This window comes from Candidatus Moraniibacteriota bacterium (genome assembly GCA_016699385.1).
Classification (GTDB): Bacteria; Patescibacteriota; Minisyncoccia; order Moranbacterales; family UBA1568.
In genome coordinates this window covers 691200-804755 of sequence record CP064974.1, presented here as the reverse complement: position 1 = coordinate 804755, position 113556 = coordinate 691200, and the positions used below count along the sequence as shown (strand labels likewise).

111 protein-coding genes, 12 tRNA genes and 1 other RNA gene (2 of these 124 running past the window's edge) are annotated in these 113556 nt (G+C 47.4%); 98 read left to right on the top strand and 26 right to left on the bottom strand.

Annotation, left to right across the window (positions count from 1 at the left end; translation table 11 throughout):
• The 5 genes from IPJ67_03940 to IPJ67_03920 all read right to left on the bottom strand — a co-directional run.
• Positions 1-486, bottom strand: the 5' portion of a protein-coding gene (locus IPJ67_03940; protein QQR77265.1) for an HAD-IA family hydrolase. Its footprint begins 141 nt before the window's first position; 486 of the gene's 627 nt are visible here — the first part of the coding sequence; its start codon is at positions 484-486; its stop codon lies off the left edge, out of view.
• An 11-nt stretch (positions 487-497) separates the two neighbouring features.
• A tRNA-Gln gene (locus tag IPJ67_03935) sits at positions 498-569 on the bottom strand.
• Between the two features lie 74 nt (positions 570-643).
• Positions 644-2317 carry a DNA polymerase III subunit gamma/tau gene (dnaX, locus tag IPJ67_03930; protein QQR77264.1) on the bottom strand — a complete coding sequence of 558 codons (1674 nt, stop codon included), beginning with the start codon at positions 2315-2317 and terminating at the stop codon, positions 644-646.
• Between the two features lie 84 nt (positions 2318-2401).
• Positions 2402-3049: a GtrA family protein gene (locus IPJ67_03925; GenBank protein ID QQR77263.1), complete on the bottom strand. Its 648-nt coding sequence runs from the start codon at positions 3047-3049 to the stop codon at positions 2402-2404.
• Between the two features lie 21 nt (positions 3050-3070).
• Entirely contained in the window at positions 3071-3826 is a 756-nt protein-coding gene (locus tag IPJ67_03920; GenBank protein QQR77262.1) for a hypothetical protein, read from the bottom strand.
• A gap of 255 nt (positions 3827-4081) precedes the next feature.
• Here IPJ67_03920 and IPJ67_03915 point away from each other — a divergent pair, with 255 nt between their 5' ends.
• The 3 genes from IPJ67_03915 (at position 4082) to IPJ67_03905 (ending at position 8270) form a co-directional block, all read left to right on the top strand.
• On the top strand, positions 4082-4411 hold the full coding sequence (locus IPJ67_03915; protein QQR77261.1) for a hypothetical protein: 330 nt from the start codon (positions 4082-4084) through the stop codon (positions 4409-4411).
• Between the two features lie 102 nt (positions 4412-4513).
• Positions 4514-5914, top strand: coding sequence for a sulfite exporter TauE/SafE family protein (locus IPJ67_03910; GenBank protein QQR77260.1), 1401 nt, complete (start codon positions 4514-4516; stop codon positions 5912-5914).
• 10 nt (positions 5915-5924) lie between these two features.
• Complete coding sequence (locus tag IPJ67_03905; protein QQR77259.1) at positions 5925-8270, top strand: copper-translocating P-type ATPase; 2346 nt, start codon at positions 5925-5927, stop codon at positions 8268-8270.
• 16 nt (positions 8271-8286) lie between these two features.
• Here the strand turns inward: IPJ67_03905 and recR are convergent, their stop codons facing one another.
• From recR to IPJ67_03890, 3 genes are all read right to left on the bottom strand, one after another.
• A complete protein-coding gene (recR, locus tag IPJ67_03900) occupies positions 8287-8883 on the bottom strand; it encodes a recombination protein RecR (protein QQR77258.1) in 597 nt (198 codons plus the stop codon).
• 136 nt (positions 8884-9019) lie between these two features.
• A complete protein-coding gene (gene dnaB, locus IPJ67_03895) occupies positions 9020-10381 on the bottom strand; it encodes a replicative DNA helicase (protein ID QQR77257.1) in 1362 nt (453 codons plus the stop codon).
• A 448-nt stretch (positions 10382-10829) separates the two neighbouring features.
• Positions 10830-12302 carry a cysteine--tRNA ligase gene (locus IPJ67_03890; protein ID QQR77256.1) on the bottom strand — a complete coding sequence of 491 codons (1473 nt, stop codon included), beginning with the start codon at positions 12300-12302 and terminating at the stop codon, positions 10830-10832.
• A 220-nt stretch (positions 12303-12522) separates the two neighbouring features.
• Here IPJ67_03890 and IPJ67_03885 point away from each other — a divergent pair, with 220 nt between their 5' ends.
• The gene (locus IPJ67_03885; GenBank protein ID QQR77255.1) at positions 12523-12708 is read left to right on the top strand and encodes a hypothetical protein; all 186 of its coding nucleotides are present in this window, start codon (positions 12523-12525) and stop codon (positions 12706-12708) included.
• A gap of 60 nt (positions 12709-12768) precedes the next feature.
• Here the strand turns inward: IPJ67_03885 and prmC are convergent, their stop codons facing one another.
• From prmC to rpmE, 3 genes are all read right to left on the bottom strand, one after another.
• On the bottom strand, positions 12769-13704 hold the full coding sequence (gene prmC / locus IPJ67_03880; protein ID QQR77254.1) for a peptide chain release factor N(5)-glutamine methyltransferase: 936 nt from the start codon (positions 13702-13704) through the stop codon (positions 12769-12771).
• Positions 13705-13736: 32 nt separating this feature from the next.
• Complete coding sequence (prfA, locus tag IPJ67_03875; protein ID QQR77253.1) at positions 13737-14831, bottom strand: peptide chain release factor 1; 1095 nt, start codon at positions 14829-14831, stop codon at positions 13737-13739.
• 131 nt (positions 14832-14962) lie between these two features.
• Positions 14963-15265: a 50S ribosomal protein L31 gene (rpmE, locus tag IPJ67_03870; protein ID QQR77252.1), complete on the bottom strand. Its 303-nt coding sequence runs from the start codon at positions 15263-15265 to the stop codon at positions 14963-14965.
• A gap of 260 nt (positions 15266-15525) precedes the next feature.
• Here rpmE and rpsB point away from each other — a divergent pair, with 260 nt between their 5' ends.
• The 26 genes from rpsB (at position 15526) to IPJ67_03740 (ending at position 35630) form a co-directional block, all read left to right on the top strand.
• A complete protein-coding gene (gene rpsB / locus IPJ67_03865; protein QQR77251.1) occupies positions 15526-16350 on the top strand; it encodes a 30S ribosomal protein S2 in 825 nt (274 codons plus the stop codon).
• Positions 16351-16423: 73 nt separating this feature from the next.
• Entirely contained in the window at positions 16424-17014 is a 591-nt protein-coding gene (locus tag IPJ67_03860; protein QQR77250.1) for an elongation factor Ts, read from the top strand.
• Positions 17015-17100: 86 nt separating this feature from the next.
• Positions 17101-18069, top strand: a complete 969-nt coding sequence (locus IPJ67_03855; GenBank protein QQR77249.1) for a tetratricopeptide repeat protein — start codon at positions 17101-17103, stop codon at positions 18067-18069.
• A gap of 44 nt (positions 18070-18113) precedes the next feature.
• Positions 18114-18187 (top strand) — tRNA-Thr (locus IPJ67_03850).
• A 198-nt stretch (positions 18188-18385) separates the two neighbouring features.
• Positions 18386-18468 (top strand) — tRNA-Tyr (locus IPJ67_03845).
• 28 nt (positions 18469-18496) lie between these two features.
• Complete coding sequence (locus tag IPJ67_03840) at positions 18497-18937, top strand: HIT family protein (GenBank protein QQR77248.1); 441 nt, start codon at positions 18497-18499, stop codon at positions 18935-18937.
• A tRNA-Thr gene (locus IPJ67_03835) sits at positions 18928-19000 on the top strand. The genes IPJ67_03840 and IPJ67_03835 overlap by 10 nt, the downstream gene beginning before the upstream one ends.
• Positions 19001-19038: 38 nt before the next feature.
• Positions 19039-19200, top strand: coding sequence for a 50S ribosomal protein L33 (gene rpmG / locus IPJ67_03830; GenBank protein QQR77247.1), 162 nt, complete (start codon positions 19039-19041; stop codon positions 19198-19200).
• Between the two features lie 15 nt (positions 19201-19215).
• A tRNA-Trp gene (locus IPJ67_03825) sits at positions 19216-19286 on the top strand.
• Between the two features lie 69 nt (positions 19287-19355).
• Positions 19356-19430: transfer RNA gene (locus IPJ67_03820), tRNA-Glu, on the top strand.
• A gap of 182 nt (positions 19431-19612) precedes the next feature.
• Positions 19613-20182, top strand: a complete 570-nt coding sequence (locus IPJ67_03815) for a histidine phosphatase family protein (GenBank protein ID QQR77246.1) — start codon at positions 19613-19615, stop codon at positions 20180-20182.
• A 1047-nt stretch (positions 20183-21229) separates the two neighbouring features.
• Positions 21230-24364 (top strand): isoleucine--tRNA ligase, encoded by a 3135-nt coding sequence (locus IPJ67_03810; protein ID QQR77245.1) that lies wholly within the window; start codon positions 21230-21232, stop codon positions 24362-24364.
• Positions 24361-25218, top strand: coding sequence for a hypothetical protein (locus IPJ67_03805; GenBank protein QQR77244.1), 858 nt, complete (start codon positions 24361-24363; stop codon positions 25216-25218). Before IPJ67_03810 ends, IPJ67_03805 begins: the two co-directional genes overlap by 4 nt.
• The gene (locus tag IPJ67_03800; GenBank protein QQR77243.1) at positions 25215-25385 is read left to right on the top strand and encodes a hypothetical protein; all 171 of its coding nucleotides are present in this window, start codon (positions 25215-25217) and stop codon (positions 25383-25385) included. Before IPJ67_03805 ends, IPJ67_03800 begins: the two co-directional genes overlap by 4 nt.
• 16 nt (positions 25386-25401) lie before the next feature.
• A complete protein-coding gene (locus IPJ67_03795) occupies positions 25402-25935 on the top strand; it encodes an AAA family ATPase (protein ID QQR77242.1) in 534 nt (177 codons plus the stop codon).
• Between the two features lie 24 nt (positions 25936-25959).
• Positions 25960-26706, top strand: coding sequence for a DNA repair protein RecO (recO, locus tag IPJ67_03790; protein ID QQR77241.1), 747 nt, complete (start codon positions 25960-25962; stop codon positions 26704-26706).
• Between the two features lie 27 nt (positions 26707-26733).
• Entirely contained in the window at positions 26734-28212 is a 1479-nt protein-coding gene (locus tag IPJ67_03785; protein ID QQR77240.1) for a hypothetical protein, read from the top strand.
• A gap of 15 nt (positions 28213-28227) precedes the next feature.
• On the top strand, positions 28228-28782 hold the full coding sequence (locus tag IPJ67_03780; protein ID QQR77239.1) for a type II secretion system protein: 555 nt from the start codon (positions 28228-28230) through the stop codon (positions 28780-28782).
• A gap of 13 nt (positions 28783-28795) precedes the next feature.
• The gene (locus IPJ67_03775) at positions 28796-29173 is read left to right on the top strand and encodes a hypothetical protein (protein ID QQR77238.1); all 378 of its coding nucleotides are present in this window, start codon (positions 28796-28798) and stop codon (positions 29171-29173) included.
• A gap of 55 nt (positions 29174-29228) precedes the next feature.
• Positions 29229-30713, top strand: a complete 1485-nt coding sequence (locus IPJ67_03770) for a LytR C-terminal domain-containing protein (GenBank protein QQR77237.1) — start codon at positions 29229-29231, stop codon at positions 30711-30713.
• A gap of 20 nt (positions 30714-30733) precedes the next feature.
• On the top strand, positions 30734-31219 hold the full coding sequence (locus IPJ67_03765) for a type II secretion system protein (protein ID QQR77236.1): 486 nt from the start codon (positions 30734-30736) through the stop codon (positions 31217-31219).
• A 168-nt stretch (positions 31220-31387) separates the two neighbouring features.
• Positions 31388-31849: a prepilin-type N-terminal cleavage/methylation domain-containing protein gene (locus IPJ67_03760; protein QQR77235.1), complete on the top strand. Its 462-nt coding sequence runs from the start codon at positions 31388-31390 to the stop codon at positions 31847-31849.
• 175 nt (positions 31850-32024) lie between these two features.
• Positions 32025-33146 (top strand): hypothetical protein, encoded by a 1122-nt coding sequence (locus tag IPJ67_03755; GenBank protein QQR77234.1) that lies wholly within the window; start codon positions 32025-32027, stop codon positions 33144-33146.
• Positions 33147-33178: 32 nt separating this feature from the next.
• Positions 33179-34255 (top strand): hypothetical protein, encoded by a 1077-nt coding sequence (locus IPJ67_03750; protein ID QQR77233.1) that lies wholly within the window; start codon positions 33179-33181, stop codon positions 34253-34255.
• Between the two features lie 57 nt (positions 34256-34312).
• Positions 34313-34945, top strand: a complete 633-nt coding sequence (locus tag IPJ67_03745) for a hypothetical protein (protein QQR77232.1) — start codon at positions 34313-34315, stop codon at positions 34943-34945.
• Positions 34946-34967: 22 nt separating this feature from the next.
• Positions 34968-35630, top strand: a complete 663-nt coding sequence (locus IPJ67_03740; protein ID QQR77231.1) for a hypothetical protein — start codon at positions 34968-34970, stop codon at positions 35628-35630.
• Between the two features lie 53 nt (positions 35631-35683).
• On the opposite strand, the gene IPJ67_03735 is transcribed toward IPJ67_03740, so the two are convergent.
• Positions 35684-36970: a hypothetical protein gene (locus IPJ67_03735; GenBank protein ID QQR77230.1), complete on the bottom strand. Its 1287-nt coding sequence runs from the start codon at positions 36968-36970 to the stop codon at positions 35684-35686.
• A gap of 187 nt (positions 36971-37157) precedes the next feature.
• Between IPJ67_03735 and IPJ67_03730 the strand changes: the two genes are divergently transcribed.
• Complete coding sequence (locus IPJ67_03730) at positions 37158-37544, top strand: VOC family protein (GenBank protein QQR77229.1); 387 nt, start codon at positions 37158-37160, stop codon at positions 37542-37544.
• Between the two features lie 111 nt (positions 37545-37655).
• Here the strand turns inward: IPJ67_03730 and IPJ67_03725 are convergent, their stop codons facing one another.
• The gene (locus tag IPJ67_03725; GenBank protein ID QQR77228.1) at positions 37656-38198 is read right to left on the bottom strand and encodes a hypothetical protein; all 543 of its coding nucleotides are present in this window, start codon (positions 38196-38198) and stop codon (positions 37656-37658) included.
• A gap of 231 nt (positions 38199-38429) precedes the next feature.
• On the opposite strand from IPJ67_03725, the gene obgE reads away from it, so the two are divergent.
• From obgE to mnmA, 7 genes are all read left to right on the top strand, one after another.
• Positions 38430-39446, top strand: coding sequence for a GTPase ObgE (obgE, locus tag IPJ67_03720; protein QQR77227.1), 1017 nt, complete (start codon positions 38430-38432; stop codon positions 39444-39446).
• Between the two features lie 428 nt (positions 39447-39874).
• Positions 39875-41146, top strand: coding sequence for a DEAD/DEAH box helicase (locus IPJ67_03715; protein QQR77226.1), 1272 nt, complete (start codon positions 39875-39877; stop codon positions 41144-41146).
• A gap of 15 nt (positions 41147-41161) precedes the next feature.
• Positions 41162-41329: a hypothetical protein gene (locus tag IPJ67_03710; GenBank protein QQR77225.1), complete on the top strand. Its 168-nt coding sequence runs from the start codon at positions 41162-41164 to the stop codon at positions 41327-41329.
• Positions 41330-41445: 116 nt separating this feature from the next.
• Complete coding sequence (locus tag IPJ67_03705; protein QQR77224.1) at positions 41446-42723, top strand: YeaH/YhbH family protein; 1278 nt, start codon at positions 41446-41448, stop codon at positions 42721-42723.
• A 154-nt stretch (positions 42724-42877) separates the two neighbouring features.
• Positions 42878-43240 (top strand): hypothetical protein, encoded by a 363-nt coding sequence (locus IPJ67_03700; GenBank protein ID QQR77223.1) that lies wholly within the window; start codon positions 42878-42880, stop codon positions 43238-43240.
• Positions 43221-44192 carry a hypothetical protein gene (locus IPJ67_03695; GenBank protein ID QQR77222.1) on the top strand — a complete coding sequence of 324 codons (972 nt, stop codon included), beginning with the start codon at positions 43221-43223 and terminating at the stop codon, positions 44190-44192. The genes IPJ67_03700 and IPJ67_03695 overlap by 20 nt, the downstream gene beginning before the upstream one ends.
• Before the next feature lie 240 nt (positions 44193-44432).
• Positions 44433-45515, top strand: coding sequence for a tRNA 2-thiouridine(34) synthase MnmA (gene mnmA / locus IPJ67_03690; protein QQR77221.1), 1083 nt, complete (start codon positions 44433-44435; stop codon positions 45513-45515).
• A gap of 40 nt (positions 45516-45555) precedes the next feature.
• Here the strand turns inward: mnmA and IPJ67_03685 are convergent, their stop codons facing one another.
• Positions 45556-46533 carry a GGDEF domain-containing protein gene (locus tag IPJ67_03685; GenBank protein ID QQR77220.1) on the bottom strand — a complete coding sequence of 326 codons (978 nt, stop codon included), beginning with the start codon at positions 46531-46533 and terminating at the stop codon, positions 45556-45558.
• Between the two features lie 58 nt (positions 46534-46591).
• Here IPJ67_03685 and IPJ67_03680 point away from each other — a divergent pair, with 58 nt between their 5' ends.
• From IPJ67_03680 to vanZ, 10 genes are all read left to right on the top strand, one after another.
• Entirely contained in the window at positions 46592-47653 is a 1062-nt protein-coding gene (locus tag IPJ67_03680) for an A/G-specific adenine glycosylase (GenBank protein QQR77219.1), read from the top strand.
• 23 nt (positions 47654-47676) lie between these two features.
• A complete protein-coding gene (locus IPJ67_03675; protein QQR77218.1) occupies positions 47677-48750 on the top strand; it encodes an AI-2E family transporter in 1074 nt (357 codons plus the stop codon).
• A complete protein-coding gene (lgt, locus tag IPJ67_03670; protein QQR77217.1) occupies positions 48747-49595 on the top strand; it encodes a prolipoprotein diacylglyceryl transferase in 849 nt (282 codons plus the stop codon). Before IPJ67_03675 ends, lgt begins: the two co-directional genes overlap by 4 nt.
• Before the next feature lie 18 nt (positions 49596-49613).
• Positions 49614-50015: a hypothetical protein gene (locus IPJ67_03665; protein QQR77216.1), complete on the top strand. Its 402-nt coding sequence runs from the start codon at positions 49614-49616 to the stop codon at positions 50013-50015.
• A 16-nt stretch (positions 50016-50031) separates the two neighbouring features.
• Complete coding sequence (locus IPJ67_03660) at positions 50032-51081, top strand: hypothetical protein (GenBank protein ID QQR77215.1); 1050 nt, start codon at positions 50032-50034, stop codon at positions 51079-51081.
• 136 nt (positions 51082-51217) lie between these two features.
• On the top strand, positions 51218-51787 hold the full coding sequence (locus tag IPJ67_03655; protein QQR77214.1) for a hypothetical protein: 570 nt from the start codon (positions 51218-51220) through the stop codon (positions 51785-51787).
• Positions 51788-51900: 113 nt separating this feature from the next.
• Positions 51901-52896 carry a hypothetical protein gene (locus IPJ67_03650; protein ID QQR77213.1) on the top strand — a complete coding sequence of 332 codons (996 nt, stop codon included), beginning with the start codon at positions 51901-51903 and terminating at the stop codon, positions 52894-52896.
• A 5-nt stretch (positions 52897-52901) separates the two neighbouring features.
• Positions 52902-53915: a hypothetical protein gene (locus IPJ67_03645; protein QQR77212.1), complete on the top strand. Its 1014-nt coding sequence runs from the start codon at positions 52902-52904 to the stop codon at positions 53913-53915.
• Positions 53916-53946: 31 nt separating this feature from the next.
• On the top strand, positions 53947-54681 hold the full coding sequence (locus tag IPJ67_03640) for an HAD family phosphatase (GenBank protein QQR77211.1): 735 nt from the start codon (positions 53947-53949) through the stop codon (positions 54679-54681).
• A gap of 351 nt (positions 54682-55032) precedes the next feature.
• A complete protein-coding gene (vanZ, locus tag IPJ67_03635) occupies positions 55033-55464 on the top strand; it encodes a VanZ family protein (GenBank protein QQR77210.1) in 432 nt (143 codons plus the stop codon).
• Between the two features lie 310 nt (positions 55465-55774).
• On the opposite strand, the gene rplT is transcribed toward vanZ, so the two are convergent.
• From rplT to smpB, 5 genes are all read right to left on the bottom strand, one after another.
• Positions 55775-56119 (bottom strand): 50S ribosomal protein L20, encoded by a 345-nt coding sequence (gene rplT / locus IPJ67_03630; GenBank protein QQR77209.1) that lies wholly within the window; start codon positions 56117-56119, stop codon positions 55775-55777.
• Between the two features lie 25 nt (positions 56120-56144).
• The gene (locus tag IPJ67_03625) at positions 56145-56339 is read right to left on the bottom strand and encodes a 50S ribosomal protein L35 (GenBank protein ID QQR77208.1); all 195 of its coding nucleotides are present in this window, start codon (positions 56337-56339) and stop codon (positions 56145-56147) included.
• 11 nt (positions 56340-56350) lie between these two features.
• The gene (locus tag IPJ67_03620; GenBank protein QQR77207.1) at positions 56351-56899 is read right to left on the bottom strand and encodes a translation initiation factor IF-3; all 549 of its coding nucleotides are present in this window, start codon (positions 56897-56899) and stop codon (positions 56351-56353) included.
• A 19-nt stretch (positions 56900-56918) separates the two neighbouring features.
• Positions 56919-57320: a transfer-messenger RNA gene (gene ssrA / locus IPJ67_03615) on the bottom strand.
• 171 nt (positions 57321-57491) lie between these two features.
• Complete coding sequence (gene smpB / locus IPJ67_03610; protein ID QQR77206.1) at positions 57492-57938, bottom strand: SsrA-binding protein SmpB; 447 nt, start codon at positions 57936-57938, stop codon at positions 57492-57494.
• A 194-nt stretch (positions 57939-58132) separates the two neighbouring features.
• Here smpB and IPJ67_03605 point away from each other — a divergent pair, with 194 nt between their 5' ends.
• The 10 genes from IPJ67_03605 to IPJ67_03560 all read left to right on the top strand — a co-directional run bounded on the left by IPJ67_03605 (position 58133) and on the right by IPJ67_03560 (position 75404).
• Complete coding sequence (locus IPJ67_03605) at positions 58133-64069, top strand: fibronectin type III domain-containing protein (GenBank protein ID QQR77205.1); 5937 nt, start codon at positions 58133-58135, stop codon at positions 64067-64069.
• Positions 64070-64077: 8 nt separating this feature from the next.
• Positions 64078-64989 carry an ABC transporter ATP-binding protein gene (locus IPJ67_03600; protein QQR77204.1) on the top strand — a complete coding sequence of 304 codons (912 nt, stop codon included), beginning with the start codon at positions 64078-64080 and terminating at the stop codon, positions 64987-64989.
• 21 nt (positions 64990-65010) lie between these two features.
• Positions 65011-67263: an ABC transporter permease gene (locus IPJ67_03595; protein ID QQR77203.1), complete on the top strand. Its 2253-nt coding sequence runs from the start codon at positions 65011-65013 to the stop codon at positions 67261-67263.
• A 57-nt stretch (positions 67264-67320) separates the two neighbouring features.
• Positions 67321-68871, top strand: a complete 1551-nt coding sequence (locus tag IPJ67_03590; protein QQR77202.1) for a PAS domain S-box protein — start codon at positions 67321-67323, stop codon at positions 68869-68871.
• Positions 68872-68885: 14 nt separating this feature from the next.
• Positions 68886-70580 (top strand): PAS domain-containing protein, encoded by a 1695-nt coding sequence (locus IPJ67_03585; GenBank protein ID QQR77201.1) that lies wholly within the window; start codon positions 68886-68888, stop codon positions 70578-70580.
• A gap of 18 nt (positions 70581-70598) precedes the next feature.
• On the top strand, positions 70599-70997 hold the full coding sequence (locus IPJ67_03580; protein ID QQR77200.1) for a response regulator: 399 nt from the start codon (positions 70599-70601) through the stop codon (positions 70995-70997).
• A 45-nt stretch (positions 70998-71042) separates the two neighbouring features.
• Complete coding sequence (locus IPJ67_03575; protein ID QQR77199.1) at positions 71043-71186, top strand: hypothetical protein; 144 nt, start codon at positions 71043-71045, stop codon at positions 71184-71186.
• Positions 71187-71402: 216 nt separating this feature from the next.
• On the top strand, positions 71403-73193 hold the full coding sequence (gene typA / locus IPJ67_03570; GenBank protein QQR77198.1) for a translational GTPase TypA: 1791 nt from the start codon (positions 71403-71405) through the stop codon (positions 73191-73193).
• A 207-nt stretch (positions 73194-73400) separates the two neighbouring features.
• Positions 73401-73682: a hypothetical protein gene (locus IPJ67_03565; protein ID QQR77197.1), complete on the top strand. Its 282-nt coding sequence runs from the start codon at positions 73401-73403 to the stop codon at positions 73680-73682.
• Positions 73683-74069: 387 nt separating this feature from the next.
• Positions 74070-75404 (top strand): O-antigen ligase family protein, encoded by a 1335-nt coding sequence (locus IPJ67_03560; protein ID QQR77196.1) that lies wholly within the window; start codon positions 74070-74072, stop codon positions 75402-75404.
• Between the two features lie 258 nt (positions 75405-75662).
• Here IPJ67_03560 and recG read toward each other — a convergent pair whose 3' ends face one another.
• Positions 75663-78020, bottom strand: a complete 2358-nt coding sequence (gene recG / locus IPJ67_03555; GenBank protein QQR77195.1) for an ATP-dependent DNA helicase RecG — start codon at positions 78018-78020, stop codon at positions 75663-75665.
• Between recG and IPJ67_03550 the strand changes: the two genes are divergently transcribed.
• Complete coding sequence (locus tag IPJ67_03550; protein ID QQR77194.1) at positions 77940-78383, top strand: CBS domain-containing protein; 444 nt, start codon at positions 77940-77942, stop codon at positions 78381-78383. The two genes, recG and IPJ67_03550, sit on opposite strands and share 81 nt — an antisense overlap.
• A 61-nt stretch (positions 78384-78444) precedes the next feature.
• Here the strand turns inward: IPJ67_03550 and IPJ67_03545 are convergent, their stop codons facing one another.
• Together IPJ67_03545 and IPJ67_03540 are read right to left on the bottom strand one after the other, a co-directional pair.
• Positions 78445-78822, bottom strand: coding sequence for an IS1 family transposase (locus IPJ67_03545; GenBank protein QQR77193.1), 378 nt, complete (start codon positions 78820-78822; stop codon positions 78445-78447).
• The gene (locus tag IPJ67_03540; protein QQR77192.1) at positions 78750-79139 is read right to left on the bottom strand and encodes an IS1 family transposase; all 390 of its coding nucleotides are present in this window, start codon (positions 79137-79139) and stop codon (positions 78750-78752) included. Before IPJ67_03540 ends, IPJ67_03545 begins: the two co-directional genes overlap by 73 nt.
• Before the next feature lie 90 nt (positions 79140-79229).
• On the opposite strand from IPJ67_03540, the gene IPJ67_03535 reads away from it, so the two are divergent.
• Entirely contained in the window at positions 79230-81104 is a 1875-nt protein-coding gene (locus IPJ67_03535) for a hypothetical protein (GenBank protein QQR77191.1), read from the top strand.
• 56 nt (positions 81105-81160) lie between these two features.
• Positions 81161-81730 carry a fibronectin type III domain-containing protein gene (locus IPJ67_03530; GenBank protein QQR77190.1) on the top strand — a complete coding sequence of 190 codons (570 nt, stop codon included), beginning with the start codon at positions 81161-81163 and terminating at the stop codon, positions 81728-81730.
• A gap of 83 nt (positions 81731-81813) precedes the next feature.
• On the opposite strand, the gene IPJ67_03525 is transcribed toward IPJ67_03530, so the two are convergent.
• Positions 81814-81886, bottom strand: a tRNA-Arg gene (locus tag IPJ67_03525).
• A 10-nt stretch (positions 81887-81896) separates the two neighbouring features.
• On the bottom strand, positions 81897-82364 hold the full coding sequence (locus tag IPJ67_03520) for a hypothetical protein (protein QQR77189.1): 468 nt from the start codon (positions 82362-82364) through the stop codon (positions 81897-81899).
• Between the two features lie 125 nt (positions 82365-82489).
• Here IPJ67_03520 and IPJ67_03515 point away from each other — a divergent pair.
• The 4 genes from IPJ67_03515 (at position 82490) to IPJ67_03500 (ending at position 85160) form a co-directional block, all read left to right on the top strand.
• Positions 82490-82579, top strand: a tRNA-Ser gene (locus tag IPJ67_03515).
• A gap of 30 nt (positions 82580-82609) precedes the next feature.
• The gene (locus tag IPJ67_03510; protein QQR77188.1) at positions 82610-83467 is read left to right on the top strand and encodes a mechanosensitive ion channel family protein; all 858 of its coding nucleotides are present in this window, start codon (positions 82610-82612) and stop codon (positions 83465-83467) included.
• A 185-nt stretch (positions 83468-83652) separates the two neighbouring features.
• Positions 83653-83877 carry a DUF378 domain-containing protein gene (locus tag IPJ67_03505; protein ID QQR77187.1) on the top strand — a complete coding sequence of 75 codons (225 nt, stop codon included), beginning with the start codon at positions 83653-83655 and terminating at the stop codon, positions 83875-83877.
• Positions 83878-83981: 104 nt separating this feature from the next.
• Entirely contained in the window at positions 83982-85160 is a 1179-nt protein-coding gene (locus IPJ67_03500) for a L,D-transpeptidase (GenBank protein QQR77186.1), read from the top strand.
• Between the two features lie 102 nt (positions 85161-85262).
• Here IPJ67_03500 and IPJ67_03495 read toward each other — a convergent pair whose 3' ends face one another.
• The gene (locus IPJ67_03495) at positions 85263-85574 is read right to left on the bottom strand and encodes an RNA-binding protein (protein ID QQR77185.1); all 312 of its coding nucleotides are present in this window, start codon (positions 85572-85574) and stop codon (positions 85263-85265) included.
• Between the two features lie 365 nt (positions 85575-85939).
• On the opposite strand from IPJ67_03495, the gene IPJ67_03490 reads away from it, so the two are divergent.
• The 12 genes from IPJ67_03490 (at position 85940) to IPJ67_03435 (ending at position 91537) form a co-directional block, all read left to right on the top strand.
• A tRNA-Ser gene (locus IPJ67_03490) sits at positions 85940-86026 on the top strand.
• Between the two features lie 407 nt (positions 86027-86433).
• Positions 86434-86640: a helix-turn-helix transcriptional regulator gene (locus IPJ67_03485; GenBank protein QQR77184.1), complete on the top strand. Its 207-nt coding sequence runs from the start codon at positions 86434-86436 to the stop codon at positions 86638-86640.
• Positions 86641-86642: 2 nt separating this feature from the next.
• Positions 86643-86855 carry a hypothetical protein gene (locus IPJ67_03480; protein ID QQR77183.1) on the top strand — a complete coding sequence of 71 codons (213 nt, stop codon included), beginning with the start codon at positions 86643-86645 and terminating at the stop codon, positions 86853-86855.
• Between the two features lie 17 nt (positions 86856-86872).
• Positions 86873-87640 (top strand): restriction endonuclease, encoded by a 768-nt coding sequence (locus IPJ67_03475; GenBank protein ID QQR77182.1) that lies wholly within the window; start codon positions 86873-86875, stop codon positions 87638-87640.
• A 26-nt stretch (positions 87641-87666) separates the two neighbouring features.
• Complete coding sequence (locus IPJ67_03470; GenBank protein QQR77181.1) at positions 87667-87870, top strand: hypothetical protein; 204 nt, start codon at positions 87667-87669, stop codon at positions 87868-87870.
• Positions 87871-88176: 306 nt separating this feature from the next.
• Positions 88177-88650 carry a hypothetical protein gene (locus tag IPJ67_03465; protein ID QQR77180.1) on the top strand — a complete coding sequence of 158 codons (474 nt, stop codon included), beginning with the start codon at positions 88177-88179 and terminating at the stop codon, positions 88648-88650.
• A 25-nt stretch (positions 88651-88675) separates the two neighbouring features.
• Positions 88676-88846, top strand: a complete 171-nt coding sequence (locus tag IPJ67_03460) for a hypothetical protein (GenBank protein QQR77179.1) — start codon at positions 88676-88678, stop codon at positions 88844-88846.
• 76 nt (positions 88847-88922) lie between these two features.
• On the top strand, positions 88923-89327 hold the full coding sequence (locus tag IPJ67_03455) for a tryptophan-rich sensory protein (protein QQR77178.1): 405 nt from the start codon (positions 88923-88925) through the stop codon (positions 89325-89327).
• 4 nt (positions 89328-89331) lie between these two features.
• Positions 89332-89970, top strand: a complete 639-nt coding sequence (locus tag IPJ67_03450; GenBank protein QQR77177.1) for a heme-binding protein — start codon at positions 89332-89334, stop codon at positions 89968-89970.
• Positions 89971-89983: 13 nt separating this feature from the next.
• Positions 89984-90382, top strand: a complete 399-nt coding sequence (locus tag IPJ67_03445) for a DUF2177 family protein (GenBank protein ID QQR77176.1) — start codon at positions 89984-89986, stop codon at positions 90380-90382.
• Entirely contained in the window at positions 90379-91146 is a 768-nt protein-coding gene (locus IPJ67_03440; protein ID QQR77175.1) for a DUF1295 domain-containing protein, read from the top strand. The genes IPJ67_03445 and IPJ67_03440 overlap by 4 nt, the downstream gene beginning before the upstream one ends.
• A gap of 4 nt (positions 91147-91150) precedes the next feature.
• Positions 91151-91537 carry a pyrimidine dimer DNA glycosylase gene (locus IPJ67_03435; GenBank protein ID QQR77174.1) on the top strand — a complete coding sequence of 129 codons (387 nt, stop codon included), beginning with the start codon at positions 91151-91153 and terminating at the stop codon, positions 91535-91537.
• A 127-nt stretch (positions 91538-91664) separates the two neighbouring features.
• Here the strand turns inward: IPJ67_03435 and IPJ67_03430 are convergent, their stop codons facing one another.
• Positions 91665-92366: a DUF389 domain-containing protein gene (locus tag IPJ67_03430; GenBank protein ID QQR77173.1), complete on the bottom strand. Its 702-nt coding sequence runs from the start codon at positions 92364-92366 to the stop codon at positions 91665-91667.
• A gap of 197 nt (positions 92367-92563) precedes the next feature.
• On the opposite strand from IPJ67_03430, the gene uvrA reads away from it, so the two are divergent.
• The 21 genes from uvrA to IPJ67_03325 all read left to right on the top strand — a co-directional run.
• Entirely contained in the window at positions 92564-95488 is a 2925-nt protein-coding gene (gene uvrA / locus IPJ67_03425; protein QQR77172.1) for an excinuclease ABC subunit UvrA, read from the top strand.
• Positions 95489-95501: 13 nt separating this feature from the next.
• A complete protein-coding gene (locus IPJ67_03420; GenBank protein ID QQR77171.1) occupies positions 95502-96437 on the top strand; it encodes a hypothetical protein in 936 nt (311 codons plus the stop codon).
• A 61-nt stretch (positions 96438-96498) separates the two neighbouring features.
• Positions 96499-97164, top strand: coding sequence for a hypothetical protein (locus tag IPJ67_03415; protein QQR77170.1), 666 nt, complete (start codon positions 96499-96501; stop codon positions 97162-97164).
• 181 nt (positions 97165-97345) lie between these two features.
• A complete protein-coding gene (locus IPJ67_03410; GenBank protein ID QQR77169.1) occupies positions 97346-99751 on the top strand; it encodes a hypothetical protein in 2406 nt (801 codons plus the stop codon).
• A gap of 158 nt (positions 99752-99909) precedes the next feature.
• The gene (gene msrB, locus IPJ67_03405) at positions 99910-100962 is read left to right on the top strand and encodes a peptide-methionine (R)-S-oxide reductase MsrB (GenBank protein QQR77168.1); all 1053 of its coding nucleotides are present in this window, start codon (positions 99910-99912) and stop codon (positions 100960-100962) included.
• 26 nt (positions 100963-100988) lie between these two features.
• Positions 100989-102212 (top strand): type II secretion system F family protein, encoded by a 1224-nt coding sequence (locus tag IPJ67_03400; GenBank protein ID QQR77167.1) that lies wholly within the window; start codon positions 100989-100991, stop codon positions 102210-102212.
• 25 nt (positions 102213-102237) lie between these two features.
• Entirely contained in the window at positions 102238-103614 is a 1377-nt protein-coding gene (locus IPJ67_03395) for a prepilin-type N-terminal cleavage/methylation domain-containing protein (GenBank protein QQR77166.1), read from the top strand.
• Positions 103615-103661: 47 nt separating this feature from the next.
• A complete protein-coding gene (locus tag IPJ67_03390; GenBank protein QQR77165.1) occupies positions 103662-104273 on the top strand; it encodes a prepilin-type N-terminal cleavage/methylation domain-containing protein in 612 nt (203 codons plus the stop codon).
• A gap of 4 nt (positions 104274-104277) precedes the next feature.
• Positions 104278-105720 carry a hypothetical protein gene (locus tag IPJ67_03385; protein QQR77164.1) on the top strand — a complete coding sequence of 481 codons (1443 nt, stop codon included), beginning with the start codon at positions 104278-104280 and terminating at the stop codon, positions 105718-105720.
• A 42-nt stretch (positions 105721-105762) separates the two neighbouring features.
• Positions 105763-106857: a type IV pilus assembly protein PilM gene (gene pilM / locus IPJ67_03380; protein QQR77163.1), complete on the top strand. Its 1095-nt coding sequence runs from the start codon at positions 105763-105765 to the stop codon at positions 106855-106857.
• A 28-nt stretch (positions 106858-106885) separates the two neighbouring features.
• Positions 106886-107413, top strand: a complete 528-nt coding sequence (locus IPJ67_03375; protein ID QQR77162.1) for a hypothetical protein — start codon at positions 106886-106888, stop codon at positions 107411-107413.
• A gap of 50 nt (positions 107414-107463) precedes the next feature.
• Complete coding sequence (locus IPJ67_03370) at positions 107464-108228, top strand: hypothetical protein (protein ID QQR77161.1); 765 nt, start codon at positions 107464-107466, stop codon at positions 108226-108228.
• A 16-nt stretch (positions 108229-108244) separates the two neighbouring features.
• Positions 108245-108565, top strand: a complete 321-nt coding sequence (locus IPJ67_03365) for a hypothetical protein (protein QQR77160.1) — start codon at positions 108245-108247, stop codon at positions 108563-108565.
• 188 nt (positions 108566-108753) lie between these two features.
• A complete protein-coding gene (locus IPJ67_03360) occupies positions 108754-109596 on the top strand; it encodes a hypothetical protein (protein ID QQR77159.1) in 843 nt (280 codons plus the stop codon).
• Positions 109597-109847: 251 nt separating this feature from the next.
• A tRNA-Ala gene (locus tag IPJ67_03355) sits at positions 109848-109923 on the top strand.
• Between the two features lie 147 nt (positions 109924-110070).
• Complete coding sequence (locus IPJ67_03350; GenBank protein QQR77158.1) at positions 110071-110742, top strand: M48 family metallopeptidase; 672 nt, start codon at positions 110071-110073, stop codon at positions 110740-110742.
• A 66-nt stretch (positions 110743-110808) separates the two neighbouring features.
• Positions 110809-110882 (top strand) — tRNA-Ile (locus IPJ67_03345).
• 138 nt (positions 110883-111020) lie between these two features.
• Positions 111021-111284: a GIY-YIG nuclease family protein gene (locus tag IPJ67_03340; GenBank protein QQR78037.1), complete on the top strand. Its 264-nt coding sequence runs from the start codon at positions 111021-111023 to the stop codon at positions 111282-111284.
• A tRNA-Met gene (locus IPJ67_03335) sits at positions 111246-111319 on the top strand. Before IPJ67_03340 ends, IPJ67_03335 begins: the two co-directional genes overlap by 39 nt.
• A gap of 166 nt (positions 111320-111485) precedes the next feature.
• Positions 111486-113273 carry an ABC transporter ATP-binding protein gene (locus IPJ67_03330; GenBank protein QQR77157.1) on the top strand — a complete coding sequence of 596 codons (1788 nt, stop codon included), beginning with the start codon at positions 111486-111488 and terminating at the stop codon, positions 113271-113273.
• A gap of 76 nt (positions 113274-113349) precedes the next feature.
• Positions 113350-113556, top strand: partial view of a hypothetical protein gene (locus tag IPJ67_03325; protein QQR77156.1) — the beginning only. Its footprint extends 1401 nt past the window's final position; the window shows 207 of its 1608 coding nt (coding positions 1-207); the start codon lies at positions 113350-113352; its stop codon lies beyond the right edge, outside the window.

Below are 113556 nucleotides of genomic sequence, written 5' to 3'. Positions count from 1 at the left end.
ACCTAGTTTTTGGAATACTACATCGAAAGCTTCTTTATGTGGCTTCTGAAATCCAATTTCGCCTGAAATGACTATCTTATCAATGTGTTTATGAATACCAAGATTGTGGAGTTTCTTTCTAAGTTCTGTTGTTGCATTACTCAAGATTGCGATTTTGTATCCCAGTTTTTTAAGTTGTGGGAACCAAGAAACTAATTCGGTGTTGATTACTCTCCTTGACTGATAGTCACTGACAAGCTGGTTTACCTCATCAATAATTTCTGGACTCACATTGTAAGTGTTAACAACACTGACGATCATTTGTTCCCATGGAACATTCTTCACATGACTGAGATGGTTGTGTTCAAAGTATCGTTGTTTGAAATCAGTATTTTCAATTTGAAGAACATTGGCAATATCTTCCAGAAGACTACCACCTCCAAATAGTTGAATCACACCACCAAAATCAAAAACAATTGCTTTGATACTTTTTGCTGAAGTTTGCATAGATTTATGTGCTGGGGAGGAAGGGATCGAACCTTCGCATGGGGGCTTCAAAGGCCCCTGCCTTACCGCTTGGCTACTCCCCAATAATAACTTTTTTATATAACGTGGACTCTTCAGAGATTTCAAAAAGCGTTGTTTGATGATTGTTAAGGAATATCTATCCTACTACCTTCCCACCAAGCATTTCGAGAGCGCTGTCGAGAAGTGGGTCGTTTGGAGTGGGTTCTTCGGAGACGACATTGACGGTGAGGCGGGCAGGCTTCCCAAAAATGGTAGCAATTGCTTCTTCGATGGTCAAGCGGTTTTCGGGTTTCTCGAGGCGTTCTTTGTGGAAGGTGTGTCGGACAGTGACACTTATAGTGCCGCTTTCGGAGAGTGTCGGCGTGCTTCCGGAGAGGGAGAGTGAGAGGGACGCATTTCGACGCTTTATTTCTTCGAGGAAAGCAGGCCATTTTCCTTGGATGGTGGCGAGCGTGAAAGGAGACGCTGTAGGAGTTTCAGTGTGTTCTTCTGCGGTGGTTGACGATTCTTTGGGCGCGGAGTCTTGATGGAGAGGTGCCTGAATGGGTGTGTTGGTAGGTGTCTCGTGAGGTGGAAGCTCTTTCTCTGTAGACTGTTTTGATGAGGGGGTACTTGTTGGTGGTGCGACTTTCGGTGTGGCTGGTGTTATTTGTATTTGTGTTGATGGAGATGTGGAGGGTGTAGGATGTTGTCTTGATTGAGGGGCTGGAGTAGTGAGGTCTTCGGGGAAGAGGAAAGCAAGAGTGGCGACTTCGAGAGGGACTTGTTGAAGGGAAGCATGGCGGATTTCTGTGCGAGCATGGTGGATGAGTTCTGTGAGTCGGGCGAGTTCGGCGAAGGAAAACTGCGTTGCAAGTGATTCGAAAGCAGCGCGTTCTTCGGGAGAGGTGGGTGTAGTAAGTGTTTCTCGGGCAGTGTCTCCGAGTTTGTGGAAAAGGATTTCACGAAGGAAATGCGTGAGTGTTCCGGCAAATGATCGGAAGTCGACGCCTTTTTGTGCGAGCGATTCGATGATGATGATGGCAGTATCGAGATTGCGTGTGCCGATAGCAGCGACGAAGTCGAAAACGGTTTTTCGTTCGGTGATACCAAGTATGGTGGCGGCTTCGGATCCGGTGATATGTTTGTCTTCGAGGGCAATTGCCTGTGCGAGAAGACTTTCGGCATCGCGCATGCCACCTTCGGCGGTGAGGGCAATCATTTCGAGAGCATCGACATCGACGGTGACGCCTTCCGATAGGGCAATGCGAGAGAGCTTTTCGATAATAGTCGCGGTGGGGAATCGACTGAAATCGAATCGCTGGCAGCGGGAAGAGATTGTCGCAGGTATTTTGTGAAGCTCGGTGGTTGCGAGGATGAAGATGACATGTGAGGGCGGTTCCTCGAGTGTTTTGAGGAGAGCGTTCCATGCGCCGCCCGAGAGCATGTGGACTTCGTCGATGATGTAGACTTTTTTGGTACCCAAGGTTGGTGGGAGTTTTACTGTTTCGCGAAGCTCGCGAATATTTTCGACGCCGTTGTTGGAAGCGCCGTCTATCTCGATGATGTCGAAGGCACGACCGTCCGCGAAGGCGAGGCAGTTGGCACACTCGCCACAAGGTTCTTTCCCGTCTCGACGATTGGTGCAGTTGATAGACTTGGCAAGAAGGCGCGCGACAGTGGTCTTTCCGGTGCCACGCGGACCGGTAAAGAGATAGGCATGTGCCAAGAGAGCACCTTTGAGCGCATTGGTGAGCGTCGTCACGATATGCTCTTGTCCGGCGACGTCACTCCAGTGCTCGGGACGGTATTTTCGGTAGAGGGTGGACATAGCGGTTTTTGAGAGGCAATTGAGACGAAAAGAAAGGCAAGGGATACCTTGCCTTTCTAGTATATCAAACGGAGAGAGGCTTGCCTATCGCTTAAATACGAAGAATTTGTAGCCGATGAAGTTCCACGAAAGGACAGTGACGGAAGCAATGGCACTTGAAATAGTTGCCCATGTTTCCGGAGAGACATTCATGAATCCCGCTGCAAATGTGATGAGAGAATAAGTGATTCCGGCATTGAGTACGAGTCCAACCAGGGAGACGGCGATGAATTGGAAGAATTGTCGGCGAACGGTTGATTCGTCTGTGTGTTTTTCTTCGAATGACCAGAATTTGTTCCAGATATAGCTATTTATGATAGCGACGGAAACCGAAGCGACTTTGAAGAGCAAGATACTGCTTCCGGTAGAAATATGTGTCACCCAGATGAGGAGGCTGAAGATGCCAAGGTCGACGATGAAGTTTGTGACACCGATAATGCCGAATTTGGCAAGTTGGAAGAAAAATCGAAGCTTTGCTGAGATCTTCGACAGAAAGAAGCCAATCGTGATGCCAATAACACACAGAAGTGCGAGGATGAGTGCGAAAAGAGGAATTGATACGGGGAGTGCTGTTCCGAGGTTGCGGAAGATAGATGGCGCGAAGATTCCAATGAAAAACCCGTTTATAGCCGCAAAAAAAAGATCCCGCTTCTCAAGTATATGTAGGGGTTTTCCTGGAACTTCCGGTTCCATAGCAGTGTCGGTCATACATGTTTATTCAAGGGGTTTTTCTTCAGATGGTGTATTCTCGCTTCTTTTGAGTTCTGCGAAATCCTTTTCCCATTCGCTCAAAATATCATCCTTTGGGGGTTCTGGGAGAGCGGTGTTGTTCTCTTCTTTTGTATACGATGCTGGTGCAGCAGTGCTCGGGAAGATATCTTGAGCACCATCTATATTGTCGCGGAGTGCACCTTTCTGCAAGACGTTTTCTATGGACGCCCATGTGCCCCCCTCGCTTCGTGGAAAGACAATGGCGACTTCGTCTCCGGGATTTGCCTTGAAGAAGGTGATGGAAGCGAGAAGGACGCGGTAGGGGCGACCATCTGCCATGACCATGAAATTGCCACGCTCATCTTGGATGACGACACCAATAGCATGACGGCGTTCGGCGGGACCAATTTGTTTGTAGATGAAGGAGCCGTCTGGCGTGATCGTGAGCTTGAGCACGTCACCCTCAACGAGCTTTGACTTTGAGGCGTAGTTGGCGGGAACGGGATATTGTTTCCCGTCTGACCCCTGCATGATTTGTCCGTCGAAGGTTCCTTGGACGACTGTGCCGTCTTCGATTTCCTCGACCTTTCGGGGGCGACCGACGCGCTTCTTGCCTTCGAGTTGCAGAAGCATCGCCTTGGCACTTTGCATGGTACGCTCGGCAGTTGCGATCATCTCGCGAAGCGATTGAATCTTTTGTCCCCGATCTTCGCTTGTGGCGTCGTTTTCGGATTGTTCTGTTGTAATATCGGTTGTCATGTGTTATGCGCGCTCTCGCAACCTTCTTTTTCTTTCGAAGTGCTTCAAAAGACTGAGGGAGAGTCACTTTTTGTTTTTCTTTTTCATCTGTGTAAATTTTATACTATTTCTTTTTGATGTGCAAATCTTATTGTATGTTTTTCTTCTGTGCGGTACCATAAAAACATGTGTCGTTCTCTTTTGCTTATCATTGCGTTTGTTTTTTTCTCGGTTGCTCTGCCGTGCGTGTGTGCGGGCGGAGAGATGTCTTTTGCTATGGGTGACGATTCTTGTGCTTCATCCTCTTCTCTTCGTGAACAGTCATTGTATGAATCGGGGAGTGCGGGATGTATGAACGTGTTTGACCATGTGGCATCGTGGCGGGCGTTTCTTTCATCGTCTCTGCCTGTATTGCTCGTTTTTCTTTCTGCAATACTCTTTGCGGTTTTTGTGTCCAGGTTGTGGTACGCTCCAGTTCTTCGGATTTTTGATTTTCGGCGAGAGATATTTCATCCTCCCGAATATTTTGATGAGAGAATACTTCTCTCTGGTTCTCTTTTTCGCGCCTTTTACACAGGCGTGCTTCATGCCAAGATTGCACAGTAGTTTTCGTGTGCCTCGAAGAATGTTTGACGGGTTTTTCTGTCAAAGTGCTTTGAGGTTTTTGTGTTATGTGAAAATTTTTTCATTCAAATATTTCTTTTCTCTATGAAATCAATCATTGTAAAAAATAAACAGATAATCACGATTCCTATTGCCGGCATGCATTGTCGATCGTGTGAGATTCTGATTGAGGAAAAATTGAAGGAGATTCCGGAAGTCGTAAAAGCGGACGTGAAGTACAAAAAAGGAACGGCTGATATTTTCTACGATTCTCAAAAGCCGAACCGCAAAGAAATTGAAATGGCAATTCGCGATGCCGGTTATGAAGTGGGCGTTACGGGGAAGTTGCCTTTCCTGAGTAGAAATGTTTCCGACTACAAAGATTTGGGAATTGCCGCGCTCGTTCTCCTTATGTTGTGGATAGTGATTCGTGATTTGGGTTTGACGGGCATCTCATTTGTTCCCGAGGCTTCTGTAGGGTCTACGGCGCCATTCGTTATTTTCTTGGTCGGACTTACTGCAGGACTCTCGACATGTATGGCGCTTGTCGGTGGGCTCATCCTGGGTATTTCGGCGCGTCATGCGGAGAAACATCCCGAGGCAACCGCGCTTCAGAAATTTCGTCCGCATCTTTTCTTTAATGTCGGGCGCATTGTTTCATATGCGGCGCTCGGTGGTTTGCTTGGTATGATGGGATCATTTCTCAGTATTTCGGGAACGCCACTTGGTCTCTTGACTATTTTTATCGGTGTTGTGATGCTCTTATTGGGACTTAAACTTGTCGGTATTTTTCCGAGACTTGAAGGGGTGAGTCTCACGCTTCCGAAAAGTATCAGTCGACGACTGGGTATTGATCATAAGAGCCGTGAGTATAGTCATCGGAATGCGGCAATGCTTGGGGCACTCACGTTTTTCTTGCCCTGTGGGTTTACCCAGTCGATGCAGCTGCTTGCGATTGGAAGCGGATCCTTTGTGAGTGGAGCGTTTATCTTGGGACTGTTTGCACTTGGGACAGCTCCAGGACTTCTCGGTATTGGTGGACTCGCTTCGGCTGTGAAGGGAATATTCGCACAGCGATTCTTCAAATTTGCTGGTATTGCCGTTCTGTTCTTTGCGTTTTTCAATATCTCGAATGGATTGACTCTTGCTGGGTGGCGGAGCGTGCCTATCTCATCTTCTCCTGGACAATCGTCTGATGTGGAGGAGCCGCGCATGTCTGTGAGCTCGTCAGCTTCTCGAAGCGGTGTTCAGATTGTGCGCATGACGCAGGACGGATATGGATATCATCCGCAGACGATTACTGTGGAGCGAGGTCGTCCGGTCAAGATTATTATGACATCGACGAATCCGTATTCCTGTGCAAGTTCGCTCATTATTCCGAAAATGAATGTGCAGAAGAATCTCCAGTCGGGAGAAAATGTGATTGAGTTTACGCCGACAGAAGCTGGAACGATACCATTCTCCTGTTCAATGGGCATGTATGGCGGCAGTATTGTTGTTAAATAAAACCTTTCTTATGAAAAAAATAGCACTTTCTCTTTCGGGGATGCATTGTTCGTCGTGTGCGCGACTTATCGAGAATTCACTCAAGAAAACTTCGGGTGTGAAGGATGCGAATGTGAATTTCGCCGCCGAAAAGGCAATGGTCACTTTTGATGAGGTTGGCACGAGTGTTGAACATTTGATCGATGCGGTGTCGAGCGCCGGGTATCATGCGGAAGAGGTTCGTGCGGGCGATACTGACTTTGAACGGAAAAAGCGTGAGAAAGAAATTTCTGCGTATTTCAATAAGTTTGTGTTTAGTTTCGCACTCAGTCTCCCAATGTTTTTCTTCATGCCCTTGGATTTCTTCCCGTCGCTTCCAGGAAGAATGACGTTTGCGCCGTACATTGGTATTTTCTCGTTGCTTCTCACTATTCCTGTGCAGTTTATTATCGGTGGGGGTTTCTATAGGGGATTTTGGTCGGCGCTCAAGATGAAGACGTTCAATATGGATAGTCTTATTGCGATTGGGACATCGACAGCGTTTTTCTATAGCGCCTACAATTATGCGGTCTATGTTTTCGCGCATCAGTCGCTCATTGGTATTGATGGTGCAAAAATTCCAAATCTCTACTTCGAAACAGCGGCGTATCTTATTACCTTCGTGATTCTTGGCAAGTGGCTTGAGATCCGTACAAAAGGGAAGACGTCCGATGCTATAAAGAAATTGATGGGGTTGCGCGCAAAGACGGCGCGCGTGATCCGCGATGGGCAGACAGTTGATATTGCAGTAGAGAGTGTGGTGCATGGCGATGTCATCCTTGTTCGCCCCGGAGAGAAAGTGCCTGTTGATGGCGTTCTTCGTCAGGGGAGTTCAGCAGTGGATGAATCCATGATTACCGGAGAGAGTATTCCGGTTGAGAAGAATATCGGTGACTCCGTTATCGGAGGAACGATGAACAAAACGGGAAGTTTTGAATTCGAAGCAACGAAAGTGGGGAGTGAAACGGCGCTCGCGCAGATTATTCGTCTTATAGAGGAAGCTCAAGGATCGAAGGCGCCGATACAAAATTTTGCTGATAGCGTTTCTGCGTGGTTTGTGCCGGCGGTTATCGGGATAGCGCTTCTCACATTTCTTGTGTGGTATTTCGTTTTTGGGGCAACACTGGCATTCTCTCTGATGGCATTTACGTCTGTTATTGTCATTGCATGTCCGTGTGCTTTGGGTCTTGCAACACCGACATCGCTCATGGTAGGGACGGGGAAAGGTGCCGAATATGGAATTCTCATGAAGGGCGGTGAAGCGCTTGAGGCGGCGAGCGGTATTTCTGCAGTTGTCTTTGATAAGACAGGAACAATTACCAAAGGAAGACCGGAAGTGACGGACGTAATTTCATTCTGTGAAAAAGATGAAAATGAAATTCTTTCGGTAGCAGCGAGTCTTGAGAAGCTTTCCGAGCATCCTCTCGCTGAAGCGATTTATTCGCATGCTCAAGCAGAAAGTATTCCTTTGGAAAATATTCAAGATTTTAAAGCAATTCCGGGACATGGTGTTATGGGGCAAATGCGCGAGACGGTATATTTCTTCGGCAATCGACGCTTGATGGATGAAACATTGGGACTTGATACCAAGAAGACAGAGCAAAAAATATCCAGATTGGAAGAAATGGGGAAAACCGTTATGTTGCTTGCTACCGAAAAAAATATAGTTGGAGCGGTCGCGGTCGCCGATACCGTCAAGGAGACCTCTCGAGAGGCTATTGGGAAGCTGAAGAAAATGGGTGTTGATGTGTGGATGATTACGGGAGACAATGTGCGAACTGCCAATGCAATTGCTAATCAAGTAGGTATTACAAATATACTCGCAGAGGTGCTTCCAGAGACAAAGGCAAGTGAGGTGAAAAAAATTCAGGGAGCGGGAAAGAAAGTAGCATTTGTAGGTGATGGCATCAATGATGCGCCAGCTTTAGCACAGGCACATGTCGGTATTGCCATGGGGAGTGGTACGGATGTGGCGATGGAGGCGGGCGATATTGTGATTATGAAGAGTGATCTCAATGATGTGGTTACGGCGTTTGAGCTCTCCAAAGAAACGTTTGCAAAGATTAAACAGAATATGTTCTTCGCGCTTTTCTACAATGTAATTGGTATTCCGATTGCGGCGCGCGTCTTCTTTGTTTTCGGACTGGTGCTTAAGCCCGAACTTGCGGGGCTCGCGATGGCGATGAGTTCGGTATCGGTTGTGGGCAATTCATTGCTTCTTCGGTTCTTTCAGCCTGGCAAGCGAAATTACTTCTCACTCATCGCGCCTTTTGTGATGGTTATTGTATTCACGACCGCCTTCATTGCATTTGCATCATGGAGCAGTGGGATGGAATAGGGGCATCTCTTTCTTTCTATCCCACTTCTCTTCGGTGAGTGAGTGCAGAGGAGAGAGTGAGTTCGTCGGCATATTCTATATCGCCGCCAGTTGCGAGTCCGCGACCAAGGCGGGTGATTTTGATGTGGTAGCTCTCGAGTTTTCTACTGAGGTAGAGCGCGGTGAGGTCGCCTTCGGTTGTCGGGTTGGTCGCGAGAATTACTTCTGCAATAGATTCCCGACTCATACGATCGAGGAGTTCGGAAATGTGAAGTGTCTGCTCGGAATGCTTTTTGGGCGAGACGTCCATCGCGCCGCCGAGGACGTGATAGAGTCCGTTGTATCGTCCTGTTCGTTCGATGGCGATGACATCCATGGGTTCTTCGACGATGCAGAGTACTGTGGCGTCTCGGTGGGAATCGCTACAGATACCGCAGAGGTCGCTCTCGGCGATATGGAAACATCGTGAGCAGGTGCGGAGTCCGGTGATTGCGCGAAGACTCTCCGCGAAATCTTCCAGCGTTTCTTTTGACTGCTTGAATAAATGAAGTGTCAGGCGTTCTGCCATCTTTGGTCCAACCGAAGGAAGTGATGAGAAATGCTCAATGAGTTTTTTGAAGGTCTTTGGATACATAGAGCATTCATTCGCTGCGGAGTCTTTTGGGAAAAAAAGTGCGAAGGGTTTGTCTTGTTGACACTTTTAACAGGAGCTTAGTTTCTTTTTTGGGAATCCAGCGTATAAATCGGAAGATTCCTGGCATGAATTCACACTATTTCTCTACCTGGAAGCGTTCGAGGGATTTGAAGGTGGCGGCGGTTTCGTGGAAATAGAGTTGGACGCGTCCGACGGGACCGTTGCGGTGTTTGGCGACGATGACGTCGACGATGTTTTTGTTCGGAGTATCTGGTTTGGCGCGGTCTTCGCGGTAGAGAAACATCACGACATCAGCGTCTTGTTCAATGGACCCCGATTCGCGGAGGTCGGAAAGCTTTGGCACCTGATCGGGGCGCGACTCGACGGCACGTGAGAGCTGGGAGAGAGCGAGGACGGGGATATTGAGCTCTCGGGCGAGCTGTTTGAGTCCGCGAGATATTTCGGAAATTTCTTGGACGCGATTGTCGCCACCTCGTCCGCCGCGACCTTCCATAAGTTGGAGGTAGTCGATGATGATGAGTCCGAGCTTATGTTCTGCTTGGAGACGTCGTGCCATGGTGCGCATTTCCATGATATTGACCGATCCGGTGTCGTCGATAAAGATAGGTGTTTCACTCAGGGCACCAATTGCGTCGCCGATGAGACGGAAGTCGTTGTCTTGGAGTTTGCCGGTTCTGAGGCGCCAGAGATCGACATTGGAGTGAGAGGCGATCATGCGATCGACGAGCTGATCGGAGCCCATTTCGAGTGAGAAGATGCCGACAGGAATCTTGGCGTAAACGCCAACCTGGCGTGCAATATCAAGGGCGAAAGTGGTTTTTCCGATTGATGGGCGCGCTGCTAAGATGATGAGGTCGGATTTTTGCAGTCCCGAGAGAAGTCCGTCGAGATCGGGGAATCCGGTTGGGACGCCGCGGAAGGCGTGATCGCTCTTGTGGAGCTGGTCGATTCGTTCGAAGGCGTGTTCGAGAATAGGTTTGATGGGGACGAAATCTTGTTTGACAAATTTTTGCGAGACTTTAAAGAGCCGTTGCTCGGCTTCATCGAGTTGCTTTTCGACGTCCTCGCTTTCGTCATAGCCCATTTCGGCAATGTCGCTTCCGGCGGCAATAAGTCGGCGGAGAGTAGCCTTTCGCTGGACGAGTTTTGCGTAGTGTGCGACATTGGAGGCGCTTGGGACGCTATTGACGAGGGTAGCGAGTGCAGCGGGACCGCCGACAGTTTCTATTTTCCCTTTTTCTTCAAGTCGATTGGCAACGGAGAGTACGTCGATGGGTTCGCTTGTTTCATAGAGCTCAACCATTGCCTCATAGATCATGCTGTGGACGTCACGGTAGAAGTCGTCTGCTTTGAGGATATCGGCGATTTTGGTGATAGCGTTTTTGTCGAGCATAAGCGACCCCAAAACCGATTGCTCGGCTTCTTCGGAGTGCGGTGGCATGCGGAGTGCGTCGATGGAAGCTTTGTGTCGAGGCATAGGAGCATTGGCACGATGATGTATGAATCTCTCTATTGTAGAGGAAAATCAAAGCGAAGGGCAGTCTTGACAAGGTCTGGCTTTCCTAGTTGTATGGAGGGGCAGCTCTCAGGATTTTTTGTTCTTTACGGTATGTCACGGCGTGTCGTCGCTGTTATTCATCTCAAGTATGAGGGGAATTCGCATGAATCAGCAAGAGGCGTTTTTGCAAATGTTTTTCATTGGGATTGTGTTGGGTCAATGGAATTGTGATCGAGAAAACGACAGGCGATCTCGAGGAGGAATCTGTTTCAAGCTGTTTCGAGTGAAGAAGAGACGACTAAAGGGAGAAATAGCCGTCAACTCAAGAACAAAAAGAGGGATGTTTCGCTTCTCCGCTGGTCCAAGAAACAGGAGGAATCATGTGGCTACTAAAAAAGGGCGGTGATATTGGCGTCCTTCTTTGGCATTAGTTTCGTGCCTTTAAATCAAACCCTTGCGCGGTGTCTTCTATAGTGAAGCCCGCGCTTTCTATTTCTTCTCGGAGGCGGTCGGCTTCGTGGAAGTTTCTTTCTTGGCGGGCAATTTCGCGCGCTTCGGCGAGGCGTTGTATCTCTTTGGGGGTGGCGCCTTTTTCTTCGAAGACGAGACCGAGGAGGTTGGTGCACTTGAGAAAGATTTTTTGTATTTCTTCTGAATTTCCAAATGTTCCAGCATCCATTGATTTGTTTCCTTCGTGAGCGAGTGTAAGAAGGATGGTGATTGCTTCGGGAGTATTGAGATCGTCTTCGAGGGCGGTGATGAATTTTGTTTCGCATTGTGCTGCTTTTTCAGCGAATGCTTCTGCGTCATCTCGCACCGTTTTTTCAGAGAGATTTATAGTGACTGAATCCTCACCTTCGCTGGAATGACGGGAGAGTCGGTCGCGAAATGATTCGAGGGTCTTTCTATTCGTGCGCGCTTGTTCGACTCCTGCCCAAGAAAAATTCATTTGCGATCGATAGTGTGAAGAGAGGAGTGCGAGTCGCAGATCCATTGTTGTAAAACCTTTTGCCTCAACATCTTCGAGAGTGAAGAGATTGCCTTTTGATTTCGACATTTTCTCATTGTCGACGAGAAGATGTCGCGAGTGTATCCAGTAGCGCGAAAATGGTACTTGCTCGGTTGCACATTCGGATTGTGCGATTTCCGCTTCGTGATGGGGGAAGATATTGTCTTCGCCACCGGTATGAATATCGAAACGTTCGCCCAAGTATTCCATGCTCATGGTCGAGCACTCGATGTGCCACCCCGGGTAGCCTTCGCTCCATGGTGATTTCCAGTGCATGAGGTGACCGATAGGGCTTTTCAGCCACAGGGCAAAGTCCCAGGGGTGCTTCTTGTCGGGGTGCTCTTCGAGACGTGCGCCGACTTTGAGTTTGTCGAGCGTGTTGCCGGAGAGATGTCCGTAGTTAGCGTACGAAGTGACGTCGAGGAAGACATTGCCATTTTTCTCGTAGGCGTGCTGTTTCTTGATGAGGGTTTCGATGAGACGAATCATCTGTGGCACATGCGCGGTTGCCCGAGGGAAGTAGCTCGCGGGTAGGATATTCATCTTCTCTTCCGTTTCGCGGAAATAATTCTCGTAGAATCGCGCGATTTCTTGGGGCGTTTTCTTTTCAGCGAGAGCTTTCTTTGCGATCTTGTCTTCGCCAGTGTCGCCCTGTGCCGTATCGTCTTCGGTGAGGTGCCCGACATCGGTGATGTTTTTGATGTGACGCACTTCGTATCCGTCATGTTCGAGCAGGCGTCGCAATATATCTGCCATCAGATAGGAACGGATATTGCCGATATGTACTTTCCCATACACCGTTGGTCCGCAGGTGTACATGCCTACCTTCCCGGCATAGAGTGGTTCGAAAATTTCTTTCTTCTTTGCGAGTGTGTTGTAGAGTGTGATCATAGCGAGTAAGCAAGTCGATTTAAATAGACGATCTTCTTGTTTTCCAGCATATACTAAGGATTTCGTCTCGGAAAGAGGGGTGATGTTGTTCGTCATCGATTGGCAAGACGTCGCTGATTTTTTCTTTTGGATATTTTTTATAGAAGTCTTGACACGATTCTCATGATACGAAATTATTTCTATTTTTTTTCGAAAAAAATTTGTGTTGTAAAAAATTTTAGTGTATATTTATTGCAGAGAAGTTTTTTCTCGAAAAAAGAAAAATAAAATAGAAGGAGGTGGTATACATGGCAGCAAAAAAGAAAGCCAAGAAGACCGTGAAGAAGACGGCCAAGAAAACAACAACAAAGAAAAAGACGACCAAGAAGAAGGGAAAGAAGTAGTTTCGTCTTTTCTCTGTTATTAAATAGCGTCCCGATTTTTTCGGGACGCTATTGTTTTTTTATTTCTTTTTCTTGTGCAATGTCTATCGCGCTTGTGATGAAACATTGAGAGAGATTTTTGCAAGTCGGTACTTCTTGGCGAGGTCTTGGAAAAGTGTGACGGTTGATTGTGGGAATATGGCGAGTATAAGCTGTTGTATAGATGTTTCTTGCGAAGGGCTGATTTCGAAGAAGAGAGTGGTTTTTGGATTTATTTTTTGCTCTTCGAAAAACTGTCGAAGTTCTTCGAGAAGTCTTTGATAATGATCGAGCCCAGCTGTGCCACTTTCGAGTGCTGATTTCGGTTCGAAATTTTGTACATCGGGAGGCGCTTGGTGAAATTCCTTTTTGGAAAGATAGGGGAGATTTGCAGCGATGAGTATCTCATCGGCATCGAGAAATTTTTTCTTCGGAATTTTTTCGAGGAGATTCGAATGAATGAATTGAATATTGTGCCGCGGATTTATTTGCTCGGCGTTTTTCTTTGCTTCATCGAGCGCACTTTCTGAAATATCTGTTGCGAGAAAAGTAAAATTTTTTTTATCATCTGCATGTGTTGCGATTTCTTCTGCAAGCGTTGTGATAATGTTTCCCGATCCGGTTCCGATATCGAGGATGAGTATTGAAGTGTGTTTGTGAAATGATATTTTTTGTGAATCGCTCTTAGTATTTGAAATGTGCTCTTGGATATTTTCTACGAGGAGTTCTGTTTCTGGTCGCGGGATGAGAGTGTGTTGATTGACAAGAAACTCTCGACCATAGAATTCTTTGTGTCCTACGATGAGTGCTATCGGTTCATGTTGTATTCTTCGGAGCGTGTAGGATGCAAACTGATTTGTTGGTTCTTCTGAGATGAAATATTCTGGATGCGCGATGACGAATACTTGCGTTTTTTTAATGATGTGCGCCAGAAGGAGCTCCGCTTCGAATCGGGGAATGCTCGTTTCTGCTTTGCGAAGAAGAGTTTCGATAGTCGGCATGGTTTTCGTACGCGTTTGGAGCGCGGTTGGGATTAGTCGCGCCTTGTGTTCGAGGACTCTTTCTCGAGGAGGCGTGCCATGTCTTCGGCTTCGAGTCGAGAGAGTATGCGCTCGAGGTTGCCAGCGAGGATTCCTTCGATATTGCTCCAGGATTCTTTGATGCGATGATCGGTGATGCGATCTTGGGGAAAGTTGTAGGTGCGAATCTTCTCGCTTCGGTCGCCGGTGCCGATTTGGGTTCGACGTGCGTCCCCGAGTTCTTTTTCTTGTCTGGCCTCTTCTGCTTCGAGGAGGCGGGCGCGTAGAACGGTGAGCGCTTTGTCTTTGTTCTTGTGTTGGGATTTTTCATCCTGACAGGTGACGACGAGTCCGGTTGGGATATGGGTGATGCGAATGGCGCTTTTGGTGGTGTTGACGGATTGTCCTCCGGGTCCGGATGAACAATAGGTATCGATACGGAGGTCATTGGGACTGATGACGAGGTCTGCCTCTTCCGCTTCGGGCAAGACGGCGACGGTGGCGGTTGAGGTGTGAATGCGCCCGGATTTCTCGGTTTCGGGAATGCGCTGGACGCGGTGAACTCCGGACTCGTATTTCATGCTTTTGTAGACCTCGGGACCATTTCCCCGACTTATCTCGAAGACGATTTCTTTGAATCCGCCCAAGCCGGTTTCATTGGTGTGGAGGAGGGATGTTTTCCACCCGATTTGTTCGGCATAACGGGCATACATGCGGAAGAGACTTCCAGCAAACAGCGCCGACTCGTCTCCGCCCGCGCCTGCGCGGATTTCTACAATGACGTCGCGAGAATTTCGTGGATCTTTTGGGAGGAGTAATTTCCTGAGCGCAGCCTCTTCGAGTGGTTTTCGTGCGGCGAGTATTGCGTTTTCTTCCATGGCGAGCATTTGCATTTCCGGATCGGTATCGGCATTTATCAGCGTCGCATTTTCGCGCATTGATTGGTTCGTTTTTTCGAGTGCTTCCGCGACGGAGAGGATTTCGAGGAGCTCTGTCCGTCGTTTCCCGAGTTCGGCGAGTTTCTCGGGGTGCGAAACAATACCCGGATCGGAAAGTGTCCGTTCGAGTGTCTCGAATTCTTCACGAATAGCGGTAACGAGATCTTGCATAGGGTTGATTAATGAGGTGCTTTCAGATTTTCAGACACGTCCTCTTAAGAGTATACATTCATAGAGTGCAAAGGAAAACAAAAAACGATGCCTGAAGAACAGGGTCATCGTTTCTTGTGGAGTCGGTGGCGCTATTTCTTGGGTTTGGAAGCGGTAGCAGTCTTCTCGGCTTTGCGCTTGGATTTTTCGGCGAGTTTGATACGCTTTGGACGGGCAGTTGTCTTCAATCCCTCGGTTTTCTTGGAAAGCTTCTCAAATCGATCGACTCGACCGGTTGAGTCGATGCGTTTCTTTTTGCCGGTATAGAACGGGTGGCAGTTGGCGCAGACGTCTATATTGATCTCGGCGCGGGTTGATCCGGTTTTGATTGTGGCACCACAGCCGCAGATAATGACGGCTTCTCGCGTGTATGTTGGGTGAATATCGGTTTTCATAAGCATTCGTTAGGGTTCAAATTCAAGTTCTTGGCGAGTGTATCATGCCTCTTGGAAATTGACAAGGGGGGAAGTATCCGTTAGAATCCTTTTGACTTGTTTCTTGCTCTTTTGAGGGCGAGGAACGGTTTATCATTCATGCTTGTCCCCGAATCCTTTCCTGGTCTCGGTAGAGACTTTATAGGGTTCTCTTAGCGCTATTGTCGTGGGGAGAGGCAGAAGGAAGCATAAGAAAAGGATAATTTTTTGAGAAGAATTGTATGATTGATGAGGAGACGAAGACAGAGACTCTGTCGGAGGAAAAAGAGGTGACGGTTATTCCGTCAGCGAGTACAGCGAATGTTTTGACGTCGGATTACTTCGCAAATCTCGACTTTGGAGCGGTAGATGTGACGCTCGAGACGCTTCTTAAGGCGGGTGTTCACTTTGGGCATATGAAGTCGCGTCGGCATCCAAAAATGGAAGCCTATACCTATACGACTAGGAATAATCTGAATATTCTCGATCTCAAGAAAACACTCACAAAACTTGAGGAAGCAGCGGCATTTCTTGCTTTGGTCAAGAAGAGCGGTAAGCCGATTCTCTGCGTTGGTACCAAGAAACAGACACATGATCTGATTCGATCATTTGCGAAGCGGCTCGGACTCTTCTTCGTGGTTGATCGTTGGATTGGTGGGACATTTACAAACTTTTCTGTTATTCGCGGGCGGACGAAATTTTTGCGTGAAACGGAAGATAAACTTGCTCGCGGGGACTTCAAAAGCTACACCAAGTTTGAGCGTATGAAAATTGCTGAAGAGCTTGAGAAGCTCGAAAAGAGCATGGGCGGTATCAAATATATGAACGAGCTTCCTGGAGCGGTGTTTCTTGCCGATGCCAAGGAGGGCGCTATCGTGATTCGCGAAGCGCGTCGTGCGGGGATTCCGCTAGTTGGTATTGTCGACAGCAATGCCGATCCTTCCTCGATTGATTATCCTATTCCGGGAAATGATGACGCTATTTCATCACTTCGCCTTCTCCTTGGTGCGATTGGAAAGACGCTCGAGTCCACAAAGATAGAGCCGACACCAGTGTCTAAGCAATAGGCGGTGCACTCTGTGACTCTGGCACATCCTGTGTATTTTTGTGAATGAAATGTTTTCTTTAAAAGAATGTTCTATGGGAACAGTATCTCTTGAGATGGTAAAACGGCTCCGTGAAATGACGGGCGCTGGTGTTGTTGATGTCAAGAAGGCGCTCGACGAATCTCAGGGAGATGAATCAAAAGCGGTCGACCTCTTGAAGAAGCGCGGGCAAGCAAAGGCGTTGAAGAAGTCGGATCGGGAGGCAAAAGAGGGTATTATTGCTTCGTATATTCATTCGAATGCTCGTATTGGAGTGCTTGTGAAACTCCTCTGTGAAACAGACTTTGTGGCTCGGAACGAGGCATTTGTGGCTCTCGGGAGAGATATCGCGATGCATGTGGCGGCGATGAATCCGCGTGTGGTTTCACCAGAAGAAGTGGATGCTCTTGCTGTCGAGAAAGAGCGTGCAGTGTGGCAGGAACAGCTTGTTGCTGAGAAGAAGCCGGAAGCGATTGCGCAAACGATTCTTATTGGAAAAGAAAAGAAGTTCCGCGAGGAAGCGGCGCTTCTTACGCAGCCTTTCGTGAAGGATTCGTCAAAGACTGTTGGTGATGTGTTGACAGAATCGATTGCCAAGATGGGCGAGCGTATTCAGATTGGCGGATTTGTCCGCTTCGATTTGTAGAAAGATATATATCCTCTGCCGCGGATTGTTCTTTTCTGTTATGATTGAATTGGATTCTTTCGTTTGGCTTCCGAATTGCTCTCTCTATGCTTGCTCTCATTCTCCCGCCGTTTTTTGTTGTTCTTGCTCTCGCTCTTTTGTTGTATCTTTTTTTCCGAAAGTTGCCGGAAGTGGAGCGTCTGGAGCGTGAGCAGTCAGGCGAATCAGGCGGGTCGCTTCTTTCGATGAGTGACCGGATGAAGCGACTATTTTTGGGTTTGGTTGAACGATTCGCGCGTCTTTCGAAGCTGTTGTCGCTCAAGATTCACAATAAGCTCAATACCTTGGCGGCATCAGCTCATTCGGCGCGTGTTCAGGTAGCGGATCGCATTGCAGAAAGGAAGCAGGCTCGCTCAGAAAGATCAAAGGTAGTGCCTATTGGTTCTATGTCCGGAGATGTTTCTTCAAATGTTGCCGATGCACAGAAAGATTCGATAATGAATGATTCGGGAGCGGGAGGTTCTCAAGCGTCTCTTACTGATCAATCAAGTCGTCTTCGTCGATGGTTGGGCGCTGATCGGCGGAGTGTTTCTCGGACTGATTTGCCAGCAGAAGTTCCAAAGGATTCTTCTCAGAGGGAGGCTCCAGATTTCCGGATTCCATTGAAGGAGGAAGATTTGCCACCACTTGTTTCTGAGCCGCTTCAGCCAACTTTGGAAGATCAACCCGATCGTGGAACAAAGAGGGTCTCGACCAATATCGGGCGAGCACTTGGCGATACCATGCGCCGTCTTCGTCCGACAAGAGAACGTCCTGTTCTTCCGGTTCGTGAAGTTGAACCAGTCGCTCCGCAGAAGAAGGAGCAACTGGAGGATATACTTATTGAGCGCATTTCTCTGAATCCGAGAGATATTGAGGCATATGAGCGATTGGGGGACTATTATCTTGAACAGCAGAATCTGGTTGATGCAAAGGAATGCTATCGTCAGGTGCTCAAATTGAGCCCCGCCTATCGTCTCGTCAAGATAAAAATCCGGAAACTCGAGCGTCTGCTTGAAAAGGACCGGACACCGTGATAGAGTGCGAAAGGTCTCTGCAAGGGCTCTTGTAGTGGAGGGATGCCTGAGTAGCTCAGTTGGTTAGAGCAGCTGTTTTGTAAACAGCAGGTCGTCGGTTCGAATCCGACCTCAGGCTCTGTGAGAGTCTATTGAGAAAAGTCGTTTTTCGGAAGAAATTATTTTTTGCTTGTCTTCGCGTGATCGCTGTGAAAGCCGCGAAAAATAATTTCTTCCGAAAAACAGTGTGTAAGGTATGAGTTTTTTGTATTCTTCTTGAGTAAATTTTGAGGAAGATAGGAGAAAGAGATGATGAGTTCGAGAGTGTTGGTGATATGGGTAGGTGGCGGAGCGGTCAATCGCAGCAGACTGTAAATCTGCCGACTTCGGTCTACGGGGGTTCGAATCCCTCCCTGCCCACAGGGTTTAGTAGTTTTTATCAAAAGTTATGCGGTTCAAAAAGAAGCTCGTATTTGAAACTGATTATTGGCGTGTTGGTCTTGCTGAAGAACAGACATATCTTGGTTACTGTGTCGTTGCCTTGAAAAGACAGGGTTGTGGAGACTTGGCCGAATTGACGAAGGAGGAAGCGGTTAATTTCTTTGAGGTAGTAAAAACGTTTGAGAAGGCTCTTCGTAGCGCTTTCGGCGCAACGATGTTCAATTGGTCATGTCTGATGAATAATGCATATCAATTACCGGACCCCAAACCCCATGTGCATTGGCATGTGAAGCCGCGATACAATCATTCGGTCGATTTTGGAAGGGAGATCTTTGAGGATATTCGTTTCGGTCATCATTACACGTTGCTTGAAGATCTCAATCGGATAGTGAGTGATGAAATGCAGAATAAGATTATTACTAAGATACAAGAAAATTTGCCGTTGTAGCTCAGTTGGTAGAGCATCTCCATGGTAAGGAGAAGGTCACCGGTCCGATTCCGGTCAACGGCTCAAGAGGGGAGAGGTATAGAATATTTAAGATACGTGTTATGGGTGCGATCAAGGAAAACATGGTGAAGCTTCGTTGCAGTGAATGCAAGAAGATTGTGGGACACACGAGGCGCAACAAGAAGAAAGTGAAGGAAAAGCTTTCACTTCAGAAATTTTGCAAATCGTGTCGCAAACACACTCTGCAAACGGAGTCGAAGTAGGGATTTCCTTGCTTCGGGAGCGTAGTTTAGTGGTAGAATGCTGGTCTCCAAAACCAGCGGTGAAGGTTCGATTCCTTCCGCTCCTGCTTAGAGTCTGTCCGAAAACTTCATATTTCACGATGAAAGAGAATTTTTGGACAGGCTTTTGGGAATATGCCGCGTTCGTCTAGCCCGGTTAGGACGCCAGGTTCTCATCCTGGAAATCAGGGGTTCGAATCCCCTACGCGGTACTACTCTTGCGCTTTGAGTTTTTTGTCGGGCGCGCTTATGCTATTTGTCAAAGAAAAAACGAGTCTGGATAATAGAGTGGGACGGTTTGCTGTCACGCTTCTTTTGGTGGTGATAGTTTACTTCGCCATTGGCATTATTGACGATGTTTCGATGTTTCTTGGGAAATGAACAAAGATTTTCTATGAAGAATACGGTATTTTTCTTGGTACGGCACGGGGAAGCAGAGCATAATATTTTGGATGTGGCGAGTTCGTTTCCGGAGCGGCATTCGTATCATTTGACCGATGAGGGGCGTCGGCAGGTTGCGGCGCGCGCCGAAGAATTGTCTCGCGAATCTATTGATGTCATTTTCTTCTCTCCGATTACACGGACGCGCGAGACGGCTATAGTGATTGCTGAGAAGACGGGCGCGCCCTCTTTTGAAGACATGCGATTGCGAGAGCCAGGCTATGGAGTATTTGAAGATGGCCCGTGGACAACTTTGACAGCGAAATATCCGCCGCCACGGCGACGACTGGAGACTGATGGGACAGATGGTGTCGAGAACTTCGCAATCGTTCGAGAGCGACTCATATCTTTCCGAGATTTTGTGTTGTCTGAGCACCGAGGGGAGCGCATCGTGATTGTCTCACATGGAGACACTTTGCAATTGCTTCATGGGATTCTTGTCGGACTGACGCTTGAAGAGTCGGTGTTATCCGAAGACCGCCACCGCTTTCATCGTGGAGAAATGTTGAAGGTAGAAATGTAGATGGTGCTTTTTATTGGGTATGAAGACGCCCGTCGCAGTTTTGCGGCGGGCGTGTTGTTTTGGTTCTATATTCTTCAGCCAGTTATACTAGCTGTTTGATTTGTTTTCTTTCGTTTTCTCGCCTTCCCCTTAGTGAAGCCACCTTGATGCTTGTGGCAGTGTCGAGATCTTCTGGTGGCGTTTCTTTCACGTGGTGTGCAGTACGACGGAGGGAGCTTACCACTTGTTGAGAACGCATTACTGGTTGATCAGGCGGATTCTCCAAAAGAATCTCCTTCTATCTAGGGTAATGTGACCACTGCGGAAGTTGGCGTCGTCCTCCTTTTCTTTGATTGCGTGACTCGTACTGACTGTCTGACGGGGGCTGTTTATGGCAAATACTCGTGGTATCTTTTACTACTCTTTGTGGAACGAGGAAAAACGAAGTATGTTTCTTTGCCTCGGGGAGTAACTTCATTTGTTCTTTCCTTTATCGTGCGAGGGGAGAACTGTTTCGATTTGAAAAAAGAAAAAACGTTTTACGTTTTTCTCTGCTGCGTTTCATTGGGGATGAAAATAACCTCATCTGCCCCTGATTTGTCCAAGGCATTCTCAAGAGGGTCTTTATGGGGATATCGGGAGCTAATTCGACGTCGTGTGGCGATGGAGAGTGTCCTTTCCTGAGATATCCTGTGCATTAGCATGTTATGGGTATTTCTGCGCATGTTGCAGCCTCTTTCTTTGTTTGTTAATGATCTGTTGGAAAACATTGTCATTCTACAAAATTTTGGAGACTTGTCCAGGGGACTTGCTTCGTGGTAGGGAATCGTGATACGTTTTCTGTATTGGCGTTGATGAGATTATCATCTCGGAGCCGGAGAGAGAAATCTTGTTTTGTGTACATGGCAAGAGAGTAGATTCTCCCGGGAGCGCCCGTTATAGCGGAAATGAGTCCCAATCTTGCGAGAGTGGAAAGGGAGAAACAAGGTGGTACCACGTTGCGAAATATTTCGGACGTCCTTGGCGCAGGCTTTGCGTTGAGGATTTTTTGTTTTTCATAAGACGCCTATGTTTAAAAAAGTTGATTCGAAGATGAATTTGCCAAAGATGGAGGAAGAGATTCTCGACTTTTGGGAGGAGGAAAAAATATTTGAGAAGTCGGTGACAAATCGCGAGGGATCGCCGAGATATACTTTTTATGATGGACCGCCCTTTGCAACTGGGACACCTCACTATGGTCACATTGTAGGGAATATCTTGAAGGATGCTGTGCCGCGGTATTGGACGATGCGCGGGTTTCAGGTTGAGCGGAAATGGGGATGGGATTGTCATGGTTTGCCGATAGAGAATATTGCAGAGAAAGAACTTGACATTAAACATAAGAAAGATATCGAAGCGCTTGGCGTCGCGAAATTCAATGAGTTTTGCCGATCGAAAGTTTTGGAATTTGCTGCCGAGTGGGAAAGGATTATTCCGCGCATCGGACGGTGGGCAGATATGAAGCATGCCTATCGAACCATGGATCGTGACTATATGGAATCCGTATGGTGGGTGTTCAAGGAACTCTGGGATAAGGGACTTATCTATGAGAGCTATCGATCGATGCATATTTGCCCGCGATGCGAGACGACGCTTTCACAGCAAGAAGTTTCGGAGGGATATGTGACAGTGAAAGACCTATCGGTTGTGGCGAAGTTTGAACTCGTTGATGAGCCGAATACGTTTGTTCTTGCATGGACGACGACGCCCTGGACATTGCCAGGGAATGTGGCTTTGGCAGTTGGGGAGGATATTGAATACGCCATTATCAATAAAAAAGATTTGGAATATAGGTCGAGACTTAATCCGGATTCAGGAGAGAGATTGTCTGATAGTCCAATAAGACCTGGAAAATATATTGTTGCGAGGAATATTCTTCAGTGTAACTTGAGTGCCAATGCTGGTTTAACAGAATTGAGGGATATATTTGATGATGCATCAGGATTGAATGATGATATTTTGGCGCACTTATCTTGGGAAGAGATCTATAAAAAATATGATGTTGAACTTGTGAAAGGCGCTGATCTTGTTGGGAAGTCTTATAAACCACTCTTTGATTATTACGAAAAAGACAAGAATCTTGAGAATAGAGAGAATGGCTGGAAGATTTATGCGGCGGATTTTGTGAATACGGAGGAGGGAACAGGAGTGGTGCATATTGCGCCGGCGTTTGGGGAAGATGATATGAATCTTGGCAAGGAAAAGAATTTGCCATTTGTCCAACATGTAAATATGGATGGGACAATGAAAGAAGAAGTAAGAGATTTTGCTGGAAGGGACTTAAGTGAAAAAGCTAAAGGGAAAGTCGAGGAAGTCCGCGAAATAGATATAGATGTGAAAAGATACTTGGAGAAAAATGATTTATTTTTTGCTTCAAGAAAATATGAACATAGCTATCCGCATTGTTGGCGATGTGATACGCCGCTTCTTAATTATGCGACTTCATCGTGGTTTGTGAAGGTGACGAATGTGAAAGATCGCGCACTTGAACTCGCGAAGAATATTCAGTGGTCACCGGAACATATCAAAGAAGGGCGGTTTGGCAAGTGGCTCGAAGGTGCGAGGGATTGGTCTATTTCACGACAGCGGTATTGGGCAAGTGTGATGCCGATATGGAAATGCGAGTGCGGAGAAATGAGTGTATTCGGATCGGCAAAAGAATTGGAAGATGCAAGTGGAAAAAAAATTGAAGATCTTCACAAGCACACTGTTGATGCAATAACTGTTTTGTGCAGAAAATGCAAAAAAGAAATGCATCGCATTCCTGACGTGCTCGACACGTGGTTTGATAGCGGGTCGATGCCGTATGCTGAAATGCATTACCCGTTTGAGAATCGTGAGAAATTTGAAACGGGATTTCCAGCGCAGTTTATTGCAGAAGGCGTCGATCAGACGCGCGCGTGGTTTTATTATCTTCATGTTCTTGGTGTCAGTCTTCGAGATTCAAATGCATTTCAACATGTGATTGTGAATGGTACGGTGCTTGCCGAAGATGGCAAGAAAATGTCGAAGAAACTCAAAAATTATCCCGACCCGATGGGTATCGTGGAGAAGCATGGTGCAGATGCGCTTCGATTTTATCTCCTGTCGTCGCCGGTAGTTGCTGCAGAAAATTTTAATTTTTCTGAGCGAGACCTTGTTGATTCGACGAGGAATTCTTTCCGAATGCTGTGGAATACGTATTCGTTTTTCGTCATGTATGCGAATATCGATGAATGGAAACCGAAAGGAGCATCGGTAACTTCGGAAAATCTTCTTGATCGATGGATACAATCGGAATTGCAGGTACTCATCAAAGAAGTGAATAGCGCGATGGAAGCGTATGAACTCAATCGAGCAGTGCGCGCTCTCGTGCCATTTTTCGACCATCTTTCTAACTGGTATATCCGCCGGAGTCGTAAGCGATTTTGGAAATCGGAAGACGATGCGGATAAGGATGACGCGTATCAAACGTTGTATGACATATTGGTCACACTCTCGAAACTCATGGCGCCCTTCACGCCGTTTATTGCGGAAGAGATGTATCGGAATTTGACGGAGAAAGAGTCGGTGCATTTGGAAGATTTTCCGGTTGCTGATGAAGGATTGCTTGATGAGAATCTTCTTGTGAAGATGGATATGATTCGGGATATCATAAATGATGCTTTGAAAGAAAGATCTATCGCTAGAGTTAAAGTTCGACAGCCACTGCACTTCTTAGAGATTTTGTATAAAGATGGTGAGCATCCTTTGAGAGACCTTGAGAAAGAATTTTTGGATATTTTGAAGGAAGAAGTGAATGTAAAAGAAGTAAGACTGGAACAGTCTAGTCTCCAGTCACTCAATGATCCGCTGCTTAGGGGGTGGATGTTAAGTCTCGATACCGAAATTACCCCCGAACTCAGACTCGAGGGCGAGGCGAGGGAAATTATTCGCGCGATACAGGAGGGGCGGAAGAAGGCGGGATTTAATGTGGAGGATAGAATTGTATTAGGATATTCCGGGGAAGAGACAGTCTTTGCTTTTTCTGGGGATGCGAGTCAAAGTGTTCCGAATTTGAAGGAGACGATAGAGAAGGAAGTGCTCGCGACAGAAGTGAAAAACGAAGCGCTTCCCGATGCAGAATATTCGGAAGAGGTAAATATTGAAGGAGAGAAATTCACCTTTTGGCTAAGACGCGTATGATAAATTTCAACGAGTTCTATCTTGATACGTTCCGGGCAGCGAGGAACTTCATTCTTCCTTACCTGACAGATTACAAGAAATTTTCTGAACGACTCGCTCTGAGAGTTGATGGAGTCGATCGGGGGAATAACATCCAGTATTCTTTCGATGTGGAGCTCGATAGGATTATTAAGGACAAGATTCGGGAGTATGGTTTAGAAGGGAGAATATTTTCGGAAGAAAGTAGGTTGTACACTCTGGGTGAAAAAAATGAATATCGCGTTATCTTTGATCCGTTTTGCAATAGCACGCTTGCTTCGCGCGGTTTTTTGGATGGCGCCTGTGGCATCTCGGTTTTTTCGTGGGACTATACACTCCTTGCTTCCGGTGTGTTGGACTATCAACTCGGTGTTTTTGCTTTGGTAGAGGGAACTCAACCAACGAAATTCTTTGATGTGGTATATGGAATGCAAATGAGTGCAGAAAAGGATGATGTGGAAAAAGTAGAAGAATCATGGGTTGCTATTGCATTGGAAAATGAGAGAGAAAGAATACGCAGCAGTGAAGTAAAGGATATTTTTGAAAAATCAAAACGCCTCGTAGTTGGAAGTGGGCACATATATTGGTTTCGTTTGGCTTTTGGAAAAATCGATGCATATCTCGACCCAATTGGAGGTGAGCCGCTGTATGAAATGTTTGCTGCGTCAGTGGCGCAAGGGGCTGGGTGTCGAGTGACTGATAGAGATGGTGAGGTGTTTGACGCGGGAAAGTATCTGAAGATTTTTGAAGAGGATTTGGAATACCGGTATTATCCGGTAGCAGCATCAAATGAAATATTACATCAAGATATATTAAAAGCATCGAAACGCGTATGACTAAAAAACTCATATTTTTCTTTCTTATTGTTGGGAGTAGTGTTGGGGGATATGTTCCTGTTTTGTGGGGAGGGAGTGTATTTTCCATTGCTTCAATTTTCTGGAGTATGATTGGGGGATTTGTAGGTATTTATGTTGGCTTTGTGATCGGGCGGAAGTTGGAATAAATATTTTGAGATGGCTATGGGTCGAGTTGTTGTTGTGTGCGGGCAAGCCGGCGTGGGGAAGACGACGCTTTCTGTTGAATTGTCTAAGAAACTGAATATTTTCTGTCTTCACAAGGACACTCTCAAGGAGCGTCTATTTGATTTGCTTGGAGGAGGTTCTCTCAAAGAAAGCAGAAATGCAGGGATGATATCCATGGAGCTTCTGTTTCACTTGGCAGAAGAATCCATACGGAACGGTGTTGATATTATGATTGAGTCGCCGTTCAATCACCCATCGAATCCTGGAATTTTTGAGCGATGGCAGAATGACTTGGGCGTTGATATGAAAATTATTGTTTGCGAGCTTAAGGATGAAGTGGAGCGTAAGAAGAGGTTCTCTGAGAGGGTAGCTTCAGGAAATCGGCATCATTCACACCAAGATTTCGATAGGAATTGGGTTCCGAGCAATTTCGATTATTCTATAATGCCCGATCCGAAACTTTTTCTTGATATGTCGCAGTCTCACGAAACAAATGTTGGTCATGCCCTTCGTTTTTTGCAGGACTCATAATTTTCCATTCAGCGTTCCGTTTCCATGCAACTCTCCTACACGGCTATAGTTCTCAAGAAGCGCGATACGGGCGAGACAGACCGGATGTATTCGCTGTTGACGCTCGAGAGTGGGAAGGTGCGAGCGATCGCGCGGGGCGTGCGGAAGCCTGTGGCGAAGCTTGCAGGGCAACTCGAGACAATCAATCTCGCGAGTCTTTCGATTATGAGGAATCGTGGGAGAGGGAATATCGCGGGTGCACTTGCCGAAGAATTTTTCCCGAATGTTCGCCGAAACGAAACATCGCTTCGTGCAGCGCTCGAGGCGGTGTCGGCGGTTGACGCAAGGGTTGAGGAGGATGAAGTTGATTCGGAGCTTTTTGCGCTTCTCTTGAATTTTCTTCGATCGCTTGAAATCGTGAGTGTGCTTCCGCGGGAGAATGCGGATGAAGAAGTACGATTTCTTGAAAAAGTTTTTCTGCTTTCGCAGGGATTTTTTTGGAAATTTCTGTCTCGGCTTGGCTACTCGGTCGAAGTACGTCTCTGTGCTGCTGGGCGAGAAGCGCTCCTTCCTGGTGAACGATATTTCTTCAGTCCTGATTTGGGCGGAATTGTGTGCTCGAGACATTGCGAGATGGCAGAAATTGCGCTTCCCTTTGGGGAAAATGCGGTGAAATTTTTGCGCATACTTTTTGCGAATGCGCTTCCATCGCTTCCGAAATTATTTATCGACCGCGAAACGACCCTCTTGCTTCGTCGTGCGCTCAAAAGTTTTCTCGATTGGACGGGATAGAGAATATCTTCGTGGTACAATAAGAGTGTGAATAGGCATGATTGGAAATACTCTGTTCAGGCTCGCGCGTGTCGCGGATTTTCCGTCGTCGAGGTACTTCTCGGAGCGGCGCTTTTTGCTGTGTTTGCGTCGGGAGCGATTGCGCTTCTTTTGCAGGGACTCCAAGCGGATCGACTTGCAGAAGAAGAGAGTGTTGCGTCGAACTATGCAAGTGAAGGACTCGAAGCGCTTCGCTCGATGAAGAATCAATCGTTTGCGTCGCTTACAACGACAGCTTCTTCCGGTATTGATCGTGTGGGATCGGGCGGTGTCTGGGCGTTTTCGGGTGCGTCGACGTCGTATGGGAAATATGTGCGAACGGTGTCGGTTGCTCCGGTTTCTCGTGATGGAAACGGGAATGTCGTTGCAAGCGGTGGAACAAATGATCCCCTCAGTCGAAAGGTGACGTCGACGGTGACATGGCCGGTTTCGGTTTCGAGAATCAATGCGCTTTCATTTGTCTCTTATTTGACTGACTGGCATCTGCCGGTGAGTAGCGGTGGAGACTGGACAAACCCGACGCAGATTGCGAGTTTAGATGCACCCGGTACGAACAATGGTATCAAGATACGTTCGCAGGGAAATTTTATTTACATGATTCGTCCAAGTGGAAGTCCGAATTTCCTCATCATTGATGTGAGCAATCCAGCAAATCCTGTCATGATGGGATCGCTTACTCTTACGGGAACACCCACCAATATTGCTCTTTCTGGTGGACTTGCCGCTGTTTCGAACAAGAATAATAATCAGGAACTTCAGATGGTGAATGTTGCAACGCCATCGTCACCAAGTGTCGTAGGTACATTTAATATTCCTGGCGGAGAAAATGCTTCTGGAGTGTTTATGAATGGCACAATGGTGTATGTGGTGCGCGCAAGCGGCTCACATGATGAATTTGTTGCCGTAAGTGTCGCGACGCCGAGTGCTCCGACGTTGGTTGGGTCGATGAATCTCAATGCAAATGGAAATGAAGTGATTACTTCGGGAAATTTTGCCTATGTGGCGTCGGCGAATGATACTCAGGAAGTACAGGTAGTGAATATTTCAACGCCGTCGTCACCTTCTCTTGCTGGGTCACTGAATCTTTCTGGAACGGCGGATGCAACGACGGTCTCGCTTGCCGGGACAACACTTCTTGTGGGACGAGGAAGTGATCTCTACACAATCGATGTCTCGACGCCGGAGAGCCCCGTGCTTCTTGGTTCGGTGAATGTGTCAGACACACTCAATGATATTGCTCTTACCTTTGGAAATTCCAATACGCTTGCTTTCTTGGCAACGAGTAGTGATGTCGCTGAATTTCAGGTAGTGAATATTTCCTCACCATCTTCGCCGTCCGTGGTTGGTTCGGTGGATGTTGCGAGTAATAATAACCTTTTTGGTGTTGCGTATAGTGGGACATTGGATCGGGCATTTGGTGTAGGTGCGTCCAATGCGGAGGAATTTGTCGTATTTGCTCCACAATAGGAGTTGCCTGATAATATGAAGAGATTATCAAAAAGAATTCACACACAACGAGGGTTTACTCTTATCGAGATGCTCTTGTATGTTGCTGTTGCTGGCATTGTTTTGACATCGCTTGTCGCTTTTGGGTGGAATATGATTGGAATAGGCACAAAGAACGGGACGCATCATGATGTTGTCTCGAACGCTCGACTTGCTTCCGAGAAACTCACGTTTTTTATTCGTGAGGCAACGGATATTGACACGGCGAATTCGAATTTTGGCGTGAATATCGCGAGTACTTCTGGATCGAAAGTGACCCTTCGAGGTATCGCGCCGAGTGATCCGATTGTTATCGATGTCTCAAATGGGACGCTTCGGGTTGCACTTGGTGCCTCGGCGCCTGTTGCTCTTACATCGAGCAATATTGTCGTGAGTTCATTGGTTTTTACTAATGCTTCTTCTGTTGATGGAGCGTCAAAAAATATTGGGTTCATACTCCAGCTTGGTACGACTTCAGGGAGCGGTCGTTTCGAATATGCAAGCTCCACTGCTATTCGGTCTTCGGCTGAACTTCGATCAAATCCTCTTTAATAGGTCTTTCTATATGCAGTACTCTCGAGGTTTTATTGTTCTTTCTACAGTCTTTATTCTTCTGGCGGTTACGCTTGCGCTTGAGGTGACGGTGACAATTCTCTCGGTGAGTAATGCACAAACTTCTTTTGCGCTTTCGGAAGGAATGAATGCTCGTGGATTGCTCGATGGGTGTGTTGAAGATACACTGCTTTTTTCGCGAGCAAGTGCCTCGTATACTGGAGGAACAATCACGCATCCGGAAGGGTCTTGCGTAGTGACAATATCGAAATCGGGAAGTCAATGGACAGGAGTGGTGCGTACAAACGGGGCATATGACCAGGCAGTACAAGTTGTTTTTGAAAGGACGGGTTCAGGAGTGACGCTCACTCGCTGGCATGCTCTGCCGTGAATGTCGCATATTTTGCGCGTGAGGGTGTATACTGGACTTCGTATGTTGATACTCTATGTTTAATACAAAAGAAATTCTCTTTATAACGCCGAGTGCCATACGGGGCTTCTCTATTCGGAGTGGGAAGGTGAATGAGATAGTGAATCTTTCTTGGACGACTGAGAATGTAAGAGCGGTATTGGGGACGGCGCGTGCGGCACTCGGTCGCAATGTGCGACTGCTTGTTGGTGAGCAGTTTACATATGTTGCGACATTTCTCTTGCCAAAAGACGCGAACTACGCATCTCTGGAAGAGGAGCGCATCGCCGTGCGGGATCTTGCAGAGAAATTTATACCGGAGAATCTCATGGAAAGCGCGTGGGATTACCAAGAAATTTCTTTGCCGGATATATCGCTCGGGCGACCGGTGCAAGTTGTGGCGCTGGTCGCATCGTTTGCGCGTGTGGTAGTGCCCGCTCTCAAAGAAGCGGGGTTTCGTATACCGGTCACACTTCCGGAGTCATGTGCGGTAGCGAGATTGTTTGTTGATTGGGAAGAGCCCCTCCTTCTTGTGTACAAAGGCGACTTTTTCTTTGTGGCGGGTGTTGTGCGAGGTCGGGTGCTTTCGAGTACAACATCACTTCAGGAATTGACATTTGAGACAGTAGAGAGTGTCGGACGTTTCATGAAAGATCGATTTGGATTTTCATCTTCACGGATTCTCTTTACTGGTTCGTGTACGGAGAATGATCTGGTGAATTTTGATCGAACAAAAGCTGAACGCGCCGGGTTCTCGATAGAATTTTCGGATAAGAGTGCGCTTCTTGGTCTGGCGACGAAGAAGGATGTGTCTGGAAATGATCCGAGTGTCCTTTCTGTTGAACTCAGTGTGGTCGAGAAGGGTGATGATACAGAAGAATCATCCGAAACTGAATCAAAAACAAACGAACGATTTCGTCCGCATGCGCTCGATGAACGAACGTCTTCCGAGCGATTACTTGGACAGCAAACAGCAGCATATGCGCAAATACCTCGACGGACCAAAGTGCTTGCGATGCTCTTTGTGGTAGTGGTGCTCCTTGGAGGTGGCACTATTATTCTTCTTCGGAAAAAGCAAGCAATTTCATTGAATATGCGTGATAATACTCCTCTTGAGCAGTCGGAAACTCCTTCGATAGAGGATGCGCCATCGCTTGATACGAAGGATGAGGGGTCAGTTTCCTCGCCTGCTAGTGTGCCGTCAGAAGAAGACGTGCCGGAGGTTACCCATGCGAGCTTCCGAGTGGTTCTTGAAAATGGAAGTGGTATTTCTGGCGCAGCATCGCATCTGAAGGAAGATCTCGTGGCAGAAAAATTTGTCATCTCAGCTATTCGTACGGCCGAATCATCACACGCAGTCTCGTTTGTCCGTGCCAAAGCATTGGTTCCGGAAGAATTTCTCGATGAGCTCTTGGCGAATGCCGGACTCGATTTCTCACTTGAGCGTCGTCGAGATATATCGGAAGATGCTGGAGAAGATGTCGTCTTGGTACTTGGGAGCGATGTTTCAGGTTCTCTTTGAGCTCAAAATAGTCTCCATATATGAAAGTACTTTGTAACGAAAGAAATCGAGTTGGTGGATTCACGCTTATTGAGATCCTCTTGGTTATCGGCATGATTGCTGTCTTGGCGACAGTGGTTTTGGTGGCACTCGATCCAGCGAAACGCTTTCGTGATGTGCGCGATGCGAAACGATCGACCGATGTGCAATCGATTCTCTCGGCTATTCAAACGTATATCGTGGATAATCAAGGTGCAATGCCAGCAGGTCTCACAACAACCGAAAAACAACTTGGCACCGCGGTTTCCGGATGTGCCATTGCAACGGGTGGCTGTGCTGTCGCTGCAACCGGAGACTGCGTTAATTTTTCTGCAACACTGGCGAAGTATCTCAAGACAATTCCTCTTGATCCAAATGGCGGCACGGCGGCTTTGACGAAATATTCCGTCGCAGTTGATGCAAATGGCATTGTGACGGTCAAAGCCTGTTCTGCAGAAGGTGGGACGAATATTTCCGTATCCCGATAATGCTTTTTTGTAGAATTGTGCTATACTCAAAAAAGTTTTTTCTATTTTCTATCCGTTAAAAACAAAAACGATATGAGATAACGGTGTTTTGTAATTTTCGTTTTGACGCACGAGGAAGTTGTGTATCGTAAGGTGTCATTTACTCTAATTTCGTAAAAGAAAAATCATATGAAACAGCAGAAAGGTTTTACGCTCATGGAAATTCTCTTGGTTATCGGTTTGCTTGCCGTATTGGCAGTCGTCGTTTTTGTGGCACTCGACCCGGCAAAGCGATTTCAAGATACGAGAAATGCGCGACGCACGACGGATATCCAAAACATTCTCTCGGCGGTGCATACCTATGTAAACGATACCAAGGGGACGTTCCCGGCGGCGATCACGACGACGGAGCGGCAGATCGGCACGGCGGCGACCGGCTGCGCGATTGCAACCGGCGGATGCGCGGTTTCCGGAGCGACGGACTGTGTGGATCTCGGCACGGCGCTTGGAAGCTACCTCAAGAGCATTCCGACTGATCCCAATGGCACGGTGGCACTCACGGGGTATTCCATCGTTCGCGATGCCAATAATATGGTGACAGTCCGCGCCTGCAATGCCGAAGGCGGCATGACGATCCTGACGAGCCGGTAAGGCTTGGAGGGAAAAATTGGAACGACTCTGTCTTTAATCGGCAGAGTCGTTTTCATTGACAAAAATTTTTTCGTATGATAAAAATACATGTTCTTTAACAACTCGGAAAAGTATTGAGCTGTTCAAGAATAGGTGGGTTTTTGAGTATTTCACAGGCAATGAGAGGATAGATTAAATGAAAAATACGATAGTATCTCTTCAACGGTTTTTTGCGACACATTTTCCGCGTGGTGAGGATGCCATCTGGAAAGAGTGGGTGGACACTATTTCGAGAGGGGAATGGAACAGTCTTGTTTCGCTTCTCGGTTCGGATGTGCGGGATTCATTCAAAAAGCGGGCACTCTTCTTGTTAATCGTTCCGTCGGATGAATTTAATCCGTTGTATTGGCGGGGCACTACTACTCTCAAACCCTATTGCGGGGAGAGATTTCTTTGCGCTCTCCGCGTGCTTTCTCCCAAACTCCTTTCCTATTGCGCAGACCTCGTGTGCGATTTTTGTTCCGAATTGAGGAAGGATTTTTGCGATCGTCCAGAATCGTTTGCTGAAAGAGCTCGGAGCATGACGATCTTTTGCACCATCCCGGACAAATGGCATGAAGTCCTGTGGACATACAATAAGTTCATTTTGGAGCTTCTCGCGCTTCTTTCCGAAGAAGAGGGGGAGAAGCTTTTTCGTCTCTATTCGCTTCGGGACATTTCCGTGTTTTCCAATATGGAGGACGCTTCGGGGTACTCTCCTTTTGAGCAACTCCTTCGCTCAAAGGATATTGCCGAGTACTGGAAGGTGAAGGCGGACTTGAAGATGAGGAATATCATTCGGGCGGAAATCGCCGGGCAATCGAAGCCGAGAGAAGAATGGGAGGAAGCGCTTGTCTGTTATGCGAGCATCATTAACCGGTTCGTATGGGATGATGTCCCGCTCTATCCTCTCGGGTTATTCGAGAGTCAGGTGCGTTTTTTGGCGGAGTACCATACCGCCGAACAACCCTTGATCGAGGGATGGAAACTGCCGAAGCTGTTGAGGGCTCTCTCGGGAAGCGACTCCGGATTCCGTCACCAGATTCTGCATACCCTGGTTGTTGACTATCGGAAGGATGACTGGCGAAGGTTTTCTGTGAGCGGCGAGGGCGATGTCGAAGTGGCGCGGCAATGGATGTCAGAGTTTCGTGATGACCGGGAGCTTGTCGATCGATTGAGCGCCCTCGTAGACGAGTTCAATGCAAGAGAGGTGGCAGAAAAAGAAAGAGTTGACGAAAAGAAAAGGGCTCAGGACGACACTCTTGCAAAGATGAAGTGATCTCGAAATTTTACTGATGATTCTTGTCTCTCATGCCGTTCCGGTATATACTTCCGGAACGGTTTTTCTTTTTACAGAACAGGTCTATGGAACGGAAAAAATTGTTTGAGGCGATCGAGCGGGAGCGGGGGTCGCGGGTCATTGCGTACGTGACGAGTGATCGGCAGGGACCGGTCAATGCGCGGGTCGCGATGGATATCATCCCCATTGTGAGCCGGCGCCTTCGCGCGATCGGGAAGACGAAGCGGATCGATCTCGTCCTCTATAGCGCCGGCGGCGACACTATGGTGCCGTGGCGTCTCGTTTCGATGATCCGCGAATATTGCGAGACATTTTCCGTTCTCGTGCCGTACAAGGCGCACTCCGCGGCGACGATGATCGCGCTCGGTGCGGACGAAATCGTAATGAGCGATATGAGCGAACTCTCACCGATCGATCCCTCGACCTCCAACTTTTTCAATCCCGCCGATCCCAAGAATCCCGAAGGACGCATTCCGATTTCGGTCGAGGAGGTGATGAGCTATTTCGACCTCGCGAAGAACAAATTCGGCGTGAAGAGCGACGAGAAGCTTGCCGATATCTTTATGAAATTTATGGAGGCGACCCCCGCGGTGCATCCCCTCGCTCTTGGCAATGTGAATCGGACGCACAATCTCATCAAGATTCTCGCCGAGCGGCTCCTCAAGAGTCACCTGCGCGCGATGACCAAAGAAAAAATCGCGAACATTATCGAACACTTTACAGAGAAGCTCTATTCGCACCAATACTATATCGGGCGGAAAGAAGCGCGCGAGGACTTGGGCGTTTCGACCATTGTCGAGGCGAGCCCCGCGCTCGCCGAAACCTTTTCCGCGCTCTATGAATCCTACAATGCCGAGATGCATCTCACCGAGCCGTGGAATCCGGAAATAGAAATTGCCGGGCGGAGTGAGAATCGCAAAGACTACACCATCGCCTTTGTCGAGTCCGCCGACGCGTCCAATTTCTTCGGACTCTCGATGGAATTCAAAAAACTTCAACAAATTGTCCCCCAACAAACCCCCGGCGGCGTCGTCAATGTCCAACAAGAACAAATCGTCTGGCGGATAACGGGTCAGGGGTGGAAGTAGGGGGGTGGTAGTGGGTAGTTGGTTGGGATGTGGTAACAAGCATTGAGCATTTTATTTATGTATAAATCAATTCTCGTTGCTGTTGAGTTTGATAATCCAGCTGATTTGGTAGCTGAGTTTCTTCATAAACAGGAGGGTCTTTCCGAGTACGCTTTTAGTATCGGTGAATTCTCTGTAAAGAAAATAAAAGTAGGTGCTTCTCAATCAGAATTGTTAGTATCGCCAAATAGAGTTCAGTTGCAAAGAAATAATGAGGAAAGTCCGGATCTGAATAAGTTAACGAAAACTATTGAAGTGCTAGTTGAGGCGAGAAACAAGATGTTTCAAGAGAATGTTGCTCAAAATGCTGGCAAAGTGAAATTTTGTGGGGCAATATTTTCTCGAGAATATGACATTTCAGGTGCGGAAGAATCTGATGAACAACTCGATAAAATATTTAATTTAGATGTGTCAAAAGAATCTCGAACTATAAGTTATGTAAGTGAGGATAAGCGATTTAATTATAATGTTTCAGTGAAATTTGATCATAATTTACGTAGTCTAGAAGTGGCTTTTGACGTAAATAATAGGTACATGGATGAAATAAAAAAACAAGATGTAAGTTTCATTACAAATGTTCTAGAAGAAGCCCATAATAAAACAAAAGATGTAGGAAATATTGTAAAATTTCTGAATCAGTTGTCCCTCTGAGGAATGTCGTAAGATGGATTATATGCCGGATGAAAATAGTGCAGGTGAAGGAACAAGTGAACAGAATGTTGATGTATTCTCTCAAAAAGCGATTGGGAGTCGTCTTCGATTAGAAGATAATGTTCGATTTTTAGAAAGTGGTCAGCCATCTATAGAATTTACAGAATTAGGTTCAAAATATAACAAACGTATTGAGGAGATTGAGAAGACTATTCGTGATTTTAGAAGACTTAAAAGGCTTTTAGCTGAGAGCGAGAAAGAGTCTGAAAAGTTGAAAAGTGACATCAGTGAAATCAAAGGTGAACTAAGTGCATTTAAGAAAGATTTGGATAAGCTGGAAGGAAGGGAAACTCGTACCATAGAAACTTTGGGAGTTTTTGTTGCGCTTTTTACTTTTCTTTCTATTAATATTCAAATTTTCAGCACAGTATCTGATCTTGTTTCGGCGATAATATTTTCTACTCTACTTGGTGGAATTTGCGCTTTCTTTCTCCAGATATTCTTTCTTATTCTACCTAGAAAATCTGAAAAGGATGCTGATTGGAGTAAGAGATATTACAAATTATTGATGCTTACTGCTTTTGTGATTTTGATTGCCGCTGTAATGGGATTCTTCGGTAATGTAAAACTTAATCCTCCGAATAATGATTCTCGTACAAACAAGAATGAGCTTTTCTCGAAATAAAAAACCCCTGTCCGGATCCAGAGAGGAGTTTTGTGGTTCTGTGAGGCATTTCCTTAGGGTGAGGAAGCTGTTGCTTCCAGTGACCCGAGGATTGTCCCTATGCGGTTGGTGTGTATGACGAAGCTTTCGCCGATGGAGAATTGCTGCCATCGAGAGAGGAACACTGTCTCGTTCCATACGCGGGGTTCATCCGAGTCTATTTCGCGTAAGCGGACAGTGTAGTGTTCAGTCCGTTCGCCCAGACGCTCGTCTCCGATGTTCGGTATTGCCGAATGAGCCGGATGAATCAGGGTTTCGGGCCAGTGAGCATCGTGATTGTTGCCGGATGCCGTGATCCACCGAGAAAACTTCCATCGATTGACGGTGTAGTCCACCCATGTTTCGTACACGGGGTCATCGCGGTATACCGGTTCGATATCGCGATCGGCGTAGTATTCCGTTTTGTACTCGGGAACACTGTGACAGGTTCGCTTGATGATGCCGTTCCCTTTGTTTTCCGTCGAGCATTCCTGCCGAGTGCCGGACTGGACGCGCCGCGATCGCTGGTGTTTGACAACCTTTGTCCCGGTTTGGACCTTGTTGTAATGATGGACTTTTCGAGTTTCCTGCTCATTGTAAGCATCGGAAGGAACAGTACCTTTCCATGCTCCGCTTTGGCGGGGAGCAAAATCCTCCACGGCGATTTTTCTTTCCCATGAAAGACCGGTTACTTCCACCTGCACGTCGGAAGCCGAGAAAAAGAAAAACCAGACCAACCATATGCAAGTGGCAAGAGCCGCGAAACACACAGATATGGGGAGCGCTTTCGAGCGATGATGCCCGTGGCTCGAAACGGTCGGTTCATGCCGACATGTTTCTTGCTCGATCCCCGCATCTCTTTTGGAGAGATGTGGTGGGATGGCTTCTTGCGGAGGTCGTTCTTCCGTAGAGGAAGGAGTGTCCCTCGCTGTGACTTCTCTGCCCATGGTGTCTTCCGTGACTTCTTTTTCCCTCGGGTCTTCTCCTCGCGAATGCCCGCAACTGACGCAGTGGGAATGGAGATCGGAATTCAGTGAGGAACAGGACTCGCATGGCCAATCCGGGCCGGCTTCTCCTTGTTGAGCGGAGAAAGCGTCGAGGAGTTGTGTCCATTGACCTTCACTCGGAGTTTTGTAGGGGTTTCCTTCGTGACCCCTCGTCTCAACATCAATCGGCTCCGGGATAGCGGCGCCACAGTTTGGACAGTGATCGATTCGTTGCTCGGGATTTCTTGGGTTACGAGCGAAAATATCTCTTGTTTTGCAATATTCGCAATCCCAAAGGGCGGAGAAATACTCAATAGTTGTCTCATCGTTTGACATGAGCAATATCCCTTCTTGATAAGATTTGTTAAAAAAGCTGCATACTCCGTTGGAAAATTCCAACAGAGTATAAAAGCATACTTTTAGTATAAAGTCAATAGTTTGTAGAGTTAAAACATGGAGATGATTATTTTCTGGAACTATGGTACTCTCTTGAAGGGTAAAATAATTTTTTTCACACAACGTTATGGCGGAAGAAAAAGGCAATGCGGTGGGGTGGTTTGAGATCCCCGTCGTCGATATGGAGCGGGCGATGAAGTTTTATGAGACGGTCTTGGAGGTGACATTGAGTCGCAATCAGGTGGGAGAGATCGACATGGCGTGGTTTCAGATGACGGATGGGAAGGGCGCCGCGGGGTCGCTCGTCTTTCATAAGGAATGGTACAAGCCGTCGGCGGAGGGCGTGCTGGTGTATTTCACGGCGTATTCGGGCGATCTGTCCAATGAGCTCTCGAGAGTGGAGATGGCGGGTGGCAAAATTCTTGCTCCGAAAAAGGCGATTGGCGAATACGGTTTTATGGCGCTTGTCCTCGATACCGAAGGAAACCGCATCGCGCTTCACTCGAAGATTTGATCTCTTGTTGAGGCGCTTGAAAAGTAAAGAGAAACCGTTCGAAGTAAAAAGCCCCTGCCGGAATCCGGGAGGGGCTTTGTGATTTAGAGCGAAGAAGCGACCGCTTCCGTCCTAGCTGTTCTTGAGGATAATCATCGGTTGCTCCAAGAGCAACTCACGGATCGTGAGCGTGCCGGCACGATAGCGTCCTCGAAGACTCTCATCGAGACAGAGTTTTGATTCGGGAGCGGTTAAAACCTGTTCCTCGGTAATCCCGTTTTTCTCCAGGAACCCAATGATATTGCCACTTATGCTTTTGGCAAGCTCGATGAGACAGTCAAGTGTGGAGACTATGTTTTTTAGTACATCGCCTCTGGACATCCATCCCAGAGCCTCTTCCGGCATGGCGGCTATCATTTTTTGGACGAATCCATTTTCCTGACAATACTGCAAAAACGCGAGCTTTGACTGCATGATAGATGTCAGGGATACCACCTCGAACAACAAATCCCCCAATATGGTGGGCGAGAGGCTTATAAACTCGCAGCGCACCTGTTTCATTCCTTCGGGAGTCTCACGTAATTCCGGATCTTCTTGGCACTTCATCCAAGTAAGATTGCCGAGAACCAAGTTTCCAAGATCTTGCGTTTTGGGGGATACTGATTCGGTGTTCATCTTACTCTCCTTTTACTTCGGTGAATTGTTCAAGTACTATTAGGCTCTATCCAGAACAGACGGATAGCAAAACGTCGATCAACCTTTCCAGTAAGCATTTATGGTCGGCACTTTGCTATGAATCTACCCTTTTTCACTGATAGCATATTATAGCAGAAAAATATTACTTTGTCAATGTTAACAAGAATTTTTCCTTGCCTTTCGACGGTTTCCGTGCTAAGATTGGAAACTATGCTTATTGATGATGTCACTCTTGAGGTGTCGGCGGGGAAAGGTGGAGACGGCGTGGTGCGATTTACGCGGACCATGATGAATGAAGGACCGACTGGCGGAAATGGCGGACGTGGTGGAAACGTCGTGCTTTTGGGCGTGCCGGACTTGGGTGCGCTTCGTCCGTTTCGATCGGTCAAGAGTGTACGAGCGGGAAATGGCGGGCATGGCGAGCAAAACATGCGTACCGGCGCCGATGGCGATGACAAAATCGTGCGCGTGCCTGTGGGAACTGTCGCGCATGATGTGGCGCGTGGCAGAGACTATGATATTGTCTTTCCGGGACAGAAGGTGCTTGTGGCGCGCGGTGGGAATGGTGGTTTTGGGAACTTTCACTTTCGCTCGAGTCGGAATACGACGCCGGACCGGGCAAATCCGGGGCTTCCCGGGGATGCAATGACACTTCACTTGGAGCTCAAACTGATTGCTGATATCGGACTTATCGGGTATCCCAATGTGGGGAAATCGAGCCTCCTCAATGCGCTTACCGATGCATCGAGCAAGGTGGGAAACTATCGTTTCACGACGCTCGAGCCAAATCTCGGCGTGTACTTCAATACGATACTCGCGGATATTCCGGGGCTTATCGAGGGTGCTTCGGAAGGGAAGGGATTGGGGCACAAATTTTTGAAGCACATTGAGCGGACGCGCGTGCTCTTTCATCTCGTTGCGGCGGACAGCAAGACGCCTGTGACTGACTATGCGAATATCCGCAAGGAGCTCAAACGGTATAATCCGAAATTACTTGAGAAGCCGGAGTGGATAGTCATTTCGCGTGCCGATGAGCGGACGCCCAAAGAGGTGCAAAAACTCGTGAAAGCGCTCTCAAAGAAGAATCCAAATACCTTTTCTTTCTCTATACTCGATGACGTGTCTCTTCTGCGGATGCAAGAAACAATCGCCGGAATTGCGCGGGTATTTTCGTCTAATCAGGCTTCAGATGAGCCATCTCAGAGTGTTTCCGATAATGGGTCTTGACAGCGAAAAGATTCTCTGCTATTATTGAGTATTGTAGTGTCTGTTCGGTTTTCTTGATATTTCTTTCCTTTCGATCCCCCACTGATATTTTTTGGGATGCGAGAAGGTTGGCAAGATCGGTTTGTTCGGACAGCAAGAAGCTTTTTTCTCGGAAGAGTTCAAGGAGTTTCCTTACACTTCATTCATCACTGTGCAATGCCTCGGGAGCGTTTATCGTCTTCCATGAAGAAGGCAATGGCGTCAAATTTGAACGACGTCGCGCAAGAGAGGGAGAGATTTGTGAGGCTACAAAATATCATCTGAAACGGTACTCTCTTTCGTGTATGTTCGAGGGATCCTTTTCGGAGGATTCCGTTTTTGTCTGGCACGCTTCGCTTGTATAGCGAGGCGTGCGCAAAACGGGACATAATTTTCTAGAGAGTAATCGTATGTTTCAAGAGAGAAGTTTCCGGTCGCACAATTCGCGATCGAAGTGGAGCGCGCCCAAGGGAGCTGGCAAGGGTGGTCGAGGGAAGTCGTCGCTCGAGAAGAATTTCGATATTTCACAATTTGTAAAAAAAGCCGTCATATCGACGGAAACAGAAGCTTTTCATCCGGAACATGCGTTTTCGGATTTTCCTATACACGAAAAGTTGAAGAAAATCATCGCCGGTCGGAATTTTGAGAATCCGACACCAATTCAGGATGCGGCGATTCCGCTCGTCCTCTCAGGGCGCGATGTTATTGGTATTGCCAATACGGGTACTGGGAAGACTGCGGCATTTCTTATTCCGCTCATCAACAAAATATTTCACGCGCCAAAAGATGAGTTTGTGCTCATTCTTGTGCCGACACGAGAACTTGCGTTGCAGATTCAGGCAGAATTCCTCGCATTTTCCAAAGGCTCGGGAATTCAGTCAGCCATAGTAATTGGTGGTGCGCATATGCATTCCCAGGTGCGTGATTTGCGGGCGCATCCAAACTTCATTATCGGGACGCCAGGACGCATCAAGGATTTGATTGAGCGTCGGCTCATGGATATTTCCGGATTTAACAATATCGTACTCGATGAGGTTGATCGCATGCTCGACATGGGATTTGTGCGAGATATCAAGCATATTTTGTCACTTGCCAAGAAGGAGCGTCAGTCACTTTTCTTTTCAGCAACTATGGAAGCGGGTGTGCGTGAAATCGCAAAGTCGTTTCTGACCAATCCCGTGACTGTTTTCGTCAAATCGCGAGCAACATCGGAGAATGTTCATCAGGATGTCGTGCATGTGAATGGACGAGAAGAAAAAATCGAGCGTCTTCATGAGATGCTTCTTCAGGAAAGTTTCCAGAAAGTGCTCGTGTTTAGCAAAACCAAACATGGTACAGAGAAACTTGCCAAAGTGCTTTTCGAACGCGGATTCAAAGCAGGTGCAATTCATGGCGATTTGTCTCAGGGCCAGCGCGAACGATCACTTGCGAGATTTCGCGATGATCAGCTGCGTGTTTTGGTGGCGACAGACGTTGCGGCGCGCGGACTTGATATTGATGGCATTACGCATGTTATCAACTACGATCTTCCGATGACGTATGAAGACTACATTCATCGCATCGGGCGTACGGGTCGTGGCACGAAGATTGGCTATGCTTTCACATTTGTCGAGCGCTTCGAGACTGTCTCTCGAGGTCATTCGCCACGATCATTTGCTTCTACCGGACGAGGACGCCGATAATACTTTCGTGAGTGAATGCAATTTCTGATCGATATGTTTTGGGTCGCCACGAAAGTGGTGACCCTTGTGTTTTCTCGAGTGTCGTGGTACAAGGGAAATATGCAAACAGAGCGATGTATTTCTCCGGCAGGGTGTATGAGTGCGCTTCTTTTGAAGCGTGATTGTTCTCATGTGACTCGGTAATCTCTCTGCTTGCAAAAAGGGAATATCTGCAAGAAGGAACGCAAAAAGAGAACCCGGTCGCGCGAGAGGCGGCGGGGAGTTTTTTTAACAATTTTTTCAAGGTGTGGAGGTATGAGATGACTATGATTATTGATCGTCGTGGTAGAGATGGGAAGAATAAGAGTGCGGTAAATCGCCAACGCTTTATTCGGCGATTTAAAGGTCAGATGAAGAAGGCGATAACTGATGCTATAGGGAGTAGGCGCAGTATCACTGACGTCGACAAAGGCGAGAAGGCAAATATTCCCGCTCGCGATTTGTCCGAACCGACATTCAAGCATGGACAGGGTGGGAGACGTGAAGTGATTCACCCAGGAAACAGAAAATTTACCACGGGCGACAAAATGGCACGTCCAAAGGGCGGTGCAGGAAATGGCGCGGCGGGCAGTGGTCAGGCAAGCAATAGCGGAGAAGGCGAAGATAATTTCGTTTTTGAGCTGTCTCGTGAGGAATTTTTGGAGCTGTTCTTTGAAGATTTGGAATTGCCCAATCTCATCCGGACACAGCTTGCTAAAGTGACGGAGTTCAAGTCGGTTCGTGCGGGATTTAGTAGTACGGGGAGTCCGTCTTCAATCTCTATCGTGAGGACATTTAAGGGGGCATATGGTCGAAAGATAGCGATACTCGGGGCTCGAAGGGCGGAAATTGTAGCAATTAAGGCTGAAATTCAGAATCTTCTTGATGCAGGAGTTGATCCTGATGATGAGAAAATTTGTGAGCTTCGTGAACGAATTCGGGAAATTCAGGCGAAGAAATTGCCCCCGTTTATCGACACGTTTGATCTCCGATATGCCAATCGGATTCAACAGCCGCAGCCGTCGACGCAGGCGGTGATGTTTTGCATTATGGATGTGTCGGGATCAATGAATGAAAAACGAAAAGATTTGGCGAAGCGATTCTTCACGTTGTTGTATTTGTTCTTGAGTCGCAACTACGAGAGAATTGACGTAATTTTTATCCGACATCACACGGTGGCGATGGAGGTGGATGAACAGACGTTCTTTCATGGAAAGGAGACGGGCGGAACCATTGTATCGAGCGCGCTACGCCTGATGAGTGGGATTGTAGTAGAACGCTACCCAACTGCCAGCTGGAACATTTATGCTGCGCAGGCTTCCGATGGCGACAATTGGCATTTTGATTCACCTGTCAGTCGAGATATTTTACTGAATCAAATTATGCCACTTGCGCGCTACTATGCCTATGTCGAAATTACTCCGGATCGTCACCAAAGCCTGTGGGAGGCGTATGAGGAGGTAAGGAAGCAGTGTTCGCATTTTTCCATGCGGCAGATAGATTCTTCGTCAGACATCTACCCGGTGTTCCGGGATTTGTTTAAGCGGAGGGTGAAGTAAGTGAATGGTAATTTTTTGGGTGAGCGATGCTCCCAAGTATTGCTTGAGGCGGTTTATACTTTCGGCAGAAAGCCAGAGTATGAATCGCCTTTTTTCTTTCTTGTGTTGTCGTGGTAGAATAAGAGCACTTTTAATTTTTTTGAATGAAGTTTCTATGACGGAAAAACAAAAGATTACCGTTGCTGTCGGTGTAGGACTTTTGGTTATCGCCTTTGCGTTTATCTATCGGCAATTTGCTGATCAGCGGTCTGCTCTTGTGAATGAGTCGTCGGTGATGCCTCTCCCTCCGACAGCACCGGCACCCGCACCATCGAGCGACTCTCTGATGAAGGATGCGACAATGCAAGAACCGGTAGCAACGCCAGAGACACCGGATGCGGTTGTTGACGATATCTTGAAGAATGATGCAAATACATCGGCGCTTGATAATGAAGCAGCTGGCGAGACGCAAACAGCGAAAGAGAATGTACAAACTATTGATGATATAACTAACGCCTATGATGATACACAGCTCTAGACTCTTCAAAGGAGTAACTGTTTCTGTTGCATTTTCCTGTGTGCTTTCCCTCGGAATTGCGGCTGCACGCGCTGATGAAAGCTCTAGTAGTGAGACGGGAAGCAGTACGAGTGGAAATAGTGATAGTGGTAGGAAAGCTCCTTGGGTGAGGGCGCATGACCTTGCAGCGGAGCGAAAGGCTCAGATCGAAAATGACAATGCGAAGAAGGGTGCTCTTGTTGAGGGTACTCTCGAGGATCGTCAGGCAAAAAGGGAAGAGAATATGATGGACCGGAAACAGAACTTGTGCACGAACATGATTGAGCGGAATGCGAAAATGAGTGAGCGTTTGGATGGTGCGCAGAAAAATATCTTGGATCGGAAGACGAATCGCCGGAATGTCTTTGATGAGAATCGAGATGAACGAGATGCGACGCTCGAGAAGAATCGAAACGAGCGCGATGCCAAGCGCGAAGAGATGTATGCAAAACTTCTCGAACGAGCAGGTGATGATGCGGACAAGCAGGCAGCTATTGCGACGTTCAAAGCAACGGTAGAAAAGGCAGTTGCCGATCGACAACAGACGGTTGATGCAGCGATTGCGGCATTTCGCACTGGTGTCGATGCGGCGATTGGCACAAAGAAGACGACTATCGATGCAAGTCTCTCGACCTTTAAATCTGCAGCAGATGCAGCATTTGCGACCGCGAAAAGCGATTGTGATTCGGGTGTTGATCCGGCGACTGTTCGCGAAACATTGCAGGCGAGCCTCAAAGATGCCAAGGCGGCTATGGGAGATCAGCGGAAAGATTCGGACACGGTTGGCGAGCAAGTGAAGACACTTGCTGAGGCGAAGAAAGTGTCATTCGCGGCTGCTCTTTCGGATTTCAAGCTGGCACTCGAACAGGCTCGTGCCGATTTGAAGACAGCTTTTGGGACTGTTGTGGAATCCAGTGATGGATCGAACTCCTAGTTTATCGGATTTCTTTGTAAGAAATTTTCATTTTTGGTGAAAGGTTCTGTCTTGATAATTCGAAGCAAAAGAACCGGTTGTCGCCGGTTTTTTTGTTGGTAAGTGGGAAAATTTCAGTAGATATTGTCAAAATTCATAGTGAGAGGTATGCTGAAACTCGGTTGCATTTCGACGGAGGCGTTTTAATTTTTTTGGATGTTGCTGCGTTTGGCGATGGTGTTTAAACGACAACGGGTCTAAATGGTACTACTGCAAAAGCAATCAAAAATAGCGGTGCTTGTTTCGGGCGGAGTGGATAGCTCTGTGTCTTTGGCGTTGCTTAAAAATGCAGGGTATGATGTTCGCGCATTTTATCTCAAGATCTGGCTGGAGGATGAGGTGTCTTTCTTGGGGGAATGTCCGTGGGAGGAGGATTTGCGATATGTTCGCGAGGTATGTGAACAGCTCGATGTACCACTTACGGTTGTGCCGCTTCAGAAGGAATATTGGGAAAGGATAGTCTCCTATGTGCTCGATGAGGTGCGCCTTGGACGGACGCCAAACCCTGATATGCTCTGTAACCCTAGAGTGAAGTTTGGTGCATTCTTTGAGACGCTTGCGAAGGAATCATTTGACTTCATTGCGACGGGACACTATGCGCGGACGACGCTTGTTCGAGGGAGGACGAAGCTTCTGTGTTCGCCTGATTTGGTAAAAGATCAAACATATTTTCTCTCGCAACTTTCACAGGTACAGTTGTCACGTGCGCTTTTCCCGATTGGAGAATATCAGAAAGATCGTGTACGGGAGCTTGCGCAGGAATTTCATTTGCCAAATGCAAGTCGAAAAGATAGTCAGGGCATATGCTTTTTGGGGAAGGTGCGCTTCGATGAATTTCTCGGGCACTATCTGGGTACGAAGCGAGGTGATCTCGTCGAATATGAAACGGGGAAGAAAATCGGAGAGCATGACGGTTTCTGGTATTTCACTATCGGGCAGAGGAAGGGTGTCAAACTCTCTGGTGGACCATGGTTTGTGGTTGCAAAAGATGCAAAGGAAAACACGGTGTTTGTTTCCAATGCGTGGCGTGGCGCGGAAGGATCGCGCGAGCAGTTTGTCATCGAAAATACGAATTGGGTATCTGGTTCATTTCCGAAGAAGAGGACATTCGATGTAAAAATACGCCACGGAGAAGCAAGATACCCGTGTCATATTCGATTGCTTTCGGGAGATCGATGGCGCGTACACCTCAACGAATCGCAGCCCGGCATTGCGCCGGGACAGTTCGCTGTATTCTATGATGGAGAGGAATGTTTGGGAGGAGGAGTGATTGTGGAGGAATAGGGTCATCTCAGAAGCTGTTCATTTTCCTGAAATCTTTTTGTTATTCTTTTGGTTTGAATCTCGAGAGAATCCCATTTTTGTCGACAAATTGTATCTGGTTACGTGTTTCGCTGAGATCTTCCTCTACCGTGATTCCTCCAAGACTTTCCGCAATATTTTTGACAGATGAGAAGTCGCCTTTTGCTGCTTGAACGGCCATATCAGCAGTTTTTATCTGTTTCTTGCTATCATCTTGGTATGGAGCAATACCAATACTTATGGTGACATGAAAATCGCGTTTTCTTTCAGCTCGAAATGTTCTTTGCTCGACAGCTGTTCGAATGCGCTCTGCTATTGCGCAGGCGATATCGATATCGACTGGAACAAGAGCAACTATTTCTTCGCCGCCCCATCGAGCTACTACGCCTTCGTTGTCACGGATTTTTTCTTTGATAGTCTTTGCGATTTCTTTGAGGACGGTATCTCCAGCATCATGTCCATATTCAGTGTTCACTGACTTGAACTTATCGGCATCTATGAACATAATAGAATAGTGCCTCCTGTAATCCTGCTGTTCTGTATGAGCTTGGCTTTCTTGGCGACGTTCCGAAAAGACCTCGGGTTGTTGTTCAAAGTTTTTTATGATTGCTTGTCGGCGGCGGACATTTTCTTCAAAAGCTCGCCTGTTGAGAAGTCCTGTGAGCGTATCATGATCAGCGAGAAAGCCCTGCTTTATTTTCTCATGGAGGAGATTGTTAATAGCTGAACCTGCAGGGTTGGATAATTCAAACACGGCGGAGGGAGAGTCTGAATCTTCTCTGATGGTATCTTCTTTCTCTGCGTATTCAATGAGGTATTCTTCTGCGGAAACGCCAATTTCTTTTGCTTTTTCTGTGGCATTCTTGAAGAAATCTTTTTGGGAACGGTATGCGCGCAACTTTTCCCGAAGGGCATCTCCTTTTTGTTTAATGATGTCTTCTTTGGAATCAGCAGATCTTTCTTTTGGACTGTTTACCGGAGTTGCTTCGAAGGTATTCATGGCGCAGTGTTAAAGCTTATATCTCTATGGTAAAATATTTCCTACTTTATGGAAAGCTATGGCAAGGAGATTGTTTCAACTGAATAGTGTTCGATTATTTGAATCGACGCTTCTCGACTTCTTTGGGAAGGCGGGGCGGGAGCATTTGCCGTGGCGTCGGGAGGGAATTTCGGCATACGAAGTGTGGGTGTCGGAGATTATGCTTCAGCAGACACAGGTATCTCGCGTTCTTTCCTATTACGGGAAATTTTTCGTGCGTTTCCCTGACGTCGAATCACTCGCACGAGCGTCGTGGGAAGAATTCCTGCCGTATTATGCGGGACTTGGCTATTACTCGCGTGGGAGAAATATGCTTCGCACGGCGAAGATAGTTGTTGAGACATTTGGTGGGGAATTTCCGCGGGATATTAAGACATTGCAGACATTGCCCGGTGTCGGGGATTATACGGCGAGTGCGATTGCAAGCTTTGCTTATGATGTCAATACGCTTGCGTGGGATACGAATCTCCGGCGCGTTATTGGGAGGTTCTTTTTTGGGACAAAATATTTTGAGAAAATTCAGGAAGAGCGAAATGGGAAGAGTAGAGACAAGAAGAATGTTGCAGCAAAGGATGATTGGAGGAATAACATTGGGAATCGTTTTTCTGTTTCGGCGAAGACTTTGAATGCGGCGATCATGGATTTTGGCAGTGCAATATGCATAGGGAAGCCGAAATGTGCCGCTTGTCCGCTTGCTCTGCGATGCGTGTATTCCAAAGAAAAGGGTGAGAGAGAGTCGACGACAAAGCAAAAACAATTGCGAGTGGAAGGAAAAAAAGAGCGTGTGCGAAATTATGCGTGGAAGGATGCACGGGTCGAGGTAACTTTGCATGAAAATCATCGAAAGTATTTCTCGTCTCTCAAGGGAGAGTATCGACCGTTTCTTGTTCCATCATCACACAATACGCGAGCGGGAATAAAAGCGTGGTTTCGTGAGCGGTACGGGTTGGACGTGTCTGTCCGTCCGCCACACGAGAAGATATTGGTTGAGAATGTTCCCATTCTATTTGTGAATGTGCAGATTCTCTCTGGAACGCATGTCTTTGTTGAATTTTCAAAAGAGGATCTCCGGAAAGGATAGGGAAGTTGTGCTATACTAGCTTTATGCGCATTCCTCATTTTAATACAATTTTCTTTTTCCTTGTCTTCTTCGTGACTGGCGGGGTGGTGTTTTTTGTTATGCAGCCCTTCTTGACGTCACTGTTGGTGGCGGCGGTGTTGGCGACTCTCTTTCATGGAACATATCAATTTTTTCTCCGAGCATCTGGCGGTCGACGCGCTGTGAGTGCGTCGGGCATCCTCCTTCTTGTTGCATTCCTTGTTATCATTCCGATTCTCATCTTGGCAACGCTCGTCGTTGGAGAAGCAACGAACGCACTTTCGGCATTTTCATCAGGGGAGCATTCTCTCGGGGACATAGTGCAGACGGCTCAAATGAAATTGTCGGCACTTCCTTATATTGGAGAAGTTCTTTCGTCTCAGAATTTTCGGTTCGCAGATATGCTGGGAAGTGTCTCGAGTGGCAGTGGTGCTTTCATTTCGTTTCTGCAAGCACTCTATGGAAGTGTCGCGGGGTTGATTCTTTGGATATTTGCACTCTTCTTCGCGCTCTTTTACTTTCTCATTGATGGTGAGTGCGTGCTGAATTTCTTGAAACGTATGAGCCCTCTGTCGGATCGTGATGATGAGGAGCTTATGTATGACTTTGCATCTATGAGTCGGGCGGTCGTGAAGGGTTCTATCGCTGTCGCGATTCTGCAGGGAGTTGTGGGTGGTATTGGTGTCGCAGTCGCCGGGGTTTCATCGCCGGCTATCTGGGGAGCAGTGATGGGATTTTTCTCGCTTATTCCGGCGGTCGGGTCTGGTATTGTCTGGCTTCCGATGGGGCTTTGGCTCCTTTTCTCAGGAGATGCATGGCAAGGGGCCTTTCTGCTTGCTTTTGGCGTAGGGATTATTTCGACGATAGACAATGTACTTCGACCGAAATTTGTGGGGCGCGATACGCAGATTCATCCGCTCCTAGTGTTTTTCTCAACGCTTGGCGGTATTGCTCTTTTTGGTATTGTGGGGTTGCTTATCGGACCGATCATTGTTTCGTTTTTTCTTGCACTGGTTCGGATCTATGCGCGGGAGTTCAAGGTGGATCTTGATACCTACAATCAGAGTGGATCGGCATGATGAATTGGTGGCAGCATATTCCAGAACACATTAATCCGATTGTTTGTTCTTTCGGCAGTTTTTCTCTTTCTTGGTATAGCGTCACTTTTCTTCTTGGTGCACTTTTTTCTTTGTTATTTTTGTGGGGAGTGACTTGCCGAGATTCTATAGCAGTGCTTTCTCGAGAGGAATTCTTAGATTTTTCTCTGTTTCTTCTCGGTGGTGCAATTATTGGTGCTCGATTTGGATACGCGATTTTCTATAATGCTGCTTTTTTCGTTGCACATCCCGCTTCGCTTGTCTCGCCATTTGATCTTGAAACGGGCGCATGGATTGGTATTGCTGGTATGAGCGCTCATGGGGGAATTGTTGGTATAGTGCTCGCAGTACTTGTTTTTGCTTGGAAGTATCGGAAGTCTGTGTGTGTATTGTTGGATGCGGTAGCGCTCTCTGTGCCGATTGCTATTTTCTTTGGGCGTCTCGGGAACTTTTTTACGGGAGAGCTCTTTGGTCGCGTGACGAGTGTGTCATGGGGCATGTTCTTTCCGCGTGCTGGCGATGCATTCCTTCATCATCCGTCCCAACTCTATGAGGCGTGTGGCGAAGGAGTGGTTCTTTGGGCGGCGCTTCTTGTTCTCTCAAAGCGAATGAAGATTCCGGGGAAACTTTTTGCCTGGGCGCTTGGTTTGTATGGAGGGATTCGATTCTTTCTCGAATATCTCCGTGAGCCAGACAGGCAGATCGGCTTTATTTGGAGTATTTTTACGTTAGGACAGATCCTTTGCTTGGCGCTGATTGTTGCTGCAGGAATTCTCTTGTGGTGGATGAGAAAGGGAAGAAATGCTATACTTTCTCGTACAGGGTAATCCTTTATTTGCGCATGTATGTCTCAGTATGCAAAGGTGGCTCTTATAGGTGCTCTCGTCGTGGGAATCTTGGGTTTTATTGCCTGGGGAATCACGAGTGCGCCATCGGCAAGCGCTCCATCACCTGATGATTCTGGTGATCCCAATTCGTCGATAGTCTATTATTACGGGAAAGAATGTCCGCATTGCAAAGATCTTGAGAAATTTCTCGAAGAAAATCATATCGCCGAGAAGGTTTCTTTTGCGAAGAAAGAAGTGTGGCACAATACGAAAAACTCTCGCGAAATGCAGAGCCGAGCCGATGAATGTAAGATAGAAAAGTCCAGCATGGGCGTGCCATTTGTCTGGGCGGAAGGGAAATGTTTTGTTGGTGGGCCAGATGCTGAAAAGTTCTTTAAAGAGAAAGCTGGCATTCAATAGAAATAGAAGTGAAATCATGAATTTACCTTCACAAACATCGCGAGGTGCGAGAGGGCGCGTGTATATCGATGTTGCTCTGAAACAAAAACAATCAGAGACCGCCGTTGTCCGGAAGAACGTACATTCTTCTCGTGATTTTCTTGCACAGCCACTTGAATCAACCGTGTTTTTTCGTGGAAGTCGCATTGCCTATGGTGGTCGTCCCCACTCGAAAGAATCAGAAGGATTATCACGGAAGCATATTGATGATATTCGGTTGCGTTCTCCGGGCATGTCTGCCGAGAGTAAGCACTTGCACCCAGTGTCTCTGCGGTATCGGTATGCGTGTCGGCTTCGTGCGGTTGAAAAATGTATTATAAGAACAGGCGCTCTCTTCTCACTTTCTCCACGTCTCGCACTTCGCACGTCGCTCGTCGGCGCAGTTTTTCTTGGCGTGATTTCGACAACATTGACCTATCGATATTTTGGTGAGCACGCCTTTGCTCAGGGAGAATCCATAGCCACTTCAAAGGTTGTCCTAGAACGCCCTGAACCAGTGATACCAGATGAGCCAACTGTCCTCGGGGCGAGTGATCAGTCTGATGATCGTTTTGTAAACGAGGTGACGGATGATCTTGAGAGCATTCGGGAGATTGAAGAAAAAGAAGCGCTTGAAGTAAAGATTCGAGAGATGGTTTCGGGGTATCCGATAGAAGACATGGTGCCGTATATTATGGAGAAAGATAAAATTGTGGCGGCATTTCTCGTCGGCATTGCCAAGAAAGAGAGTGCATGGGGGAAGCGAGTGCCGCTCTTGAAGAGTCACGATTGCTTCAATTATTGGGGGTATCGCGGGAAGCGTCGCCTCATGGGGACGGGCGGGCATACGTGTTTCAATAGCCCGAAGGATGCGGTTGATACGGTGTCGCGTCGTCTGGAGAAACTCATCTATGCGGAGAAAGTCGATACGCCGGCAGAAATGATGGTGGTGTGGAAGTGCGGATATGACTGCTCGACTCACAACAAAGCGGACACGAAGAAGTGGATTCAGGATGTCGATCTCTATTTCCACCAGCTTGACGAATAGAATTAAATATGATAGAAATAAGTGTTATCGTTCGGTAACACTTTTTTATATGGATATTCCTTTATGCAGGGGGACACGGCGTATTTTCGGACTCTTTGGCTTTTTGAGCCTCTTTTTTGCGTTCTTTTTTAGTGGGATGCCGACTGTGGTACAGGCGTCGGATATAAGTGTGCAGGACAACCCGTTGGAATTTCATGGAGGTAGCGCTGATTTCAGTGTGGAAGAGGCGTTTGTTTCTCCGTCATGTGAAGCGGAAACATCTCCAAGGACGGGTGAATCAGAGGAAGACTTCCGATTTCGAATGCTTCTTGCCTCGACGCTTCAGGGCGAGCCGATGGAAACGATGGTGCCTTTTCTTGCGAAGCGTGACCATGAGACGGCGGCATTTTTGGTGAGCATTGCTCGGAAGGAAAGCTCGTGGGGCGAGCACGCGCCGACGAAGGATAGTCTTGACTGTTACAATTACTGGGGCTACAAAGGAACGGGGAGTCGCGGTACGAGTATGGGCTACGCGTGTTTTGCAGGTCCAGAGGAAGCAATTGAAACCGTAGGCAATCGGCTTTCTGAGCTTGTCCACGAGAAGCATCTGGATTCTCCGGAGCGACTCATCGTGTGGAAGTGTGGTTCATCTTGTGAGGGGCACTCTCCAGAGAGCGTTGCCAAGTGGATTGCGGATGTGAAAGGAGTCTATTCGAGGTTTTTCTGATTTTTTGGTGTGGTCAACGAGAGAGGAGTAGCTGTCTTTTTTACACTCTTTTTTGAGTGCTTTGATGGTATAATGAAAGAAGGTCACTCTTCTTTGCTGTAATACAAAAAGATATGCTCTGGCTCTTCGCGGCTATTGGGGGGTATGGGATGACGGCGCTTTCAGGGGTTGCTGATAAGTTTTTGGTGTCTGGGCGAATCGAGAAGCCGGTTGTATATGTTGTACTTTTAACATTGTTTAGCCTTGTTTCATTTGTGCTCGCACCATTTGGACTACAGATACTTCCGCCGATGGGGATGGCGATTTTCTTGGTGTCGGGGATGCTCTTTTCCTGGAGCTTGCTTTTTTTGTTTACAGCATTTCAGACAGGTGAAGTATCTAGGATTTTGCCACTCGTTGGTATCTTCTCGGCGATTGTGACTTTGTTGCCTTCGATTGTTCGTATTTTTATTTCAGGGGAGATTCCCATTTTTGGTTTTCTTTCGTTTTTCTTGTTGCTTGGTGGCGCGGTATTGCTTTCTTTTTCCGGCTCCGATGGGCGACCGTATTCGCGGAGAGATGTTGGACTTTCGCTTCTTTCGGGTGTATTTCTTGCAGGATTTTATCTTCTCATAAAGTTTGGCGAAGGGAGTGGGGCGAATTTTGTGAGTGGACTCATCTGGTCGCGATTTGGAGTGTTTCTTGGTGGAATGCTTTTGCTTTTTATTCCCATATATCGTCGAGATATTATGCCATTTTTGCCCAAGAAGATGCCTTCTTGGAAAGCAATGTTTTCTCGCTCTGCTCTTTCGCAGAGCAATACTCTGCAACGTCGGCAGACGGGCGCTCTCCCGACATGGCTTATTTTTATTTCCGGCAAGACGCTTGGTGGGATTGGTGCGATTCTCATCATATTTGCGACATATCGTGGACCGGTTGCGCTTGTTCAAGCGCTTGTCGGTGTTCAATTTGCATTTGTCTTCTTGATAGCACTTCTCCTTTCAGGGAGATTTCCCACTATTTTTTCGGAGAGATTGTCTCATGCAGATTGGCTTCGGAAGGCAGGCGCTTTTGTTTGTATATCAATCGGCGTGTGGCTCTCGGTTCGCGGAGAGATTTCTCTTTTCTAAAAGAAATGAAAAAAATATTTTTTCTGTTTTTGAAATTTTCTCTGTGGATGGTTCTTTTTGTTTGTATTCTTTCGGTGATTCTTTTTGTGTACTTCAACCTTCCGGGGCCAGCACCTCGCGAAGATGTGCAGTTCGGAGTGACATTCTCGAGTCGGTTTGCGCGGGACTTGGGACTCGATGCGTCTGAAACGCTGCGAGCGATTCTCTCTGACCTGGGCGTTCGGAGGGTGCGCATCCCGGTATACTGGGATGCGGTTGAGCGTGAGCGCGGGAGTTTTGATTTTTCGGACATAGACTGGCAACTTGATATGGCGCGGCAGTATGGCGCCGAAGTAATCCTCGCGGTGGGGCAGAAGGTGCCACGATGGCCGGAGTGTTTTGTCCCAGCATGGGCAGATACAGAAGCATTGAAAAACGAAGCTGCGATTCGCTTTATTCAAGAGACGATTGGTCGATACAAGAATCATTCAGAGATCTCTCTCTGGCAGATTGAGAATGAGCCGTTTCTTGCTTTTGGTATTTGTCCGCCCATTTCGAGTGACGTGCTTGATCGGGAGGTTGCCGCTGCGCATATGGCAGATCCTTCTCGTTCGATACTCACGACCGACAGTGGCGAGCTTTCGACGTGGATTCCGGCAGCGAGTCGCGGAGATGCATTTGGGACAACGCTCTATCGGAAGCTCTGGAGCAATCGTTTTGGGTATATCACGTATCCGATTGGACCGAATTTCTTTCGCTTCAAGGAAATGCTTGTTCGGCTGTTTACGCATCAAGAACGATTTATGGTCATTGAACTTCAGGCAGAGCCGTGGGCAAATGGATCGTTGACGGATGTTTCGCTCGATGAACAGTGGAAGACGATGAATGCTGGGCAGCTCATTGAGAATGTCCGATATGCACAGCAGGTTGGTTTTTCGGAGGTGTATCTCTGGGGAGCGGAGTGGTGGTACTGGCTCAAAGAGAAACGGGAGACTCCCGCGCTCTGGAATGCGGCGTATGAAGTATTTCGCTCGCGTTGACCGTCTGTGCAGAAGTCGATATACTTCTTTTATGAAATCAACAAAGAAAACCAAAGCGGCTATTTTCGATATAGATGGAACGATATTTCGGAAGAATCTTCATTTCGAACTTATCAATGAATTGTCGTGGTTGCGCATCTTTCCGTCGCATGTGCGGAAGACATTGGTCGACCTCTACTCAAAGTGGCTCACGCATACGGGAACCTATGAGGACTATCGTATCGCGCTTATCGATCTCTACGCGCGGTTTCTACGCGGGTGTACGCCGGAAGATGTGGCGCGAGCGGCAGAGAGTGTGGTGCCGTTTCGTGAGCGACAGACCTATATATTTGCTGAGAATCTCATTACCAAGCTCCGAGATGACGGGTATCTTCTCTTTGCTATTTCTGGATCGCCACTTGAGATTGTCGAGGCGTACAATCGCGACTATCTTCACTTTGATACGGTTGTCGGGAGTGTCTATGAAATAGGGGAGGATGGGCGATACACGGGCGTGGCATCGTATGAGCCGAGTCGGGACAAGGGGACGGCAGCGCGAAAACTTTTTGAAGAATATCACGTGTCGTTTGCTGATTCCTACGGCATTGGTGATACGGAGTCGGATATCAAGTTTTTGGAATTGGTCGAACATCCGATTGCTTTCAATCCCAATGAAAATCTCAAAGCCGTGGCAGAAAAAAATAGTTGGCGTATCGTAGTAGAAAAGAAGGATGTTGTATACGAAATAGACCCGAAGTGTTATCACTCGCTTCCTTTGCATAAATAAGGCGCCCTTTGCTTCATCTTGACCGAAGCGATCCCACCTTGGCAGGAATCGAAGCTGAATGACATAATGATTTGCCACTCTTCCTTTGCAAGGAAGGGCTGGAGGTGGTTGGTGTATGGAACCCCTCCACCTCGAATACGAGGCTCCTCCACTTACAAAGGAGAGGAGGGTGAGGAGATAGCGACGATAATTGTTTTTTGTCATAAATATGGGACAGTTTCTCGAAAAAATTCTCAAGAAAACGCTGTGGTTATGGCTTCCGTTTTTTGCTTTTGGTATCCTTGTGAAGGAGATCACCAATCGTTCCAAGAAATAGGGCGGAGCTCGCTTACTCCATATCGATCGTGAATCATGAAACATACTTTTTCGGAACGGCTGGCGCAGTGTGGCGTTTCACTCTATTTCTATGTGGTGCCGGTTGTTGTATGGATGGGTGTTATTTTCTTGCTGTCTGCTCAGCCAAGCCTTGGCGTCGCGGGGCAGCATATCTCGCTTCCCTATCTCTTGGTGCGTAAGGGTGCGCATATTGCCGAGTATTTCATTCTCGGAGCGCTTTCTTTCCGGCTCTTTAGGCATTGGTTTCCTCATAATACGCACATAGTCGCGGCTGGAACGCTCTTGATCTCGTTGCCATTTGCTATTTCCGATGAGGCACATCAACTCTTTGTGACCGGTCGACAGGGAAGGGTTTCCGATATTGTTATCGACGCCACAGGAATTTTTCTTTCGTTGATCTTTTGTCTCATTATTTTCCCGTGGTGGATGAGGAAGAAAGGGAAGTGATTTCTGCAGTATAGTTTGTAATGCCCACGCGGGAACAGAAATAGGGAGCTATGTGGGAGCAGGGCACCCATGAGGGGCTCCCCTACAGATTCAGTGTTGTTCCATAGGGGCGGCGGTTTATCCTCGCCTGTTTTCGAATTTCCGCCCTGTGCCCGATTTTTCATTGTGTCGTTTTCGATTACCATGATTCCGTGGTTGTGATTTGGTATCACGACGGGTATGTCCAACCCAATGTGTGGAAATTGTGTCCGAAATAATGAGAAAAAACCACCCTCGTTTTATGAGGGCGGTTTTCGTATAGGAGTGGGTTCTATTTCACCGAGGTGACGAAGGTCTTGAAGATAGCAGGATGCTGTACGGCGAGTTCGGAGAGGACTTTGCGGTCAAGCTCGATGCCTTTTTTCTTCTCAATATCGATGAATCGCGCATAGGTGAGACCGTGTTCGCGAAGTGCATTGTTGAGACGGACAATCCAGAGGCTTCGAAAAGAGCGCTTCTTGGCGCGTCGGTCGCGGTAGGCGTATTTGCCCGCCTTCATGATAGCTTCTTTGGCGGCGCGGTAGTTTGTCTTGCGGCGCCAGCGGAAACCGGTTGCCATCTTGAGAACGTTCTTTCTTCGTTTATTGGCGGTGACACCGCGCTTGACTCGTGGCATAAGAGTACTTTCTAGAGGTTATTTATCAGGCGTAGGGGAGGGCGGCTTTGATGTTTTTGGCGTCTTTGCCGGTCATGGTGATATCTCGTCGCTTGGCTCGTTTGGAATCTTTGGTTTCGCGGAGATTGTAGTGATTCTGCTTGGTTGTACGACGAATCACTTTGCCACTCTTGGTGACTTTGACTTTCTTTGTGACGGATTTCCGAGTTTTCTGCTTCATAGGTGTGTGCCTTATTTGGGAGCGATGATGATGTGGAGTCCGTTGGGGAATCGTTTCATGTCTTCTTCGACCGTGAAGGTTGCTTTTATACTGTTGAGAAATTCGCGGATTGCATCTCTTGCTTTGTCGGGGAGCGCCTTCTCGCGACCACGGAGCACGATTTCTATCTTTACCTTGTGTCCGCGCGTGAGGAATTTTTCTGTCTGTGTTCGTTTGAAGTCGAGATCGTGCGTGTCGGTGCGCAGACGGAGGCGGATACCTTTGGTCTCGACTTTCTTCTGCTTGCTCTTGGCTTTCTGTTCCTTTTTTCCCTCGGCGTAGAGGTACTTGCCGTAGTCGAGAATCTTGCAGACCGGAGGGGATGCCTTTGGGGAGACTTCGACGAGGTCGAGCTCCTGCTCCTTGGCGCGGGCAATTGCCTGTTCGGTAGGCATATTCTCATTGACGGTTCCGTCTGCATCGACGACAAACACAAATGGCACACGAATGTGCTCATTGACACGTGCTTTCGGTGCTTCGACAATTTTCGGTCTGGGCCTTCGGTAACGACGTCGACGCATTCTTTTTGTGTAAAAAAATAGGTGGAGTTGATGGGAATTGCACCCATGTCCAGTGATGAGGTTTAAAAATAGTCTACAAGCATAGCGCGCTTCATATGCGTCGGACCGTAAAAGCGTGCGAAAACGGGTCGACGTGTCTCATGTGCAGAAACGATCGATACTCCATGAGGCGAGAGTATCGGGTTTTCCCGAAAATATAACACCGGAACATTCCCTATCGGGAGTCGGGAGTCCGATGGCACTCACCGAACGAAGTTAGGCGAGAGCGGAAGCGAAAGCAGGCTGGAACGCTTGCGCGAAGGCTTGCTTTGCCTTTGTGATGAAGTTTGCAGATGTCATCGTGAAGGAGAGATTTGCGATATCACCTTCATAATCGGCTTGCGTATTTTCAAAGTGCATCCTGTCGAATCTAGACAACCCCACGACGATGAGAATATTTTGAATTCTCAGCATTGTACATTTGTCTAGAGGTTATTTTTCAGGGAAAATTATTTTTTTGTTTGTCTATATTTGCTTCGAAAGCTGCAGAAAATAATTTTCCCGGAAGAACAGTACGAGATGTATGCTTTTCCCTCACCTTATTAGGAATCCCTCAGTGTTCTCTCATTGCCCGTGCCATTTTTCGGTCGGCTTCGCGTTTCTGTGTTGTGGCACGTTTGTCGTACTCTTTCTTTCCTTTTGCCAAAGCAAACTCGACCTTCACAAGGTGTCTCTTAGTATAGACCCGAAGCGGAATGAGTGTCAAGCCGTTTGTCCGGACTTTGCCGATGAGGCGTTTTGCTTCGTTTTTCTTGATGAGGAGTCGGCGCGGGCGCGTGGGTTCGTAGCGTGAGGAGTCGCCGGCAAAGGGGTAGAAGGGGATGAGTGCATTGGTGAGCATGAGGTCATTGCCATGAATCGTGACGAAGCTCCCCTGGAGACTAATGTGTCCGGTTTTGATGGATTTGACTTCATGTCCCAAGAGAGCAATACCCGCTTCGATTGTTTCGAGGAGTTCGTAGTCAAATCGCGCACGTTTGTTGTAGGCAAAAGTAGGCATAATTTTGAGGCTCTCCCTTATGTTTACTCTAGCATGAATAGCCATTCGGGCAAGTTGAGAATATTTGCAGAGAAACTTTTTGGAATAGAGAGGTTTTCGTTTGTTTTCTCGTGCTAGGAGTTTTTTGTATTTTGTTGTAAAATTTGAGAAATGAGATGTCTTTCCAACTGCGGGATATTCTCGTGGTCTGGTATATGCAAAAATACAAAACGTTTTATTCGCGACTTTTGTTCTGGGGAGTTTCCTTGGGGCGATTGGTTGCTTGGAGTATTCGGCTGCTGTGGAGTTTGAAGCCACGGTATGTTGTTTTTTCTGTTCTGTCTGCCTCTGTAGTAGCGGGCGCTTTTTTATTTTTCTCTGGACGTATCCACAATATTTTTGCTGATGGGGAGATTACCGAAACATGGGATTTTGCGACGTCGGGAGACTATGTTGCTTCAAGTGGCGTGACGGTTGATGGTGCGAATACGGAGTCGCATCTCTCGGTCAAGAATTATACAAGTGACAGTGACACTGTCGCACTCTATCACTTCGACGAGTCAAACGGGACAACTGCCACTGATAGCTCGGCGAATGCAAACAACGCAACTGTGTCGGGAGGAAGCTTTGCTTCAGGCAACCTCAATAATGCACTTTCATTCAATGGGACGACGGCGTTTGCATCAGCTCCGGATTCGGCTGCAAATTCTTTGTCGCAGGCAAATACGATTGAGGCATGGACGAAGTTTTCGTCGGCTTTCTCGGTGGGGAGCCACCCTCAACGACAGGGAATTGTCGATAAGGGGGATTATCAGCTCTACTTTGATAATGAAACAGGAAAGCTTACCTATGAATTGGCAAATGCCTCGGCGTCCGGATGGACACAGCAGGCGGGGAACGACATTAATGGAAGTTGGGATTTGAATGGGAATCCAACAATAGAATCGTCAAATGTTCTTGGTGGGAATTTGTACGTCGGTACTGGAAATGGGACAGGTGATGCGGAAGTGTGGAAGTGGGATGGGACGAGATGGACGCAGATTGGCGGAGATGGATTGAATAACTGTTGGGCGATTAACACTTTTGAAGCAGTGTATGTCATGGCGAATGACGGAACAAATCTCTATGTGGGTCTTGGTCTGACGGCGGGTGATGCCGAAGTATGGAAATGGGATGGCTCGACATGGAGCAAAATAGGTGGCGATGCGTTGAATTCGAGTTGGCAAATAAACACCTTTGAAGCGGTGAATTCGCTGACATTTGTCGGAGGGTATCTCTATGCGGGTCTAGGAAATAGCGCCAATGATGCCGAAGTATGGAGATGGGATGGCTCGACATGGACCAAGATTGGTGGCGATAGTCTCAATTCCGGCTGGACGACGAATTATGAAGGTGTTTATAGTTTGACAAATGACGGCACGAATGTGTATGCCGGTCTCGGTTTGACGGCGGGTGACTCAGAGGTGTGGAAATGGAGTGGTTCATCGTGGACAAAAATCGGTGGAGATGGCCTCAATTCGAGTTGGGATGCAACCTACGAATATGTTTATTCGATGACGTATTTTGGCGGGAATCTCTATGTGGGTCTCGGCCTCACGGCGGGTGATGCCGAAGTGTGGAAATGGAATGGCTCGACATGGAGCAAAATAGGTGGCGATACCGTGAATTCGAGTTGGGATAGCTCAAGCTATGAAATGGTGTATTCTCTCGTGAACGATGGAACGACATTGTATGCTGGTCTTGGATCGACTGCTGGTGATAATGAGGTGTGGAGTTTTAATGGTTCGACATGGACCAAAATCGGTGGTGACGGAGTGAATGGGAGCTTTACAAATACACATACTATTGTGAGTACGCTCGCAGTGGACGGTTCAACACTCTATGCGGGTATTAGCACTTCAAGTAGCACTGTTTCAGCGCAAGAATGGTCATGGAATGGTTCTTCGTGGACACTTATCGGTGGTGATTATGTAAATTTTAGCTGGGGATTTCGTGGCCTTCGAAGCGTTGAAGTTTTGAATGTGACAGGCGATTATCTCTATGCCGGGACGGGAGTTGCCACTATTGGTAATGCCATGGTGTGGCAGTTTGATGGAACAACCTGGACACTTGTTGGCGGTCAGGGTGTGAATGGGAGCTGGGATGCGAATACCTATGAAACTGTGACGAGTCTTATTGGACACGAGGGTGAGCTTTATGTCGGCTTAGGATCAAGTGCTAATGATGCTGAAGTGTGGCATTGGGATGGATCAACGTGGGAACAGATTGGTGGCGATAGTCTCAATTCCGGCTGGACGACAAATTTTGAGGAGGTAAACTCACTCGCTTCATATGGCGGATTTCTTTATGCTGGACTTGGAAATAGCGCCAATGATGCTGAAGTGTGGCGATGGGATGGTTCGACATGGACCAAGGTCGGTGGTGACAGTCTCAACTCCGGCTGGACGACGAACTTTGAGCGCGTGACAGCACTTGGTGTGCATGCGGGGAAAATTTATGCGGGTCTCGGGTCGAGCGCTGGTGATGCTGAAGTTTGGGAGTGCACGAATTGCGAAGGTACTCCAGTATGGAGTCGTGTTGGCGGAGATGGTGTAAATTCGAGCTGGGCAAACAGTACCTATGAGCAAGTGGATAGTCTGATTGTCTATGCGGGGTTTCTCTATGTAGGACTCGGAACATCGACTGATGATGCGGAGGTGTGGAAATATGATGGTTCGTCCTGGATACAAATTGGCGGAGATGATGTCGGCGGGAGTTGGTCGAGTGGGACGTATGAACGGGTCCGGACACTCGCGGTATATAATGGAGCACTCTATGCGGGATTGGGGACAACTGCCGGAGATGGAGAGGTGTGGCGGTATGTCGGGTCGTCGTGGTCGCAGGTCGGCGGTGATAATGTGAATGGAAGTTGGGGATCAACGATTGAAGAGGTGGGAGCATTTAGTGCTTACAAGGGAAAGTTTTATGCTGGAACTGGAAATACAGCCAATGCTGATGCGGCGGTGTGGTCATTTGGAAACAATGCGTTTCTCCAGTCGGCGACAAGCTCTTTCGATACCAATTGGCATCATGTTGCAGCGACTTATAATGGTTCGACCATGAGTTTGTATGTCGATGGGACACTGAATAATTCGCGATCTATCTCGATGTCCATTTCAGATTCATCGAGTGATATCTTGATTGGGACAACCTATGCTGGTCGCGAGTACGGGAAACCAGAAGGGTTCTTTCAGGGTTCTCTTGATGAGCTCCGCATTAGCTCTGTTGCACGCACATCTTTTCAGTCAACCCCTTACTCGAGTGGATATGAAACGGTGACACTTGCTTCTGCAGTGCATACTTCTGGAGTGAAGAAATGGGATGCATTTGTCACGGACGAGGAGTCGCCCGGCACTCTTACCTATCGCCTCTCGGATAATGGTGGGTCAACGTGGCAGTATTGGAATGGTTCCGCATGGGCGACATCATCTGGATATGCACAGTCGAATGATGCCTCAACGATATCGACGAATATCTCGACATTTCCCGCGGGATCTGGCGGACTTTTGTGGCAGGCAATATTTCTTGGAGATGGAAATGAACTGGTTCAGCTCAATTCCGTTGACTTGACGGCTACAGCGGATATTGTGGCGCCGGCGTGGGGAGGAACGCCGACCCTGAGTGCGAAGGACTCAGATGGTGGCTCGACAGATCTTACAACGGGTACCTGGTATTCTTATACGGCGCCTTATTTTGAATGGTCTCCGGCGACAGATACGGGCGGATCGGGTGTGTCAGGATACTTTGTGTACTTTGGTACTTCGGCAAGTGCCGAGCCGACGACACAGGGGCATTTCCAGGTGGGGAATAGCTACGTGGCAACCGTCGATACAGATGGGAATGCACTGGTGAGTGGACAGAAATACTATCTTATCGTGAAAGCGAAAGATATCGCACAGAATACGAGTGTAGTGTTTCCGGTAGCATTTTCGTATTGGCTTGACTCGACTGCTCCAACGAATCCCCTTGGTGTGACAGCGGCGCCGGCGGTCTATTCTCCCGATGCTGATTTCTCATTCCTCTGGAGTGCTGGAACAGATGGAAATGGCAACCCAGCAACAAATTCTATGATTGCTGGATATCAATATCAGATCGCTGCCGTCGTCGCAAGTGATGGGTGGTCAACAACGACGACGGCTCTTCAGGTGGATATCACTGGTGCTGCCTATCAAACCGGGGAGAATTTCTTCTATTTGCGTACTATCGATGTCGCGGGCAATGTGAGCTCGGGAAATGTTCGCACGTCGTTCTACTATGCTGGATCGGGACCGACGGCGCCGCAGAATGTTCAGGCAATACCGGCTACAAACACTGCGAACTCTTTTGCTTTCATTTGGGATCCGCCGTTTAGTTTTTCGGGAGACGCTAGTGACCTGACGTATTGCTATACCGTGAATGCAGTGCCATCGGAAGATACTTGTTCATTTACGCTTCCTGGTGTGGAGTCGGTAGCAGCATCTTCGTTTGCGACGCAGAAGGGAACGAATACCTTCTATGTGGTTGCCAAGAACCCGGAGGATTTGGGAGGGGTTATCAACTATGGCGCCTATGAAACGGCTGAGTTTGTTGCCAATACAAGTGCGCCAGGGATTCCTCTGAGTATGGATATTGCTGACGTATCGGTGAAGAATACCGAGTCATGGAAGCTTGCCGTTTCATGGGAAGCTCCATCAGATATTGGCTCTGGTGTCGATTCCTATCAGATATATCACTCGCTGAGTGAAGGCGGGACATATACAAAGGTTGCTTCGACGAGTGGTATCGCCTTTGTGGATACGGGATTGACGCAGGTGGTTCATTACTACAAGATTCGTGCTTGTGATAGTGTTAACAATTGCGGAGCCTTTAGTGAAATTGTCTCGGCATATCCAACGGGAAAATATACCGAAGCAGCTGGACTCGCATCTGGTCCATTAGTTTCACTTATTACGACAAAGAGTGCGACGATTGGCTGGTCTACCGATCGGACATCAGATAGTAAAGTGCAGTATGGAAAAGGATCCGGGTCATACTACTCCGAAGAGCCGAGCAACTCCGAGCAGGTGACGGATCATGAGATTAAGCTCTCGAATCTCTCTCCGGGGACGACATATCACTATCGTGCGCGTTGGACAGATGAAGATGGCAACACGGGGCTCTCGGGAGAAAAGTCGTTCAAAACAGATCCCGCTCCGACGGTGGTTGATCCAAATTTGAAAAGCGCGGGACTCACGAGTGCTATCTTGGAATTTACAGCAAAGGGGGCAAGCAAAGTGAAAATATACTACGGGCTAACAGAAGCCTTCGGTCTCGTGAAAGAAGTGGCTACATCAACCTCTGAAACAACATACACGACGAGTCTTGAAGATCTCCTTGATGGGACGAAATATTACTACAAGATAAATACGGTTGATAGTGAGGAAGAAGAATACGAAGGGAGTACACTTTCTTTTGAAACATTGCCACGACCGAAGATTGAAGAGGTGCGTATTCAACAGGTGAAAGGAACGGCGCAAACAGTACTGCTTATTTCGTGGAAAACAAATACCGAAACATCTTCTATTGTCACATACTCTCCTGAAGGACGCGATGGTGATGCGAAGGATGAGGTTGATGCAAAGATGGTGACCGGGGAACACCGGATATTGCTTCGAGATCTTTTGCCACAGACACCGTATTCGCTCATCGTGAAAGGTCGGGATAATTTTGGGAATGAGGCAAAATCCACTGCTCTGCAATTTACGACGGCAACGGATACGCGTGCCCCGCAAATTATTGATGCGAATGTCGAGGGACTTATCGTGAAGTCGGCCGATGGAAGTCAGGGCGAACCGGAAGCACAACTTGTTGTCACATGGACAACAGATGAATCGGCAACAGCGCAGGTTGAGTATGGCGAAGGCACGGGGTCAGTCTATCCGCAGAAGACACAGGAGGATGCTTCATTGGTGTCGAATCATACGGTGGTTATTTCGAAACTGACGCCGTCGAAAGTGTATCACTTGCGTGTTCTTTCAAAAGACAAAGCGGGGAATATCGGGGAATCAATCGATATTGTTTCCATTGCGCCGAAGGCAACTCAGAATGCGCTCGATATCGTATTCTCGAGTCTGAAGTCTATTTTTGGTCAGTAAACTTTGTTATGTCAGAAGTCATTACTCCTCTTTCGCAACAGCCTTTTTCCGGAGGGTATGAATCGGTTCCTCAAGCAGGGGAATCGGTCATTACGGTGACGGATGTGTATAAATCCTTCCATGTTGGGGCGCAGGTCATTGACGTTTTGAAGGGCATCAGTTTCACTGTGGAACGATCGGATTTCTTAATCGTGTTTGGTCCTTCCGGATGCGGAAAGTCGACGCTTCTTCATATTATTCTTGGACTTGAGGGACCGTCGAAAGGGGATATGACATTTCTCGGAAAGAATTTGTATGGTCCGGGAATAGAAGAGGATGTCCGATCGGAGTTTCGCAAAAAACACATTGGCATGGTGTATCAGCAGTCGAATTGGGTGAAATCTTTGAGCGTTTTGGAAAATATCGCGTTTCCCTTGTTCTTGCTTGGATGGGATCGGCTGGCGGCATTTGAACGGGCGAGAGAAGCGCTTCGCTCGGTAGAGCTTATTGATTGGGCGGAATATCACCCGATGGATCTCTCGAGTGGACAGCAACAGCGCATCGCTGTGGCGCGGGCACTTATTACCGATCCGGAAGTGATTATTGCGGATGAACCGACGGGAAATCTCGACTACGATGCCGGTGAAATGTTGTTGAAACTTCTCCGGTCTCTGAATGAAAATGGAAAGACGCTCATCATGGTGACGCATGACCTCGAGTATCTCGCGTATGCAAAGACGGCACTCTCTATGCGAGACGGTCATCTCCTCGGAATTTATCGAGGCGAAGAAAAAGCGAATTTGGAAAAAGAGTTGAAGTATAAACGAGGTGTGAGTATTCAGCAGGGTGCGGGTATCGAAGAAGATCCAAATGCTGAACCAATCGTGTTTTCGTATGGAGGGTCGAGTGGCGGAAAACAAGCTTCCCAGCCTGCGACATAAATTTTCTCAAGGAGCCTTTCTATGCATTTCCCTTTCTTTGGAAAGAAAAAACCGATCAAAGATGTTCAAGATGCTGCCGCACATGGTGTGGCGATTCTTGAAGTCTCTGCTCCTCTTCAACACGTCGCGTTTTTTGTGCGGCTGTGGCGATGGATAGTGGGGATTCCTGAGTTTTTTAAGAGCACATTTCTTCGATTGGTTCTCTTTGTGGTACTTCTCTTGTTTTACATTGTTGCGCGTGGGGTGTTTTCGGCGTATGGTCGAGTGCTCAAGATTATTCGTCGTCCGTCTCCGCGTTCGAGTGAAGAAATGTTTGCGGCACTCTATAGCAAAATTGAGAAACTTTTTCGTATCGAACGACGACAGTCTATCGATCGTATCAGTCTTATTGGTATTGCTGTTCGCAATATGAAGGTGAAGAAGACTCGAACAGCAATTACTATCGGAGGTATGGCACTCGGTATTGCCTCGATTGTATTTCTTGTCTCGCTTGGGTATGGTGTCCAGCGGCTGGTAATCTCCCAAGTGGCGAGACTCGAAGAGATGCGACAAATGGATGTGTCTCCTCAGGCAGGCGGTAAGGTGAAGATAAACGATGAAACACTTGCGAACATGCGGGAGATTCCAAATGTCGAATCGGTTGCACCGCTTGTTGCAGTGGTCGGCAAAGTGAATTATCAGGGATCGGTGTCGGATATGGCTGTCTATGCGGTGACGTCGGATTATCTTCGCCAATCGGCAATCCAACCATCGTCTGGCACGATATTTGAGAGTAATGATCTCTCAGCGAGCCTTCCAACGACGGAAACGGTTGCTGGCGTGTCCGATTCGGCTCCTCTGTCTCCCGAAGGTTTCGGCGATATCCTCGAGCCGGCTTCGGTGCAAACACCTTCGATAGTGTGGGTTCGACTGCGAGAATCTCCTGATCCGAAATCGCGACTTCTCGGATATAGTCGACTTTCTCGTATCCCTATTGATGGTGATATCGTTGCAGGGAAGCCGTATGGGAGCACGGTTTCTCATTCAGGGGAAGCATATCAAGATTCCCATGGAGAGACCTTGGGGAAATGGATTTCAATCGAAACTTCTTTGTGGGAGAAATCTTCCCAGTGCGATTCTTCGGATGAATGTGCCGGGGGCTTCACCTCGATGAAAGGCGCTGATGGATTGGTTCTGGTTGAACAGGGATACTTTGCTCTTGTGGATGAGGATATTGTTGTTACTCCGATAGACAAGGCTCATGAAACATCGCTTGATGACTCGGGTCTTGTGCTTGGTGAAAGTACCGAGGCGACAGCGTCTACAGAGACTGCTGCAACAACAGAAGCCTCTGCTAGTACAACTGATTCCGCGACCGATTCATCGTCGACGGTGAACAATATCAAGGTATCTGCATCCGATGGTGAGTGGGTGGAAATTGATCTTGGCGATACGTCAAAGGGAGACAAAACGGTTGAGCAAGCGACGCTTGGAGAGGCGGCAAAACGTGAGGCGGTTGTGAATCGCGCGATGCTTCAGGTACTTTCACTTTCTGAATCAGAAGCAGTTGGCAAAAAGTTCAATGTGTCTTTTGTTATTACCGGAGCATTGTTTGGTGGTAAGGCGCAAAAGATTGAATCCGTCGAGTCGGAATATTCGATTATCGGCGTTATCCCTGATGACAAGACTCCCGTATTCTATATTCCTTTCATTGATGTGCGGACACTTGGTGTGACCAACTATTCCCAAGTGAAACTGACGGTTGCCACTCAAGAATCGCTCGCAAATGTTCGTCGACAAGTCGAAGGTACGGGATATGTGACGACATCTGTTGCGGATACGGTGGAGCAGATCAATAACTTCTTTGGAACAGCTCGTATTGTGCTTGCGCTTCTTGGTATGGCAGCGCTTGGTGTTGCAGCGCTCGGTATGTTCAATACGTTGACCGTTTCACTTCTTGAACGAACACGCGAAGTCGGACTCATGAAAGCAATGGGCATGAAGGCGTTCGAGGTGCAGGAGCTTTTTCTCACTGAGTCTATGGTGATGTCGTTTTTTGGCGGTGTCCTCGGCCTTTTCTTGGGATTTCTTGCTGGCAAATCGATTGGCGTGCTTATTTCTACTGTGGCATTTTTCCGTGATAAAAATCTCGGTGTTCTTGATGTGGCATATATACCAAATCTTTTCGTAGTTACCATTCTCATATTTTCTCTCGCTGTCGGCGTGTTGACTGGGCTCTATCCGGCGCGACGCGCGACGAAAATATCTGCGCTAAATGCCCTTCGATATGAGTAGGCGCCCGGTGTTTTTTCGAACCTTTTTCCTCAAGAAAATAAAACGAAGCAATTTTTTATGACTCTGCAAAAGAAAATATTTTTCATTGTGGCATATGCATTGGAAGGTGTCTTGATTGCTCTCTATGCGTGGCTTGGCATTTTCTTCTTGGGGCGACTTGTTGAGAATGAACAGCATGCTGTTCAAGAGAATGTTGAGTGGACGGGTCGGGTGATTGCGAGAGATATGCGGACTCTGGATCATCAGCTTCTTGATTGGTCGCAATGGGATGATATGTATTCGTTTGCAGGTGCGCCAACGGAAGAGTTTGTCAAGTCGAATCTTCCAACGGACTCCCTTGATGTTCTTGGTGTGAACTTCATCGTTATCGCCAAGCGGGACGGGACGGTGCTTGCGCGACAGGGAGTGGACATGAAGACTCGGGAACAGATTCCCGTTCCTGATGATGTTGAAGATCAACTTAAACCGGGTTCTCTCCTTTCGACATTTGATTCCAATACAGAGGTGCATTCGGGGATTATTCAACTTTCATCAGGACTTGCATTTATCGCGACGCGACCGATTATGACGTCGCATGGAGAGGGACCATCTCGCGGGACATTGGCGTTTGTGAAGATGATTGATGACTCATATCGCTATGGAATATCCAATTTTCTCGGATACCCTGTTTCATTCGAGTTGTATGGATCAAAGAGTTTTCCATCGGATTTTGCGAATATTGCGGGTCAACTCACATCTTCCAATAAACCTAAGACTTTTGTTGGAGAGGCAACTATTTCTGGCTACGGATTCGTTGCGGATGTATTTGGGAGTCCGCTGCTGTTTTATAAGATTGAACGGGCGATACCCACAGCATTTGGTGTATCAAAGATAATTGTCGTACTTTCTTTGATTGGCTTTTTCTTGGTCTCAACATTACTTATTTTTTTCTTACTTCATTGGGCAGTACTTTCTCGTGTGAACTATCTGAGCCGCTCGCTCGCTCATGCAAGAGAGAGAGGAGTGTCGAAATCGGGTATAGAATTCTCTGGGAGCGATGAGATTGCAAAACTCGCCGAAGAGATTAATGCGATGCTTCGATCGCTCTTGCAGGTGCGTGAGCGAGGTGATCTCGCTGAGCGTCGGTTTCAAACGATTGCGGATACCATGCCGGCGTTTCTCTGGATGATTGATAGGGAACGGAAGTGTCTCTATGTAAACAAACAAACCTTGTTGCTCATCGGAGAGACTTCGAAAGAACATTTCACGGAGGTGTGGCAGAAGAGTATTCATCCTGATGACGAGCCTGGATATCGCGCGCAGTGCGTCTCTGCATTTGAGAATCGGAAGCCTCTTCGGATGGAATATCGTGTTTCGCTGGCGAAGAATCAGTATCGATGGATGCTCGACAATAGCGTTCCATTTTCGAATTCATCCGGTGTCTTCTTGGGATTTCTCCATACGGCGGTCGATATAACTGAACGGAAAGAGCTAGAGGAGGCAGAGGTGCAGAAGCGAAAAGAGACCGAGCGTTTGAATGCTATCATGGTGAGTCGAGAGCTTCGCATGATCGAACTCAAGAAGGAAATAGGCGAGTGTCGAAAACTCATCGACAAGAAACATAACTGATCGAAATTTTTTCTATGCCACACGCTACGAAATCACAAGGGGTATTGGATTTGGAAAGCACGCCTGTTTCGGCAGAGTATGTGCGTGATCTTGAGAAGAAAGTTCATCAGCTCGAGGATACGGAGAAAGCGATACTCAACGTACTTGATGATGCACGTATTCTTGAGGGTCAGCTTCGAGATCAGGCTGATGAATTGAAGAAATTCCGTATGGCGGCGGAAGGGAGTTTTGACCATATGGTCATCACTGATCCGGATGGTACTGTACTTTATGCCAACCCAGCAGTCGAACATATTACGGGCTTCTCGATTGATGAAATACTCGGGAAAACTCCGGCGTTGTGGGGAGGTCAAATGGGAATTGATTTCTACAAGAATTTTTGGAAGACTATCAAGGAACAGAAAAAACGATTTTCGGGTGAGGTGACGAATAGGCGGAAGTCAGGCGAGCAGTACATAGCAGAAATCGGCGTTTCTCCACTTCTCGATGAACAAGGAGACGTTCGTTTCTTTGTTGGTGTTGAACGAGATATTACCAAACGGCGTCAGTATGAAAAGCAACTGGTGGCTCAATCGGAGGATTTGAAAGTTGCGAATGAATCACTTGGTCGAGAGAAAGAAGAGCGTGATTCGGTTCTTCGCTTCTTGCAATCTATTGGTGATGGCGTTATAGCTGTTGATCTTGGTGGGAATATCCTCTTTCTCAATGAGGCGGCGGGGAGTATTCTCGGTATTCCGGAGTATGATGTCAAATCTCAGTCTGTATTGGGGAACCGATGTCAGGATTTCTTTTCGCTTGCAACTGAGAAACGTCCGAATGTCCCGATAGATTTTCTCGAGCAGATAATTACGAAGAAGTCTTCTCTGGAGGACACTCGCGGTTTGTTGGTTCGTAAGGGTTTGGAGACATTGCCAATTTCGTACTCTATCAATCCGATTCACTCCGACGACAATCGGTTGCTTGGATGCATGATTGTTTTCAAGGATATGACGGAAGAACGCGCGATGGATAACGCCAAAGACCGCTTCCTCTCTGTTGCAGCGCATCAGCTTCGGACACCGCTTTCGGGAATGCGATGGAATATGGAGATGCTGCTTGGTGGTGATGTTGGAGAGATTTCTCCGGAAGCCACGGAAACTGTGAAAAAGATACACGCGAATACGCTTCGTATGATCGGACTTATCAATGATCTTTTGAATGTTGCACTGCTTGATGCGGGGCAGGATCCTGAATCATCCGAAGCGGTTGGTGTTGTCGAGACAATATCGACGGTTCTTGGGGAATTGCAATCGCTCGCTGAGAAATCCGGCGTGCATATCGACTTTGCTCCATCGAAAAAATCGAATAGTTGGAAAGTGCTGTCGTTCCCACGGCGTCTTCATGAAGTGTGTGAAAATCTCATCCATAATGCCGTGAAATACAGCCCTTCGGGATCAACAGTTACGATTCATCTGGATACAACTACAGAAGACAAGATTGTCTTCTCGGTTTCCGATACGGGTATCGGCATTCCGAAATCAGAGCGCGAGAAAATATTTGGGAAATTCTTCCGAGCCTCGAATGCGCTTCGTTGGAAGACCGAAGGATCAGGATTGGGACTTGCTGTAGTAAAGAATTTTGTTGAAGAGATGGGTGGTCGCGTTTCATTTGAAAGTAAAGAGGGAAAAGGAACAACTTTTCTTGTTGAGCTTCCACTTGCTAAAAAATAATATTTTGCTAGTTTTCCTATGAACAATAAGAATGTGCAGCAATCTATGAAATATATACTCATTGTCGAAGATGATGAGTTCATCTCGGATGTTTACGAGAGAAAGCTAGTCCTTGAGGGATTTGAGGTTGACCTTGCGCGAGATGGTGAAGAAGCGATTCGAAAGGCTCATGAACGGAAGCCGGATCTTGTGCTTCTTGATATCATGATCCCACTCAAGGACGGCTTTCAGGTGCTTGCTGACTTTCGTGCGGATGCGGCTCTGTCAGATATTCGTGTGATTGTGATGTCGAACTTGAGTCAGGGAAAAGATATTGCGCACGCCAAAGAGCTTGGCGCGCTTGATTATATCGTGAAATCGAATATTGCACTTCCTGATATGGTAAAGCGAGTACGTCAAGCTCTTGCATCTTCATAAATCACCGATTTTCAAACTGGATTCCATCGCACGAAAATATTTGGAGTGCGAATTGCTTTCGCGACAGATTTCCTTTCGAATGAGTGGTTTGATACGAAATCTGTTCAGCAATGGACTCGGGGAAAGTGGCGATGGATTGTCTATGACATGCTCGCTCGCATTCATCACCGACTTCACGGTTGGATGTAGCCTCTTGGCGAAATAGAAAGTGCTGATTTTTACTCTTGCTCTCGTCCCATACTCTGTGTATAGCGATATGAGCAAGAGTTTTTTATTGCCGAAAAGGCAAGGTGCCTGACTTTTGACAAATTTGGGTTTCTTTGGTAGTCTGTCAAGACTTCTGCGGCAAGAGCCGTTTTTTGTTGGTTTTTTTGTTTTCACTTCTTTCGCGCTAAAGTGTTGCTTATGGAAATCCGAAATATCGCTATTATCGCGCACGTCGATCACGGGAAGACAACCCTGACCGATGCTTTGATGCGCCAAACAGGCATGACTGAGGAGGGGGCGAGCATGGATTCGAATGCGCTTGAGCAGGAGCGTGGTATCACGATTTATTCCAAGAACGCGGCGTTGTTTTATAAGGAGACGAAAGTAAATATTGTCGATACTCCTGGGCATGCGGACTTTGGCAGTGAAGTAGAGCGTGTGCTTCGCTCGATTGATTCGGTGCTTCTCGTCGTCGATGCGCAGGAGGGTCCGATGCCTCAGACGCGATTTGTGCTCAAGAAGTCGCTTGAACTTGGGCTCAAACCGATTGTCGTCATCAATAAGGTGGACAAGCCGGCGGCGCGCGTCGAGTGGGTACTCGACCAGGTGTTTGAGCTTTTCCTTGACTTGGGAGCGACGGATGAGCAGTTGGAATTCAAGACAGTGTATGCGATTGCCAAGCAGGGAATCGCCAAGCGGAATATGGCTGATGAGTCGTCGGACCTCTCGCCGCTCCTCGACACGATTCTCGAAGCAGTGCCGGCAGCGGGGCAGGATACCGCTTCGCCGTTTCGCGCTCAACCGTTCAATCTCGGCTATGACAATTTCCTCGGGCGACTCGCTATCTGTCGTGTCTACGAAGGCTCGGCAAAGGTGGGTGACACCGTATTTGCCAAGAAGCCGACAGGCGAAGTTTCTTCGGGGCGCATTACCAAAATTTTCACCTTCCGTGGTATGAATCGCGAAGAATCGCCGGAAGTGTCTGCGGGTGATATTGCGCTTATCTCCGGCATTGCGGATGTGTATATCGGCGATACGATTGCTCATACCAAAGAAGTGGAAAATCTTCCGTCGATTGCGATTGATGAGCCGACGATTACTCTGCATTTCCTCGTGAATGATTCGCCCTTTGCTGGACGGGAGGGGAAGTTTGTCACGCGAGAGCAAATTCGCGAGCGTTTGCGTCGCGAGCTCGAGATAAATGTGGGGCTCAAGATTGATTTTGATTCGGGCGAGAATTTCCTCGTGTCTGGGCGTGGCGAGCTTCATATCGCGATTCTCTTGGAAACGATGCGTCGCGAGGGCTATGAATGTCAGGTGTCTCAGCCAAAAGTTATTATGAAGGAAATCGACGGCAAGAAATGCGAGCCGTTTGAAGAGGTGACGGTGGATGTGCCGACGGAATACTCAGGTGTGGTTATCGAGCGGATGGGCAAGCGCAAGGGCATCATGATCGATATGAAGCAAGGGCAGGGAAATGACTCCCGACTCCTCTTTGAGATTCCGACGCGCGGACTTTTGGGGTATCGCGGGCAATTTACCGTTGATACAAAGGGTGAAGGAATACTTTCTTCGCGATTTCTGGAGTTTCGTCCGCATGTGGGGAATATCGAACACCGAAGCGTCGGTTCGATGATTTCGATGGCGACAGGAAAGGCGCTCGGTTTCTCGCTTTGGAATTTGCAGGAGCGTGGTGTGCTCTATATTGGCGCCGCAACGGATGTTTATGAAGGACAGGTAATCGGCAATGCCTCGAAGGGGGATGACATGAGTGTCAATCCGACCAAAGGCAAACAGCTTACAAACATGCGTTCTTCTGGCGCTGATGATGCGATACAGCTCACGCCACCATGGACACTCTCTATCGAGCGCGGACTCGAAGTGATGTCTGGCGACGAATATCTCGAAATCACTCCCGAAAGTGTCCGCCTCCGCAAGCAATTTCTCACGGAGAACGATCGCGTGAAAGCGGGACGGAAGGGGAAGTGAGCGAGTGCCTAGTGATGAGAAAAAGGGAGCAAAGAAAACAGTCATGACTGGCTGTTTTCTTGCTTTTCTCTCGAGAAAATACCGCTGATATGCCATTTATGTCGGTTTATATTGACAGAATAGTGGTCTTGTGCTAGGATAGAAAACGTGTGGTTCTTTGACAGGGAATGTTTGTCAGAATTTTTTCTCACCCGAAAGGAGGGTGGTATGAAAATGAAGTGCAGTTCTACCCCGGGAGCCAAAAAAGGATCCCCTCACTCTTTTTCTGAGGTGGATGTTTCGGAGGAAGTTTACGAAGTCAAATGCTCTGAAGAAGAGGCAAGATCTTCTTGTTTCGGAGAACTATTAGGGCGTCGTCTCCGTGTTATTTTGACGGAAGATTCTCATTATATCAGAGATCCTGAATATTTTGTTGTAACGCCAGAAGATGTAGAATACGCATTGTTTTATGGCATGAGGAAAGAGTATTTAAGAATTATTCAGTCCTGATGTCTGATGCCACTTTGTTTAGAGTCTTGAGCTGAGGAGTTCGAGATTTTCAAACGGTCGGAAGTTTTTTTAACAGGTCGCCAAAAGACGACCACTTTCGGAGGAAGAGAAATGCTGCAAATAAGAACTGGTGGTAATGTTGTCTCCATCAACGTTGGTAGCTCTGCTGAGTTGCAGAATGTCGCCATGGTGATTGGATGGACAAAATCTGATTATTCTCATCAGAGCGGGGGTAATCATAAGTCTCAGAATCGTCGTCAGAATAGCCTTGTCCGTCCAGGACAGGGTGGATTCCGCGGCAGTTACCGGTAATATTTTTGGGCGGATGTGGAAATGAATTCCCATCCGCCCCCGATTTTTTATGGAGCTCTTTGAGGGCTTTTTTGTTTGTTCTCTTGGGTGGCGGGTGATATGCTTTTTGGTATGGGTGAACGCGTCAAAAATTTTCTGTGGTACACTTTTGTCTTTCTTTTGCCGTGGCAGACGGTGTGGATTTTTCGCGAGGTGTTTGTTGATGGGGAGAAATGGCAGTATGCGACTATTGGGATGTATGTGTCGGATATAGTGCTCGTGGCGTTTGCGATTTTTTTCTATCTGTGCGCGTCGCGTGAAACGTGGCGAGAATTGTCTCGCGATGTGTTCGTGCGGATTTTTGTGGCGCTCCTTGCATGGTCGCTTCTTTCGACACTCTGGGCAATCAATCGAGAACTCGCGCTCCTTTCGGTGTGGCGCGTTTTTCTTATGACGCTTGTGTATGTGTGCATGCGGTATGGCGGCGTTTCTTTTCGGAAAACGATTGCGATGTTTCTTTTTTCCATGACGGTACAGGCGGGACTTGCGCTTTCGCAGTGGGTTTCGCAATTCGTTTTTTCCTCAAGTCTTTTTGGTATTGCTCAGCATGATCCTTCGCAATGGGGGACGTTTGTATTGAAGACGGAGAGTGGGCGGTTTCTCCGGGCATATGGCGGATTCGAGCATCCGAACGTTTTGGGGGGAGCGCTTGCAATGGCGATACTTTTTGGCGTGTGGCTTTCGGTGACGGCACGGCGACTCTGTGTACGAGTTGCACTTCTTGGCATGACGGTTGTGTCGAGTTTTGCATTGGTTGTCACCTTTTCGCGGAGTGCGTGGATGGCACTTGGTTGTGGTGGAGGAGTATTATTTCTTGGCTTGATAAATTTAAATAGAAGAATAATCGCCGTTCGGAAAGTGGCACAGCGTCTTGCTATATCGTTGTTTTTTGTAGGAACTTCTTTCTCTCTTGGATTCCTTTTGGTTCGAGATATCGCAATGAGTCGGTTTTCGGATGAGACACTTGCTCGTGAGGGGTCGCTTTCGGATCGGGCAGTCTATATGGAGCAGGCGCTTGTTGCAATACGCGAGCATCCAATACTCGGTGTGGGCGGGGGGAATTTCACGGCGTTTTCGATGGAGCGCTTCCCGGATGCGGGGGCGTTTGTCGGAGCATTTCAGCCGGTCCATATGGTGCCAATACTGGTCTTTGTCGAGCTTGGCGTGATTGGTTTTGTACTTTTTCTTTTGCTCTTTGCTTTTGGATTTGCTCGGGCATGGAAACAAAGGAATGTGCTTTCGCTTTCGATACTCTTTGCGCTTGTGCCAATGCTTCTGATTGATCACTGGTTGTGGAGCGGGCATTTTGGCGCCCTGTTTTTAGGGTTTCTTCTTGGTGTGTGTGCTCGAGATGATGCGCTTCTCACGTAAGGAGAATATTTTGCATCGCCACTAATCTGATTACTTACCTCGTGCGAAATGAATCTTTCTCTCAATATAAGCCAAAACTCCTCACTCGTCACACTCGCGAGGGCGGGCGTGTCTAGGTTCCACCAGCTTTCAGGGGGCATAATACAGGGTTTGTTTGTAAATCGGTTATATTGAGCAAGTGGTATTTGGATTCTTCTCGCCCTGGCGGGACGGGAATGACGAGGAATCAGGTCTTTTTATACGTGTAGATTTTATCGGTTATTCCAAATGTACGTTTTCGGTCATTTCTGCGAGGGCTTTGCGGAGATGAGGGTGCTGTTCGAGGGAGGGGTCAGCAAGGAGGAGTGATGAGGCCTCTTCTTGGGCGATTTTTATGAGGCGGGCATTGCCGAGATGACTCATTGCAATATCGGGGATGCCAGACTGTCGGAGTCCGAAGAATGCGCCTGGACCACGTATTTCGAGGTCTTTCTCTGCGAGGAAAAAGCCATTGTTGCTCTCGACGAGGGCATCGAGACGGTCATTGTTGGCGCCGTTTTTTCCAGGGAGGAGGAAGCAGTAAGATGGGTGAGCACCGCGTCCGACACGACCGCGGAATTGGTGGAGCTGAGAGAGTCCGAATCGGTCGGCGTTTTCGATAATCATGACGGTGGCATTGGGCACGTCGACGCCCACTTCGACGACGGAGGTTGAGACGAGCACGTGTATTTTTCCATCTTTGAAATCGCGCATGACTTTTTCTTTGTCAGAAGATTTCATTTTTCCGTAGAGGAGTCCGACAGAAAATTCGGGGAATACTTTTGCGGAGAGCTTCTCGTGTTCGGTTTTGGCAGCTTTGACTTCGGAGAGAGCAGCGGATTCTTCGACGAGTGGCAGGATGATGAAGACTTGTCGACCTTTCTTTATTTCTTGTCTTGCAAATCGGAAAACGGTTTCTCTCGCATCGCGCGATGCGGCGATTTTGGTTGTAATGGGGATGCGATGCTTTGGCATTTCGTCGAGTACGGAGATATCGAGATTGCCAAGGAAAGTGATGGCGAGCGTGCGTGGTATGGGAGTCGCTGTCAGTGTGAGGAGGTGTGGCGTCGTGGCGGGGAGACCGTCTGCCGAATGTCGTGTCGCTTCTTGCAGAGCGGCGCGCTGGGAGACGCCGAAACGGTGCTGTTCGTCTACGATGACGAGTGCGAGATTTTTGAATGACACATCTTCTTGAAGCAGGGCGTGCGTGCCGATAACGATGCTCGCGAGTCCGCTCCGGATGGCATTTTTGAGTGTTTCTTTGGCGACGGTTTCAGCTGCAAGTATTTGCGAAGAGCGTGTGAGGAGGGCAACTTGAAATGACGATTGGGCGAAGAGTGTGGAAAATGTTTCGAAATGTTGTCGGGCAAGTACTTCTGTCGGCGCAAGGAGTGCTACTTGGAATCCGCCTTGCACGACGCGAAGTCCAGCGAGTGCCGCAATAGCGGTCTTGCCGGAGCCGACGTCGCCATTCACAAGGCGATTCATCGGCATGGTGCGATCGAGGTCGAGGAGGATTTCTTCGAGAGCTTTGTTCTGCGCGTTGGTGAGGGGGAAAGGGAAAAGTGAAGCGTTACGTTCAGTGAACGTGATGTCCATTGGGAAAGAAACGGCGGCAGATTGTTTCCAGAGTGATTTGAGCTCGAGGCTTTTGAGTTGTGCGAGGAACATATCGTCGAAGGCGAGTCGCTTGCGAGCGATCTCCACCTCATTGATGGATGTGGGGAAGTGAATCATGCGGAGGGCACGAGGTAGTGTCGGGAGATGGAGCTTGTCAGTGAGTGTTTCTGGAAGTGGATCCGGTACACCAATTTTCTTTTCGAAGAGACTTTCGATTTGCCAGCGAATGAATTTTGACGTCAGACCATACGTTTCTGGATAGATGGGGACGAGGCGTGCGGTGTGTGTCGGGCGACGATTGGCGCGCTCGAAGGCGGGTGAAACCATGACGAGTCCATCGCGGTCGCTCGAGACTTTGCCGGAGACGCGAATCCGTGTGCCCGGCACGAGGCTGTTTGCAATGAGCTTCTGATTGAACCAGACGAGGCGAATGGTTCCCGATTCGTCAGTCAGGTCAGTTTCAAATATCGTCATCTGTCGCTTCCACGTTTTCTTTTCTCGGAAGGGCGCAACCGTTCCTTCAAAGGTTGTCTTTTCTTCCTCGATCGCCTCGGTGATTTTCTTTATTTGCGAGAAGTCTTCGTATCGTGAAGGGATATGGAAGAGGAGGTCGCGAACGGTGTATATCCCGAGTGTCGCGAATTTCTGGACGAATGTTTTCTTAATCGTCGGAAGGGCAGTGATGGGAGTTTGATAGGATGTCATACTTCCAATAGAGCGTTTTTTTGTTTGATTGTAAAGGCGGAGAGGAGTATTTGTCTCGCATATTGACACGGGTACTTTACATTCGATTTTGCGAATGGAGAGAGAATAGTTTATACTGTGAGTACTTCCTCTGAAGGAATATTTTCTATATATTTTCTTGCACGTATGAGTGATTCTGTTGTGAGGGATATTATGACCGTTTCGGTTATTTCTGTTGAACCGAATGAACCTTTGCAGAAGGTGGCGTCGATTCTTACTGAGAATCGCATTCATGGCGTTCCGGTGCTTGATGGAGGGAAAATAGTTGGTATTATTACGGAGACGGACTTTTTCACGAAAGATTCGTCGAATATCTATCTCCCCTCATATATAGATTTCATGCGGAAGATGCGTGTTGCGAGTGAGATGAATGGGAGTCGGCGAGAAATGGTGGATCGTCTTATGCAAGCAAAAGCAAAGGATATCATGAGTTCGCCATGCCAGGTAGTGCTAGAAAGTATGTCGGTTCAGGAACTTATTGGGAAATTCAAAGAAACAGGGCTCAGTGTCTTCCCAGTGACGAGTAGTGATGATATTATGGTAGGTATAGTGGCAATTGCAGATGTATTGAAGTCATTTGATTTTCCAGTATCGTGAAGGCTACCATCTCGGGCACTTTCTTGAGATTATTTTTTACGGAGATCATAATTTGGTATTGCTAACTTAAAATAGAAACCACCATTTCCCGATACTGAAAGAGCAAAAGCGTCTTCAGCACCATGACTACACTCTTCGAATAGCAATGCGTCCTTCTTTTGAAACGAGCGATGAAATGCCGGAGCAGATTATTCATTCCTTCAACTGAAAACGTTTCCGCTTTTGAAGTGATATGCTTATCCTGTGGCAAAAACTTCCGATAGGCTTCCCAATAATCCGACGTATGAAGCGAACAATCCAAATGCCGTATCTTCTTCCAGAGCTTTTTTCCAGTACTCGCTCCTCGGCTTCCTACCGCAAAATCAACTATGGCCATTGTTTCTCTATCCACTGCCAGCCAGATCCAGAGTTTTGACTTTTTTTTCGAACAAAATGCCACAACTCATCCCATTCCATCACCGATATTTTCTTCGATTGTTTCGGCATTTCCCGTTGAAGATGCATCCGCAAACGATCGGCGGCAAGATTCATCCACTTCAAAACCGCCACATTGCTTACTCCGAGAATCCGTCCGATACCCCGAAATCCCATTCCCTCGAGATACAGCCGAAGTGCCTGACGCTTCATTTCTTTGGGTTTACCGTGACCGTGAGGTGTTGAGTAGGTGTACCCGCATTCTTGGCAGAGATACCGTTGGCGTTGTTTCAGAAAACCGTTCTTTGTGAAGCGTTCGGAGGCACATTTGGGACAGGGCATAGATCGTGGAGTTATGGGTTATGACTCCAGTATCTAATACCTATTCGAAATTAGCAATACCCATAATTTTAAATATCTTTTTGCAGCACTATGGCTGAAGAAAAACAAAAAAAAGATCCACTTCAAACAGGTGGGACCATGAATCGGCATATTGATAGTGTTGCAAACGATACCCTCCCGCTTCTCGGGAAGTCATGGGTTTTTGTGTCGCGTGCACGTGTAAAGACATGGCAAGGGCTTTTCATGCTTGCGTTTGTGTCCGGCGCCTTTGTATCATTTGTATGGAGTGTGTCACTGGAAATCGAGAGTCTCTCCAAGGCAAGTGGAACGGCGACGCTTTCTATGACGTCGCCGGATGCATCGGGTGACGGGACAACGGTCAATGTTGCGCAAGACGATACGTTCTCTGTAGATTTGGTGTTGGATACGGGTGGTGTTGATGTGGTGGCGACGCGCGCTATTGTGACCTATGACCCGGCGGATTTCCAGCTGACCGGATGGGATACGAGTGGATCTATATTTGGCGTCAGTAATAGCTGTGTCTATCAGGGAAATCCCTGTCAAATCGTAGACAATGATACGGCTGGTGGGACGATTTCTTTGACACTTGCCAAGCCGGCGCCGGGTGTTCGGAACAATGCCGGTCTTTTGGCAACTTTAACGTTCAAAGCGCTTCGATCGGTATCTTCCTCGACGAATAATATCCGGTTTACTTATGTGGGAGCAGATAATTCAACTGATTCAGATGTGATTGAGGAAGGGGCAAATGGCAATGATTTGCTCGCGAGCGTCTCTGGTATTCGGGCACTTGTTGGTGCGCCAGCGTGCACTGATTATGTCTATTCCGGATGGGGCGCGTGCCAGCCCGATGGTACGCAGACGCAAACGGTTGTCTCGACTGTTCCAGATGTTTGTTCGGGTGGTGTGGCAGCAGTGACAACACAGTCGTGTACCTATACGCCGCCAACCTGTACGAGCTTTACGGAGTCAGGATGGGGAGAGTGCCAGCCGAATGGCACACAGACACAGACGGTGACGGGCGTCCCAGCTGGATGCTCCGGCGGTACTCCACCAGCATCGACGCAGAGCTGTACCTATACCGGGGGAGATACAACGTGTACCAGTTTTACGACGTCTTCGTGGGGTGATTGCCAGGTAGATAATACGCAGATTCGTACGGTGTCCGGTGTCCCGGCAGGGTGCTCCGGTGGTACTCCGCCGTCCTCGAGCCAGAGTTGCACCTATACACCTCCGACAGTGGTTTGCTCGAGCTTCTCCTATGGTGAATGGGGGTCATGCTTGGGAGGGAAGCAAAGTCGTGATTCAGTAGGGATTCCCAGTGGGTGCTCGGGTGGCAATCCAGACATTGAGCAGTCCTGCACGGTCGATGTTTCTTCAAATGATCGCGGAAAGTTCTCGCGAGATTCTATTGAGGTAGTCGGTGAAAAAACGAAGTTTGGAAAGCGCGATAAGATTATGACAAATGATTCGAGACTCTCTTTCAAGGGGTCAGATGATGATATAAAGAATGGGAAGGTTGAGGTTTATCGTGAAGGAAAATTGAAGGATAAAACCAGTGTGAACGGTAATGGAGACTGGTCGATTAAGGTGACGGAAAAAGAGAACGGATCATTCCGATACTCCATCCGATACCTTGATATGAATGGAAATGAGATTGATAAATCGGCCACTTATACCATTTTCGTAGATGATAAGGATCCGGAGATTACCGATCTCCCTCTGTTCCTCTCCAAGGCGCGTGGTGAAAAAGTATGGTGGGATGCCGTAGACAACAAGGATATTGACCATTATCGCTATCAATTCCTTGGATACTGGAAGACGACAAAGAGTAAATCTTTCAATATTCCAGCGAATACACCAGTCGGTATTCACATGTTCGAACTCAAAGTGTATGACGATGTCGGCAATAGCACATCGAAGACTATTCTTATCCGCGTTCGGTAATTTTCTCTAGCGAGTGCCTTTTGAAGCAAGTCTTAATTCATCCATCGCAGAATCTTATGAAGCGAAAATCGAGCATCTTTAAGAAGAGGGGGAGGCGAGCATTTAGAAGCGTGCTCCTTGGAGTCCTCTCGATTGCAGCATTATCTTTTATTCCATCAGTGTTCGCTGCGCTTCCACCTCCACCTCCACCGCCATCAGGTGCACCGCCAGTGCCGCAGAATCTTGTTGCATCATCTCCTTCAGCAACACAGATTAACCTGTCATGGGATGCGGTGACGGACGGATGGCTTTCGGGATACAATATCTACCGATGTAGTGGTGCTAGTTGCACGCCGACAACGAAAATCGGAACAACAAATGCAACAACAACCACCTATTCTGATACCGGACTCTCATCCGGAGCATATGTTTATGCTGTGACAGCGTATAGTGGATTTGGAGAGTCGGCGCAGTCGACGGTTGTTTCCGCAAATACTCAGGTTAAGACCTATTCTATCGCCGATTTTACAGCATTGGTTGTTGACTGGCTGAAGACAGGGTCGGGATTTGCCTCCGATGTGAATGCTGATAATGTGGTAAACACCCGTGATCTCGGCATTATGATGAGCTTCTGGAGCGGTGCGTAGTCTCATGTAGCTTCTTTGCAAGAGAAAAAGACAGGCGACTTGCCTGTCTTTTTCTTGCTTCTCCCTTGATGATTTGTCGATAGTGCGCTCGGCAGGAATCGAACCTGCGACCTTCTGGACCGCAACCAGACGCTCTATCCACTGAGCTACGAGCGCGCAACCTCGTTTAAATATGCAGGAAACGAGAGAGGGTGTCAACCAGTGTCGGCTCGTATCGGACTTCTCGGATGTATTTGAGCAGCGTATCTCGAACGGTGTTTGGATTCATAGTGCCGAGCGGGATGCGGACGGAAGCAATGAGTGAACCGCGTGTTTTGAGGGAAAGACTTTTCTCATCTTCTTCGTAGATAATCCAAAATGACTCAATATTTTCGAACATGTACGCTTCTTTTTCGACAACAACGCTTTCTGATGCGATAGCACAGTCGAGTGTTTTTGGAGGCTTCCGGCTGTGGAGGAAGGTGATAGTTCCAAGGAGTACAAAGGTCATTGCCATTATGGAACTGTTTTCGATTAGCGCATATATAATGATGGCAAGAAAAACCACGAGGAGTATAAGGAGCGCTCGCTGGTGTATGGGCGACTCATCGAATTCCGGTGCCATCCAGATGAGTTGTGAAGAATCGTGTTCCATAGGAAGTCACGCTTTTTTGAAGATGAGACTGAAGATGAATATAGTATAGCATGTTTTACAAGCCGTTTCTTTCTTGGTAGTCTGGGGAGGGAAGAAGTTTTTTGGTGTTGCGGCGCGTCGTATTTGGTGGGGTGACCGAGCGGTTTAAGGTAGCAGTCTTGAAAACTGCCGTACCGGAAACGGTACCGTGAGTTCGAATCTCACCCCCACCGCCACATTATTTTCTATAAGAAAATTTCTTTTCTATGCAAAATTTCATCCAATCTCTTGTGGAGAATGTGACGCCGTGGTTTCTGGATCATGGGGTTAAGGTACTAGCTATCGTTGTTTCAGCGCTGATTATTCAGCGGTTTACGGGAATATTTATCGAGAAATCTGTGCGGAGGCTTGTGGTGCCAAGTCGATTTCTGAGTAAGGAGGCCGAGCGAAAGCGCGAGGACACGCTGATTCGTATTTTTACGACGTCGGTTGAAATATTGCTGTGGATGCTCGTTGGGCTAATGGGACTTTCAGAACTGGGCTTTGCGGTAGGGCCGCTTATTGCGGCAGCCGGAGTAGCGGGACTTGCGTTTGGATTTGGCGGGCAGTACCTTATCCGCGATCTCATCAGTGGGTTGTTCATTATCATGGAGAATCAGTATCGGATTGGCGATGTAGTGTGTTTCGATAGTACCTGTGGCTTGGTTGAAGATATCAGTCTTCGTATGACGACGCTCCGCGATATGGATGGAACCGTCCATCATGTGCCGCATGGCGAGGTGAAGCAGGTGTCGAATCTTTCCAAAAATTTTTCGCGGGTCAATCTCAATATAGGTATCGCCTATAATGCCGATTTGGAGCATGTCATTGCGGTGGTGAATCGCGTTGGTATGGAACTTTCCAATGACCCGAATTGGAAAGATATGATTATCGCACCACCACAATTTCTTCGCGTCGATGACTTTGGCGACTCGGCAATTGTTATCAAAATTCTTGGTGACACACAACCAATAAAGCAGTGGGATGTGACGGGCGAACTCCGCAAGCGAATCAAGATTGCCTTCGATAAAGAGGGTATTGAAATTCCGTTTCCGCAACGGGTTATTCATCAGCCGAAACAATAAGAATCTATCAAGAAGGGTTGTTTCTTTGAAAAACAGTGTGAGAAGTTTGTTTTGTGGCACTTCTTTTGTGGGCTTTAAGAGTCTTTTGGGGGGAGATGCTTGTGGTGCATAGACCTCCCGCATCGTTCATATTTGTGGTATAATTTTTGCAGAAAGCGATGGCATAATTATTTACGCACATGCGTATGAAGATGATGCATATGGCAGCCTTCATTCTCCTCATTGTTGGGGGAATCAATTGGTTGCTTGTTGGGGTGTTTGGTTCGGATATCGGAGATTTTCTCTTTGGCGGGATGGATGCGCCGGTGTCGCGACTCATCTATGTATTGGTAGGTGTCGCAGCCCTCTATGAAGTTACAATGCACAAGAAGGGTTGCCGGGTGTGCGGAACAGATATGTCACAAATGTAGAGGGGAGAGTCCTTTCGGAAGTCATTCTGATATACTCAGAATGACTTCTGTTGGTAGGAGAAGTCGAAAGGCATTTTGATTACAACGCGTATTTCCGTATTTGTATGACCTTCAATTTTTTGTCGAGAAAACAACAATCAAAAAAGAGCGGGAAGCGAGGTGTGCGATGGGGCATATTGCCTCTTTTTATTATCGGGCTTTTCTTGATGTCAGCAGGTGTCTATGGATTTCGTGCCTATGCTCGCATTCTTGAAGCGCGACCGTCATTTGATACCATAATTGCAGACGTGAAGCCTGAGAGCACTCTTGGCGTTACCTTTCCTTCTTCGGTTGATACGGATGGATTTACAGAGGGCGTTCACCTGACGCCGGATATTCCGGTTGTTTTTGAATGGAAGGATGAAAATCGAAAACTTCTCATTAAGCCGGCAACATTTTGGGTATCGGGAACTCGGTATGCGCTTTCACTCCCAGCGGGGAAAACTGTATGGCTTGGAACGATTCCAGCGACAACGCTTTCTTTCGAAACCTGGTCGCCTCCGGTCGTCATGTCGGTTTCTCCGGAGGATGGCGCGCAAGATGTGCTCCTCGGGGCGGAAGATCCGGTTGTCGTTCGTCTTGACCGATCAGCAAAGGACTCGTTTCTTGATTTTTCATTCAATGGAGAAAAGGCAGTGGTGTATGGTATTGATTCAGATAAGCAGGAGTTTCGCATTCTTCCGAACAATGTTCAGTCGGGTGTGACGTATTCGCTCGTGGTTCGCGTGCGGAATCGAGAGTCGTCGGATGCCTCATTTGAAACGGCGTATACGGGAAGCTTTGCGACGCTTCCACCTGCGCCCTCTGTCATGGCGGCGGATTTCCCGACGCGACTCCTCAATGCAAAACGCTACACTGTGCCCACAGTGATAACGGGAAAGTATATCGATATCAATACGGAGACTCAAGTTATGACGATATTCGAAGATGGGAAAGTGCTGGACGCCTATATGGTATCGTCCGGCAAGCGGGGTATGGATACGCCGAAAGGGGACTATACTATCCACAACAAGGCGCCGCGCGCCTGGTCCAAGTCGTATGGTCTCTATATGCCGTATTGGATGGCGCTTGTTGCGAGTGGGAAATATGGTATTCATGAGCTCCCTGAGTGGCCGGGCGGGTACAAAGAGGGCGCGAATCATCTCGGGACACCCGTCTCACATGGTTGTGTCCGTCTCGGCGTCGGTCCTGCCGAACGCGTCTATACCTGGACGGATATCGGCACGCCCGTGACAGTGCACTGAAGCTGGCGGAGTGCAATGAAAATGAAATTCTAGAGAAAGAGGAAAAATAAAGACTCCCCGATTGCTCGGGGAGTCTTTTGGAGAACAACTGTCAGGAGAGAATTACCAGTCCCGCTTGTTGCCACCGCCGTAACCGCCATCATTTCCACCTTGGCGCGGGCGGGGTTCGAATGGGCGAGCCTCGTTTACAACGAGGGTACGACCATCGAGATCCTTTCCGTTCCACATGGAGATCGCCTTTTCGGCATCTGCATCACTAGCCATTTCAACAAAGCCGAAGCCTTTTGAACGACCAGTAGCGCGATCGGTAATGACGCTCGCTGACGTGACGGATCCTGCTTCCGAGAATGCTTCTCGGAGGCTGTCATCCGTGGTGCCATATGAGAGGTTTCCGACGTAGAGCTTCTGTGCCATAGAGATTCTAATCCTATAGGTAAGAGTAACGCGAGTAAGTCGACCTTCTCCTTTCTCTGCTCCCGCTTTCCCTAAAAGCTCGAATATCTCGCCCTTAGAACATCCCACCGAAGCGGGATTTCGCTAGAAACCCATTGAGAGAAAACTTACTACTGGCGCAAGTGTAGCATGCTTCTCATCTTTGTGCAAGAGGTGGGGCTTGCGGGCTGACATGTGCATTCTCGCCTTGCCAGAGGGCGTTTGGCAGTGATACACTGCTCCTATGCACGCCTTGTGCCTCCTTGCACCTGGTTTGTGTGCATCTTCAGAGGGGTTGGTGGATTTCCGAGAGGCAAGTTGTTTGAAAAATCGTTACCAGAGAATTTGGAGAGGTGGCTGAGCGGCTGAAAGCAGCACACTGCTAATGTGTTAAGGGGGAAACCCCTTCCAGGGTTCGAATCCCTGCCTCTCCGCAGTCAGCAGGTAGCATGAGATGCTTACCTGCAATATTGGTCGGTTACAAAGTAAAAAGCACGGGATTTCCGTGCTTTTTACTTGCCTTGATCTTTGGTTACCTTTCTAGAGTAATCTTCTTCTGAGTGGGATAGATCCGACTTTTTAAACAACCGAGTATTTCTCGCTTCTCCTCGTTTGTTCCTCTTCGGAGAAGGTACTTGGCATACCCTTGAATATCGATACCTGGGATACTGACCTCTTCTTTCGTCCCCAGAAAGAACTTTTGCATTTTTGAAAACCTCTGAATCTCGAACTTTATTGCATAATAGTGAGCCCGTTTTCCGGCCTTTTCTTGCTCCCAAATTGTATTTGCAAAAAGTTATATTGTTGTAGTAAAATACAACAAGTGTGATATATTCTTTTTATGGAAGACTACTCGAAAAAGCTTGGAGAAAATCTCAAGGAAATCAGAACAAGGAAAAATACTACTCAGACCGAGATTGCCAGACAACTCGCTGTTGATAAATCTTTTATTAGCAACATTGAGAATGGGAAGACAAATCCGACGCTTTCGACTATTGCGAATCTGGCCAAGGCTCTAGGTGTTCCGATTAACGAACTTTTGAAATAATTATGACCACGCAAAATCAAACAAGTACCAAGATAGTGATATTTCAGAAAAAGGAAGTTCGAAAGATTCTTTATAAAAATGAATGGTGGTTTTCTATAATTGATGTTATCGAGGTTTTAACAGATACCGCGCGCCCCCGAAAATATTGGAGCGACCTCAAGAAAAAACTTATAAAAGAGGGCTACTCTGAAGTGTCCGAAAATATCGGACAGTAGCTAAAATTTGGAAACACATGAAGCTGACTTTTGATGAAAATTTAATAGCGAACTATACCAGCTCCTCTCAAAAAATCCGAGTTTTGAGTGAGGGCTGGGTTTTGCGAGAAATTTATTGTCCAAGTTGCGGCGAATCAATTTTTGAATATCAAAATAACAGGCCTGTTGCTGATTTTTATTGTGTGAAATGCATGGAAGACTTTGAACTTAAATCAAAACAGAGAAAGTTTGGAAAAAAGGTATCTGCAGGCGCTTACTCAAAAATGGTAGAGAGGATTAACTCCAATGGAAAACCAAATTTCTTTTTCATGAACTATCTTTTGGAGATGTTAAGCGTTAATGATTTTTTTGTTATTCCAAAGCATTTTTTTGTTTCTGAAATTATCGAAAAACGAAAACCTCTAGCAGAAAACGCAAGGCGAGCTGGTTGGATTGGTTCAAATATTTTATTCTCTAAAATACCAAAAGCAGGACAAATTTTCTATATCGAAAACGGGAAAGAGCTTGCCAAAAAAGATGTTTTGGAAAAATGGCAAAAGACCGTATTTCTGAAAAAAGTTAAAAAAACTGATGCTAAGGGTTGGATTTTGGATATTATGAATTGCGTTGATTCAATTAATAAAAAAGAATTTACATTGCAAGAAGTGTATGCTTTTGAGAGTGATTTATCTGTAATTCACCCTGAAAACAAGAATATTAAGCCAAAAGTAAGACAGCAGTTACAATTTTTACGGGATAAGGGGTATCTCGAGTTTGTGGGGGATGGAAAATATCGCTTGACATAAGAATAGATTCGATCAAAGATCTGGGCATGAAGAGTGAAACAAAAAAATACCCAAAACATGCGTGCCAACATTGTGGGGCAGAGCGCAAGTTCGTTGAAACACTTATTGATGACGAGTTTTTTTGGAGTGATAAGGAGAGGATGTATCAGCCAAACGGCTTTACCGACATGTTTGAGCATACTGGAAATAACCGTTGTGCTGAATGCGAGGAAGAATGGACGGGATCATAGATCTTGTTGGCGTGGAAACGGGTCGCCAGAAGTCGCTCGAAATATTATTTTTCGTTACTCAAATGCAAAAACCTTTAAAGATTTAATTTATCCAGAGAGAAACACTGTTATGCGCACTACCCTGAAGTGTGTGGCTATGGTGTGAGACAAGCTCGCTGTGGATATGTGAAAGCGAGAATGTAATGAAAAAATGTTGTTAAATCTTTCAATTGAACATTAAGCAAGTTCGCTCTTATTTCATCTTACTCTTTCTGTATCAAGCCTGTGGTATTGAGAAATCTCCATCACCGGTTGGAATCAAAATCTATGACTCCATACAAACACACGCAAATTGGATATCTGATGTTGGTTGTTCTGTTGGCCGTGCTGGGGCTCTTTGTGAGGGTTTATATTTCGGCTTTGGCTGAGCCTCCTTCAGTTGACTCTGGTCCAAATTTCGCCATTTCTGCTGTAATGGTGTTTATTCTGTTTGTGCTTGCATCGTTTGTCACGCTAACAGTCTTGATTGATGAAAATTTTCTTCGGATCAAATTTGGTTGCGGAATTTTTTCCAAGAAGTTTGCGCTGGATCAGATAGCTTCAGTCAGATCGGTAAAGAATCGTTGGTATTATGGATGGGGAATACGATTGTGGCTGTGGCCCAAAATGTGGATATACAATGTTTCGGGTTTTGATGCGGTTGAGATAACTCTGAAAAATGGAAAAGTCTATCGCATAGGAACGGATGTTCCCGAAGAACTTGAAGCTGCAGTGAAGCGATCTATGAATTCCTCTCAGTGAAAACGAACGATGAATAGTGGAGTGGATGCTTTCTTTGGCAATTTCGAGTACACTGGTAATGGATTGTGTGCGCGATGAGGAGAGTGACGGACGGGCGCATAATTTTACTCATCATCGGAATGGCATTGCTTCTTTGGGGTATCGCGATCACATGGAGCCCCATCTTCATCTTCTTTTCCGGCTTCTTAGTCTTTAGTGGGTGTATCTTTTCTGTCGCATGAGAGAAAGACACCTACCTGGTTGCATAAGTAGACTATTAAAATAATAACTCTATGAATACATACAACTGGTATTCACAATTAATAAAACCAACATGGGCTCCGCCGAGCTGGCTCTTTGGACCAGTGTGGACAGTTTTGTATGCGATTATTGCCGTCTCCTTTGGCACTGTTTTTTATAGGGTGTTCACCAAGCAGATTCCTTGGGTTGTGGCTTTGCCTTTTGCACTCAATTTACTTTTTAATTTTGCTTTCACGCCAATTCAATTCGGACTCAAAAATAACCTACTAGCGGCAGTGGATATCTTGTTCGTTGTTGGTACCCTTATCTGGGCATTCTATACAGTTTGGCACAATGTACCTGAACTCCGTTGGGTAGTCTATGTCAACATCCCGTATCTTCTCTGGGGCACCTTTGCCACTTGTTTACAATTAACTATAACGTATCTCAATAAATAGAATTATGAATAGTGTCCTCATCGCTCTGGTCGTCATTGTCGTGCTCTGGTCTATTTGGGGATTTTTTGGTTCTCGTGTCGAACAGGCCGACTATACGGTGGTGAAGAAGATGAGTGGTTATGAAGTGCGACAATATCCGGCGCATATTGTCGCTCAGACGACAGTGCGTGGTTCCTATGGAGAATCGATGGCTAATGGTTTTAGAATTGTGGCGGGATATATTTTTGGCGGGAATGCCAAGAAAGAAAGCATTGCCATGACCGCGCCGGTGGTAGCACAAAAAGAAGGAGTGAAGAATGTTTCGGAAAACATCGCTATGACCGCGCCCGTTATGGTGACGGGGGAGGGAGACTCGCAGACGATATCTTTTGGTATGCCACGCTCGTATACCCTAGAAACACTGCCGACACCAAATGATTCGAGAGTTAAGATCGTAATGATTCCAGAAAAGAAATACGCGGTGATGAAGTTTTCTTGGTATCGGTCGGATGCGAGAATAAAAAGTATGCAAGAAAAATTACTCTCACTCCTTGCTCGTGACGGAGTCGTGGTACAACAGGGCGCTTCATACGCCGGATACAATGCGCCATGGACACCACCGTGGATGAATCGCAACGAAGTGTTGGTGGAAATGAGTAACTAATTTCTTACATTTTATGTTTATAAAACTATACGCAATTGCATTACCGGTATTCCTTGCTATTGATATGCTTTGGCTTGGAGTGGTTGCCAAAGGATTTTATGCCAAACAAATTGGTTCGCTCTTGAAACCAGATGTGAATTGGACAGCGGCAATTCTTTTTTATCTCTTATTTATCGTTGGTCTTGTAGTTTTTATTATTACACCAGCGATTGAGAAAGGATCATGGACTCACGCGCTTCTTTTCGGCGCTTTGTTTGGCTTAGTTTGCTATGCTACCTATGACCTAACGAATTTGGCAGTTGCGAAAGATTGGCCACTTCTGGTGACAATGGTGGATTTGGTGTGGGGGGCAGTGCTTGCAGCTTCTGTATCAACCATAACCTATTTCATCGCGATTAAAACTGGTTTATGAATTATTACCTAAACATCATTTTGGTATTGTTTGTATACATGAGCCTATGGTTTGTGGTGTCTCTCGTCAAAAAGAGAAATGATGTGGCTGATGTAGCGTGGGGCTTGGGGTTTGTGCTTATGACATGGACATCCTTTTTCCTTTCGGGTGATTTCGGAATACAGGGAGTCTTGGTGGGCGTATTGGTAAGTATTTGGGGATTGCGCCTCGCGTGGCATATTTACAATCGAAACAAGGGTAAGGCGGAGGATTATCGGTATCTTGCGTGGCGTAAAGAATGGGGCACATGGTTTTACCTGCGTTCGTATGCGCAAGTGTATCTTTTGCAAGGTCTACTTTTATTTCTCATTGTTCTGCCGGTATTGCTTATAAACAAGAGTGCGGGAACAGCACTAGGTATACTCGATATACTTGGTGTTGCCGTGTGGCTTTTTGGATTTTATTTTGAATCCGTGGGTGATGCACAGTTGGCACAATTTATTAAAAATCCAGAAAATAAGGGAAAGTTGATGCAAAAAGGACTTTGGGCATACACTCGCCACCCGAATTATTTTGGTGAAGTAGCGCAGTGGTGGGGTTTGTGGTTCATCGCCCTCTCTGTTCCAAATGGTTTGCTTGGTATTGTTGGACCGATCACGATTACCTTTTTAATTTTGAAGGTATCTGGCATTCCAATGCTTGAGAAAAAAATGGCTGAGAACCAGGAATTTGCCGAATATAAGAGAAGGGTGAGCGTATTTATTCCAATGTTTCCAAAGAAATAATGGTATGCGTGTATGGGATATACATCCGAAACATTTGTGTCGGAAGCACTTGCTCGCGGAGCATAGAGAACTCCATGGACTTTGGAATATTCTGACCAAGCATAAAGGCAAGGGTGGATATTCTAGACATCCGGAGACTTTGCGCTGGGTTGGCAAAGAAAAGGCACTCTACTTGAGACACGAAGCGCTTGTAAAAGAATTTGATCGTCGCGGATACAAGCATCACACCCCGCTTAATAAGCAATTTGCTATTGGTTCTAGTAGCCAGAGCGTGTTTATTGATACCTTAGATGAACAAAGAGTTATTCTTAAGCAGAAACCTTGCGAATGTCTGTGTATGTTTGAAGGCGACGTGCTCAAAAATGGTAGGACAAAATCTGTTTTCAGATAGTCGGGAATTTGGAAACAAAAAGAGGGCGGCTTAAAGGACTATCCACAGTCCTTTCCAAGCCCCCTCCTATTTCTCGGAAAAATAGTTTGTTTTACCCCCTGTTTTTTCTTTGGAAATAGGGAGACTGCTATTCCTCGTCTTTTTCTTTGGTTTCGAGTTGTTGAGTACGTATTTCTTCTTGGAGGGTGGCGGTCGCGACGGAGCGCTTGATGTAGAAGTTCATGAGAGAGAAGACAATCATGGTGGCGAAGACAATGCCGACGATATTGGTGAGGAAGAGGAGAAAGGCGCCGCTTGTGATAGCCCAGTTGAGTCGGGCGATTCCCATGCCGATGACGGCAAGTGGCGGAATGAGGGAGACGGAGACAGCGATACCGGGGATGGTGTCGCTCATGGTGGGATTGACGCGAGCGAAGGCGACGGCGAATCCGGCGACGAATGCGATGGAGAAATAGATGAGCGAGGGGAGGGTGCGACTCATGACTTCTGCGCCGAAGGGATTCGAGAGAAAGAGTGTTGAGACAGCGGCGAGTCCCACGCCGAGCGCGGATGAGAGGAAGAGTGTGCGGACGGATCGCATGAGGAGTGAGCTGTCGGACATGACGATACCGAGAGAGAGGGAGAGAATCGGAGAAAGAATGGGTGCGATAAGCATACTGCCGATGACGACGGCGGAGTTGTTGAGCGCGAGACCGAAGGTCGCCATGAGTACGGAGAGTCCAATGAGGAGGAAAAACGATGGTCGCGGCATTGACTCGTGAATGAGATCTTTGACTGCTTTGGATTTGTCTTCTTCTGTGAGATCGCTAAAGAGTGATGTCATAAACATGGAGAAATAAAGAGGGAATCTCTGCTCGATATCGAGCACACTTGCTTTCAAGATACAGTATATCGCACAAATCTGTGTTTTGCCACGATGTTGGTGATTTGTGTCCGGTGGAATGCGAATACTCCCGCAAAAGTGACAATTGCGGAAAATTGCGGTACAATGGGTGGCAATGCATCGTTTTTTATACCTGTTCCGCTATGCCAAAAACTGCTGTGGCACGAGTCGACTCGGGAGTGAAGAAGAAGTCCAAACGCGCGGTAATCGAGATTCGGGGTGCGCGCGTAAACAATTTGAAAGGAGTGGACGTGGATATTCCGCGTGAGAAATTTGTGGTGATTACGGGGTTGTCGGGGTCGGGGAAATCGTCGCTTGCCTTCGATACTATTCATGCGGAGGCGAATCGTCGGTACATGGAGTCGGTCTCGTCGTATGCGCGGCATTTCATGGAGGCTCTTGATCGGCCGGACGTGGACTTTATCTCCAACCTGAGTCCATCGATATCTATCGATCAGAAGAGTATCACGCGCTCGCCGCGATCGACAGTGGGGACGCTCACGGAAGCGTATGACTATATTCGCGTGCTCTTTGCCAAGGCGGGTGCGCCGCACTGTCCCATGTGTGGGAAGCGTCTTGACCGACGAGAGTCGCAGGATATTTTGCGAGAGATTCTCGACTTTCCCGATGGGACGCGGACGATGTTTCTGACCAAAATGGAACAGACGCGCAAGAAGACAGAGAAAGAGGCGCTTCAAATACTACTCCAAGCGGGCTATGCGCGCGTGCGTTTTCATAATCAAATCATGCTCATATCCGAAGCGACGCCACACGCTTCCGATATGTTGCTTTCTGAGATGGATGTTGTGATCGACCGCATAACGCTCAATGCAAAGCGTCCGGATGTCGAGCGGGTGCTTGATTCGATTGAAACGGCGTTTAAGTTGGGGCATGGAACGCTCACGGTGGTGGTGAATGGATCGGAGGAGCGTCACTATAGTCGCGAATATCTCTGCGCATCATGTGGCACGGGCATCACGGATATCACACCGCATACGTTTTCGTTCAATAATCCCGAGGGTGCCTGCAAGGCCTGCGCCGGTCTTGGGAAGAAGCTCGAGCTTGATGCGGATTTGGTACTTCCAAACAAGAAACTCTCGTTTCTCGAGGGGGCGATTCGTCCGTGGAGTCGGACACCGTGTGCGTCGCCGTCGAATGGATGCGAAGATGATGACGACGATGCGGGTACGCTCGAGAGTGCCGGGCATGGCAATGGAAACGGGAAGCGCGAGTCTGGCAATGGGAGCTTTGAATTGTTGCGTGCATTTGCCGGGCGGCGACACATTGCGCTTGATGTGCCAGTATCGAAACTCAAGAAAGCCGATTTCAATGAAGTGCTCTTTGGCGAGTCTGGCGAGCGTCGTTCGAAGAAACCATTTTTCCCCGGGGTAATTCCGATTCTCGAGAAAAAATATCGCGAGACAAAGTCTGATCATATCCGCTCGAGCATCGAGAAATTCATGTCATCATCGCCGTGCCCATCATGCAAAGGGAAACGTTTGCGTCCGGAGGCACTTTCGGTATTGTTCGATGGGAAGTCAATTGATCAGCTGTCTGATATGCCGGTCGATCAGTTGGAGCAGTACCTTCTGGGTCTTTTGGCAGAAGCGTCTCTTGCCAAGGGAAATCGGATGACGGCGCCGCTTTTGCGGGAAGCGACGGAGCGACTCGGTGCGGTGCGGCAGGTCGGACTTGGCTATTTGGAACTCTCTCGAAGTGCCGAGACACTCTCGGGTGGGGAAGCTCAGCGTATCAAGCTCGCGACACAGATGAAGTCGGAATTGTCCGGTATACTCTATATTCTCGATGAGCCGTCAATCGGGCTTCACAACCGCGATACGGAACGTCTCATTGATACGCTTCGTGCGCTTCAAGGACAAGACAATTCTTTGGTGGTCGTGGAGCATGACCCGGCAATTATGCATGCAGCGGATTGGGTGGTTGATATGGGACCTGGCGCTGGGCGCGAGGGCGGGGAGGTGCTGTTCTCTGGGACACCAAAGGCTTTGTGGCAATCCAAGACGGAGACGGGTGCGTATCTTTCCGGTCGACGCAGTGTATCGACGAAGAAATCTTTCCGAAAATCCAAAAAAATGCTTTCAGTGATCGGCGCAACAGAACACAATCTCAAAAATGTTGACATGCATATTCCACTTGAGACATTCGTTGTCGTATCCGGCGTGTCCGGGTCGGGGAAGTCGACGCTTATTACGGATATTCTCGGGAGAGCGCTCCTCAGAGAGTTTCATGGTGCTCGCGCTTCGATTGGGAAGCACCGAGCGATTCGCGGTATGGAACATATCGATAAGGCGATTGTCGTTAACCAGGAAGCAATCGGGCGGACGCCACGCTCGAACGCGGTCACCTATACGGGTGCATGGACGCCGATTCGGGATCTTTTTGCCGCGACGGCAGAAGCGGAGAAGGCAGGGTTTTCGGCGAGTCATTTCAGCTTCAATATGCGTGGCGGGCGATGCGAAGTCTGTCAGGGAAGTGGTATGCGGAAGATTGAAATGTATCTCTTGCCGGATATGTATGTGCCGTGCGAGACCTGTGGTGGGACACGCTACAATGAGCGGACACTTGCAATCGAGTATCGCGGTATGAACGTGTCCGAGGTGCTCGATATGACGGTGACCGAGGCACGCGCGTTTTTCTTTGACCAGTCGGCAGTCGAGGAAAAGCTCCGTGCGCTTGATGAAGTGGGGCTGGGCTATCTTGTTTTGGGACAGAGCGCGACCAATCTTTCGGGTGGCGAAGCACAACGTATCAAGCTTGCGACCGAGCTCGCGCGGAAGGCAACTGGCAAGACGCTGTATATTCTCGATGAACCGACTATCGGTCTCCACTTCGAGGACATTCGTCGACTCCTCCTTATCCTCGACGCACTTGTCGATAAAGGAAACACCGTGCTTGTTGTTGAGCATAATTCTGAAGTGATCCGCCATAGTGACTGGGTAATCGATCTGGGACCCGAAGGGGGTGCTGCTGGCGGTGAAATTGTCTTTGCGGGGACGCCTACCGATCTCAAGAAATGCAAACGCAGCTTGACGGGGAAGTATTTGTGATGTTTCTCATACTATGACCTCTCTTCATCGCGCTCTTCTCGAGACGGTTGCGTACTATGATGCGTTTGACTATCCGCTTACGGAATTTGAGGTGTGGAAATTCCTCTTGATGTCCGATGGTGAGGGAATGACGATGGAGCAAGTGTCGTTTCGCGAAGTGAGGGAGACTCTCAATGGAAGTTATTTGCGGAAGCGCTTGGGACGAGAGTATGGGTTTGTGTTCTTGCGCGGGCGGGAACGCCTCATCGCGACGCGCCTTGAGCGGCAGAAAATCGCCGATCGGAATATCCGAGGCGCGCGGAAAATTGCGAGCATTATGCGATTCTTTCCTTTTGTGCGCATGGTGGGGTTGACGGGGAGTCTTTCCATGAAGAACGCCGATCGCGGAAGTGACTGGGATTTCTTTATTGTGCTTCGAAGTGGCTCTATCTGGACGGGGCGCGCGACGGTGACGGCACTGCTTCATCTCTTCGGATTGCGTCGGCACGGCAGACATATTGCGCGTCGAGCCTGTCTCAATTTCTGGGTGACGACGCATTCACTCGAGATTCGACTCAAGGATCTTTTTTCATCGAGCGAGTACTTTTTCATTATTCCATTTTTCGGCGAGTCTGTTTTTCGGAAATTCCAACGCTCAAACGGATGGATACGCCGGTTCCGTCCGCATTTTGAAAGCGCGCGACTCCCTCACAGCGCGCTTCTCCCGGACACTTTCTGGGCGCGACTGTCGAGGACGATAGGGGAAATACTTTTGGTAGGCATTGGTTTTGAGTCTCTGCTTCGCCGACTTCAGAAGCAGAAAATTGCCGCGAATCCAAAAACGAATACATCCGAAGGCATCATTGAGGCGACCGATGAGGCACTCGTCTTCCTCCCGCATCCTCGCGGTCCCCAAGTCTTCGAATCCTTCCGCCGCCGCATGAGCGACGTCGAAACCGCCGTTTTGTAGTGAGAGTACATTTTTACATTTGACAAAAATACGTACATAAACTATAGTAATTCACACATTTATGAAACTCCCAAACAAGTACGTGCTTTTCGGTATCATTTCAGCAATTCTCATCGCCACCATTGTCGGTGCGTGGTGTGTTTTCCGAAATCAGAAAACGACTCAGTCTGTTCAGGATAAAATTTCTTCTTTGGAACAATCTAATTCTCAACGGAGCACCTCTCAAAGTGAGATTGAAAGCGTTAAAGATCTCATTGATGGGGAGTATACTTTTGCACCGGTTGATACCTCCACTTGGCAGACCTATCGAGACGAAGAATTAGGATTTGAGGTGAAGATACCAGAAGATTGGAGCGGAAAGGCGGATGGTGAAGGGGTTTGTTTGCAGGAAAAGGAAAGAAAGTACTTTGTTGAAGAGACATCTGTTTGTCCGATACGGATTTCTTTTTCAGACAGGGAAAATCTGCAAGCATCGAGATTTCATGATATTCTCTCTCGTCGAATAAAAACTCCTGAAAATAAGGTGTGGCACACGAGAGTTGATGGTTATGATACTATTGTATCTTATGGATTTGGCAATGTGTTAGCATACATATTTTATGGGAATAAATATTATCTTGTTTCCTCTGAATTAGATGGGACATTTGAATCAGGCGAAAATTTTTATCCGTCGGAATTGGCTACACTGTACCCATGGATTCTTACGAGGATGGCATTTCTAAAGTAGTGTTCTACAGATTTCACGTTATAAATTTGCGTGAAATCTGTAGGGCGTGACTTAACGTTTTGTTGGTTTACTCCTACATGTGAGTTCTTTGAGATAAGAGCTCTTTAAAAATACGACATGAGGTATCTTTGCGATGAAGAGAATGTTGAGTTTGTTCTTTCTGATAGGCGAAGGATTACTGTTGAATGTAGTTCACGCGGCTGACCAAACTCTGAATGGACTCTACTACCCCACCGGAACATCTAAATTTAGTGTCGGTGGTGACTACATGGAGAAAGATTATCTTGGCGATGGACTGTGGGATCATCTATCTGTTGATGTAATAGCACCTCTTAATTATGAGGTGCTGATGGTGGCTGATGGTATCATTAGCTATATCTCATGTAATGGGTGGGGCTCTGGAAATGTCGGTGTTGTGTTTCGTCATTACACGGATGATGGCAGGCCATTTGCTTCTCTTTCTGCTCATATGCAATGGGAAGATTTTTACGAGCGATTTGGAAAGGATTCAAATGGTGTGGAGCAAATAAAGAGGAGCGAAAAAGGAGGTTGTTTTCGGCAGGATATTTCTGGAAAAAATATCTTAGTGAAAGCAGGGAAGCCTGTTGGCAAGGTAGGGTATTATATCGGAGGTGATCATGTTCATGAGACGGTGTGGGATACAAAGGATGAGTGCATAACCATCCCACCAAAACATTTTGGACGAGTGCTGATTTCTGATCATCCAGACAGGAATGACCCGTTATGCACTGTTCATCCGTTTCAAAATTCTATTCACCCCGCCACCCTCATCCCCAAAGGCACACAAGATTTTTACCGAGGAGGTGACTATATCTACCAAGGTTCCGACCTCTGTGCTACGGCGAATGCTCGCTTCAAGATTGTTGATGGATTGAGGAGTGACTACTGGGTGACGAAAGAAGTGAGTCAGAGTGAGGCATGTCCCGGAATCGAGAAAGCCATCGAGTCCACACTACAAAGCGCTAGGGACAATGGTGGAGTCGTAAAGGTTAGCGATATCGTTAGCGTGGAGAAGGCTCCATGGTGGTCATCGTGGTTGAGTTTCTTGTTTTCCAGATTGGATTCGCTCTTCAGTCTTGTCCAAACGCCAGCGGCGCTTGCTGCCGATCCATCGGTTCAGCGAGATCTCGTGGTGCACAATGCGGGTGAAGTCTATGAGATCAAGGGAACAAATAAGCGGGTGGTTATCCTGACTGACGGTCCCGGTATGAACGGAGACAAGGCAATTGACCTGGGCAGCTATGCCGAGGCGGATCCTGCCGAGACCTTTGCTCCCATCACAGGGAACAATGCGAGCGGGAAACAATCCGATCTCGTCGTGACCAAGCTCTGGACGGAGCGAAGCAGTGGTCATGTATGGAATACCATTGGCTTTGGCGACACGGTGTGTATGGTTGCCGAGAGTAAGAATGCCGGAAACAAGGATGTATCGAGAGATGTGAAAATCACTTTCTATGTCTCGAAAGGCAATCGAGAAGACAAGCATCCCGATCCGGTTGGATCCGAAATGATTCCAGCGAAGTACCTCAGCAAGGTACGGACAGCCAAAGCAACTACGAGGCACTGCGTTGATATCCACGGAGACAATTACCCGTCCGGGTATCCGGGCGCATTCAACTTCGGGGTGCACATTGACCCCGACAACAGGGAGCCTGAATCGAACGAGAAGAACAATTGGAAAGGTGAGCAGGTCTTTACGCTGACGGAAAACCCGCATCTTTCCATATCGCAGCTGTGGTTTTCCAACCCGGCAGCGCAACCCGGAGAAGGTGTGACGGCGTATGTGCGAATTCGGAATTCGGGCACGCCCTTTGGTTCCGACAAGGTGAATACCGAGTGGAGAGTGCAAGGACCGCAGTACGGTCCCGATCCGATTGTCATTGGTTTCGACCAAACGAGACATGATCATCTTCGTACCAATGACGAGGCTCAGGAGGAAGTTTCATTCGTCATGCCGACGATGCCGGGAGACTATGTGTTCTCGGCAGAGGTGGACTACGACTTTCGTACAGCGCAGTCTGATCGGAGTGTGATGACTGCCTCAATATCGTTTACCATTTCCGAACCGGAAAACGATGACATAGAGGACGGAACGCTCGTAGATCCAAATGCTCCGATTGCTTGCCCGCTGATCACTCCCGATACGTGGGAAAAATGGAGTGTGCAGCCCTACTCACCGCCCTTCGATTGGTTTTCGGGGAATCGTCTGGTTATTTCCCCGATATGCTCTCCAAACCAACCCGATATGCTTGATCTGATATTCGGGACGGAGGGTGACCCGAATGTGCTTGTCTACAAGACGGTGCATGTTCGCAACAGCAAGACGGGGGTGGATACAACGCTCACCGTTGAATGCTCTGAGGGTGAACTGTGGGGTGACTACTGCCGGGGTGGTGCGAGGCTTACTGTCTCGGGTGCTCAGGTAGATACGAGCTCGGTAGTACAACCGACGCTCATTCTCGCCTATATCTGTCACCAGGTGGACGATGTATGGAAGTGTGGGTGCAAGGATGTGACATGTACGGAACAGGGTTATCAGCAGCAAGCAGCAGCGATTGCTCACTGAAGTGAGGAGTGTAAGTATGGATGAAATGGAAAGGATTGATTGAAGGGAATATGAACCCCCGCAGACAGGATGTCTGGCGGGGGAGTTTTTTTGGTTGGTGAGATTGTTTGGTATACTTTCTTTGGTGATGTGAGTGTTCCAACTTTTGATATTTTTCTATGACGCAGTCTTCGCAAGATTCTTTGTCTCGGCAGGTGAAACAACTTTCGGAATACAAAACGGCGATGTTTGCTGGGGGGTGTTTTTGGTGTGTGGAGGCGGATTTTGAGAAGCTCTCAGGCATCGTGAAGGTTGAGTCGGGATATGCGGGCGGGACGACGGAGAATCCGACGTATGAGAATTATGCCAAGGGTGGACATCGCGAAGTGGTTGAGGTGACGTATGACCCAACGAAGACTTCGTATCGGAGTTTGGTAGAGCATATTATTTTCTATAGCGACCCAACGGATGCGAATGGCTTGTTTGCTGATCGTGGAGAGCAGTATGCGCCGGCGATTTATTTCGACACCGAGGAGGAGAAACATATTGCCGAGAGGGTAGTGCGAGATGTGGAGGCGCAGAAAATCTATGACAAACCGCTTGCTCTTCTCATTGTGCCGAGGGTGAAATTTTGGCGAGCGGAAGATTTTCACCAAGGCTATGCCGCGAAGAATCCGCTTCGGTATCAGGCGTATCGAACAGGTTCTGGGCGCGAAGCGTTTATCGCGGCGCATCACGACGGAATGTCTGCGGTTTTTGAATCTGCATCGAGTGAGGATTCCTTGGAGAAGCTTTCGAAAGAAGAATTGCGTGCGAAGCTTTCTCCGCTTCAGTATGAAGTGACGCAGAACGCCGGAACGGAACGACCGTTTGAAAATGAATACTGCAACAACAAAGCGGAGGGGTTGTATGTCGATGTGGTTTCTGGCGAGCCATTGTTTCTCTCGAAAGATAAATATGATTCCGGGACGGGCTGGCCTTCATTTGTGAAGCCGATTGATTCGGATGCAGTTTCACTTCACGATGATACGGAGCTGACTTCAGTGCGAACGGAAGTGCGATCAAAGAAAGGAAATTCACATTTGGGACATGTTTTCGATGACGGTCCGGCAGACAAGGGCGGCAAACGCTACTGCATGAACTCCGCCGCGCTCAGGTTCGTCCCCAAAGAAGAACTCGAAGCAAAGGGTTATGGATTGTATCTGAAATTTTTTGACAAAACTGTGGTATAATTTGGGCATATATCTTTGTGTGAATTATGCCGAAGTATCTTTATACTGCAAAAAATCTCAAAACCGGAGAGTCGAAAGGTGGCGAGGTTACTGCGAAGGACGAAAAAGGTGTTGCCGCGGCACTTGCTGCTGAGGATTTCGTGCCGACTTCGATCAAAGTGATTGAAGAAGAATTGCATGGTGTTCATGTGAAGTTCTTTGATCGTTTCACATCCGTGTCTCTCAAAGAGAAGATGGTTTTTACGCGGAATCTCGCGGTCATGGTGTCATCGGGGCTGACAATGTCTCGTGCTCTCAAAAATCTCAGCACGCAGACAAAAAATAAAAAATTTCAAAATATTCTCGAGTCGGTTCATGCTGATATTCAAACCGGAAAGACGCTTTCTGAAGGTATGGCGCGCTTCCCATCCGTTTTCAATGAGCTCTTTGTCAACATGGTATATGTCGGTGAGGTATCGGGAAACCTGGAAATGGTACTCGAAATTTTGGCGACGCAATTGGAGAAAGAGCATGATATCACGAGCAAGGTGAAGGGCGCGCTTATTTATCCGGCAGTCATCTTGGTGGCGATGGTTGGTATCGCCATACTCATGCTCACATATATTCTGCCAAGTATCGTGGGCACCTTTAAAGATATGGATGTCGAGTTGCCAGCAATGACAGTTTTTATTATTGGTATCAGCGACTTTCTGCGTGGGCACTACATTGCGAGTATTGCTCTTGTTCTTGGTGGTATTATCGCGGGGAAGATGTTTCTGAGCACGGCGGCAGGGAAGCGTGCGTTTAGTATTTCGCTCCTCTATATGCCCATTGTGGGAAATATCGTTGTCAAAGTGAATTGCGCTCGGTTTGCACGTATTTACAGTTCACTTCTGCGAAGTGGTGTCTCGGTAGTTGACGGACTTGGCATCGTTTCGCGCGTGCTTTCAAATGATGCATACAAAAACTCCATTACGCAGGCAATCGGCGAGATACAACGCGGGACGGAATTGAGCGTGGTTATCTTGCGGTATCCGCGGATTTTTCCACTTCTTGTCCCTCAAATGATTGCGGTTGGTGAGGAAACAGGGAAAACTGAAATGGTACTTGAGAAGCTTGCGACATTTTATGAAGACGAAGTGACGCAGATTACCAAGAACATGTCTTCTATTATCGAGCCGATACTTATGCTTTTGATTGGTGGTGGTGTCGGATTTTTTGCGGTTGCGATGTTGCAGCCGATGTACTCTGTGTTGGAGAATATCAAATGACGCTTTCTTCCATTGTGACTGTCACATGCAACAGAAAAAAAACCAGAAAGGCATGACGATTATCGAAGGACTCCTCGTGCTCGCAATTTTTTCGATTATTACCTTGTCTTTCTATGAGGTCTATTCAAATGGCGCTCGACTCGCGCTTGACTCCAAGCGCCGGCTTGCTGCTGTTTCTGTAGCCAATGAACAGTTTGAAAAACTTCGAAATCTCGCCTATACCGATGTTGGCTTTGTAGATGAGATATCGACAGCGCTTCGTGGGACGCTTCCGGCGAGCGAACGAGAGAAAACGGTCTCTTCTGCTGGATCATCGTTTACAGTGAAAACAATTGTGCAGAATATTGATGACCCATTTGATGGGACGGCAGGGGGGTCGCCAAATGATATAGTGCCCAATGATTCGAAGAAAGTGACAGTGAAAGTATCGTGGGGAGCGACAGATACAGAGGCCATTACTCTGACGACGCGTTTTGTTCCCGATGGTATAGAAACAACAGCTGGTGGCGGCAATCTTGTTGTTAATGTCTCTGATTCGAGTGGCACAAGCGTGTCTTCGGTGACAGTAACGGTGACTGATCTCGATAGCAGTAATCAGACACAATGTATTACCGAAAGCGGCAGCTGTTTGTTTGTGGGTCTTGATGAAAGACTCACGCCGCGGTACAAGGTGTCGCTTTCGAAGTCCGGATATGAGCCTGTTGAAACGCTTGATGCGACGTCAACGCTTGATCCGATTTATAAGCATGTTTCTATTCTGTCGGGTCAATTACAAACGGTGTCGTTTACGATGGATCAGTCATACACAATTGCATTTTCTCCAAAAGAAGTATTGTCTGGGGACACACTGGATACCGTAAGTTATTCGATTGCGGGTGGACGACTTCTTGGGACGAATCCTTCTGATGGAAATAGCCCGGTATATTCACTTTCTCCAACAGCTGTGACGGGTGAAGTATCACTTTCAAACGCACCGCCGGGAGCGTATTTCGTTGAGAGTTCATCGATTTCTCCTTCAACCTACCGGTACTGGAAGCTTGATCCAGCAACGGTTTTGGATGCGTTTTCTGTATCAGTCGGTACAGATGGGACTCCGAATACTTTTACACTGGTTGCGATAGACGATGCCCGTCCGGGAGCATTCTTTACAGTGACCGATGGTACGTCTCCAGTGCCGGATGCTTCAGTGAGATTTTTTGATGCGCTTAATCCGAGTGGGTATGACCATACGTCGACGACGGATCAGTTTGGAAAGGTGTATTTCCCACATGATGAAAGCGAAACACTTTTGCTTCAGGACTACTCCTATGAGATAACAACAACTGGATATCAAAACAAGAGCGGAACGGTGACAATCTCAGATGGACTTGTTGAGGAATCGGTGACACTTATTGCTTTATGATACTGAGTGATACTTGGTAAGGAATGTTATTTTGTTTGGAGTTCAATATGGCGCGAGCATCTCTTCGAGGTATGTCCTTGGTGGAACTCATTGTGGCAATGGGTATTCTGTCGATTGTTATGCTTGGCATGTCGACGTTCTTGGCAAGTGTCTGGCGAACACAGTCATTTACAATGCAGACTGGACAGGACTCGTTTGCAGCATCACGTGGTGTTGAGGGAATGGTGGATCTTATACGTAATGCGCAAACAGGTGCTGATGGCTCGTTTCCTGTTGCGCAGGCAACGGCAACAGAATTTTCATTTTTTGCCGATGAGAATCATGATGGAATAATAGAACGAGTGCATTTATTTTATGATACATCCACTACGCCAAAGACTATTAAATATGGAGTGACTAATCCATCGACGACGACGCCACCAACATATCCAGCAAGTGATGATTCAGTATCTGTTGTTGCTACTTCTGTTGTGAATGATGGTTCTGAACCAGTTTTTTCCTATTATGACAGGACCAACGCTGCACTTTCAGCAACACCAACACTCGCAGATGTCCGTATGGTTCATGTTTCTATTTTAGTTGATGCAACTCCTCTCGCGGGTTCACATGCTGTTGAAATCTCATCATTTGCTTCCTTGAGAAATCTCTGGAGAAAATAAACCTATGTCTCTACCATTTTCTTTCTTGCGTACTATATTTTCTCGGCGTCTGTCAAAGATTCGTGGGTCTGCACTGGTGTTTGTGCTTGTCGTGACGACGATAGCAACGATTATATTCTCCGGTGTTATTTCGTATGTTGTGTCACATTTGAAATACGGATTGTTTGTAGCTTCTCGGGAGCAGTCGCTTCAAGTAGCGGAGGCGGGGGCGCATTTCTATCGATGGTACATTGCTCATCAGCTTGATGGGAAAAATACGGAGCAGATTAATGAATTTTGGCAATCTACGAGTCCGTCGCCACTTGGTGTCGGGAGTGATTATGAAGATGATTTCCAGGGATTGGGGAAATATCGCATTACAGTGACACCGCCCGTGGCAAATTCAACGCTCTTCACGCTTGAGTCGACCGGGTGGACATATCAATACCCGAGTCATACGCGCACTATACGGGTTCGATTTCGTCGACCAAGTTGGAGCGAGTATATGATTCTTGGGAACGATCCGTTTCGATTGAGTAGTTCAACAGAGATTTTTGGTCCGATGCATGGGAATGGCGGTATCCGTTTTGATGGTGTGGCACATAATGTTGTGTCTGCTGGGGTGACATGCTATGACGATCCTGATACGTCGACTGTAAATAGCTGTGAACGTCCGGGAGTTTGGACAGGTGATTGGCCGGGGACGGAATACAATACAACGCTTGGTAACTCAGTATTTCTTGGTGGAAAAAACTTTCCCGTGACAACTATTGATTTCAATAGTGTGACTGCTGACCTTTCGTACATGAAGGATATTGCAAAGAATAGCGGGTCAGCAGCGCACTACTACGGACCAAGCGGTCAGTATGGATATCTTGTCACTTTCAAGCCAACAGGATATGACATTACTGAGGTAAAAACAATTAACAGTAGTCGAAATACTATTACCAAGCTTGATAACTCTACAAAAATCTCTAAAGATTTCCCTTCTAAGGGGCTTATTTTTGTGGAAGATACTGTATGGTTTGACGGTAAGGGTGTATCTGGAGTGGAGGTGGATGCTGAACGAATGACTCTTGCTGTTACTGACCTTGAATTTGGAACCGATCCCAATCTTTACATTATTGACGGCGCAGTATATAAGAATGGAAGTGGCGGACAAGAAGCGCTTGGATTTATTGCGGAGGGATCGATAGATTTTCCTTATGATTCTGCAAATAACCTAGAGATAAACGGGGCGCTTCTTGCTCAGAAGGGTGCGGTGCAGCGGGCGAATTACGGGAATATAAAAAATAAGATTACTATCTTTGGTGCTATAGCATCGAAAGGACGTATTGGATTTGGATATACGGACGGTACAGGGTATCAGGATCGCGAACTTCATTTCGATGAAAATCTTTCTATTTCGCCACCACCATATTTCCCGACAGGAAAGCAGTATCTGATAGATTTGTGGGAAGAGCTGTGATAAAATGAATAGGCATTGTTCGTCAAAACAAATTCAAACAAAATGTCTCTTTGGAATAGAAATATCTTTCGACTCACGCCACGACCGTTTGGGTTGGATTTGAGCGACCTGTCTCTTAAGGCAGTGTTTCTTGATGAAGAGGGCGAGCGGGATAAGATTGTGAGTTATGGCGCCGTCAACCTCCCATTTGAATCCGTGTCTGATGGAAAAATTTTGAAAGAAGAAGCGGTTATTGCTGGCGTGAAGGCACTTCTTCAGGTGGCAGGTCCAGGGAAGATTCATTCTCGTCGCGTTTTTTGTTCATTGCCGGAGACGAAGGCGTTCTTGCGTATTGTGAGTTTGCCGAAGATGGATGCGGACGAGGTGACGGAAGCGATTAAATGGGAAATTGAGGCGAATATTCCACTTACGCTTGATCAGGTGTACTACGATTATCAAATTCTTGATCGCAATATCACTCGAGATGCGGGAAAAATGAGTGTTCTGGTTGTGGCAGTTGCGCGATCGGTTGTCGATCAGTTTGTCGGTGCGCTCGAATCCGCCGGGCTTGAGGTAGTGGGCTTTGAAACGGAATCGATTGCGCAGGCGCGTATTCTCCTTCCTGAAGAAGAAAGCGATGTGACGACGCTCATTATTGATATCGGCGATCGGCGAACGAGTTTTTTGATTGCGCTTGGGAATATTCCTGTTTTTACATCAAGTATTCCGCTTTCGTCTCAGATGATTACTGACTCTATTGCAAAGGGAATGAATGTGCCGTTTGAGGAAGCAGAACGTATCAAGATTTCTGAGGGTATTGGTTCACAGACGAAAGGCGACCCGCTTTTTTGTATGGTGGAGCCAGTGCTTTCGAGTCTTACAGCAGAGATGGAGAGGTCGGTGGACTTCTATCTCAATACGCTTCGGTATTCTTCGGCGGTAGACAAAGTGGTTCTATGTGGTGGTGGCTCCAATATGCGTGGCATACTCCCGTATCTTGCAAGGAAAATGGGAAAGCCTGTTGAATTTGGAAACCCTTGGGTCAATCTCCACATTGGGAAATCTATCCCTGTAATCAATAAAAAGCAGTCAGTGCAGTACTCAACGGCGCTTGGACTTGCGCTCCGCGGTATACGAAACTATGAAAATCCTGCTTAATCTTCTTCCAGCTGAAAAAAAATCAGAGATGCGAAAGCAAACGCGCTTTCGCATGGTTGTTGCGCAGGGTTCTGGTATTATTTTCCTCGGATTTTTCTATTGCTGTGCGCTTCTTGGTATTTCTGCGCTCCTTTCTTCACAGTTGTCGGCGGCGCAGGGTCTCTTATCCAATGATGGGACGTCCACTGTTTCTGGAAAGAAAGAAATCGAGTCATATGAGAAAACTTTTCAAGACACCAATAAACAAGTATCAGAAATTTCCCGACTTCTTGGAGAGCATGTTTCATGGACACATTTCTTTCAGGTAATTGATAGAGCGACACCTCTTGGAGTGTTCTATACAAAGGTGCTTGCCGGAAATGATCTTTCATTTTCAGCAAGCGGTACGGCGCCGAATCGTGAGGCACTGCTCGCTCTTGAAAATTCTATGAATAACTCTGATTGTTTTTTGAATGCGACGGTACCGCTCTCTGACAAACTTGTGAAAGAAGATATCGATTTTCAGCTAAGCGCCACTATACGGAAATCGTGCCTTGTTGACACTCAGAAAGAGTAGAGATTGCGAGGTGTGCTTGCTTCTTGTTAAAGATTTCTTATCTTCCTGGTATGTTAATTTTTTGGAAACAATCACGGGAAATTATCGTCGCTCTTGGTATGACGGGGTTTTTTGTGGCGCTTATCTACTTCGGTGTCGTTCGTATCTTGGAGAACAATCAAGGAAAGATGGAGTCGATTCAACAGGCGATGGTTGATAGAAAGATGCTCGAAGAGCAATCAGCAGGGATTTCTAACATGCGTGAGACGTGGGAGCGTATCCAGGCGGCGGACGGAAAGCTCGAAGTTTTTTTGCCGAAAGATCATATTGTTTCGCTGGTAGAGTCTCTTGAGTCAATTGGACAGGAGCTTGGTGTTTCCGTACTCTCTGAGGCTTCTCCAACTTCACTTCTTGCGGCTCCTCCGGCAAAGAAGATGTTGGTGAAGAGTGTTGTACCAACGAGTGATGAACCGGCGTCCTCAGAAAAAACGGGGGAGGCACCGACAAAAGATATACTTGTGTCGTTGTTGCCAGAAGAGCGATCTATCTTTATCACGTTCAAGGTAACGGGTACGTATAATCATGTGCTTGCATTTCTTCAGAAGCTCGATACGATGCCGGTATTGCTCGATGTGTTGTCTGTGGAGATTTCTCCAGCAGAAACAGCGGATGATGGGCAGTCAGTGCCGGTTTCTGTGTCTGGTGTTTCATCGAGTCCTTTTGCTGTGAAATCGTCCTCTGTGTCGGTAGCATCTCCTCAGGATGTGCAAGTATCTCCAGAGCGTCCTCCAGAAGTGCAGGCATCTTTTTCGACGGTTATCTATACCACTCCCTAGTTTTATCATACGCGCTATGTTGACACTTTCTCTTCCGAAGAATTTTTCTCTTTCGAGGTCGCTTGGAGTTGCAGGGCTTTGGTGGCGGCAGTGGAGCTCATGGGTATTCCTCCTCCTTTTTCTTGTTGTTGCCGGTTTGGGAGTTTTTTCGTGGTATCAGAGTCTGTATGCGTTTCACTGGAGTGCCGATGAAGAACAATCCTATCGGCTGTCCAAGAACAAGCAAGTGAAGTTTCAACAGGAACGATTCAATTCAGCGCTTGGTATGCTTGATGCGCGAGTGGCGGAACACGAAAAGACGCCGGAGACCTTTCGAGATGTGTTTTTTGGTCCATAAGATTTTCGATGTTGTTTGATAGAGGTGAAGAGGGAGGACTGGAAAGTCGCGGTGAGGAGGCGCGATTTTCTTTGTCTAGTTTGACAAGGGTGGTTTTCTGGGGTATAATGGATGTGTAATCAATGAGGAAACGGGTGAACAACGCCCGTTTCCTCTTTTTTTAAGCATTTCCCCTGTGGGGAAGCCCTATGAAACACATTTGCCTTCAATTTGCCACATGCTTCACAAAAGGTGTCGCTCTCGCCATGCTTCTTTTTGTTCCTATGCAGGCTTTTGCGGAATCAGGGACGTTTTCCTCTCAAGAGGTTGCTGATCAGGTCAATCAGGATCGTGTGGCAGCCGGACTCTCTCCTCTTCGTCTTGACGAGACTCTTTCTGAGGCGGCAGCAGCGAAGGCAAAGGATATGGCGACAAAAGAATATTTCTCCCATACGTCGCCAGATGGCACGACGCCTTGGTATTTCTTCGAGAAGGCAGGGTATACCTATCGCTATGCCGGAGAGAATCTCGCAATTCATTTTACAAACGTGGAAAGTGAAGAATCAGCATGGATGGCAAGTGAGAAGCATCGAGAGAATATTCTTTCCCCGAAATATGTTGAAACGGGTATCGCAGTTGCCGAGATTCCTTGGAATGGGAAGACAACGATTCTCACGGTCGAGCTTTTTGGAACTCGATTTGGTGAATCGATTGCTGATACGTCTCCTTGGAAGAATATCTCGAATGATTCTCCAGTGGTTTCAGGAGCAGTAGCTTCTCGTGAGCAGACTGAAGCAATGAATCATCCTTCTCATGTGGATATTTCAGCAGCTCCTCTTGCAAGTCGTACAGAGACGACTTCACTTCCTCGCGATGATTACTTTTTAACAGCCTTTCCGACCTTTCTGTTGTCGGAAACAGTGGTTCGTACGATTGGCATGATAGCGCTTGGACTCATTGGATGCCTCGAAATTGTGGCAGCAGGTATTGTATATCGCTTGCTCCTTCATCGTGTTCATCTCAATTCTTCACGAAACGCCACGCCTATGTAAACACCAATACTAATATACAATTTGCCACCACTCATCGCTTTGTCCTTTATCGGACGAGCCCCTCAATACAAGAGGGACGGAGATCTCCGCCCTTTCTCCCATACAGGGAGACATCCTCTCAACAAGAAAATCCCGACATATTCTGTCGGGATTTTGCTTGAGTGGACAAATTGCTTTCTTTTCCCTACAATGGAGGCACTTTTAAAGAGCGCATTTTTCGCTCTTTGAATTTTGAATATCGTGTGTTTTTTGGGCTGTTAGCTCAGTTGGTAGAGCACCGCATTTGCAATGCGGGGGTCAGGAGTTCGAATCTCCTACAGTCCACCACAGGGGATTTTTCCCAACAAAAATCTCATTCATATCGAAAATAAGTCTCAATCACCAATGGATACCGCGGATTTCGTGTCGGAGAAACTTGTCGAACTTTTGCGTTCGGGTAATGCTGAGATGGATTTGTAGTAAGGGAAGATTTCTATGTCGTCATTTCCTTATACACTCGTGCGCTCGAAGCGAAAGAGCGTCGCGCTTTCTGTGACGCGTGATGCAACACTTACGGTGCGAGCGCCAATATGGACGTCGGTCGGATGTATCGAATCATTTGTTGAACGCAATGTTGATTGGATTCGTCGGACGCTGGAACGGATGCAAGCTCATCTTCGTGTATCTTTGCACCAATACGGTGAAGGTGAACGCTTCTGGTATCTTGGAGAGCAATACCCACTTCGAATATCGGCAACAGGGAAGTACTCTCTGAATTTTTCGAATGGCGAATTTGTTCTTGCAGAGCGATTTCTGAGCCGAGCAAAAGATCGATTGCTTGCGTGGTATAGGCGAGAGGCGAAGAAAGTTCTCTTGGAGCGCGTCGCATTTTTTGTACAGAAGCACGGGCTCGTGTATCGCTCAGTCAGGATAAATACCGCACGGACGCGCTGGGGGTCATGTAGTGGGAAGGGGAATCTCAACTTCACTTTTCGTTTGGTGATGGCGCCGATTTCGGTTATTGATTACGTGGTTGCTCATGAACTTGCACATCTCGCGCATCCCAATCATTCGCGGAAGTTTTGGCAAGCGGTCGCGGTTATGTGTCCCAACTTTGAGCGAGAACGACGGTGGCTCAAGGAGAATGGTCATCTCTTGGAGTGCTAGCCTTGCATTCGGAGTGTTTTTCTGGTAAGTTTTCTCTGAAGTGCTTCGGCGCGTTTGTTGGTTTTTGGGCGTGTAGCTCAGGTGGTTAGAGCGCGACACTGATAATGTCGAGGTCCCAAGTTCGAATCTTGGCACGCCCACATTGACTTTTTTGAGAGTTCTCTGTACTCTTGGGAAGTATAGCGCAGTATTTATCGCGGGGTGGAGCAGTCTGGCAGCTCGCCTGGCTCACCTGCCTGCCGGCAGGCAGGTAACCAGGAGGTTGCAGGTTCAAATTTATGTACACAGTGTATGCACTTTACTTTTTGAATGGAACTGTGTATGTTGGAATGACTGATAACTTCGAAAGAAGGCTTAGTGAACATAAAAGAGGAAAAACTCAATCAACAAGACAGAAGGAGATTTTGTCCGTGAAAATTATTGAGTATTGCGATGACAGGTTAACAGCAAGAAAAAGAGAAAAATATTGGAAATCAGGTTGCGGAAAAGAGCAACTCAAATATCGCGGGGTGGAGCAGTCTGGCAGCTCGCCTGGCTCATAACCAGGAGGTCGCAGGTTCAAATCCTGCCCCCGCAACTATGGAGAACGAGGAGTATTGAGTTGATTGTAGGCTCATCCGGTCATTCAACCGGATGCTCCGTCGGATGACTGGGAAAATCTTTCCCCCACAACAGTGTTTAGAATAAAGCTTTTGAAATATCCCCGTCTTTGGATGGGGATATTTCGTCCGTAGAAATTGTGTATGTCAGAACGAAAGTCGAATAATTTACTCGTGAGAGTTTTTTTATCGTATGCACCTTCATTTAAGGGGTATCGCTTTTGGATGTTTTTCATGTTTGTTGCGTATGGATTCGCGACATTGATTTCCAATGCGATTCTCCCATTGGTCTATCGGAGTATTATCGATACTGTGTCTACCGCGGATGTTCGAGGCGATGTTGTTGAGCTTCTCTTCCAGAATTTCCATTGGCTCGTTGTTTGTATTGTGGCGTACCAACTGTTCTATCGAGCGGGAGATTATTCTATAGTGTATGCGCAGAGTCGGATCATGAAGCATGTGTCCGATCGGACATTTTCGGCGTTGGAGCAACATAGCTATCATTTTTTCTCGGGGAATTTCGTAGGGAGTTTGGTAGCGAAGGCAAAACGATATGTGAAGTCATTCGAGGATTTGTTTGATCAGTTTGTTTTTTCGATATGGATGACGCTGGTTAACTTGATGGGGATTCTTGTGACATTATTTATCTTGTCTCCTTTCCTTGGTGGAGCATTTCTTGTATGGGTTATTTTCTATCTTCTTGCTGCCTGGTGGGTGTCGAAGAAGAAAGCGCCGTATGATCTTGCTGTCGCAGAACAGGATTCTACGGTGGTTGGGCGACTCTCCGATGTTGTCTCAAATATGCTTGCGGTCAAGATGTTTTCTGCCGGTCTTCGTGAACGGTCTCAATTTGAGGAAGCAACCGATGTCGAGGAGCGATTGCGTCGTCGCGCGTGGAATTTTCAGAATTTCACGTTTATTGTTCAGGTTGGTCTTTTGAGTATTTTGGAGATTGGCGGTATGTATGGGGCAATTCGGTTTTGGATTGCGGGATCGATTTCCACGGGGACGGTTGTTCTTGTTCAAATCTATATTTCTTCTATCGCGCATACGCTTTTTGCTGTTGGACGGGTGTTTTCGAAAATGACCGGGAGTCTTGCTTATGCTGATGAAATGATAGAGGTATTTGATTCGGCGCCGGACATTTTCGATCCGGAGCATCCGGAAGTAGATCGAATGAAGAGTGGGCGGATTGAATTTTGTAATGTTTCTTTTGATTATGCTGATGGTGAAAATGTGTTCACAGATTTTTCATTCGCAATACAAGATGGAGAAAAAGTGGGAATCGTTGGTCCATCGGGCGCGGGGAAGTCGACGGTGACGAAGCTCCTTTTGCGATTTGTCGATCCGCAGGTAGGGAAGATTACTATCGATGGGCAGGATATTCGTGCGGTGCGACAGGATGATCTTCGACGGCACATTGCCTATGTTCCGCAAGAACCAATGCTGTTTCATCGTTCGATCCGAGAAAATATCGCCTATAGCAAGCCGGAGGCGACGATCGAAGAAGTGATTGCGGCGGCGAAGAAGGCCGAGGCGCATGACTTTATCTCGCGCCTTCCTCATGGATACGACACCTTGGTTGGTGAGCGCGGGGTGAAGCTCTCGGGCGGGGAGCGCCAACGCGTGGCGATTGCACGCGCGATACTGAAGGACGCGGAGATCTTGGTTTTGGATGAGGCGACGAGTTCGCTTGATTCGGAGAGTGAGCATGCGATACAGGAGGCGCTCGATGAGTTGATGGTTGGGAAGACGGCGGTCGTCATCGCACATCGCTTGAGCACCATCCGCAAGCTCGACCGTATCCTTGTTCTCAATCGTGACGGGCAGATAGAAGAAGAAGGGAAGCACGACGAGCTTCTTACAAGAAACGGGCTCTATGCAAATCTCTGGAATCGGCAAACAGGAAATTTTTTGAGCGAAGGAGAATAGATTCTCTTGGCGAGCGCTTGAAGAGAGGGGGGAAGAGCGATACACTGCCAGTGTGTCGCGCTTTGTTTTTTTGCCTATGTATCATCCCGAAAACGTGGAGAGATTTCAAAATACAGTCGGAGAAATAGCTGAAGAGTCGTCTCCGGAAGAACGCATAGAAAAAAACGTTGAAGATCACCCGGAGTTTCTTGCGGAAATGATGAATGATATGCGGAAACTCAAGGATACCTCAGGAGAGAATTCACTCTTGTCTCCCGAGGATTTGGAGGATCTCAATCGGTGT

What these genes read in the sequence shown, in the direction of transcription:
- uvrA (QQR77172.1), top strand. Translation starts at nt 92,564, where the DNA reads ATGCCAAAAACTGCTGTGGCACGAGTCGACTCGGGAGTGAAGAAGAAG.
- recR (QQR77258.1), bottom strand. Translation starts at nt 8,883, where the DNA reads ATGTATCCAAAGACCTTCAAAAAACTCATTGAGCATTTCTCATCACTT.
- IPJ67_03770 (QQR77237.1), top strand. Translation starts at nt 29,229, where the DNA reads ATGTTTAATACAAAAGAAATTCTCTTTATAACGCCGAGTGCCATACGG.
- msrB (QQR77168.1), top strand. Translation starts at nt 99,910, where the DNA reads ATGACGCAGTCTTCGCAAGATTCTTTGTCTCGGCAGGTGAAACAACTT.
- IPJ67_03605 (QQR77205.1), top strand. Translation starts at nt 58,133, where the DNA reads ATGCAAAAATACAAAACGTTTTATTCGCGACTTTTGTTCTGGGGAGTT.
- IPJ67_03890 (QQR77256.1), bottom strand. Translation starts at nt 12,302, where the DNA reads ATGATCACACTCTACAACACACTCGCAAAGAAGAAAGAAATTTTCGAA.
- IPJ67_03500 (QQR77186.1), top strand. Translation starts at nt 83,982, where the DNA reads ATGACCTTCAATTTTTTGTCGAGAAAACAACAATCAAAAAAGAGCGGG.
- IPJ67_03920 (QQR77262.1), bottom strand. Translation starts at nt 3,826, where the DNA reads ATGACAACCGATATTACAACAGAACAATCCGAAAACGACGCCACAAGC.
- pilM (QQR77163.1), top strand. Translation starts at nt 105,763, where the DNA reads ATGTCTCTTTGGAATAGAAATATCTTTCGACTCACGCCACGACCGTTT.
- IPJ67_03795 (QQR77242.1), top strand. Translation starts at nt 25,402, where the DNA reads ATGGGTCGAGTTGTTGTTGTGTGCGGGCAAGCCGGCGTGGGGAAGACG.
- IPJ67_03780 (QQR77239.1), top strand. Translation starts at nt 28,228, where the DNA reads ATGAAGAGATTATCAAAAAGAATTCACACACAACGAGGGTTTACTCTT.
- lgt (QQR77217.1), top strand. Translation starts at nt 48,747, where the DNA reads ATGATGAATTGGTGGCAGCATATTCCAGAACACATTAATCCGATTGTT.
- IPJ67_03395 (QQR77166.1), top strand. Translation starts at nt 102,238, where the DNA reads ATGCAACAGAAAAAAAACCAGAAAGGCATGACGATTATCGAAGGACTC.
- IPJ67_03495 (QQR77185.1), bottom strand. Translation starts at nt 85,574, where the DNA reads ATGGCACAGAAGCTCTACGTCGGAAACCTCTCATATGGCACCACGGAT.
- IPJ67_03585 (QQR77201.1), top strand. Translation starts at nt 68,886, where the DNA reads ATGCCACACGCTACGAAATCACAAGGGGTATTGGATTTGGAAAGCACG.
- IPJ67_03430 (QQR77173.1), bottom strand. Translation starts at nt 92,366, where the DNA reads ATGTTTATGACATCACTCTTTAGCGATCTCACAGAAGAAGACAAATCC.
- IPJ67_03655 (QQR77214.1), top strand. Translation starts at nt 51,218, where the DNA reads ATGCCGACTGTGGTACAGGCGTCGGATATAAGTGTGCAGGACAACCCG.
- IPJ67_03460 (QQR77179.1), top strand. Translation starts at nt 88,676, where the DNA reads ATGCTTTCTTTGGCAATTTCGAGTACACTGGTAATGGATTGTGTGCGC.
- IPJ67_03350 (QQR77158.1), top strand. Translation starts at nt 110,071, where the DNA reads ATGTCGTCATTTCCTTATACACTCGTGCGCTCGAAGCGAAAGAGCGTC.
- IPJ67_03735 (QQR77230.1), bottom strand. Translation starts at nt 36,970, where the DNA reads ATGTCAAACGATGAGACAACTATTGAGTATTTCTCCGCCCTTTGGGAT.
- IPJ67_03760 (QQR77235.1), top strand. Translation starts at nt 31,388, where the DNA reads ATGAAACAGCAGAAAGGTTTTACGCTCATGGAAATTCTCTTGGTTATC.
- IPJ67_03455 (QQR77178.1), top strand. Translation starts at nt 88,923, where the DNA reads ATGAATACATACAACTGGTATTCACAATTAATAAAACCAACATGGGCT.
- vanZ (QQR77210.1), top strand. Translation starts at nt 55,033, where the DNA reads ATGAAACATACTTTTTCGGAACGGCTGGCGCAGTGTGGCGTTTCACTC.
- IPJ67_03510 (QQR77188.1), top strand. Translation starts at nt 82,610, where the DNA reads ATGCAAAATTTCATCCAATCTCTTGTGGAGAATGTGACGCCGTGGTTT.
- IPJ67_03595 (QQR77203.1), top strand. Translation starts at nt 65,011, where the DNA reads ATGCATTTCCCTTTCTTTGGAAAGAAAAAACCGATCAAAGATGTTCAA.
- IPJ67_03625 (QQR77208.1), bottom strand. Translation starts at nt 56,339, where the DNA reads ATGAAGCAGAAAACTCGGAAATCCGTCACAAAGAAAGTCAAAGTCACC.
- IPJ67_03695 (QQR77222.1), top strand. Translation starts at nt 43,221, where the DNA reads ATGATGATACACAGCTCTAGACTCTTCAAAGGAGTAACTGTTTCTGTT.
- IPJ67_03910 (QQR77260.1), top strand. Translation starts at nt 4,514, where the DNA reads ATGAAATCAATCATTGTAAAAAATAAACAGATAATCACGATTCCTATT.
- IPJ67_03465 (QQR77180.1), top strand. Translation starts at nt 88,177, where the DNA reads ATGACTCCATACAAACACACGCAAATTGGATATCTGATGTTGGTTGTT.
- IPJ67_03645 (QQR77212.1), top strand. Translation starts at nt 52,902, where the DNA reads ATGAAAAAAATATTTTTTCTGTTTTTGAAATTTTCTCTGTGGATGGTT.
- IPJ67_03370 (QQR77161.1), top strand. Translation starts at nt 107,464, where the DNA reads ATGTTAATTTTTTGGAAACAATCACGGGAAATTATCGTCGCTCTTGGT.
- IPJ67_03440 (QQR77175.1), top strand. Translation starts at nt 90,379, where the DNA reads ATGAATTATTACCTAAACATCATTTTGGTATTGTTTGTATACATGAGC.
- IPJ67_03550 (QQR77194.1), top strand. Translation starts at nt 77,940, where the DNA reads ATGACCGTTTCGGTTATTTCTGTTGAACCGAATGAACCTTTGCAGAAG.
- IPJ67_03400 (QQR77167.1), top strand. Translation starts at nt 100,989, where the DNA reads ATGCCGAAGTATCTTTATACTGCAAAAAATCTCAAAACCGGAGAGTCG.
- IPJ67_03365 (QQR77160.1), top strand. Translation starts at nt 108,245, where the DNA reads ATGTTGACACTTTCTCTTCCGAAGAATTTTTCTCTTTCGAGGTCGCTT.
- IPJ67_03530 (QQR77190.1), top strand. Translation starts at nt 81,161, where the DNA reads ATGAAGCGAAAATCGAGCATCTTTAAGAAGAGGGGGAGGCGAGCATTT.
- IPJ67_03590 (QQR77202.1), top strand. Translation starts at nt 67,321, where the DNA reads ATGACTCTGCAAAAGAAAATATTTTTCATTGTGGCATATGCATTGGAA.
- IPJ67_03765 (QQR77236.1), top strand. Translation starts at nt 30,734, where the DNA reads ATGAAAGTACTTTGTAACGAAAGAAATCGAGTTGGTGGATTCACGCTT.
- IPJ67_03700 (QQR77223.1), top strand. Translation starts at nt 42,878, where the DNA reads ATGACGGAAAAACAAAAGATTACCGTTGCTGTCGGTGTAGGACTTTTG.
- IPJ67_03600 (QQR77204.1), top strand. Translation starts at nt 64,078, where the DNA reads ATGTCAGAAGTCATTACTCCTCTTTCGCAACAGCCTTTTTCCGGAGGG.
- IPJ67_03385 (QQR77164.1), top strand. Translation starts at nt 104,278, where the DNA reads ATGTCTCTACCATTTTCTTTCTTGCGTACTATATTTTCTCGGCGTCTG.
- IPJ67_03580 (QQR77200.1), top strand. Translation starts at nt 70,599, where the DNA reads ATGAACAATAAGAATGTGCAGCAATCTATGAAATATATACTCATTGTC.
- IPJ67_03475 (QQR77182.1), top strand. Translation starts at nt 86,873, where the DNA reads ATGAAGCTGACTTTTGATGAAAATTTAATAGCGAACTATACCAGCTCC.
- IPJ67_03755 (QQR77234.1), top strand. Translation starts at nt 32,025, where the DNA reads ATGAAAAATACGATAGTATCTCTTCAACGGTTTTTTGCGACACATTTT.
- prfA (QQR77253.1), bottom strand. Translation starts at nt 14,831, where the DNA reads ATGCAAGATCTCGTTACCGCTATTCGTGAAGAATTCGAGACACTCGAA.
- IPJ67_03390 (QQR77165.1), top strand. Translation starts at nt 103,662, where the DNA reads ATGGCGCGAGCATCTCTTCGAGGTATGTCCTTGGTGGAACTCATTGTG.
- IPJ67_03505 (QQR77187.1), top strand. Translation starts at nt 83,653, where the DNA reads ATGAAGATGATGCATATGGCAGCCTTCATTCTCCTCATTGTTGGGGGA.
- IPJ67_03330 (QQR77157.1), top strand. Translation starts at nt 111,486, where the DNA reads ATGTCAGAACGAAAGTCGAATAATTTACTCGTGAGAGTTTTTTTATCG.
- IPJ67_03800 (QQR77243.1), top strand. Translation starts at nt 25,215, where the DNA reads ATGACTAAAAAACTCATATTTTTCTTTCTTATTGTTGGGAGTAGTGTT.
- IPJ67_03360 (QQR77159.1), top strand. Translation starts at nt 108,754, where the DNA reads ATGAAACACATTTGCCTTCAATTTGCCACATGCTTCACAAAAGGTGTC.
- recG (QQR77195.1), bottom strand. Translation starts at nt 78,020, where the DNA reads ATGAATGCGATTCTCAGTAAGAATCGACGCCACCTTCTGCAAAGGTTC.
- IPJ67_03815 (QQR77246.1), top strand. Translation starts at nt 19,613, where the DNA reads ATGAAGAATACGGTATTTTTCTTGGTACGGCACGGGGAAGCAGAGCAT.
- IPJ67_03660 (QQR77215.1), top strand. Translation starts at nt 50,032, where the DNA reads ATGAATTTACCTTCACAAACATCGCGAGGTGCGAGAGGGCGCGTGTAT.
- recO (QQR77241.1), top strand. Translation starts at nt 25,960, where the DNA reads ATGCAACTCTCCTACACGGCTATAGTTCTCAAGAAGCGCGATACGGGC.
- IPJ67_03480 (QQR77183.1), top strand. Translation starts at nt 86,643, where the DNA reads ATGACCACGCAAAATCAAACAAGTACCAAGATAGTGATATTTCAGAAA.
- IPJ67_03415 (QQR77170.1), top strand. Translation starts at nt 96,499, where the DNA reads ATGAAACTCCCAAACAAGTACGTGCTTTTCGGTATCATTTCAGCAATT.
- IPJ67_03805 (QQR77244.1), top strand. Translation starts at nt 24,361, where the DNA reads ATGATAAATTTCAACGAGTTCTATCTTGATACGTTCCGGGCAGCGAGG.
- IPJ67_03485 (QQR77184.1), top strand. Translation starts at nt 86,434, where the DNA reads ATGGAAGACTACTCGAAAAAGCTTGGAGAAAATCTCAAGGAAATCAGA.
- IPJ67_03705 (QQR77224.1), top strand. Translation starts at nt 41,446, where the DNA reads ATGACTATGATTATTGATCGTCGTGGTAGAGATGGGAAGAATAAGAGT.
- IPJ67_03435 (QQR77174.1), top strand. Translation starts at nt 91,151, where the DNA reads ATGCGTGTATGGGATATACATCCGAAACATTTGTGTCGGAAGCACTTG.
- IPJ67_03470 (QQR77181.1), top strand. Translation starts at nt 87,667, where the DNA reads ATGAAGAGTGAAACAAAAAAATACCCAAAACATGCGTGCCAACATTGT.
- IPJ67_03775 (QQR77238.1), top strand. Translation starts at nt 28,796, where the DNA reads ATGCAGTACTCTCGAGGTTTTATTGTTCTTTCTACAGTCTTTATTCTT.
- IPJ67_03915 (QQR77261.1), top strand. Translation starts at nt 4,082, where the DNA reads ATGGGTGACGATTCTTGTGCTTCATCCTCTTCTCTTCGTGAACAGTCA.
- IPJ67_03420 (QQR77171.1), top strand. Translation starts at nt 95,502, where the DNA reads ATGACCTCTCTTCATCGCGCTCTTCTCGAGACGGTTGCGTACTATGAT.
- IPJ67_03725 (QQR77228.1), bottom strand. Translation starts at nt 38,198, where the DNA reads ATGAACACCGAATCAGTATCCCCCAAAACGCAAGATCTTGGAAACTTG.
- IPJ67_03730 (QQR77229.1), top strand. Translation starts at nt 37,158, where the DNA reads ATGGCGGAAGAAAAAGGCAATGCGGTGGGGTGGTTTGAGATCCCCGTC.
- IPJ67_03810 (QQR77245.1), top strand. Translation starts at nt 21,230, where the DNA reads ATGTTTAAAAAAGTTGATTCGAAGATGAATTTGCCAAAGATGGAGGAA.
- IPJ67_03375 (QQR77162.1), top strand. Translation starts at nt 106,886, where the DNA reads ATGCGAAAGCAAACGCGCTTTCGCATGGTTGTTGCGCAGGGTTCTGGT.
- IPJ67_03565 (QQR77197.1), top strand. Translation starts at nt 73,401, where the DNA reads ATGAAAATGAAGTGCAGTTCTACCCCGGGAGCCAAAAAAGGATCCCCT.
- rpmG (QQR77247.1), top strand. Translation starts at nt 19,039, where the DNA reads ATGGGTGCGATCAAGGAAAACATGGTGAAGCTTCGTTGCAGTGAATGC.
- IPJ67_03925 (QQR77263.1), bottom strand. Translation starts at nt 3,049, where the DNA reads ATGGAACCGGAAGTTCCAGGAAAACCCCTACATATACTTGAGAAGCGG.
- IPJ67_03905 (QQR77259.1), top strand. Translation starts at nt 5,925, where the DNA reads ATGAAAAAAATAGCACTTTCTCTTTCGGGGATGCATTGTTCGTCGTGT.
- IPJ67_03540 (QQR77192.1), bottom strand. Translation starts at nt 79,139, where the DNA reads ATGCCCTGTCCCAAATGTGCCTCCGAACGCTTCACAAAGAACGGTTTT.
- IPJ67_03520 (QQR77189.1), bottom strand. Translation starts at nt 82,364, where the DNA reads ATGGAACACGATTCTTCACAACTCATCTGGATGGCACCGGAATTCGAT.
- prmC (QQR77254.1), bottom strand. Translation starts at nt 13,704, where the DNA reads ATGCCGACTATCGAAACTCTTCTTCGCAAAGCAGAAACGAGCATTCCC.
- dnaX (QQR77264.1), bottom strand. Translation starts at nt 2,317, where the DNA reads ATGTCCACCCTCTACCGAAAATACCGTCCCGAGCACTGGAGTGACGTC.
- IPJ67_03640 (QQR77211.1), top strand. Translation starts at nt 53,947, where the DNA reads ATGAAATCAACAAAGAAAACCAAAGCGGCTATTTTCGATATAGATGGA.
- rplT (QQR77209.1), bottom strand. Translation starts at nt 56,119, where the DNA reads ATGCCACGAGTCAAGCGCGGTGTCACCGCCAATAAACGAAGAAAGAAC.
- IPJ67_03665 (QQR77216.1), top strand. Translation starts at nt 49,614, where the DNA reads ATGTCTCAGTATGCAAAGGTGGCTCTTATAGGTGCTCTCGTCGTGGGA.
- typA (QQR77198.1), top strand. Translation starts at nt 71,403, where the DNA reads ATGGAAATCCGAAATATCGCTATTATCGCGCACGTCGATCACGGGAAG.
- IPJ67_03745 (QQR77232.1), top strand. Translation starts at nt 34,313, where the DNA reads ATGTATAAATCAATTCTCGTTGCTGTTGAGTTTGATAATCCAGCTGAT.
- IPJ67_03675 (QQR77218.1), top strand. Translation starts at nt 47,677, where the DNA reads ATGCGCATTCCTCATTTTAATACAATTTTCTTTTTCCTTGTCTTCTTC.
- mnmA (QQR77221.1), top strand. Translation starts at nt 44,433, where the DNA reads ATGGTACTACTGCAAAAGCAATCAAAAATAGCGGTGCTTGTTTCGGGC.
- IPJ67_03620 (QQR77207.1), bottom strand. Translation starts at nt 56,899, where the DNA reads ATGCGTCGACGTCGTTACCGAAGGCCCAGACCGAAAATTGTCGAAGCA.
- smpB (QQR77206.1), bottom strand. Translation starts at nt 57,938, where the DNA reads ATGCCTACTTTTGCCTACAACAAACGTGCGCGATTTGACTACGAACTC.
- IPJ67_03535 (QQR77191.1), top strand. Translation starts at nt 79,230, where the DNA reads ATGGCTGAAGAAAAACAAAAAAAAGATCCACTTCAAACAGGTGGGACC.
- IPJ67_03860 (QQR77250.1), top strand. Translation starts at nt 16,424, where the DNA reads ATGGGAACAGTATCTCTTGAGATGGTAAAACGGCTCCGTGAAATGACG.
- IPJ67_03685 (QQR77220.1), bottom strand. Translation starts at nt 46,533, where the DNA reads ATGAATACCTTCGAAGCAACTCCGGTAAACAGTCCAAAAGAAAGATCT.
- IPJ67_03680 (QQR77219.1), top strand. Translation starts at nt 46,592, where the DNA reads ATGGCAAGGAGATTGTTTCAACTGAATAGTGTTCGATTATTTGAATCG.
- dnaB (QQR77257.1), bottom strand. Translation starts at nt 10,381, where the DNA reads ATGCCTCGACACAAAGCTTCCATCGACGCACTCCGCATGCCACCGCAC.
- IPJ67_03445 (QQR77176.1), top strand. Translation starts at nt 89,984, where the DNA reads ATGTTTATAAAACTATACGCAATTGCATTACCGGTATTCCTTGCTATT.
- IPJ67_03340 (QQR78037.1), top strand. Translation starts at nt 111,021, where the DNA reads ATGTACACAGTGTATGCACTTTACTTTTTGAATGGAACTGTGTATGTT.
- IPJ67_03750 (QQR77233.1), top strand. Translation starts at nt 33,179, where the DNA reads ATGCCGTTCCGGTATATACTTCCGGAACGGTTTTTCTTTTTACAGAAC.
- IPJ67_03740 (QQR77231.1), top strand. Translation starts at nt 34,968, where the DNA reads ATGCCGGATGAAAATAGTGCAGGTGAAGGAACAAGTGAACAGAATGTT.
- IPJ67_03650 (QQR77213.1), top strand. Translation starts at nt 51,901, where the DNA reads ATGCTCTGGCTCTTCGCGGCTATTGGGGGGTATGGGATGACGGCGCTT.
- IPJ67_03855 (QQR77249.1), top strand. Translation starts at nt 17,101, where the DNA reads ATGCTTGCTCTCATTCTCCCGCCGTTTTTTGTTGTTCTTGCTCTCGCT.
- rpsB (QQR77251.1), top strand. Translation starts at nt 15,526, where the DNA reads ATGATTGATGAGGAGACGAAGACAGAGACTCTGTCGGAGGAAAAAGAG.
- IPJ67_03450 (QQR77177.1), top strand. Translation starts at nt 89,332, where the DNA reads ATGAATAGTGTCCTCATCGCTCTGGTCGTCATTGTCGTGCTCTGGTCT.
- obgE (QQR77227.1), top strand. Translation starts at nt 38,430, where the DNA reads ATGCTTATTGATGATGTCACTCTTGAGGTGTCGGCGGGGAAAGGTGGA.
- IPJ67_03715 (QQR77226.1), top strand. Translation starts at nt 39,875, where the DNA reads ATGTTTCAAGAGAGAAGTTTCCGGTCGCACAATTCGCGATCGAAGTGG.
- rpmE (QQR77252.1), bottom strand. Translation starts at nt 15,265, where the DNA reads ATGAAAACCGATATTCACCCAACATACACGCGAGAAGCCGTCATTATC.
- IPJ67_03840 (QQR77248.1), top strand. Translation starts at nt 18,497, where the DNA reads ATGCGGTTCAAAAAGAAGCTCGTATTTGAAACTGATTATTGGCGTGTT.
- IPJ67_03710 (QQR77225.1), top strand. Translation starts at nt 41,162, where the DNA reads ATGCAATTTCTGATCGATATGTTTTGGGTCGCCACGAAAGTGGTGACC.